At 24.9% G+C, this 115,343-nt stretch carries 108 protein-coding genes and 1 tRNA gene (1 of these 109 cut by a window edge); 38 read left to right on the top strand and 71 right to left on the bottom strand.

What is annotated here, in order from left to right; all coding sequences use genetic code 4:
- The first annotated feature begins 460 nt into the window (after positions 1-460).
- From MYPE_RS02840 to MYPE_RS02830, 3 genes are all read left to right on the top strand, one after another.
- Complete coding sequence (locus tag MYPE_RS02840; RefSeq protein WP_011077369.1) at positions 461-1,405, top strand: alpha/beta fold hydrolase; 945 nt, start codon at positions 461-463, stop codon at positions 1,403-1,405.
- A 31-nt stretch (positions 1,406-1,436) separates the two neighbouring features.
- Complete coding sequence (gene ptsP, locus MYPE_RS02835; protein ID WP_011077368.1) at positions 1,437-3,176, top strand: phosphoenolpyruvate--protein phosphotransferase; 1,740 nt, start codon at positions 1,437-1,439, stop codon at positions 3,174-3,176.
- An 816-nt stretch (positions 3,177-3,992) separates the two neighbouring features.
- Positions 3,993-5,402, top strand: coding sequence for a ribonuclease Y (locus MYPE_RS02830; RefSeq protein ID WP_011077366.1), 1,410 nt, complete (start codon positions 3,993-3,995; stop codon positions 5,400-5,402).
- A gap of 119 nt (positions 5,403-5,521) precedes the next feature.
- Here MYPE_RS02830 and MYPE_RS02825 read toward each other — a convergent pair whose 3' ends face one another.
- Both MYPE_RS02825 and MYPE_RS05790 read right to left on the bottom strand, forming a co-directional pair.
- Positions 5,522-6,193, bottom strand: a complete 672-nt coding sequence (locus MYPE_RS02825; protein ID WP_011077365.1) for a hypothetical protein — start codon at positions 6,191-6,193, stop codon at positions 5,522-5,524.
- Positions 6,194-6,456: 263 nt separating this feature from the next.
- Positions 6,457-6,861: a hypothetical protein gene (locus MYPE_RS05790; RefSeq protein WP_044891266.1), complete on the bottom strand. Its 405-nt coding sequence runs from the start codon at positions 6,859-6,861 to the stop codon at positions 6,457-6,459.
- Between MYPE_RS05790 and MYPE_RS05785 the strand changes: the two genes are divergently transcribed.
- From MYPE_RS05785 to MYPE_RS02810, 3 genes are all read left to right on the top strand, one after another.
- Positions 6,833-7,165, top strand: coding sequence for a hypothetical protein (locus tag MYPE_RS05785; RefSeq protein WP_229502215.1), 333 nt, complete (start codon positions 6,833-6,835; stop codon positions 7,163-7,165). The genes MYPE_RS05790 and MYPE_RS05785 overlap by 29 nt on opposite strands.
- Positions 7,166-7,323: 158 nt before the next feature.
- A complete protein-coding gene (locus MYPE_RS02815; RefSeq protein WP_044891265.1) occupies positions 7,324-8,805 on the top strand; it encodes a transposase in 1,482 nt (493 codons plus the stop codon).
- A 699-nt stretch (positions 8,806-9,504) separates the two neighbouring features.
- Positions 9,505-10,521 (top strand): IS30 family transposase, encoded by a 1,017-nt coding sequence (locus MYPE_RS02810; RefSeq protein WP_011077358.1) that lies wholly within the window; start codon positions 9,505-9,507, stop codon positions 10,519-10,521.
- A gap of 164 nt (positions 10,522-10,685) precedes the next feature.
- On the opposite strand, the gene MYPE_RS02805 is transcribed toward MYPE_RS02810, so the two are convergent.
- Positions 10,686-11,396 carry a hypothetical protein gene (locus MYPE_RS02805; protein ID WP_011077362.1) on the bottom strand — a complete coding sequence of 237 codons (711 nt, stop codon included), beginning with the start codon at positions 11,394-11,396 and terminating at the stop codon, positions 10,686-10,688.
- A gap of 262 nt (positions 11,397-11,658) precedes the next feature.
- Positions 11,659-11,952, bottom strand: coding sequence for a hypothetical protein (locus MYPE_RS05780; RefSeq protein WP_011077361.1), 294 nt, complete (start codon positions 11,950-11,952; stop codon positions 11,659-11,661).
- A 91-nt stretch (positions 11,953-12,043) separates the two neighbouring features.
- Between MYPE_RS05780 and MYPE_RS05775 the strand changes: the two genes are divergently transcribed.
- Both MYPE_RS05775 and MYPE_RS02790 read left to right on the top strand, forming a co-directional pair.
- Complete coding sequence (locus tag MYPE_RS05775) at positions 12,044-12,346, top strand: hypothetical protein (RefSeq protein ID WP_011077360.1); 303 nt, start codon at positions 12,044-12,046, stop codon at positions 12,344-12,346.
- 263 nt (positions 12,347-12,609) lie between these two features.
- Positions 12,610-13,494 carry a DUF1493 family protein gene (locus MYPE_RS02790; protein ID WP_011077359.1) on the top strand — a complete coding sequence of 295 codons (885 nt, stop codon included), beginning with the start codon at positions 12,610-12,612 and terminating at the stop codon, positions 13,492-13,494.
- A 313-nt stretch (positions 13,495-13,807) separates the two neighbouring features.
- Here MYPE_RS02790 and MYPE_RS02785 read toward each other — a convergent pair whose 3' ends face one another.
- Positions 13,808-14,824, bottom strand: a complete 1,017-nt coding sequence (locus tag MYPE_RS02785) for an IS30 family transposase (RefSeq protein WP_011077358.1) — start codon at positions 14,822-14,824, stop codon at positions 13,808-13,810.
- Positions 14,825-15,298: 474 nt separating this feature from the next.
- On the opposite strand from MYPE_RS02785, the gene MYPE_RS02775 reads away from it, so the two are divergent.
- Positions 15,299-15,877 carry a hypothetical protein gene (locus MYPE_RS02775; RefSeq protein WP_152023094.1) on the top strand — a complete coding sequence of 193 codons (579 nt, stop codon included), beginning with the start codon at positions 15,299-15,301 and terminating at the stop codon, positions 15,875-15,877.
- Between the two features lie 118 nt (positions 15,878-15,995).
- On the opposite strand, the gene MYPE_RS02770 is transcribed toward MYPE_RS02775, so the two are convergent.
- On the bottom strand, positions 15,996-16,742 hold the full coding sequence (locus MYPE_RS02770) for a hypothetical protein (RefSeq protein ID WP_044891263.1): 747 nt from the start codon (positions 16,740-16,742) through the stop codon (positions 15,996-15,998).
- Positions 16,743-16,783: 41 nt separating this feature from the next.
- Here MYPE_RS02770 and MYPE_RS02765 point away from each other — a divergent pair, with 41 nt between their 5' ends.
- Positions 16,784-17,401, top strand: a complete 618-nt coding sequence (locus MYPE_RS02765) for a UPF0236 family transposase-like protein (protein WP_011077355.1) — start codon at positions 16,784-16,786, stop codon at positions 17,399-17,401.
- Between the two features lie 82 nt (positions 17,402-17,483).
- Here the strand turns inward: MYPE_RS02765 and MYPE_RS02760 are convergent, their stop codons facing one another.
- Positions 17,484-18,236: a hypothetical protein gene (locus MYPE_RS02760; RefSeq protein WP_011077354.1), complete on the bottom strand. Its 753-nt coding sequence runs from the start codon at positions 18,234-18,236 to the stop codon at positions 17,484-17,486.
- A gap of 133 nt (positions 18,237-18,369) precedes the next feature.
- Positions 18,370-20,259, bottom strand: coding sequence for a ribonuclease J (locus MYPE_RS02755; RefSeq protein WP_011077353.1), 1,890 nt, complete (start codon positions 20,257-20,259; stop codon positions 18,370-18,372).
- Between the two features lie 245 nt (positions 20,260-20,504).
- On the opposite strand from MYPE_RS02755, the gene MYPE_RS02750 reads away from it, so the two are divergent.
- The 5 genes from MYPE_RS02750 (at position 20,505) to rdgB (ending at position 26,271) form a co-directional block, all read left to right on the top strand.
- Entirely contained in the window at positions 20,505-22,631 is a 2,127-nt protein-coding gene (locus MYPE_RS02750; protein WP_152023093.1) for a RelA/SpoT family protein, read from the top strand.
- 109 nt (positions 22,632-22,740) lie between these two features.
- Positions 22,741-23,502, top strand: coding sequence for a hypothetical protein (locus tag MYPE_RS02745; protein ID WP_011077351.1), 762 nt, complete (start codon positions 22,741-22,743; stop codon positions 23,500-23,502).
- Positions 23,503-23,697: 195 nt separating this feature from the next.
- Positions 23,698-25,071 carry an ATP-binding protein gene (locus MYPE_RS02740; protein WP_011077350.1) on the top strand — a complete coding sequence of 458 codons (1,374 nt, stop codon included), beginning with the start codon at positions 23,698-23,700 and terminating at the stop codon, positions 25,069-25,071.
- Positions 25,072-25,193: 122 nt separating this feature from the next.
- Positions 25,194-25,559: a hypothetical protein gene (locus MYPE_RS05685; protein WP_011077349.1), complete on the top strand. Its 366-nt coding sequence runs from the start codon at positions 25,194-25,196 to the stop codon at positions 25,557-25,559.
- Between the two features lie 109 nt (positions 25,560-25,668).
- Entirely contained in the window at positions 25,669-26,271 is a 603-nt protein-coding gene (gene rdgB / locus MYPE_RS02730) for an RdgB/HAM1 family non-canonical purine NTP pyrophosphatase (protein WP_011077348.1), read from the top strand.
- Between the two features lie 56 nt (positions 26,272-26,327).
- Here the strand turns inward: rdgB and MYPE_RS02725 are convergent, their stop codons facing one another.
- Positions 26,328-27,386 (bottom strand): NAD(P)-dependent alcohol dehydrogenase, encoded by a 1,059-nt coding sequence (locus MYPE_RS02725; protein WP_044891261.1) that lies wholly within the window; start codon positions 27,384-27,386, stop codon positions 26,328-26,330.
- A gap of 507 nt (positions 27,387-27,893) precedes the next feature.
- On the opposite strand from MYPE_RS02725, the gene MYPE_RS02720 reads away from it, so the two are divergent.
- Positions 27,894-29,225 carry an ATP-binding protein gene (locus tag MYPE_RS02720; RefSeq protein ID WP_011077346.1) on the top strand — a complete coding sequence of 444 codons (1,332 nt, stop codon included), beginning with the start codon at positions 27,894-27,896 and terminating at the stop codon, positions 29,223-29,225.
- A gap of 61 nt (positions 29,226-29,286) precedes the next feature.
- Here MYPE_RS02720 and mtnN read toward each other — a convergent pair whose 3' ends face one another.
- Complete coding sequence (gene mtnN / locus MYPE_RS02715; RefSeq protein WP_011077345.1) at positions 29,287-29,973, bottom strand: 5'-methylthioadenosine/S-adenosylhomocysteine nucleosidase; 687 nt, start codon at positions 29,971-29,973, stop codon at positions 29,287-29,289.
- An 11-nt stretch (positions 29,974-29,984) separates the two neighbouring features.
- On the bottom strand, positions 29,985-31,034 hold the full coding sequence (locus tag MYPE_RS02710) for a nicotinate-nucleotide adenylyltransferase (protein WP_011077344.1): 1,050 nt from the start codon (positions 31,032-31,034) through the stop codon (positions 29,985-29,987).
- Positions 31,035-31,188: 154 nt separating this feature from the next.
- Here MYPE_RS02710 and MYPE_RS02705 point away from each other — a divergent pair, with 154 nt between their 5' ends.
- Positions 31,189-32,007, top strand: coding sequence for a Cof-type HAD-IIB family hydrolase (locus tag MYPE_RS02705; RefSeq protein WP_011077343.1), 819 nt, complete (start codon positions 31,189-31,191; stop codon positions 32,005-32,007).
- An 8-nt stretch (positions 32,008-32,015) separates the two neighbouring features.
- Entirely contained in the window at positions 32,016-32,489 is a 474-nt protein-coding gene (locus tag MYPE_RS02700) for a 23S rRNA (pseudouridine(1915)-N(3))-methyltransferase RlmH (RefSeq protein ID WP_011077342.1), read from the top strand.
- A gap of 53 nt (positions 32,490-32,542) precedes the next feature.
- Here MYPE_RS02700 and MYPE_RS02695 read toward each other — a convergent pair whose 3' ends face one another.
- The 3 genes from MYPE_RS02695 to MYPE_RS02685 form a co-directional block, all read right to left on the bottom strand.
- Positions 32,543-34,192 carry an APC family permease gene (locus tag MYPE_RS02695; RefSeq protein WP_011077341.1) on the bottom strand — a complete coding sequence of 550 codons (1,650 nt, stop codon included), beginning with the start codon at positions 34,190-34,192 and terminating at the stop codon, positions 32,543-32,545.
- 117 nt (positions 34,193-34,309) lie between these two features.
- Entirely contained in the window at positions 34,310-35,881 is a 1,572-nt protein-coding gene (locus MYPE_RS02690) for an MFS transporter (protein ID WP_011077340.1), read from the bottom strand.
- Between the two features lie 182 nt (positions 35,882-36,063).
- On the bottom strand, positions 36,064-37,152 hold the full coding sequence (locus MYPE_RS02685) for a hypothetical protein (protein WP_044891260.1): 1,089 nt from the start codon (positions 37,150-37,152) through the stop codon (positions 36,064-36,066).
- Positions 37,153-37,285: 133 nt separating this feature from the next.
- On the opposite strand from MYPE_RS02685, the gene MYPE_RS05410 reads away from it, so the two are divergent.
- Both MYPE_RS05410 and MYPE_RS02675 read left to right on the top strand, forming a co-directional pair.
- On the top strand, positions 37,286-37,831 hold the full coding sequence (locus MYPE_RS05410; RefSeq protein ID WP_052270423.1) for a TetR/AcrR family transcriptional regulator: 546 nt from the start codon (positions 37,286-37,288) through the stop codon (positions 37,829-37,831).
- Between the two features lie 118 nt (positions 37,832-37,949).
- The gene (locus MYPE_RS02675) at positions 37,950-38,981 is read left to right on the top strand and encodes an aldo/keto reductase (protein ID WP_011077337.1); all 1,032 of its coding nucleotides are present in this window, start codon (positions 37,950-37,952) and stop codon (positions 38,979-38,981) included.
- Between the two features lie 411 nt (positions 38,982-39,392).
- Here MYPE_RS02675 and MYPE_RS02670 read toward each other — a convergent pair whose 3' ends face one another.
- The 5 genes from MYPE_RS02670 to pdhA all read right to left on the bottom strand — a co-directional run bounded on the left by MYPE_RS02670 (position 39,393) and on the right by pdhA (position 45,064).
- Positions 39,393-39,878 (bottom strand): glutathione peroxidase, encoded by a 486-nt coding sequence (locus MYPE_RS02670; protein ID WP_044891259.1) that lies wholly within the window; start codon positions 39,876-39,878, stop codon positions 39,393-39,395.
- A 194-nt stretch (positions 39,879-40,072) separates the two neighbouring features.
- Positions 40,073-41,464, bottom strand: a complete 1,392-nt coding sequence (lpdA, locus tag MYPE_RS02665; protein WP_011077335.1) for a dihydrolipoyl dehydrogenase — start codon at positions 41,462-41,464, stop codon at positions 40,073-40,075.
- A gap of 30 nt (positions 41,465-41,494) precedes the next feature.
- Positions 41,495-42,931, bottom strand: a complete 1,437-nt coding sequence (locus MYPE_RS02660) for a dihydrolipoamide acetyltransferase family protein (RefSeq protein ID WP_011077334.1) — start codon at positions 42,929-42,931, stop codon at positions 41,495-41,497.
- Positions 42,932-42,983: 52 nt separating this feature from the next.
- Complete coding sequence (locus tag MYPE_RS02655; RefSeq protein ID WP_011077333.1) at positions 42,984-43,985, bottom strand: alpha-ketoacid dehydrogenase subunit beta; 1,002 nt, start codon at positions 43,983-43,985, stop codon at positions 42,984-42,986.
- The gene (gene pdhA, locus MYPE_RS02650; RefSeq protein WP_011077332.1) at positions 43,985-45,064 is read right to left on the bottom strand and encodes a pyruvate dehydrogenase (acetyl-transferring) E1 component subunit alpha; all 1,080 of its coding nucleotides are present in this window, start codon (positions 45,062-45,064) and stop codon (positions 43,985-43,987) included. Before pdhA ends, MYPE_RS02655 begins: the two co-directional genes overlap by 1 nt.
- Before the next feature lie 269 nt (positions 45,065-45,333).
- Between pdhA and MYPE_RS02645 the strand changes: the two genes are divergently transcribed.
- On the top strand, positions 45,334-46,128 hold the full coding sequence (locus MYPE_RS02645) for a tRNA 2-thiocytidine biosynthesis TtcA family protein (protein WP_011077331.1): 795 nt from the start codon (positions 45,334-45,336) through the stop codon (positions 46,126-46,128).
- Between the two features lie 71 nt (positions 46,129-46,199).
- Here MYPE_RS02645 and MYPE_RS02640 read toward each other — a convergent pair whose 3' ends face one another.
- Both MYPE_RS02640 and MYPE_RS02635 read right to left on the bottom strand, forming a co-directional pair.
- Entirely contained in the window at positions 46,200-47,465 is a 1,266-nt protein-coding gene (locus MYPE_RS02640) for a hypothetical protein (protein ID WP_011077330.1), read from the bottom strand.
- A 224-nt stretch (positions 47,466-47,689) separates the two neighbouring features.
- The gene (locus MYPE_RS02635; RefSeq protein WP_160162151.1) at positions 47,690-49,144 is read right to left on the bottom strand and encodes a BglG family transcription antiterminator; all 1,455 of its coding nucleotides are present in this window, start codon (positions 49,142-49,144) and stop codon (positions 47,690-47,692) included.
- A 476-nt stretch (positions 49,145-49,620) separates the two neighbouring features.
- Here MYPE_RS02635 and MYPE_RS02630 point away from each other — a divergent pair, with 476 nt between their 5' ends.
- The 4 genes from MYPE_RS02630 to MYPE_RS02615 all read left to right on the top strand — a co-directional run bounded on the left by MYPE_RS02630 (position 49,621) and on the right by MYPE_RS02615 (position 53,384).
- Positions 49,621-50,271: a hypothetical protein gene (locus MYPE_RS02630; RefSeq protein ID WP_011077328.1), complete on the top strand. Its 651-nt coding sequence runs from the start codon at positions 49,621-49,623 to the stop codon at positions 50,269-50,271.
- Between the two features lie 10 nt (positions 50,272-50,281).
- Positions 50,282-51,256, top strand: coding sequence for a phosphotransacetylase (locus MYPE_RS02625; RefSeq protein ID WP_011077327.1), 975 nt, complete (start codon positions 50,282-50,284; stop codon positions 51,254-51,256).
- Positions 51,257-51,442: 186 nt separating this feature from the next.
- Entirely contained in the window at positions 51,443-52,342 is a 900-nt protein-coding gene (gene miaA, locus MYPE_RS02620; RefSeq protein ID WP_011077326.1) for a tRNA (adenosine(37)-N6)-dimethylallyltransferase MiaA, read from the top strand.
- Entirely contained in the window at positions 52,329-53,384 is a 1,056-nt protein-coding gene (locus tag MYPE_RS02615; protein WP_011077325.1) for a coproporphyrinogen III oxidase family protein, read from the top strand. The genes miaA and MYPE_RS02615 overlap by 14 nt, the downstream gene beginning before the upstream one ends.
- Before the next feature lie 89 nt (positions 53,385-53,473).
- Here the strand turns inward: MYPE_RS02615 and MYPE_RS02610 are convergent, their stop codons facing one another.
- From MYPE_RS02610 to MYPE_RS02585, 6 genes are all read right to left on the bottom strand, one after another.
- A complete protein-coding gene (locus MYPE_RS02610; RefSeq protein ID WP_011077324.1) occupies positions 53,474-53,734 on the bottom strand; it encodes a hypothetical protein in 261 nt (86 codons plus the stop codon).
- A gap of 35 nt (positions 53,735-53,769) precedes the next feature.
- Positions 53,770-54,195 (bottom strand): hypothetical protein, encoded by a 426-nt coding sequence (locus tag MYPE_RS02605; protein ID WP_011077323.1) that lies wholly within the window; start codon positions 54,193-54,195, stop codon positions 53,770-53,772.
- Positions 54,196-54,701: 506 nt separating this feature from the next.
- Entirely contained in the window at positions 54,702-56,522 is a 1,821-nt protein-coding gene (locus tag MYPE_RS02600) for a hypothetical protein (RefSeq protein ID WP_044891258.1), read from the bottom strand.
- 171 nt (positions 56,523-56,693) lie between these two features.
- Positions 56,694-57,203: an anaerobic ribonucleoside-triphosphate reductase activating protein gene (gene nrdG / locus MYPE_RS02595; RefSeq protein ID WP_011077321.1), complete on the bottom strand. Its 510-nt coding sequence runs from the start codon at positions 57,201-57,203 to the stop codon at positions 56,694-56,696.
- Between the two features lies 1 nt (position 57,204).
- Entirely contained in the window at positions 57,205-59,340 is a 2,136-nt protein-coding gene (gene nrdD, locus MYPE_RS02590; protein ID WP_044891257.1) for an anaerobic ribonucleoside-triphosphate reductase, read from the bottom strand.
- 252 nt (positions 59,341-59,592) lie between these two features.
- On the bottom strand, positions 59,593-60,492 hold the full coding sequence (locus MYPE_RS02585) for an HAD-IIB family hydrolase (protein WP_011077319.1): 900 nt from the start codon (positions 60,490-60,492) through the stop codon (positions 59,593-59,595).
- A 197-nt stretch (positions 60,493-60,689) separates the two neighbouring features.
- On the opposite strand from MYPE_RS02585, the gene dcm reads away from it, so the two are divergent.
- Both dcm and MYPE_RS02575 read left to right on the top strand, forming a co-directional pair.
- Positions 60,690-61,877: a DNA (cytosine-5-)-methyltransferase gene (gene dcm / locus MYPE_RS02580; protein WP_011077318.1), complete on the top strand. Its 1,188-nt coding sequence runs from the start codon at positions 60,690-60,692 to the stop codon at positions 61,875-61,877.
- A 1-nt stretch (position 61,878) separates the two neighbouring features.
- Complete coding sequence (locus MYPE_RS02575) at positions 61,879-63,171, top strand: MAG4270 family putative restriction endonuclease (RefSeq protein ID WP_044891256.1); 1,293 nt, start codon at positions 61,879-61,881, stop codon at positions 63,169-63,171.
- A 69-nt stretch (positions 63,172-63,240) separates the two neighbouring features.
- On the opposite strand, the gene MYPE_RS02570 is transcribed toward MYPE_RS02575, so the two are convergent.
- The 3 genes from MYPE_RS02570 to MYPE_RS02560 all read right to left on the bottom strand — a co-directional run bounded on the left by MYPE_RS02570 (position 63,241) and on the right by MYPE_RS02560 (position 65,082).
- Positions 63,241-63,471, bottom strand: a complete 231-nt coding sequence (locus MYPE_RS02570) for a TM2 domain-containing protein (RefSeq protein ID WP_011077316.1) — start codon at positions 63,469-63,471, stop codon at positions 63,241-63,243.
- 123 nt (positions 63,472-63,594) lie between these two features.
- Positions 63,595-64,419, bottom strand: coding sequence for a GNAT family N-acetyltransferase (locus tag MYPE_RS02565; protein WP_044891255.1), 825 nt, complete (start codon positions 64,417-64,419; stop codon positions 63,595-63,597).
- A 129-nt stretch (positions 64,420-64,548) separates the two neighbouring features.
- Complete coding sequence (locus MYPE_RS02560; RefSeq protein ID WP_044891254.1) at positions 64,549-65,082, bottom strand: hypothetical protein; 534 nt, start codon at positions 65,080-65,082, stop codon at positions 64,549-64,551.
- Between the two features lie 168 nt (positions 65,083-65,250).
- Here MYPE_RS02560 and MYPE_RS02555 point away from each other — a divergent pair, with 168 nt between their 5' ends.
- Together MYPE_RS02555 and MYPE_RS02550 are read left to right on the top strand one after the other, a co-directional pair.
- Entirely contained in the window at positions 65,251-66,105 is an 855-nt protein-coding gene (locus tag MYPE_RS02555) for a hypothetical protein (protein WP_129374600.1), read from the top strand.
- Between the two features lie 134 nt (positions 66,106-66,239).
- Entirely contained in the window at positions 66,240-67,256 is a 1,017-nt protein-coding gene (locus MYPE_RS02550; RefSeq protein ID WP_011077312.1) for an IS30 family transposase, read from the top strand.
- Between the two features lie 381 nt (positions 67,257-67,637).
- Here MYPE_RS02550 and MYPE_RS02545 read toward each other — a convergent pair whose 3' ends face one another.
- From MYPE_RS02545 to MYPE_RS02525, 5 genes are all read right to left on the bottom strand, one after another.
- Positions 67,638-68,453 (bottom strand): hypothetical protein, encoded by an 816-nt coding sequence (locus tag MYPE_RS02545; RefSeq protein WP_011077311.1) that lies wholly within the window; start codon positions 68,451-68,453, stop codon positions 67,638-67,640.
- A 206-nt stretch (positions 68,454-68,659) separates the two neighbouring features.
- The gene (locus MYPE_RS02540; protein WP_011077310.1) at positions 68,660-69,238 is read right to left on the bottom strand and encodes a hypothetical protein; all 579 of its coding nucleotides are present in this window, start codon (positions 69,236-69,238) and stop codon (positions 68,660-68,662) included.
- Positions 69,223-69,546: a YlxM family DNA-binding protein gene (ylxM, locus tag MYPE_RS02535; protein ID WP_011077309.1), complete on the bottom strand. Its 324-nt coding sequence runs from the start codon at positions 69,544-69,546 to the stop codon at positions 69,223-69,225. The genes MYPE_RS02540 and ylxM overlap by 16 nt, the downstream gene beginning before the upstream one ends.
- A gap of 1 nt (position 69,547) precedes the next feature.
- On the bottom strand, positions 69,548-70,612 hold the full coding sequence (gene ftsY / locus MYPE_RS02530; protein ID WP_011077308.1) for a signal recognition particle-docking protein FtsY: 1,065 nt from the start codon (positions 70,610-70,612) through the stop codon (positions 69,548-69,550).
- Between the two features lie 25 nt (positions 70,613-70,637).
- The gene (locus tag MYPE_RS02525; protein ID WP_011077307.1) at positions 70,638-73,592 is read right to left on the bottom strand and encodes an AAA family ATPase; all 2,955 of its coding nucleotides are present in this window, start codon (positions 73,590-73,592) and stop codon (positions 70,638-70,640) included.
- 117 nt (positions 73,593-73,709) lie between these two features.
- Here MYPE_RS02525 and MYPE_RS02520 point away from each other — a divergent pair.
- From MYPE_RS02520 to MYPE_RS02510, 3 genes are all read left to right on the top strand, one after another.
- Positions 73,710-73,795, top strand: a tRNA-Leu gene (locus MYPE_RS02520).
- A gap of 125 nt (positions 73,796-73,920) precedes the next feature.
- Positions 73,921-74,403: a GNAT family N-acetyltransferase gene (locus tag MYPE_RS02515; protein WP_011077306.1), complete on the top strand. Its 483-nt coding sequence runs from the start codon at positions 73,921-73,923 to the stop codon at positions 74,401-74,403.
- Between the two features lie 121 nt (positions 74,404-74,524).
- On the top strand, positions 74,525-75,394 hold the full coding sequence (locus MYPE_RS02510; protein WP_011077305.1) for an aldo/keto reductase: 870 nt from the start codon (positions 74,525-74,527) through the stop codon (positions 75,392-75,394).
- 129 nt (positions 75,395-75,523) lie between these two features.
- On the opposite strand, the gene MYPE_RS02505 is transcribed toward MYPE_RS02510, so the two are convergent.
- The 8 genes from MYPE_RS02505 to MYPE_RS02470 all read right to left on the bottom strand — a co-directional run bounded on the left by MYPE_RS02505 (position 75,524) and on the right by MYPE_RS02470 (position 81,990).
- Positions 75,524-76,936 carry a hypothetical protein gene (locus MYPE_RS02505; protein ID WP_011077304.1) on the bottom strand — a complete coding sequence of 471 codons (1,413 nt, stop codon included), beginning with the start codon at positions 76,934-76,936 and terminating at the stop codon, positions 75,524-75,526.
- A gap of 12 nt (positions 76,937-76,948) precedes the next feature.
- The gene (locus MYPE_RS02500; protein ID WP_011077303.1) at positions 76,949-77,821 is read right to left on the bottom strand and encodes a DEAD/DEAH box helicase family protein; all 873 of its coding nucleotides are present in this window, start codon (positions 77,819-77,821) and stop codon (positions 76,949-76,951) included.
- Between the two features lie 4 nt (positions 77,822-77,825).
- The gene (locus MYPE_RS02495; protein WP_152023091.1) at positions 77,826-79,115 is read right to left on the bottom strand and encodes a site-specific DNA-methyltransferase; all 1,290 of its coding nucleotides are present in this window, start codon (positions 79,113-79,115) and stop codon (positions 77,826-77,828) included.
- Positions 79,109-79,567: a hypothetical protein gene (locus MYPE_RS02490; RefSeq protein WP_011077301.1), complete on the bottom strand. Its 459-nt coding sequence runs from the start codon at positions 79,565-79,567 to the stop codon at positions 79,109-79,111. Before MYPE_RS02490 ends, MYPE_RS02495 begins: the two co-directional genes overlap by 7 nt.
- Positions 79,568-80,235: 668 nt before the next feature.
- Positions 80,236-80,550, bottom strand: coding sequence for a hypothetical protein (locus tag MYPE_RS05405; protein WP_229502227.1), 315 nt, complete (start codon positions 80,548-80,550; stop codon positions 80,236-80,238).
- 211 nt (positions 80,551-80,761) lie between these two features.
- A complete protein-coding gene (locus tag MYPE_RS05400; RefSeq protein ID WP_070097284.1) occupies positions 80,762-81,097 on the bottom strand; it encodes a hypothetical protein in 336 nt (111 codons plus the stop codon).
- 211 nt (positions 81,098-81,308) lie between these two features.
- On the bottom strand, positions 81,309-81,761 hold the full coding sequence (locus MYPE_RS02475) for a hypothetical protein (RefSeq protein WP_011077297.1): 453 nt from the start codon (positions 81,759-81,761) through the stop codon (positions 81,309-81,311).
- A complete protein-coding gene (locus tag MYPE_RS02470) occupies positions 81,745-81,990 on the bottom strand; it encodes a hypothetical protein (protein ID WP_011077296.1) in 246 nt (81 codons plus the stop codon). The genes MYPE_RS02475 and MYPE_RS02470 overlap by 17 nt, the downstream gene beginning before the upstream one ends.
- A 317-nt stretch (positions 81,991-82,307) precedes the next feature.
- Here MYPE_RS02470 and MYPE_RS02465 point away from each other — a divergent pair, with 317 nt between their 5' ends.
- The gene (locus MYPE_RS02465) at positions 82,308-83,171 is read left to right on the top strand and encodes an aldo/keto reductase (RefSeq protein ID WP_083755094.1); all 864 of its coding nucleotides are present in this window, start codon (positions 82,308-82,310) and stop codon (positions 83,169-83,171) included.
- Between the two features lie 147 nt (positions 83,172-83,318).
- Here MYPE_RS02465 and MYPE_RS02460 read toward each other — a convergent pair whose 3' ends face one another.
- The 8 genes from MYPE_RS02460 to MYPE_RS02425 form a co-directional block, all read right to left on the bottom strand.
- Complete coding sequence (locus MYPE_RS02460) at positions 83,319-84,755, bottom strand: NADP-dependent glyceraldehyde-3-phosphate dehydrogenase (RefSeq protein WP_011077294.1); 1,437 nt, start codon at positions 84,753-84,755, stop codon at positions 83,319-83,321.
- A gap of 70 nt (positions 84,756-84,825) precedes the next feature.
- Positions 84,826-85,872, bottom strand: a complete 1,047-nt coding sequence (locus tag MYPE_RS02455; RefSeq protein ID WP_193761082.1) for a ZIP family metal transporter — start codon at positions 85,870-85,872, stop codon at positions 84,826-84,828.
- A 150-nt stretch (positions 85,873-86,022) separates the two neighbouring features.
- Positions 86,023-87,312, bottom strand: a complete 1,290-nt coding sequence (locus MYPE_RS02450) for a glucose-6-phosphate isomerase (RefSeq protein ID WP_011077292.1) — start codon at positions 87,310-87,312, stop codon at positions 86,023-86,025.
- A 125-nt stretch (positions 87,313-87,437) separates the two neighbouring features.
- A complete protein-coding gene (locus MYPE_RS02445; RefSeq protein ID WP_011077291.1) occupies positions 87,438-88,361 on the bottom strand; it encodes a hypothetical protein in 924 nt (307 codons plus the stop codon).
- Positions 88,362-88,618: 257 nt separating this feature from the next.
- On the bottom strand, positions 88,619-89,479 hold the full coding sequence (locus MYPE_RS02440) for a hypothetical protein (protein WP_011077290.1): 861 nt from the start codon (positions 89,477-89,479) through the stop codon (positions 88,619-88,621).
- Between the two features lie 109 nt (positions 89,480-89,588).
- Positions 89,589-90,512 (bottom strand): hypothetical protein, encoded by a 924-nt coding sequence (locus MYPE_RS02435; protein ID WP_011077289.1) that lies wholly within the window; start codon positions 90,510-90,512, stop codon positions 89,589-89,591.
- On the bottom strand, positions 90,505-90,762 hold the full coding sequence (locus MYPE_RS02430; RefSeq protein WP_011077288.1) for a hypothetical protein: 258 nt from the start codon (positions 90,760-90,762) through the stop codon (positions 90,505-90,507). Before MYPE_RS02430 ends, MYPE_RS02435 begins: the two co-directional genes overlap by 8 nt.
- Before the next feature lie 190 nt (positions 90,763-90,952).
- Positions 90,953-91,855: a hypothetical protein gene (locus tag MYPE_RS02425; protein ID WP_011077287.1), complete on the bottom strand. Its 903-nt coding sequence runs from the start codon at positions 91,853-91,855 to the stop codon at positions 90,953-90,955.
- 263 nt (positions 91,856-92,118) lie between these two features.
- Here MYPE_RS02425 and MYPE_RS02420 point away from each other — a divergent pair, with 263 nt between their 5' ends.
- Positions 92,119-93,213: an NAD(P)-dependent alcohol dehydrogenase gene (locus MYPE_RS02420; RefSeq protein ID WP_011077286.1), complete on the top strand. Its 1,095-nt coding sequence runs from the start codon at positions 92,119-92,121 to the stop codon at positions 93,211-93,213.
- Positions 93,214-93,328: 115 nt separating this feature from the next.
- On the opposite strand, the gene MYPE_RS02415 is transcribed toward MYPE_RS02420, so the two are convergent.
- The 3 genes from MYPE_RS02415 to MYPE_RS02405 are packed head-to-tail and all read right to left on the bottom strand — an operon-like array spanning position 93,329 to position 94,993.
- Entirely contained in the window at positions 93,329-93,706 is a 378-nt protein-coding gene (locus MYPE_RS02415; protein ID WP_011077285.1) for a hypothetical protein, read from the bottom strand.
- Entirely contained in the window at positions 93,706-94,470 is a 765-nt protein-coding gene (locus MYPE_RS02410) for an NAD(+)/NADH kinase (RefSeq protein ID WP_011077284.1), read from the bottom strand. Before MYPE_RS02410 ends, MYPE_RS02415 begins: the two co-directional genes overlap by 1 nt.
- A 19-nt stretch (positions 94,471-94,489) precedes the next feature.
- Positions 94,490-94,993, bottom strand: coding sequence for a hypothetical protein (locus MYPE_RS02405; RefSeq protein ID WP_011077283.1), 504 nt, complete (start codon positions 94,991-94,993; stop codon positions 94,490-94,492).
- Between the two features lie 157 nt (positions 94,994-95,150).
- Here MYPE_RS02405 and trpS point away from each other — a divergent pair, with 157 nt between their 5' ends.
- Positions 95,151-96,158 (top strand): tryptophan--tRNA ligase, encoded by a 1,008-nt coding sequence (gene trpS / locus MYPE_RS02400; RefSeq protein WP_011077282.1) that lies wholly within the window; start codon positions 95,151-95,153, stop codon positions 96,156-96,158.
- A 2-nt stretch (positions 96,159-96,160) separates the two neighbouring features.
- Complete coding sequence (locus MYPE_RS02395) at positions 96,161-97,036, top strand: HAD family hydrolase (RefSeq protein WP_011077281.1); 876 nt, start codon at positions 96,161-96,163, stop codon at positions 97,034-97,036.
- A gap of 57 nt (positions 97,037-97,093) precedes the next feature.
- Here the strand turns inward: MYPE_RS02395 and MYPE_RS02390 are convergent, their stop codons facing one another.
- The 16 genes from MYPE_RS02390 to MYPE_RS02315 all read right to left on the bottom strand — a co-directional run bounded on the left by MYPE_RS02390 (position 97,094) and on the right by MYPE_RS02315 (position 113,607).
- Positions 97,094-98,527 (bottom strand): glycoside hydrolase family 1 protein, encoded by a 1,434-nt coding sequence (locus MYPE_RS02390; RefSeq protein WP_011077280.1) that lies wholly within the window; start codon positions 98,525-98,527, stop codon positions 97,094-97,096.
- A gap of 23 nt (positions 98,528-98,550) precedes the next feature.
- Entirely contained in the window at positions 98,551-99,981 is a 1,431-nt protein-coding gene (locus MYPE_RS02385; RefSeq protein ID WP_011077279.1) for a glycoside hydrolase family 1 protein, read from the bottom strand.
- An 83-nt stretch (positions 99,982-100,064) separates the two neighbouring features.
- Positions 100,065-103,094 carry a PTS glucose transporter subunit IIA gene (locus MYPE_RS02380; RefSeq protein ID WP_044891251.1) on the bottom strand — a complete coding sequence of 1,010 codons (3,030 nt, stop codon included), beginning with the start codon at positions 103,092-103,094 and terminating at the stop codon, positions 100,065-100,067.
- A 218-nt stretch (positions 103,095-103,312) separates the two neighbouring features.
- Entirely contained in the window at positions 103,313-103,630 is a 318-nt protein-coding gene (locus tag MYPE_RS02375; protein ID WP_011077277.1) for a hypothetical protein, read from the bottom strand.
- Positions 103,611-103,961: a hypothetical protein gene (locus tag MYPE_RS02370; RefSeq protein WP_011077276.1), complete on the bottom strand. Its 351-nt coding sequence runs from the start codon at positions 103,959-103,961 to the stop codon at positions 103,611-103,613. The genes MYPE_RS02375 and MYPE_RS02370 overlap by 20 nt, the downstream gene beginning before the upstream one ends.
- Positions 103,948-105,918 (bottom strand): transketolase, encoded by a 1,971-nt coding sequence (locus tag MYPE_RS02365; protein ID WP_011077275.1) that lies wholly within the window; start codon positions 105,916-105,918, stop codon positions 103,948-103,950. Before MYPE_RS02365 ends, MYPE_RS02370 begins: the two co-directional genes overlap by 14 nt.
- Positions 105,918-107,429 (bottom strand): PTS ascorbate transporter subunit IIC, encoded by a 1,512-nt coding sequence (locus MYPE_RS02360; protein WP_011077274.1) that lies wholly within the window; start codon positions 107,427-107,429, stop codon positions 105,918-105,920. The genes MYPE_RS02365 and MYPE_RS02360 overlap by 1 nt, the downstream gene beginning before the upstream one ends.
- A 35-nt stretch (positions 107,430-107,464) precedes the next feature.
- Positions 107,465-107,755 carry a PTS sugar transporter subunit IIB gene (locus tag MYPE_RS02355; protein WP_011077273.1) on the bottom strand — a complete coding sequence of 97 codons (291 nt, stop codon included), beginning with the start codon at positions 107,753-107,755 and terminating at the stop codon, positions 107,465-107,467.
- Positions 107,756-107,757: 2 nt separating this feature from the next.
- On the bottom strand, positions 107,758-108,192 hold the full coding sequence (locus MYPE_RS02350) for a PTS sugar transporter subunit IIA (protein WP_011077272.1): 435 nt from the start codon (positions 108,190-108,192) through the stop codon (positions 107,758-107,760).
- 5 nt (positions 108,193-108,197) lie between these two features.
- Positions 108,198-110,090: a BglG family transcription antiterminator gene (locus MYPE_RS02345; RefSeq protein ID WP_160162150.1), complete on the bottom strand. Its 1,893-nt coding sequence runs from the start codon at positions 110,088-110,090 to the stop codon at positions 108,198-108,200.
- 110 nt (positions 110,091-110,200) lie between these two features.
- On the bottom strand, positions 110,201-110,839 hold the full coding sequence (locus MYPE_RS02340) for a d-ribulose-5-phosphate 3 epimerase (RefSeq protein WP_011077270.1): 639 nt from the start codon (positions 110,837-110,839) through the stop codon (positions 110,201-110,203).
- Positions 110,840-110,976: 137 nt separating this feature from the next.
- Positions 110,977-111,453, bottom strand: a complete 477-nt coding sequence (locus MYPE_RS02335) for a hypothetical protein (protein ID WP_011077269.1) — start codon at positions 111,451-111,453, stop codon at positions 110,977-110,979.
- Between the two features lie 78 nt (positions 111,454-111,531).
- Positions 111,532-111,819, bottom strand: a complete 288-nt coding sequence (rpmA, locus tag MYPE_RS02330) for a 50S ribosomal protein L27 (protein WP_011077268.1) — start codon at positions 111,817-111,819, stop codon at positions 111,532-111,534.
- A gap of 3 nt (positions 111,820-111,822) precedes the next feature.
- Positions 111,823-112,131: a ribosomal-processing cysteine protease Prp gene (locus MYPE_RS02325; protein ID WP_011077267.1), complete on the bottom strand. Its 309-nt coding sequence runs from the start codon at positions 112,129-112,131 to the stop codon at positions 111,823-111,825.
- Positions 112,132-112,135: 4 nt separating this feature from the next.
- A complete protein-coding gene (gene rplU / locus MYPE_RS02320; RefSeq protein WP_011077266.1) occupies positions 112,136-112,438 on the bottom strand; it encodes a 50S ribosomal protein L21 in 303 nt (100 codons plus the stop codon).
- A gap of 257 nt (positions 112,439-112,695) precedes the next feature.
- Positions 112,696-113,607, bottom strand: a complete 912-nt coding sequence (locus tag MYPE_RS02315; RefSeq protein WP_011077265.1) for an MAG4940 family membrane protein — start codon at positions 113,605-113,607, stop codon at positions 112,696-112,698.
- Between the two features lie 162 nt (positions 113,608-113,769).
- Between MYPE_RS02315 and MYPE_RS02310 the strand changes: the two genes are divergently transcribed.
- Both MYPE_RS02310 and MYPE_RS02305 read left to right on the top strand, forming a co-directional pair.
- Complete coding sequence (locus MYPE_RS02310; protein ID WP_011077264.1) at positions 113,770-114,315, top strand: inorganic diphosphatase; 546 nt, start codon at positions 113,770-113,772, stop codon at positions 114,313-114,315.
- Positions 114,316-114,382: 67 nt separating this feature from the next.
- Positions 114,383-114,709, top strand: coding sequence for a hypothetical protein (locus tag MYPE_RS02305; protein WP_011077263.1), 327 nt, complete (start codon positions 114,383-114,385; stop codon positions 114,707-114,709).
- Between the two features lie 52 nt (positions 114,710-114,761).
- On the opposite strand, the gene MYPE_RS02300 is transcribed toward MYPE_RS02305, so the two are convergent.
- Positions 114,762-115,343, bottom strand: partial view of a membrane nuclease gene (locus tag MYPE_RS02300; protein WP_011077262.1) — the 3' portion only. It continues 777 nt past the right edge of the window; 582 of the gene's 1,359 nt are visible here — the last part of the coding sequence; its start codon lies off the right edge, out of view; it ends in the stop codon at positions 114,762-114,764.

Genomic DNA, 115,343 nt, shown 5'->3' with positions numbered 1-115,343 from the left:
AAATCCAGAAGTTGTTACAGCTTTATTGCAAGAAAAAAATAAAAATTTAAAAGATGTTGAGATTATTGAAAATAATGAAGAACTAGAAAACACAAATGAAGAAGAGCCAAACATCAATAGCCAAGATTCTTTTTTAAATAACATTAAAATAATCAAAACTGTAGATAAAGAAAGTGAAGATGAAACAGAGATTATTCAAGAAATTAATCAACCTGCAGAAATTCACAACCTTCAAAAAGACATTCTAGATTATTTAAAAGAAAACAACAAAAAATAAAGTTTTATTAATTTAATTAAAGAAACAATTTCTCTTTTGAAATTGTTTCTTTTTTACTTAAACTATTAAAGAAATTGTGTGCTTAACAAAATAAAATATAGTCTATAATAATAGTGTTGTTGTTTATTTTTGCACTTTTATGTAAAAATAAACAAATAAATTTTTATAAGCTAGGATAGTAAAATGACTAACAACTTGTCTAATGAAAACAAATACTTTAAATTAATAAATGAAAATGGATACACATATAGATTCAAATCTTCTAAAAATAAATCTACAAAAAATATTTTATTTATCCATGGGTTTGCTACAACATCTGAATATCATGATGAAGTAATTGATAAATTAACAGATGATTTCAATTACTATGCACTTGAATTACCTGGTCATGGATTTGCAAAACTAAAACATAAAATCCATTTAAACCCATTATATTATGCTCAATATATCTCTACTTGAATTAATCAAAAGGGATTTGAAAATTTATATTTAATTGGTCACTCAATGGGTGGAGGATTAGCTATCTTATTATCAAATTTAGTTGGTGATAGACTTGCTAAATTAATTGCTGTAACTCCAATGAATTCATCAATGTGAACAAGTTTAAAATCTTTAATTGCTACTAATAAACTGTTACCTGATACTTATGAAAAGAACTGAAAATCCAAATCTATTTTGTTATATAAACCTGAAGAACATTATAGTGGAGATAGCACTGAAGAATTAGTTGAAGAAACTAACTACTTCTTAGATCATTTAAAAGATTTTAAATTTTTAAGAAAAAATATGAAATCTATTAAATTACATAATGAATTAAAAAAAGCAGAATCAAACAATAGAGTTGAATCTATGGTTATTATTGGAAAATATGATGGGGTTGTAACTTATCATAAAACATTAAAAAGATTTAGTTCATTACAAAATTATGAAATAGCAACTTTTGAAGAATCTGCTCATTTACCTTTTGTTGAAGAAAATGATAAATATATTGAAACTGTTTTAAATTTCTTTAACTCAGTAAAAAATGTAAATGTAGATATTAACCAAAATGATGTTGATAATATCATTGTAGAAAATAGTGAATCAGAACAAGTTTTAGATTCACAAGAAGAATTACAAAATAAATAAAAAATAGTTACCAAAATGGGGGACTTTAAAAATGATGAAAGATAAAAAATACAAAGGAATTGGTGCAAGTGATGGAATTGCAACAGCTAAAGCATTCTTATTAGATAAACCAATCTTTAAAATTGATGACTCAAAAATTAGTAATGTTGATCAAGAAATTTCAAAAGTAAATGCTGCAATTGAAGCTTCAATTAAAAATATTGAACATGTTAAAACAATTGCAATTGATAAAATTGGTGCTGAAAAAGCAATGGTTTTTGATGCTCATGCACAAATTGCAAATGACCCAGAATTAAAAAATGAAATCATTTCTATTATTAAAGATCAAAAAGTAAATGGTGCATATGCAATTGATGTCGTTTTTAAAAAGACACATGATTTATTTGCTAATATGGAAGATGATTACTTCAAACAACGTGCAAGTGATGTTGAAGATGTTAGAACTAAAATCTTATCATTTTTCTTAAATATTGAACTTCCAGATTTATTAGCTATTAAAAGTGAAGTTATCATTGTTGCAGATGATTTAACTCCTTCTGAAACTGCATTATTAGATAAAAAATATGTAAAAGGATTTGCTACAAACATTGGTGGAAGAACTAGTCATGCTGCAATAATGGCTAGAACTATGGAAATCCCAGCAGTATTAGGATTAAAAGATATTACAAATGCAGTTGATAAAAATTCAATGATTGCATTAGATGGTTCAACTGGTGATTTAGTTATAGAACCAAGTGATTTATCTGTTTGAAATAAAAAGAAAGAAATCTTTTTAAAAGAAAAAGAAGAACTAAAAAAATATATTAATGTTAAAGCTAAAACATTAGATGGTGTTGAAGTTGATGTTGTAGCTAATATTGGAAAACCAGAAGATGCAGATAATTTAGATAGTTATGGTGCTGAAGGAATTGGTTTAGTTAGATCTGAGTTCTTATACATGGAAAACTCTAAATGACCAACAGAAGAAGAACAATTTAATGCTTATAAATATATTTTAGAAAAACAAAAAAATAAATTAGTTATCATTAGAACTTTAGATATTGGCGGAGATAAGAAATTAAATTATTACCAATTCCCACATGAGATGAATCCATTTTTAGGGTATAGAGCAATTAGATTTTGTTTAAATAATCCAGAAATCTTCAAAACTCAAATTAGAGCATTATTAAGAGCATCTGCTTTTGGAAGAATGGGGATAATGTTCCCTATGATAGCAACTGTTGATGAGTTTTTAAAAGCTAAAAATATTGTTGAAGAAACTAAAAAAGAATTAACAAAAGAAAAGATTGCATTTGATAGCAAAGTTCTTGTTGGTATGATGGTTGAAATTCCTTCATCAGCTTTCTTAACTGATAAGTTTGCAAAATATGCTGACTTCTTCTCAATTGGAACTAATGACTTAGTTCAATATACTTTTGCAGTTGATAGAATGTCTGAAAATGTTTCTTATTTATACCAACCAAATAACCCTGCATTATTAAGAGCAATTAAAGCAACAATTGAAGGTGCTGCTGTTCATAAAAAATTTGTAGGTATGTGTGGTGAAATGGCTGGTGACATTAGATCTATTCCAATTCTATTAGGATTAGGTGGAAAAGGTCTAGATGAGTTTAGTATGTCAGCTTCTTCAATCCTTAGAAGTAAAAAAGTTATTGCATCTTTAAAACACTCTGAATGTGTGGAACTTGCTAATAAAGCAATTGATTGCGATACAGCTGAAGAAGTAAATAATTTAGTTGAAAATTTCTTACAAAAAAAGAATTTAATTTAGTATCATTTATAGTGAATACTTTTATATAATGAATACTGTGAGTTTACTACTCAAGTGCATAGAAATTTTGATTGAACTTTCTATTGTAAACTCACATTATCCCATTCAAGTCGCTTGAGAAATCAAAAGTTGTCGAGCTTAGAGATATTTTCTTAACTTGCCAATTGAATTTATGTTGAAAAAGAAATAAGTTTGTGTTTATAGACTTTTTAAATACTTTTGAAACCTTATAAATGAAAAAATTAATAACTGAAAAGATTTATTATTTAAAATTAGTTTATCCAAAATAAGATAATAAATTATAGATTTAATTTATTTTATATAATACTTTAATCAAGCCATGGTAAAGAAATTTATTGGTTATTGAATCATTTAAAAAATATTATCTCTAATTATTTATTTATTATTTATATAGTCCTTTGAGTTGTTTTTGTAGTTTGTTTTCGATTCATTATTCACGAGAATAAATCATTTTATTTATTAATGAGTATCATAAGTAATGATTTTCAGGATAATTTAAAAATCCCGTGAAACATTCAACAAGTTTTTATCTTTTTATAATAGATTGTAAAGTTAGTTACAAACCTCGACTAAGTAGCTGAATTTATATGAAGTTTTAAAAAGGTTAATATTTTAAAAAATAAATGTTCCGTAAAGGAAATTCAAAGTTAATTTTAATAGATTTAAGTTAATCAAAAAGAGCATTTGTCGAAGTGCTCTTTTTTTATTTTTATTTCATTTATTTTATATATAATAGTACTAGGACATTTTGCTTATTAACAAATACATATATATTCACTAGGATAAGAGAAGACAATGCAACAAAATACAGTCACTCTAATATTAGTGGGTGTTATTATTTTTCTTTTTATTTCTTTATTTTTTTATGTAATCTATTCTTTTGTACAAAAGAAAAAGAATAGAAATTTCAAACAAATAAAAATACAACCTAAAAAGAATAATAAGATTACCCCCACTTCTGATCAGAAATTAAAAGCAGATGAATTCATTTCTATAATTAATAAAAAAAGAGAAATTTTAAATCATCAAAGAGCTGATTATTTAAAAATAAAAGAAACTCAAGAATCATATCAACAATTACAAGAAGTTATATCAGAATATCAAAAGAAGCTAAATTTAGAAAAAATTAAACTTATAGATCAAATGGAAAAAGAGATTAAAGATAATCTTAATGAAAAAGCAGTTTACTATATGATTAATGCCATGGAACAACATGCTGAAGATATCATCTCTTCTAAGTTTTCATTCACTATAAAATTAGAAAATGAAGGAATGAAAGGGAAAATCATTGGTAAAGATGGTAGAAACAAAAGACACTTTGAACAAACTACTAAAACTGATTTAATTATTGAACCTAATATGCCAGCAATTACAATTTCATCTCCTAACCCAATTAGAAGAGAAAAAGCTAAAAGAACAATGGAAAAACTTTTAGAAACTAAAAACATGGATATAGCAAAGATTTCTTTATTTTATAAGGAAGTTGAAGAAGGATTTGAACAAACATGTTATGAAATCGGTAAGGATGCTTTAGAAAATAAATTACACATTTTTGATATTGATAAAAAGATGTATCCAATTGTAGGACAACTAAACTTTAGAACTTCATATAGTCAAAATGTTTTATTACATTGTGTAGAAGCAGCAGTTTTAGCTGCTAATATTGCTCAAAAATTAAATATAGATCCGATTAAAGCTAAAAAGGCAGCTTTCTTTCATGACATTGGAAAAGCAGTAGATTTTGAAATTGATAATGATCATGTTAATTCAGGTGTCGAATTAGCTAAGAAATTTAATTTTGAAGATTACATTATTAATGCAATCGAATCTCACCATAATAAAGTAAGCCCTAAAACTGTTTATGCAGCTTTAGTTAAAGTTGTAGACAAATTAAGTGCATCTAGACCTGGTGCTAGATTTGTTTCTAATGATGAGTACTTTAAAAGAATAGAAGAACTAGAAAAGATCTGTAAATCCTTTGAAGGAGTATCAGATGCATATGTCATTAAATCAGGAAGAGAAATAGAAGTAATTATAGATCCTTCATTAGTTTCAGATGATGAATGTAAGATTTTAATAAAAGATATTAAATTCAAATTAGAAGATAGTGACCTTGTTAATAAGCAACCAATTCAAATTACTTTAATTAGAAAATTCACCCAATCTATTACAACATTGGGAAGTGCTTCTAGGCTTAGAACTTAGATAATATAATGTTTTAAATTACAATATAAAACCTCTATTACCGATGATAAGTAATAGAGGTTTTATTATTTATATCTTATTTTTTAAAACTCTTAAAATAGTTAATAAACTTTTATCTTTTAATTTTTTCTAACACTTCCAGAATATAATCCATAAACTGTAAGTGTTTTACTTACTGAAGAACCATCAGTTCAAGCATGTCCAGAAACTGGAGTTAAATTAACTTGAAATGAATAGACAAAATTTTTGTTTCTTAAAGTAATATTTTGACTAGTTGTACTATCTATAATTTGAGCTGAATTATCTACAAAAGTAATAACTTCATAGTTATATCCTTCACTTAGATCACCTAATCCAACTAAAGTAACTGTACTTTGAAAATGTAAATCATTAAATTTATCTTTGTTTTTATTTTCATCAAACCAAGTTTTTAGTTTAGAATTTAAATCTTCTTTTGTTGTAATTGATTTGTTATAAACTTGATAAGCAAAAGATTTAGAGGCTTCATATGTTTGACCTGTGAAGTCTTTGAATACAATATCACTGTTTGGAAATTTAACATCTTTTATTAAACCATTATCCTCTATTTCTGGACTGGGGTTAGCTTCTCCATTATTTTCATTATTATTTCCATTTTGATTAGGTTCATTATTTGAATTAGGATTATTTGGAACTTCATTAGTTGAAGAGTTAATTTGAGATTGTGAAATTGGAACAGTTATTGCTGTTGCTAAAGCAGCAGAACTAGTCGCAATACCTATTCCTGCTAATAATATTTTCTTAACTATCATTTTTTGTCCTTTGTTGTTTCTTTGCCTTATTCTAACATGTTGAATAAAAGATTCAAGTATTATAGAAAATATTAGAAATTAAAAATTTAATTTTTGTTAAATTTTTAATCCAAAAAATAATAAAAAGATATTTCTATTCAAAAAAATATAAATAAAGAGATATGATTCTTTTAAAAAACTTAAAGGCTTTATCTCGTTTTCAGTAAAAAAACATTTCCTATTATGGAAATGTTTTTTATTTATAAATATTTCTTATTATTTCATTAAGAACTAAAAGGTGCAAAAATTGTAATAACTTTGCCTTCTCTATCACCATCTGTTCAACCATGCCCAGAAGCTGGTGTTAGAGTTACTTGAAAAGAATAAACTTTGTTATATTTACTTGAACTGTTGCTGCTGCCACTCAAGTTCTCAGTAAAGAGTTTTGCTGAGTTATCTACATATTCAATAGGTTCATAGTTATATCCTAAAATGCTATCATGCAATCATGTGATATTTTTTGAATCTAAGAAATACAAATAATTAAAATTAGGATTCCTTTTATTTTGTTCAAACCAATCTTTTAATTTATTATTTAATTCACTATCTGTGGCTATTATTTTGTTATAAACTTGATATGAAAAGTAATCAGAATGGTTATTGTTTGTTTTTTCAAGATTTTTAAACATAACATCACCAGAAGGTAATTTAACATCCTTTATCAAATTACTGTTATCAATATCAGGATTTGGATTTATATTTTCTCCATTATTTCCATTATTATCTGTATCTGGAACTTGTGGATTGTTGTTATTATCTCCATTTTGACTGTTATTTTCATTTTGATCATTTGGTTGATTATTACCATTTGGATCAGTTGGAACTTCAGCACTTGAAGAATTTAATTGAGATTGAGAGATAGGGATAGCTATCGCACTAGCTAAAGCAGTAGAACCTACTACAACACCCCCCCTATTAATAATAATTTTTTAAGTAACATTTTTTTGTCCTCTACTTTTTTTGTTTGCCTTATTCTAACATAAGAAATAAGTAAAGTCTGTGGATTTTACAAGACTTTGTCCCTAAAAAAGACTAATCAATTATTTGTGATTTTGTCCCTCTTGGAGTTTAATCTAGTGAGGTGTTTTTTTATGAAAGAAATAATAAAAAACAATTTAACAAAATTTGAGAATAGTAGGTTCTGAATTTTAGAAGAAATGGGCTCTTTGAATAAAAAAGGAAAGTTAAATCCAAAAACTTTAAGTAATAAAACAGGATATTCAATCAAACAGTCTAGAAGGTTTATAAAAAGTTTTAAAGATAATACTTTTTTGATTAGCCATAAAAACAAAAATAAGGAAAATGTTAACAAAATAAAAGATGAAGTAAAAAGAGCAATTATAGAGAAATATATTGAAGTAACTACTCCATGCAAAGAAATGAGTGATGGTCATTATGAAATGACTCATTTAGATTTTTATTTAGATGAAATAAAAGACAAGTTTAATGTTAAATACGGATTTGTAAATAAACTTCTAAATGAAAATTTTTTACTCACTTCATATTCAAAAAGGATCACAAGAAAAACTATGAAGAAAAAACTTAAAGAAGGCAATTTAGCAGAGTTAAAAATCCAGGAAAAAATTTTGGAATTTCTAAGAAAATATAAACCAACGTACACAGAATATTTAAAAACTAAAAATCCCCCTTATGTAAAACACAACTATGATTTTGGTCACATAGTTGAAGTAGATGCTTGCGTTAGTGTTTGAATAGGAATTAAAAAATATTACATATACCATGCCATTGATGCTGGGACTGGTAAGTTCCTAGGTTTTTGAATGGACGATGAGGAAACAAATTTTGGGTATTGTAAACTGCTTAAACAGGTCCTAGAAAAGTATGGGGCTCCAAATATTATAAAAACAGATAGAAGAAAAACATTTTGATCTGAAAATTCAGTTACCAATTTAACTTATTGTTTAAATAAACTAGAAATACAAGTTAAGTCAGAAAGCCAACCAACTTTTAAAGCTAATGTTGAAAGATCATTTAAAAATGCACAACAAATTTATTACAAATTATTTTTAAAACATGGTTTGAATACTAAAGAAAAAATACAAAAGAACTATCAGTTAATTGTTGATGCTTACAATCAAAGATATAAAAAGTCTGAAAAAGGAAAAAGAAACCAATTCATAAAATTAAGTAAAAATGATTTAAAAGACTTGTTCTATACAACTAAGATTTGCAAAGTTCTAAAAGGTTTTTATTTTTTCCATAATGGGAAGGCTATGGGTTTGTTCACCAAAGAAGATAAAAGAGTTAATATGAAAAATCAAATCTTATTAAGAACCAACATGTTAACGGGTGAAAAATTTGTACTTGATAAAAATACAAAATATTTTGCCAGAGAAATAAATGATGATTTATTAAACGAATATATAAATGAGATTCAGGATAATGAGTTTTTAAAATTAGAAAAAATTAAAAGAAAAAGTATAGCTGCTTCTAAAGCTATTTATCAAAAAAATGAAAACACAAGAATAGCTTTAGAAAGATGAAGCAACAGTTTAAAAGAAAGGGAGGAAAAAATTAAAATTAGAGAAATTGAACTTTCTTTAAATATTTAATTGAGCAATAAAAAGCAAAAACTAAAAATATCAAAAAGCAACTAAATTATATTTTTCTCATTGATATAATTTAGTTGCTCCAAGTTCTATTTAATAGGGACAAAGTCACATAAAATTAACATTGTTTGCCTTATTCTAACATAAGAAATAAGTAAAGTCATTAATTCATTGTAAATGAAAATATTTTTTCACAAAAGGAAATAAATGCATAATAAAATCTATTAGATTATTTAATTAATTTTTAAATTTAACTAAATAAAATATTTAGGTGTTTCATTTTAATTTAAAAGACAAGTTTTTATATTAATAGCTTTAGTTTTACTTAAATGATTATGAATAGAGAATTTATTTTTAAATATAATTTATTTTTCAAATGATAATAATCAGCAAATATTTTTTAAATAAAAAATATACATAATAATATCATGATGATAAAAATAAGTTCATTCTTGGGTTTTAAGAAAACTTTAATATGTTAATAGAATATTTGTTTCAGAAGTAAAAATATAATAGAAATACTTTTTATTGAATAAATATTTAAAACCAAAAACCCTCTATTTATTAGAATAGAGGGTTCCCCGATTGAAATGTGAAGTGCAACATGCAAAGTATAATTTGTATAGCACCTAACATTTCAATTTTTTATTTATTGGGATAAAAAAAGGTGCCCCCATATAAACGCACAAAGGAACACCAATTATGTTTTACACTACAATTACTCTAAATGATACTAACAAATACAGACATTTGTCTTATGGTGAAAGAGAAATAATAGGACATATGTATTTTGTTCAAAAGAAAAATATTAACCAAATAGCAACAGAATTAAAAAGACATAGATCCACAATTTTAAGAGAGATCAGAAGAAACAATAATGTTGAAGGATATAGTGCTGAAAAGGCACAGAAAAAATATATAGAAAGAAGAAACCATAAAAACTTTTTTCTATGACAAAAATACAAAACTTTCTCAGAATTATTTGCAGAAAAATACAATTGCAAATGACATGGTGTGGAATTAACTAGACACTATATAAAAGAAAATTATCCATGTGTTTTAGTTCCTTCCACTAAACAAATTTATAACTGAATACAAACAAATAAATGAATTAAAAAAAGATCAGACAAACTAAGAACTGCTTATATAAAAGGTAGAAAAAGAAAAAAAGGAATGTTTTCTAAATTTGATGAAAAGTATGTATTTCCCATATGGATGAGACCAAAACACATACTTAACAGAAAAGAGTTTGGTCATTGGGAACTAGACTTAGTCATAGGAAAAAGACAATCTGGTTATAGTAATTTATTGGTAATGGTAGAAAGAAAAACTAGAAATTCATTTATTACTAAAGTTGAGAACAAAAATCCTTTCACTATTAACTCAGCAATAAAAAGTTTAGTTAATAAAAACAACTTACATGTAAAGACAATAACAATAGATAATGGAATAGAATTCTCAAAAATAGGAATTGCAGCTTATTGAATAAAATGTAAAGTTTATTATTGTGAACCTTATGCTTCATATCAAAGGGGTTCAAATGAAAATGTTAATGGATTGATTAGAAGAGTGTATAAAAAAGGTACAGATTTTTCTTTGTTAAGTGATGCAGAAATAAACAATCTCCAAAACAAAATTAATAGAATGCCTAGAAAAATGTTTAACTATATGAGTAGTGATCAGTACTACAAAAAATGTATGAATTCTTTAAACTGATAAAATAAAAAAATTCTGCTCCCTTTTTTGAGGTAACAGAATTTCTTATGCTAACATTAATGTTGCACTTCATGTTTCAATTAAGGAACCCTCTATTTATTAGAATAGAGGGTTTTTCTATTTATGATTATTTAAATACTTATTAGGATTTATTAATTAAACATCATTTATGAAACAGAATAAATACCATAAACTGTTATTTTTTTGCTTCCTGAAGTTCCATCAATTCAAGAATGACCAAAATTTGGTGTTAAATCTATTTCAAAAGAATAAACTTTATTGAATGTCTGTGGATTTTTGTTTTCATCATTTAAAATTTCAGTATTAATTTTAGCTGAACCACTTATAAACGATGCTATTTTATAATTATAGCCATATTCAGGTACATGAAACCCCAATAAATTTGATTGCACAAAATAAGTATCATTAAAATTTTCATTATTTTTATTTTGATTAAATCATGATTCTAAATGATTGTTTAATTCTTCATTTGAATTAATGGATTTATTGAAAACTTTATCTCCAATTGTTTCGAAATTAATATCTAAACTTGTGCTTTTAAAATCTCTAAAAAAAACCTCAACTTCAGGGAGTTTGACATCCTTAATCAGGTTATTATCAACTTCTGGATTTACATTTTCCCCACTATTTCCATTATTATCATTGTCTGGAACTTGTGGATTATTGTTATTATCTCCATTTTGATTGTTATTTCCACCTTGATCATTTGGTTGATTATTCCCATTTGGATCAGTTGGAACCTCAGTACTTGAAGAATTTAATTGAGATTGAGAGATAGGGATAGCTATTGCACTAGCTAAAGCAGTAGAACCTACTACAACACCCCCCCCTATTAATAATAATTTTTTAAGTAACATTTTTTTGTCCTCTACTTTTTTGTTTGCCTTATTCTAACATAAGAAATAAGTAAAGTCATTATCACCAATATAATTGTTAAAAATTTTAAATAAATAATTTAAACTAAAACTTTTAATTTCTAAAAAAGAAAATATAGACAATTATAGAGCAACATAAATAATTATTTTTACTTTAGTTTAATTTAAAAACCCCATCATTAAATGTGGGGCTTTTAAATTAAGTTTTCTATACTATATTCTTATTTTTTACCAAATATTAAAATTAGTAAACCCCATAAGCTACTATAGTTTTACTTGCAGAAGTTCCATCAGTTCAAGCATGACCTCATTTTGGAGTTAGAGTTATTTTAAATGAATAAACTTTGTTGAATCCAACTTTTCTACCATCTGTATTATTTAAATTTGCAGTTATAATTTCTGCTGAATTATCAACATAAGAAACAGGTTGAAAATCATTTTCTGTTGAACCCCCCAATCCTCAAAGAGTTTTAGAATCAAGAAAATAGTATGGATTAAAATTATCTTTATTTTGATTTTCTTCAAATCATTGTTTCAATTTACCATTTAAATCTTGATTTGAATTAATGGTTTTATTAAATACTTGGTATCCAAAAGAACTAGATATTTGATCTTTGTCATAAAAATTCTTGAAAACAATTTCACCTTCAGGAAGTTTTATATCCTTAATTAAATTATTGTTTTCATTAGCATCTGGATTTGGATTTACATTTTCTCCACTATTACCATTGTCATCTGTATCTGGAACTTGTGGATTATTGTTATTTTCTCCATTTTGGTTGTTATTTCCATCTTGATCATTTGGTTGATTATTACCATTTGGATCAGTTGGAACTTCAGCACTTGAAGAGTTTAATTGAGATTGAGAGATAGGGATAGCTATCGCACTAGCTAAAGCAGTAGAACCTACTACAACACCCCCCCCCTATTAATAATAATTTTTTAAGTAACATTTTTTTTGTCCTCTACTTTTTTGTTTGCCTTATTCTAACATAAGAAATGAGTAAAGTCATTAACTGAGGTAAGTTATAAAACTTTTTGCTAGTCGAATAATAGAGTACTTAATTACTGAAATAAAAAAACAAAATTTTATATAAACATAATGTGTTTATGCAACTAGATTTTAATAAATAATAAATAATTAGTCACAATTACTAAAGTACTTTACAATCACTTGTAAGGAACAACTAAAGTATTGACTATTAATTCAAAATCATTTGAATCATTATTAGATTTATCATCAATAAAAATTCCTAATTTAGATAAACAGAATACTACTAATATCAGTGTTTTAAAAAAGAATATAGTTAACCATGTTAATCAATATTTAAGTAATAAATCTTCTAAAGAAGTTACTGAATATGACTGATATATTCAAAATGAAGAAGAAGTACTACAAAGATTGATAGATAACATTGATAAAGGGAATAATAATGAAACTTTAACCATAATTGCAGATAATAGTTCTACATTATTATCTAACTCTACAAGTCTTTTAGTTAGTAACTCTAGAATCAATCCATTTGATTTACAAAATATATCAATACCAAAACTAGGTATAAGTTCAATTAAAAAAGATGAAATATATGAATTAATTCATCAATGAATTAAAAAATATATGGATGAAAACTATTCTCAATATATTTTAGATGTAGATTATTCTATAAGTATTTCTAATGAAGATATTGAAAAATTAATTAATGGTTATTTTTCTAATATTTCTTTAGAAATTAAAAATATTATTATTGCTAAATCTGATAAAGTTCAAAATGGTTCTAACTTAACCATTGCAAACATTAATAATGGATCAATAAATACTGATACAAGTACTAATAATGATTCAAGTAATACTGATACCAATAATTCATTAGATCAAAATAACAATACAACAACAAATAAAGGTTATTTTTCAAATGTTGGTAATGTTGCATGAGTTGCTAGTGTTTTAACAGTAGGAGTTCTTGTAGCTACTGTTGTTTCAATATTTGTATCTAGAAGATTAATATCAACATATGGAAGCATTTCTAATGCTATTCATCATTTAAAGAATAAGAAGAAAAATAAACAAAACAAAGAATAAATTTAAAGAAAGGATAAAGAGAATTAAACTTTTAAGTTTAATAAGTGTTTACATCTCTAATCTATGTGCTATTATATAGATGTATACGTAGGGTATATATACATTTAATTGTATGCAATTAAATGTATGTAATTTAATTTATAGATATTGAAACTCAAAATGGGGAGCATTTTGAGTGGAATGATAAATTAAATAGAACTCCGCATAAAAAGAGATGTGTGCATCTCTTTCCTTAATTGAAACATGAAGTGCAACATTAATGTTAGCATAAGAAATTCTGTTACCTCAAAAAAGGGAGCAGAATTTTTTTATTTTATCAGTTTAAAGAATTCATACATTTTTTGTAGTACTGATCACTACTCATATAGTTAAACATTTTTCTAGGCATTCTATTAATTTTGTTTTGGAGATTGTTTATTTCTGCATCACTTAACAAAGAAAAATCTGTACCTTTTTTATACACTCTTCTAATCAATCCATTAACATTTTCATTTGAACCCCTTTGATATGAAGCATAAGGTTCACAATAATAAACTTTACATTTTATTCAATAAGCTGCAATTCCTATTTTTGAGAATTCTATTCCATTATCTATTGTTATTGTCTTTACATGTAAGTTGTTTTTATTAACTAAACTTTTTATTGCTGAGTTAATAGTGAAAGGATTTTTGTTCTCAACTTTAGTAATAAATGAATTTCTAGTTTTTCTTTCTACCATTACCAATAAATTACTATAACCAGATTGTCTTTTTCCTATGACTAAGTCTAGTTCCCAATGACCAAACTCTTTTCTGTTAAGTATGTGTTTTGGTCTCATCCATATGGGAAATACATACTTTTCATCAAATTTAGAAAACATTCCTTTTTTTCTTTTTCTACCTTTTATATAAGCAGTTCTTAGTTTGTCTGATCTTTTTTTAATTCATTTATTTGTTTGTATTCAGTTATAAATTTGTTTAGTGGAAGGAACTAAAACACATGGATAATTTTCTTTTATATAGTGTCTAGTTAATTCCACACCATGTCATTTGCAATTGTATTTTTCTGCAAATAATTCTGAGAAAGTTTTGTATTTTTGTCATAGAAAAAAGTTTTTATGGTTTCTTCTTTCTATATATTTTTTCTGTGCCTTTTCAGCACTATATCCTTCAACATTATTGTTTCTTCTGATCTCTCTTAAAATTGTGGATCTATGTCTTTTTAATTCTGTTGCTATTTGGTTAATATTTTTCTTTTGAACAAAATACATATGTCCTATTATTTCTCTTTCACCATAAGACAAATGTCTGTATTTGTTAGTATCATTTAGAGTAATTGTAGTGTAAAACATAATTGGTGTTCCTTTGTGCGTTTATATGGGGGCACTTTTTTTTATCCCAATAAATAAAAAATTGAAATGTTAGGTGCTATACAAATTATACTTTGCATGTTGCACTTCACATTTCAATCGGGGAAAGAGATGTGTGCATCTCTTTTTTTATATGCCCAACAATGAAAAAATTACTTTTAAAATAAAGAAAAATAAGCATTTTAAAGGCTTGTGCCCAAATGTATTTGGTTTAATAATATGAAAAAGAATTAAAGGTGAAGAAAAGAACAAATCTTTCAGACCAACAGCTAATATAATTGTAATAAAAAATTATGTCTATTATTTCAAATTAGAAGGTTTAAGGGATTCTAAAGGTAAAATTAAGAAGTTTGACAAAAAAACTAATATAGTTGTTAAAAAAATAAGTTTGGAGAATTGCCTAGAAAAGATTCTTTAATAAATTTAAGAATCTTGTATCAGATAAATAAAAAAATGATGGACTATAAAATACTAGATCAAAATAGTCATGAGTATGTTAATACAACTAATTTTTCAAAAAATTTCAAATTAATGGTTCTTAAAAAATTTCAAAAGAATATACTTTTAAAAAATAAATTGAATTTAGTAAAAATTTATGATTCCTTTAAAAAACTTACAAAAAAAGAAATAAATTATTTAGGGAAAAAGCATTCAAGAATAGGTAAGACAGTTATTTTAGACATTGAATATGCTAAAAAAGAGATTAAATACTTATCAGACACATTGTCTTTTGATAATAATTGTTCTTTTATTTTTAAAAAATTTACTAATTTTAACTCATGAGAATATAAAAAATCTATGGAAAAAATATCGGAAATAAGAAAAACTGTAAACAATCAAATAAATTCCCTAAACTATAAGATAAAAAATGATAAAATCAATTGCATTGATGACTTTTCATGAAAAAATAAATTAAAAAATGTAAATAAAAATAATAATCATCCAAACTTCTCTAAAAAACTTAATAAGTGCAAAAATAAATCTAATGATAAATCAATAGATCATAAGAAAAGTAAAAATAGCTTAAAAGGTTAATAATTAATAATTTGCTAAATATTAAATAAAAAGACTCTCTTTTTAAAGGAGAGTCTTTTTACGTTACAACACACATCTTATAAATAAGTATGTCGTCTTGGGTAACTATATTATAGCACTAATTATTTAATTTTATATATAAACTACTTACTGATCCAAAAAAAGCATTTGCTTCATTGAAATAACCAAACATTTTTCTTAATTCTTGTGTTTTTTCTTGCTCATCAATATAATTTTGGTATCTTATTTGAAATTCTAATAAACTTTTAATATTTCTAACATTTTTATTGTTATATGTGTTCAAACTATCATTTAACTGCTTTAGAATAGCTTTCTTTTCATCAGAATATTCATTAGGATTGTCATCACTATATATTTTTTCATTTTTTCAAATTTGTTTTAATCCCAATACATAACTTAAACTGAAATCATAGTATTGCAAATAAGCTGCACAAAATATTCTATAAGCACCTGCTAGATCACTATTTTCATAACCATCTTTATTTGCTGCATCTTCTACTTTGTCATATAAATTAATGATTACTCCAAATTCATCAAGTAATTGAACATTATTAAGTTCATTGTAGAAATAATTTAATATTTTTGGTGAATTAGCAAATAATTCACCAGTAGAAAGGGTTGTCATTACTGTTTTATAGTTGGTTGTGCATTTATAATAATTTTCTTGTGATGGATCAGTAGTAGTTGTATTGTTACCATCAGTGCTATTGTTGTCATTATTTCCACTGCTTCCATTGTTAGATGAAAAACTATTATATAAAGAACAACTTGCTGTAGAAATTGGGACAACCACTGCAGTTAAAGATAAAGGGATTAAATATTTAATAGCTTTTTTGATTTTCATCTTTTGAATTGTCCTTCCATTTATTAGAAAATTTAATTGTTATGAATATTGATAACCATTATATTAATAAGTCAAACTTAGACTATCTAGATTTTAGCAAAAAAGCAGAATCCTTAATTAAAAAACCTAATTATTTTGAAAATAGTGTTGAAGATGAAAGAATTTTAAATTTAAGAAAATGTGAAGAAATAGCTAATCAATTAAAAGAATTAGATGAATCTTTATTTCTAAATAGAAAGGAATTAACTAAAAAATACAATACTAAGGTATATGTATGAAATAAAGAATCAAGAATTATCATTACTCCTTTTGGTGAAGTTAAGTTTCAAAGAAGGTCATATTTTTATATAGATCAATACAATAAAAAGATTTGATTTTATTTATTAGATGACTACATAAATTTAGAAAAATATAAAAGATTTGATACTAACTATAAAAATAGAATTTTTAACAAAATTAAAAATGATAAAGTTTACTCTTTAGAGCAATTATCTAAAGTTAACTATAGAAATTGTTGTAAGGCAACTGTTCATAATTTCTTAAAAGGGAAAGTATTAAATGAAGAATTTGATAACCAAGAAAAGTTAGTTTTAGATCCTAGTAAAAATTTATATGTCAACATAGATGATACATATGTTTACTTTAAAAACAAAGATTAAAAACACTTAAAACAAAAACACTCTCTCATTTTGTTGATGAAAAGAGTGTTTTGATAATTAACAATAAATAATAATTTAAAAATTATTTATCAGATTTATTTGATACACCTGAATAAACACCATAAACTGTTATTGTTTTACTTTGAGAAGTTCCATCAGTTCAAGCATGACCTGAAGCAGGTTTTAAAGTCACTTCTAAAGAATAAACTTTATTCTTTAGAATTGATGAATCACTATTTTGACTGTCTTGATTGTTAGAACTATCTACAGTTTTAATAATTTTAGCCGAATTATTCACATATGTAATTACTTCATAATTGTATGACTCATTACTAAAATGACTTAAGAATGAAATATCTTTTACTGAGAAAAAGTGTGTACCATTAAAGTTATCTTTATCTTTGTTTTGATTAAATCATTCATTTAGTTTATTGTTTAAATCATTTTCTGAAGAAATTCCTTTGCTATAAACTTGGTAAGCAAAAGATTCTTCTTTTTGGATGAAACCATCACCAAAATTTCTGAAAACAACACCTCCTTCAGGAAGTTTTACATCCTTGATTAGATTGTTATCTTCATTAGCATCTGGAGCTGGATTTATATTTTCTCCACCATTTCCATTATTATCTGGATTTTGATTGTTATTATTTTCTCCATTTTGACTGTTATTTCCATTTTGATCATTTGGTTGATTATTACCATTTGGATCAGTTGGAACTTCAGCACTTGAAGAGTTTAATTGAGATTGAGAGATAGGGATAGCTATTGCACTAGCTAAAGCAGTAGAACCTACTACAACACCCCCCCCTATTAATAATAATTTTTTAAGTAACATTTTTTTGTCCTCTACTTTTTTGTTTGCCTTATTCTAACATAAGAAATAAACAAAATCATTATCAGCATATTAATATATAAAAAAAATCATCCTTAATTTTGGTTAGGATGATTTTTAGATCTAAATATTTATATTATTTGTTTATATCAAAAACTGTAGTTGTAACAATTGGATTTTTCTTCTTGTTTTTTCAAACATAAAATTTAACAACATTTGCAACTGCTTGTTTGATTTTTTCTTTTGAAGCTTCTGCTTCTTTATTTAATAAGCTTTCAATTTCATCTTTTACACTAAATGATATTTTTGTAATTAAAGATGAAGAATCTTTTGCATAAAAACATCCTCTTGTAGAAAGCATAGGATTTTTAACAACTTTTTTATTTTTGTGATCAATTAAAACAATGATATTAAAGATACCTTCTTCAGATAAAAGTTTTCTTTTATTAATTAAATCAGTTGTAGATTTTGAAGCAACTTTCTTATCTATATAAATAGGACAAGCATCTATTCTTTGATTAGTTAATTTTAAGTTATGATCTTTTAATTCAACCTTTAAACCATTTGTAAGCACAAAAACATTTTCAGGGTTAATTCCTATTGAGTTTGCATTCCTTTTCATTGCACTCAACATTTTTGATTCACCATGGATAGGAATTAAATATTTAGGTTTAAGAATTTTAAACATCATTTGTAACTCTTGGATTGTTGCATGTCCTGAAGAGTGGATTCTAAAATTAGGGCTGTTAGTGTACATATTAACACCTTGTTTATACAATCTGTTAATTAATAACTCTACACTTTTAAAGTTACCTGGAATTGGATTACTAGACATAATAATAGAATCTGATGGTTTTAAACTTAGTCTTGGGTGTTTACCTAAAGCCATTTGATTTAATGCAGCCATTTCTTCACCTTGAGATCCAGTTAAAACTACTAAAATTTCTCTATCTTTACATTCATTTAATTCTTTAGTAGTTAAAAAGTCTGATTCACTAATTTTTAAATAACCTAATTTTTTAGAAGTTTTAATGTTTGCTTCCATACTACGACCCATGATACAAACTCTTCTTCCGGATTTAATTGCTCTTTCAATAATTTTTTCAATTCTTCCTAAGTTTGAAGCAAAAGTTGCTACAAAAACTCTTCCTTTAGAGTTTTTAATAAGTGTTTCAATGTTATTAATAATATTATCTTCTGAAGGACTAAAACCTGGTTGATCACTATTAGTAGATTCTGATAAGAAAATATCAATTCCACGATTACTCATTTCTACAAGTTTGTGGATATTTGTATCATCTGTATCTTTACCAAAGTCATATCTATAGTCACCAGCACTCACAATTCTTCCATTAGGTGTTTTTATACACATACCAAAAGAATCTGGAATTGAGTGACATACTCTAAAAAAATCTACTTCAAAATATTTAGTACTAACTTTAGAATCATCACCAAATGGAATAATTTCTGGATTGTATTTAATATCTCTAAATTCAGAAAGTCTTCTTTTAATAAGCTCTGTAGCTAATAATGGAGCATAGATTTTTTTAACTTCAGTAGTTTGTAATAAATATGGAATTCCACCTATATGGTCTTCATGACCATGAGTTAATAACAACGCATCAATTGGACGGTTGTTTTCAACAAAATAGGAAGTGTTTGCAACAATTCCATTAATTCCTAATAAATCACTGCTTGCAAATTTAATCCCATAGTCTACCATTATAGTTTCTTCATTATGTTCAATTGCATATGAGTTTTTTCCAACTTCATCCAATCCACCTACAGCAAAAACATAAGTATGATCTGGTTTATTTTTAAATTCATTACTAATTGGAATATTTTTAAATCTACTGTAGTCAACTCTATCTTCTTCAGGGATTTGTTTGATATCAATTAACTTCTTTTCATCCTTTGATTCATTTTCTAAATCATTTTCATTTAATGAATTATTTTGATTAGGTTTTTTATTAAAATTCTTTTTATTATTAAAAAATTTGTTTTTGTTATCATTGTTATTTTTCATAATTTTCCTTAACTATAAAATAATTTATTAATATTTTTGTTCATCAAAATATTTTATATCTTGCATAAAATTTAAAATTTATTTTTTCTATATAAAATTTAAAAATTAAAATAAAATATTAGGACTAAACAATAAAAAATATATTGTAACTAAGATATATAATAAAACCAAATTTATATTTTTATTTATTTTTTTTATAAAAATGTAAGTATTCACCCTTTTCAAAAAAAATGAGGATAAATAATATGACTACAACTAATATTAAAAAAAGGTTTTTATTTTTAACAGGACTATTAAAGCAAAACAACTTTAGTGCAGACCAAATCAAATTAGTTAAAAAAGCCTTTGAGTTTGCTAATTTAAAACACGGTTCACAAATTAGAAAAAGTGGTGAACCATATATGATTCACCCACTTGAAACAGCAATTTATCTAGCTGAATGAAAAATGGATGTTTCAACTATCATCACAGGTTTACTACATGATGTATTAGAAGATACAGATTGTACTAGAGAAGACATGGAAAAAAGATTTGGTAAAACAATTTTAGAAATGGTTGAAACAGTTACTAAAGTTTCTAAGGTTTCTCAAGAAACTAGATCTAAAGAAACTTATGATAAAGAAAACTCTGAATACATCATTAGAGTGATTATGAGTGTTTCAAGCAACTTGAGATCAGTAATTGTTAAGATTGCAGACAGAATGCATAACATGGAAACAATTAACCATTTAAAGAAAGAAAAACAAATTAGAATTGCTAGTGAAACATTTAATATTTATGCCAACATTGCTGGAAGATTAGGGTTATACCATCAAAAAACTAGATTATTAGATTTATCATTTCAAGTTTTAGAACCTGAAAAATATGAATCAATTAAAAACATGATTGATACATCTTTAAAAAATTGTAGAGAAAGCTTAAATAATGTTAGTCAGCAAATTAAAGATATCTTAACTTCAAAAGGAATAGATTTTACAGTGGTTGAGAGAATTAAAGGAATTTATTCAACATACAAAAAAATTGAGAAAGGGATAGATATTAAAAATATCCACGATCTATTTGCTTTAAGAATTATTACAAACCGTGAAGACATTGAGTGTTATAGAATTCTTGGTTTAATTCACATTAATTTTACTTTTTTACCTCAAACCTTTAAAGACTATATTTCATCACCTAAACTAAATCTTTACCAATCATTACATACAACTATTACTTTTAGAAAAGTATTATTGGAAATCCAAATTAGAAATAGTGCAATGGATAAAACTGCTAACTTTGGTGTTGCAGCTCACTGGTTATATAAACAAAATGAAGAAGATATTAAAGAAGTAACAAGTGAATTAATGTTTGATATTCTAAATAATTCAGATAAAGAAATTTCTAAAAAAATTAAAAATATTCAATTAACAAAAATATATGATGTTCTTCTTTTAAATAACAATAAATGATATGTGGTTAATGAAGGTTCAACAGTTTTAGATTTAGCATGTAGATATAAACCTGAGAAAATATTTTATTTAAAAACTGTTTTCAAAGAAGGTGTGCCAGTTGATTTAAACTACAACCCTATTAAAGATGATGTACTAAGTTTCGAATACAATGATGGTCATGAAGTTTTAGCACACCACTCTTGAGAAGAATATGTAACTTTTGAAGATGCTAAAAAAATATTTAGATCATTAGCAACAGATAATGATGAACCAAATAAATTAGTAAGAGAACTTAAAAATGCTTTAAAGGATAAATTGGAAAGTGCTAAAGAAATTAAAAGAAGATTGGCATTTTTAAATTTCAATACTTTAGAAAGTTATTTAGAGTTTTATAAGAATTTTTCAAATAAAGAGATTGTCTATGGTTTTTTATCAAAAACTAGAAAGTGAAAAAAATACTACTTAGAACTTTCTAAAGGAATAAGTAAGTATGAATTACTTTTATATAATATTAAAGATAAAAATATTTTTAACTGTAAAAAAGCTATATTTACAGAATGTTGCACTAAATTACCTGGAATGGATATTATTGGCGTTTTAAACAAAGGTGTTTTATTTATTCATAGATTTGATTGTGAAAGAGTTTCAGACAAATCTAAGAAATTTATCTTAGAGTGAGATCTTGATAAAGCCACTGAGTTAACTAGAAGTTACCCTGCAACTCTAATTATTAATATAAATTCTAAAATATTTAAAATTAATCCAATAATTCACTTTATTACAAGTAAAGGTTTTGAAATTGATTCTTTTGATAGTTCATTAAAAGAAGATAACAAAGTACTAACTTTCAAACTTCAAGTTAATAAAATTAATAATTTAAATTTATTAATAACTGAATTAACTTATAAGTTTGAACAAATTTCTTCAGTTAAATTTAAATAATATTTATTATTTGTAATAACAAATTACTATTTAGAAAATAAAAGTTTAATAAAATTATTTGATTAAAAAATAAAAACAATTGATATTATTTTAAAAGATTATCAAAAACATGAAAATGAAAAATTTTAATTATGATTTAAAAACCAAAATTAATTATTATCAATATTTGTGATTGATTCTAGTTTTTTGTTTTTTATCTTTTAGCTTAGTAATAGCAACTATAGCAGTTTCAATTGCTACAAATGATTTTATTGCTTATGCTGTTTTAAAAGGGTTAGCAAGTTTAGCTTTTTTAGTGATTGGTATTTATTCAATAACTAAATTAAAAACTGCTCAAAGATTGAAATGAAAACACTTTATAAATTTAGGATTTATATTTGTTAGTTTTGTTGCAAATATTTTGATGAATATAAATCTAATTGCTAGCATTTCAACATTTCTAGCAGCTCAGTGTATTTACATTTTGTATTGCAATTACAACTATAAATTTACTTCCAAAAAAGAGTTATGATTATTAACTACTTACATCCCTATTATAGTTCTTGTTAATGTTTTATTTGGAGTAGGTGTTTTTAATAGAAATGCAGCTTATTGAACTATATCTAATTTCTATGGGATAGCAATTGTAACTTCAATAGTATATGCAATCATTACATACCATAGAAATCAAAATATGATTTCATTGCTTACAATAATTACTTTATTATTGCTTTTTGTATCTAGTTTATTATTTATGTTTAAAACATTTATGATAACAAGTTATATAAATAATGAAGCAGATAAAACTTTAACCTTTTTTACTTTACTAACTTATTTCTTATCAATGAATATGAATTCATTAAATTTAAAAAACATTAATTTCAATTATTAAGATAATTAAATAAATATAGAACTACCTTTAATAAATATTGTTAAAGGTAGTTTTTATTTTCTTCAAAAATATTAATTATTGATTTTATTACTGTAGATATATTTGCTTTTTGCTTAAATTTATTCCAGGAAGTAACTAAAATATTTTTTAGCGAAAAATTTTCAAGTAAAACTTAGATAGACAATAAAGGAATTTATGTTTTTTGGAAGAAAGAAAGAATTAGATAGAATCAGTGAAAAAATAAACTCAAATAAATTTGAGAACATATTACTAACTGGAATAAAAAGAATTGGTAAAACTTCACTGCTAAAAAAAGTTAGTGATAATTTTGAAGGTTATAAGATTTTTTTCGCAGCTACAGAAAGTGGATATGATAATAATTTTAAAAATCTTTGAAATATGGTTTCTAAACTATTTGATGTTAAGTTTAATTTAAATGATCCAAATGATATTTTAGGCTTCATTTTTGAAAAATCTTTAGAACATAAAATTTTGTTTATTATAGATGAGTACCCTTATTTAAAATCTAATCTTAAAAAATTAGATAGCATATTACAAATTCTAATTGACCATAATCATGAAAAAAGTAAAATGAAATTAATTATAAGTGGTTCTTATATTAAAGCTATGAACAATATTATATCTTATAGCAACCCTTTGTATGGTAGATTTACAGATAGAATAGTCTTAAAAGATCTTAACTATTTAGAAGTATCAAATTTCTATCCAAATTACAGTTTGGAAGATAAGGTAAAAATGTATAGCATTTTCGGTGGCAATCCTTTTTACAATTCATTTATTGATAACAATATTTCTGTTAATGAAAACATTAAAAGAAATATTTTAAACAATCCTTTTTGCTTAGATAGTCCTATAAAAATTTATGGTGAAGAAATAAACAATATTGAAGGAGCAAATATGGTATTTAATTCTATTGCAACTGGTAAACACAGATATAAAGATTTAGTAAGTGGTGCAGTTTCTTTACAAAATCTCCCTTATGTTTTGGAACCTCTTTTGGAGATGGGGTTAATAAATAAGCAAACACCAATAAATATGAGAGATAACAAAAGAAAAACTCTTTATTACATAGAAGATAATTTTATAGACTTTTATTACAAATATATTTTCAATAATTTTAATAATTTCATCAATATGAATACAGACGATTTTTTTGAAGAAATGATAAGAAATGAATTAGAAACATATACAATCCCTAAAAAGTTTGAAAAACTTTCAAGAGAAGCAATATTACATATGAATTTAAATAAGCTTAATAACATTAATTATAAAGATATAGGTAAGTATTGGTATGATGATCCTAAAACAAAAACTAATATGGAATTCGATGTAGTTTGCAAAGATAAAGAAGATAGTTATGTATTTTTTGAGGTTAAATTTTCTAAAAATCCTATTGGAGATAATGTTGTCAATAAAAAAATCTATCAGTTGAATCAATTAAAAATAAATAATTATAAATTAGGATTTATTAGTAAATCAGGGTTTGATTTAAGTCATAAAAAAGATTATATATTGTTTGATTTAAAAGACTTATATTTAGAAAGATAAAATTTAGATTACTTCTTGTTTTAAAGAAATGCCATTAATAAATCTAATGGTAAATTTTTGGTTATTTGAATTTTAAATTTCTTTTTTTTATAATTAAAATAGTGTTGTTTTAAGGTTATACAATGATCAAAAAATTAAAAAACAAGAAACTTAATAAATCTCCTGTTCTTAAAGAAACTTTTTCTAATAGACAAGAATCTATAGTTTGAGAAAATAATACAAATCGTTCATTACAACAATGAGATGAAACTAAAGAATCTCAAAAAGAAAAAGAAATGAAAAACAATTTGGAAATTGAACTTAGAAAAAGAGAAGAACAAGTTAAAATAGAAAAGCAAAAAGTTTTTTTATCTGAAATTAAAAAAGAAAGTTTAAAAGAAGAAGAATCTTTTTCTAAAAGAGCTGAAATAGATGAAAAAATTAGAAATAAAAAAAGAAAAGAAATCAAAAAAAGAGACATAGAATACAGAAACAGAAACTATGGTTAAAAAGTTCTTATAGTTAAATCAATCCTAAATAAGCAAAATCTTATTTAGGATTTTTTAATCATAATAATTAGCATTTTATAAATATAATAATATTTATTTAAATTGGATTATGAAAATCATTTTAGCTACACAAAACAAAAGAAAATTAGATGAATTTATAGAACTTTCTAAAAATAGTAATTATCCTATAAACTTTGTGATTAAACCACTAAAAGAAGATATTGGTGAAATTGAAGAAAATGGTAATTCATATTTTGAAAATGCACTAATAAAAGCTAATGCAGTATTCAACTATTATAAGGAACCTGTACTTTCAGATGACTCAGGTTTAGAGTTGCCTGAATTTAAAGAAATATTAGGAATCTATTCGTCCAGATTTGCAGGGATAAACGCAACAGATAAAGAAAATAGATATAAGTTATTAGATTACTTAAAAAGTAAAAACATAACTGAAACTAGTGCTAAATATGTTTGTGTTTTGGTTTACATATTTAACCAAGGAGAAGCTTTATCATTTAAAGGTGAGTGAGAAGGGAAAATTATAGTTTCAGATAATTTGAATTTAGACACAGGTTTTGGATATGATCCAATGTTTGTTCCAAAAGAATATACAATAACTGTTTCAGAAATGAGTATTAGTGAAAAGAATCTTATCTCACATAGAGCTAAAGCAGTAAATCAATTTTTAAATTTTTTAAAAGATAAAAAATAAAAGCATTGATATTCCATCAATGCTTTTTAATAGTCTTAATTAATTAAATAATAATTTTATTTTAAAGTGCTCATATCAATAACATATCTAAATTTAGCTTTTCCTGTAGTCATTTTTTCAAAAGCTTCATTTATTTGATCTGCACTAATTACTTCGATTTCAGGATAAATGTTATGTTTAATAGAGAAGTCTAACATTTCTTGAGTAGCTTTAATACCACCAATGATTGATCCATAAACTTTACGATGTCCTTTGAAGATTAGATTACCTGGATATAAAGATCATCCTTCTTCTACAGGTGGTAGACCTAATAATGCTAATTCTCCACCTACTTTTAATAAATTAACATAATCCATTACTTCATATTTTGTAGGAATAGTAGAAATTATTAAATCAAATTTTTCATCAACACTTTCAACAGAAGGATATAGTTTTTTAACACCTAGTTTTTTAGCTTCTTCTTCTTTCTTATTGTTTCTAGCAATAACATATACATCTGCACCTAAGAATTTTGCATATTTAACTGCCATTACTCCAAGCCCACCAAAACCAGCAATAGCTACTTTATCACCTTTTTTAACTTTTGAAAAAACAATCGGTGAATAAGTTGTTATCCCAGCACAAAATAAAGGAGCAATATACTCTAATGGAACATTTTGAGGAACTTTAATTGCAAAGCTTTCTTTTACAACATAATAATTTGAATATCCACCATATGTCATTTCATTATTATTGAATTTATCTAGTCCACCATATGTTACAACCATATCATTACAATATTGTTCTTCACTCACTTTACAGCTATCACAATTACCACAGCTGTTAACCATACATCCAATTCCTGCATTATCTCCAACTTTGAATTTAGAAACTTTATTACCTGTTGCAACTACTTCTCCAACTATTTCATGACCCATCACTGTTGGATAATTAGCTTTTCCTCATTCACTTCTACCATGGTGAATGTCACTGTGACAAATACCACAATATTTTATTTTGATTAATATGTCATCATCATTTAAAGCTCTTCTTTCAAAAGTAAAATCTTCAATTTTTCCATCTTTAGAAAATAATGCTTTCCCTTTAGTTGTAATTCTTTTAGTAATATCTATCATACATATACCTTTCAAACAATTAAAATACATTATTAATTTTAATTCTTAAAGTGCAGTTTAACTTTCATATATTTTTTTTAAATTTTAAAATATTTTTTTATTGCCTCATAAATATTATGTTTATGAAAAGATAATACATTACTGGTCTTGAGATATATAACTATAATTTTTTATAGTATAAATTTTTATAGTAATTTACTATATTTTTTTATACTATGAATTTTTATAGTATTGGCAAACAGTATTCAATATAAAGAGGGATTTAAAAAAATATAACATTTTAAAAAAATGTTTGGAATTAGTTTAAGGAAATCACCTGTTTTAAGCTATTGTGCTAAAAAAAGTATATTTTTAGGAAAAAAGTATTGGAAAACCAATAACTTTTTCCCATTTTTTATATAATTTATTAATTTTTAGGAAAAAAGTATTGGAAAACCAACAACTTTTTCCCAAAAATTGTTTTTAAATACTAAAATATTACTAAATATTGTTGTATTAGGTTAGAAAATGGAAATAAAAAGAGATAGTTATTTAAAACAATTAGTTTCTTCAATTGATAACAATTTGATAAAAGTGATTACTGGCATTAGAAGATGTGGGAAAAGTTATCTATTAAATAACATCTTTAAAAATTATTTAATTTCTAAAGGTATAAATGAAGATCAAATTATAATAATCCAATTGGATAAAAAGGTAAATGAACATCTAAGATCACCTGATAAATTAATGGATTTTTTATTAGAGGTTCTACCTAAAGATAAAAAGACATTTTTATTTATTGATGAAATACAGCTTTGCCTATCTGTTAATAAATATTTAAAGGTTAAAGATACTGACCAAAAAGTTAAAATAGAATCTAATTTCTATAGCATTTTAAATCAAATTTTATATGACTATCCAAATGTTAATGTTTATGTAACAGGAAGTAATTCTAAAATGTTGAGTAAAGATGTTTTAACTGAATTTAGAGGAAGAAGTTGAGAAATAAAAGTCTTTCCTTTGTCATTTAGTGAGTTTTACAACTCTTATAAAGAATTAAAAGATGATGATAAAAACAAAGCTTGAAATGAGTATCTGTTATATGGTGGAATGCCTAATATTTTAAATATAGAGAGTGAAATTGATAAAACAAAATACCTTAAGGATTTGTTTAAATTAACTTATTTAAAAGACATAGTAGAAAAAAATAAATTAGAAAATGATATTGTTATTGAAAATCTTTTAAAGATTTTATCTAGTACTATGGGTTCTTTAACTAATACATTAAATTTAACAAACACATTTAAATCAGAATTTGATAAAACTATTTCTTGGAAAATATTAGACAAATACATTAATTGTTTTACAGATAGCTTCTTAATTAACAAATCTATTAGATATGATATTTCAGGTAAAAAATATGCAAAGAATCTATATAAATACTATTTTATAGATACAGGATTAAGAAATGCTTGTTTAGATTTTAGACAATTAGATAGAGGGTTTCTCATGGAAACAATTATCTACAATGAATTAACTAGAAGAGGGTATAGCGTTGATATAGGTTATTTACCTATATGAGAAAAAAATAAAGACAATAAAAATATCAAAAAAAATCTTGAAGTAGATTTTGTAGCTAATTTGGCAAGCAAAAGATATTACATTCAATCAACATACAATATGAATAATTACGAGAAAGAAGTTTCTGAGTCTAAAGGTCTTTTAAAAATTAAAGACACATTTACTAAAATAATAATTGAGTATGAATCAATAACTAACTACTATGATGAAAATGGTGTTCTTCACATTGGGTTATTAGATTTTTTATTGGAACCAAATATCTTAGAAAAAACCATCTAAGTTTATAAATAAATTTACTAATATGTTTGTTATTAAAAAACAATATTAAATAAATCTTGGTTTATTTAATATTGTTTGTAATTAAATTAATAATATTTGTTACAGTTTTAGGTCAACTAATTTGATTTTCAGTATACTTATTTTTTTCTTCTAAAATATTATCTGAAACAATTTTTATAAAAGCAGTATCTATTTTTGTTTTACTAGCAATTTGGTTAATTGCAGTTGCTTCCATATCAATTGCTGACACTATATTAAAAACTTCTTTATTAAGTTTATCAATGTTCATTAATGTGATAAAAGAATCTGATGTTCCACCATAACATTCTTTATAATTAATTTCATTAACTTCAAAAATAGATTTAATATCACTATTTAATTTATTATTATTTTCAAAGTATTCTTTTTCTTTTGGAACTTGACCATATTTATAACCAAATTCTGTAGCATCTACATCTAAGTAATAGTTTCTAGATAATAGTAAAACATCATCAGTTTTGATATCTTTCTTATTAACACCACAAACCCCAATATTAATAAGTTTTGTTAATGAAAAAGTTTTAATTATCTCTAAACAACATGCAGCTGCATTCGCTTTACCAACACCACTAAAAACTAGAACAAAATCTATGTTATTTTTAGAAAATAAATAGTATTTAAAAAAGTCTGTTTGATATACTTTAATATTTTTATCAATATCTTTAATAGAAGTAATTTCTTCTTCTAATGCAATTATAAAACCTATCATTATCTATCCATTTATTTAACTATATTGTTTTGGTAAAAACCTTCATAAAAATCAATAATGTCTTTAAAACATTTATCAATATCTTTAAAAGCTGTTTTTGTTCAGTCTTTTCTTATTTTCTTTGCTTCATCGTCTCTTGGTGCAATTTTATCTGCTATAAAAATTATTTTAGTAAGAGTTGAAAAATCTTGAGGAACAGTATGATTTTTAATAGCTGTTATTATTTGATAATCATCTATTAAAAAATATTTTTCCATATAGTAAGTTGCTACTGGTCCATGTAAAACTTTTCAAGAAGGATATTTTTTTATTTTTAGTTTTTTAGCAATTTTGATTTGTTTGTCTTTATCAAATTCTTTTGCATAATCATGATAATAACCTGCAACATATGCTTTTTTCACAAGTGGATATAACTTATGCTTTAAAGCAATTTCTTTAGCAATGTTGGCAGTTTCAATGCAGTGGTTTAAACGATATTCAGACATCACAAGTTTTAATCTATCATATGCATAAACACAATTCTCATTAATATAGTTAATAACCTTATCATTTAAATATTTTCTATTTGGATTAATCTTTAATTCTCTTGAAGCAGCATCAATATTTTTATTTCCAATTTTAATAAATGGAAAATCTACTTTTTCTAATTCTTCTTTATTAACTTTTCTTACATGACTAATAATATTTACATAATCTAAAATCTCTTGATAATTATGTCATGTTTTAAAATTTATTAATTGATCATAACCAATTAATAAATAAATCAAACAATTAGAGTATTGCTCTTTAAAGTATCTAATTGTGTTGATGGTAAAAGATGGTTGATCATTATTTAATTCAAATTCACATATTTCAAATTCAGGCATATTTTGAATTGAAAGATTTATCATATCTAATCTTTCTTGCTTAGATGCTGAAATATCTTTTGAATCTGGATGTTGGTTACATGGCACAAAAAAAAGTCTATCTGCTTTTACTTTTTTTATAGCTTTTTTAGCAATCTCAATATGTCCTTTATGAATTGGATCAAAAGTTCCACCGAATATAATTATCTTTTTCATATATTATCTTTACTATGTTATTTATCTATATTATTTTATATAAACTTTGCTTATTATTAATAATCATTTTAAAAATATGATAAACATAAATTAATAATTAAAATTATCAATTAACTTTAAAATTATATTGTTATTAATGATTATGGAGTACAACATGTTTAGTAATGTAAAATATGCTTATTTTGATTTGGATGGAACTTTAATTCCAAACAATAAAACAATATCTGAAGAAACTATAAAAGCATTCCAACACCTTCAATCAAAAGGGGTAAAAGTTGGGATAGCAACAGGAAGAAGCCCTTATTTTGTAGTTCCATATCAAGATAGAATAAAAACTAATTTACCTTTTATTTGTATAAACGGATCTTTTGTAGTTGATGAAAAAAAGAATGTTTTATTAGAAAGACCATTTCCTAAAAGTGCAAATATCTTATTTGATTATTTAGTATCTCATCAGATAGATTTTCTAGTATATGCACAAGAAGGTGTTTATTTTAGTGATATTAAACACATGTATTATGAAAAGTTATCTAATATGGCTAAAACTATTGGATTTGAAATTGACTTCGATTTTAAAGAGGTTAAAGACTTAGAATTTTTTAAAAATAAAAAGTTTTTAAAAATATTAGTTTCATTTAAAGATGAAAATGATAAGAAGAAAATTGAAGAACTTGTTAATAAAGTAGATGGAATAACTTGTGCTTCTTCTCAAGCGAATGTAATGGACATTTTTAATAGTGAAGCAGATAAAGCATATGGAATAGAATTTGTTGTTAAATCATTTAATGGAAACAATGATGAAGTAATAGTGTTTGGAGATAATGAGAATGATATAAAAATGTTCCAAACATTTAAAAATTCTGTAGCATTAAAAAATGCAAAACCTGAAGTTTCAAAACATGCAAAATTTGTAACTGATTTAACTTGTAGTGAAAATGGAGTTGCTGATTTTATTTTTAAAAACTTTAAATAATAAAAAATATGAAAATTAAAATAATCTGTTTTGGAAAAATTAAAGATAAAAATATAACAGCATTAATAAATGAATATCTTTCTAAAATAAATCATTTTACAAATCTAACTATAGTTGAATTATCTGAAGAAAAAATCAATAATGAAAATAGTATTGGAGAGATTGAAGAAGCATTAAAGAAAGAATCTAAAAAACTTATTCCATACTTAGAAAACTCCTTTAATGTTCTTTTAGATATAAAAGGAGTTCAAATGGATTCTATTAAATTCGCTAATTCAATTAACCAAAATTTAATAATTTCAAAAGATATTAATTTTTATATAGGGAGTTCACACGGAATAAGTGAATCCATTAAGAATAAATTTAATCTTAAATTATCTTTTTCTGAACTTACTTTTAACCATCAAATTTTCAGATTAATATTGTTAGAACAAATTTATAGGGCATTTAGTATTTTAAATAATACAAAGTATCATAAGTAAAAACAAAAACTCAAATGACATAGATAATATCATTTGATTTTTTTAATTTTATACTAACCAATTAAATCTACTTGATCTAAACCATCTTCATTTTTAAATACATTAAATTTAAATTTTGTTTGAAGAAACTTTGAGTCATAATCAAAAACACTTGGAACAATCATTGCAATTATAAAAACTACAAGGACAACAATCAACATAATTCTACCAATAATATCTTCTTGTGTTAGTTGAGCTCTAATGCTTGGAACTGCCATCATAATAACATCAATAAATGGTGAAGCAAATTGAATAGCTGTTCCAAACCCAACAATTAAAATTGAAGTTATAGCAACAGGAACAAAATATTTATATTTAACAACTTTTATCCTATTTGTTTTTCTATTCATTAAACATGAAAATATAGCAGCAACAATAAAAGCAAATACTAAGATAGAAGTTCAGTTTCCCATTAAATCAGCAAAGTTCAATAGCTTTGCCATACTGTTATATCCTGCTGCATCATATCCATCTACATACCCACCAGGTGTATATGCTAATCCACCAATTAAAGCAAATATAACAAACATTATTAAAGCAATAATAGCTGTATAAATTGAACCAACAATTGGTCTATGTGGATTTAATTTATTTGAATATTTATAAAATAGAACTAATTCACCAGATTTAATTAAGTCTTCTGCAAATCTAGTTGCTCACATTGATAACCCATTAATAATTCCACAGATTCCAATTGAAACCATTAAATTAACTATTCCAAAAACTCAAGAAGCATTTTTCGTTTGTAAGAACTTACTAAAATCATTTAAGCTTCCACTTTTAGGGTTTGAAAATGTCATAGCAATTGCTATTAATAAATAAATTATTGTAGTGATTGATAAACCTATAATTAATGCAAATGAAGCTTTCTTTGGGGTTTCCATTTCAGTCATAACTCCATTAGAAAAATAGAAACCATCATATGCAAAAAAGATTGCACCAAATGAGATAAACATTCCAACTACAGGAGAAATCCCTGCAAAAGATGTAGGATCTTTTTGTGAACTATCAGGTGTTACAACAATATCATTACCAATGTTATTAGCAATTGCAATATAGAAGCCTAAAACAATAATAATAACTATTGGGAAGAATTTTATTGATGTAATAATTCAATTTTGAATGTTACCTGTTTTAGCATTTAATCCACTTGAAAAAATAAATCATGCAGATATTAATATTGCTATAAAAGATCATATTAAAAAATCTACACTAGTACCAAAATTATTAGAAGCTCCAAAAGCAGTTAAAGCATCCTGAAATGAATTTAATACATATAGTGGCATAAAGAAAAAAGATAAAGGTGTGTAAATAAAAAACATGAAGTTTTTACAAGCCTTGTAAACAAATTTCTTATTAAAATTTTTAACTCATCCAATCATCCCAAGATTATTAGATTTAACTGAAGTAATTTCTATTAGTGCTAATGACATTGCAATAACTGCAATTGCAGAAACTACTCATGTAGTAATTGATAATGGTAATGAGTATCAAGTATTTGATAATATAGAACTTGATTTCAAGAATATTCCAGAACCAATACAACTACCAATAACTATTAATATTGCTGAAATAAAGCTTATCTTTTTTTTGCCAACATTAACAGATTGCTTTACTTCATTAAAATCAATTGAATAGGAGTTCTCACTTCTATTACTATTCATAATTATTCCTTTTTATTACAAAAAATATTATATTTAAAAAATATTTTTTTTAAATATAAATTTACACTGCAATAACTTTGCTTTTATAACCAAATGTTAATAAATTTAATTGTTATTTTAAATATAAAAGTTTTTAAATTTTCAGTGATTGATATTTAAAGGATTTCATTTATTTTTGAATTCAATAAATTGATTATCTTTTTTATAACCAGTGCTAGGTAAAAAATAAATACAAACAAAAAAGAATAATAGAATGATTCAAAATAAAACAAACATAATTACAGGGCCTGTATTTATTGAATATGAGTAGTTTGGGTTAGATAAAGCATTATTAATTTTGTTTGAAAATTGTTCCTCTACAACATATGTGGCTATAGAACTTAAAGATGCATCTAATAATGTATATAAAAGATATCCAATACCCCAAGCTAAACCTGCTGTTGTTCCAACATAATTTGCATCAGCTTGTTTTTGTTGTTGAGGGATATAAAAAATTATTGGCTGTGCACCTCATAAAAATGCACCTGCTATAAAAGTGAATATATAAAAGAAAAATAAAGCAAAATAATTGCTATATCCAAAGAAATAAACCACTAAATAAGCAATCAATAAAAATAACATTCCAGTTCCTAATAATGTGGCAATATATGTTTTTCTATTAAAACTAGTTTTATTGAATTTAGTTAAAGTAAAAGCACTTGCAACATAAGAAAACATTAATACACATATAAATAAAGGCCATACAAAAGCATAATAACCAGATGCAATTGAAGTTTGATTAACACTTATTAAATATGCAACATTAGCAGGAGATTGTTCTATGAAATTTCTGAATCCACTTCCAGTTGAGAAAACTAAAGAAAATAAATAAATTCCAAATATACAATACAAAGAATAATTCTCTTTGATTTTTAAAACACTTTTTATTGTATGTTTTTTATTATCTGTAAACTCAGTTTGAGATTTATTATCTTTGGCTACAACTTCTATTCCAAATAGTAAATATATGATGGAAATTAATGATATCAAAATAATTGGAATAGATAAGACAATAGTCCAAACATAATTATTAGTTACTGCACTTCTAACTTCTGGGATAATAAAAAATACATTTGCTAAAATTGCTCCGATATTTAAACCAAAAGTATTACTAGCAATATATTTACTTTTTTTATTTTGATTCATTTTTGCAATCACAGAATTTGTATAAACTATTAAAGTTGTTCCACCAATTGCTAAAAATACTCTAAATATTACAAACAAACTAAATCCTAATACTGCAGTTTCGTAAACTCCATCATGAGTAATTGAAGCACCACCTGCTATTGATAAAGAGTTTCATGATTGGTTTTGAGCAATGATAATAAAAGGAAATGAAACAACCATTAAAGTTAAACAAAATACTACAGCATATTTGTGACCTAACTTAGCAATAAAATAACCTGCTAATATTGATCCGATTGATCTACCAAAAGTTATCATCCAATTCGGAACAGAAGATACCAATATTGATTGTCTATTATTTTCAAAAAAAGCTTGCCCTCATCCTGAACCAAAGTTAATAATTGAATATCACTGTAATACAAAAAGTAAATAACCTAAAAACATCAATGACCACATTAGAGTAAGTGTTTTTTGGTTAATACTTTTAGTATCTTTATTTTTAAAACCAAAAGATAAGTTTTTCATGTTATCTTTTATTCCTTTTAAAAATTATTAATTGATATTTTAAAACTTTTAATCTAAAAGAGATTAGTAATTTATTGATAATTATTAAAAATACAAATAACCTTTATTTCATTTTGCTACTTGATAATTAATAAACTAATTTATAAATGATTGTTTTCTTGAGTATAGTAATCAAATTTTTATTAAACTTGTTTATTTTTCTTGTCTTTTCTAAAATGCATTAATTCTCAAGTTGCATTATTTACATGTTTCTCAACAACAACATTATTTTCTATTTTTTCAAATATTACTTCTCCATTAAAGCGATCATACGTTGGGTCTAATCCAAAAATATTAACAAGAGTTCTTTTAAATTTTTGAGGTTTCTTTCCTTCATCTTCTAATAGGGAAAAACTTGAAATAATTTCTTTCACAACATATGTGATTTTATAATGTCCTTCAACTCCATTGTAGTCATATACAAGTTTATTATCATATCATTTACCTGTTGTATTGCTTAACTGTTTTTCTTCAGTATAAAAATTAATATTATTAGCATCATCACAAATTAATTTATCTTCATTTGCAATCATAAAAATAGGGAATTTTGTATATCCATATTTTTTAACTGTTGTTAAAAAACAACTAATAACAGTATAAGGACCAACTTTTGCTCTCCCTCAATATCAATGATGTAATAATTTCAACATTGAGGTATTACCTCAATTATGATCATGGTATCCTGTTCCTAAAAATTCTTCTATTGAGTTGTCAATTCTTATAGTTGCTTTTGTTTTTCCTTCTGGAACTGAAGGTAACCAAGCAAAATATTCTTTTTCTCCAAATTGTTGAAATCCAGTTTCAGGTCTTCATGATTTCACATTTGCACTTAGTTCTATATTTGCTTCTATTTTTGGTGACCTAACATATATATAATATTTATTTAAATCCCCAATAAAAAAATTGTCTTTCATTTTAACTTCACATTTATTTTTATTAAAATAACAATCTTTTTTATCAACATATATTAAATCACTAACTTTAGATCCATCTCTTCTAGTAAATTCTATTTTAATGTTAGGATTAAATCCTCCTTTTGTGTTTGTTGGATTGGTTGTAAAAAAAGTTATTACTAGAGTTGATCCATCATCCATTTTTGCATCATAGTATCATCACTCATATTCACCCCTTTTACCTGTAGTTCTTAAACCATCTTCTCACAATTGAATTGTTTTAGTTAAATTTAACTTTTTATATCCTTGTTCACTTTTAACAATGAAAGCTTTTTTCATAAAGTTCTCCAAATTCTAACTTTGACATTTGTCTAAATTTTAAATATAATTTTAGGAAAACTTTTACATATGTCAATATTTAAAAGCTAACTTATACATTTATATGTTTTGTGTAAAAGTTTTAGGAGTAAATATGTACGAAGGTAATAATGTTAGTGCTAAAGCTTCAATGAATTTTTTAGCAGATGCATTAATGAATCTATTAATAAAAGAGAAATATATAAACATAACAATTAGTGACTTATGTGAATATGCAAAATTATCAAGACAAACTTTTTATAATGTTTTTGAAAGTAAGAGTGAAATTTTACATTATTGTTTAAAAAGAGAATATGAAAAACAATTTAAAGAATTAAGTTTAAATAATGAAATTTCAATAAAAGATATCATTAATTTATTTATTAGTTTTTGAAATGATAATAAGCAATTGTTGGATAACTTGATTAATAATCAATTAGAAGAAATTATTGTTGAAGAAATAAGAAATTGTATTTGTCTATATACAAATCATTTTGTTAAAAAAAGCAATTCTAAACTTCAGCCATATAGCACAGCAATGTTAGCAGGCGCTCTTAGCCAATTACAATTTGTTATATTTAAAAATAAAAATGAATTAAGTCAACAAGAAATAGAAGCATTGCTTATTGATTTTTTCAATGGAAATTTATATACATTGTAATTATGATAAATATTCAATTTAGTTAATTATTTAAAATAAAACCAATTTTTATAATATTTTTCAGTTGACTTAAACCAAGGTTTAAGTTGTAAAATTTTTAAAAATAAGGAGTATTTTTATGGAATATATAAAATTAGGTAACTCAGATTTAAAAGTTTCAAGAATTTGTTTAGGATGTATGGGTTTTGGAGATAACAAATCTGGCGTTCATAAATGAATTTTAGATTATCAACAAACTAAAGAAATTATTAAGTTAGCTTTAGATAAAGGAATAAATTTCTTTGATACTGCACCAGTATATGCTGAAGGTACAAGTGAAGAATTTCTAGGAAGAGCTATTCAAGAATTAACTAAAAGAGAAAATGTTGTAATTGCTACAAAATTCTTCCCAAGAAGTAGAGAAGCATATGAAAAAGGAATAACTGGTCAACAATGAGTTCAACAAAATTTAGAACAAAGTTTAAAAAGATTAAACACAGATTATGTTGATCTATATATCCTTCATTTATGAGACTACAACACACCAATTGAAGATATATTAGAAGGTTTAAACAATGCTGTTAAATCTAAAAAGGTTAGAGCAATAGGAATTTCAAATTGTTATGCATGACAATTACAAAAAGCAAACGATATAGCAAAAGCAAATGGATGATCTCAATTTGTGAGTATTCAAGGCCACTATAATTTAATTTTCAGAGAAGAAGAAAGAGAAATGATTCCTTTCTGTGAAGAAAATAATGTAGCTTTAACACCGTATAGTGTATTAGCTTCAGGTAGACTTGTAAAAGAATCAAATGAAACAAGTGCAAGATTAGAATCAGATTATATTGCTAAACTAAAATATGATTCTTCAAAAGAAGTTGATGAAATAATTATCAACAGGGTTAAAGAATTAGCTAAAAAGAAAGGTTTATCTAATACCCAAATTGCTCTTGGTTGGTTATTGAACAAAGGAGTTCACAGCCCTATTATTGGAGCAACAAAAATTAAACATATAGAAGAAGCAGTAAGTGCTGTTGGTATTAAATTAAGTGAAGAAGAAATAGCATATTTGAGTGATCCATATGTTCCACATAAATTAGTTGGTGTTATGGGTAATAACAAAAAGGGTCAATTTTTTGACATGACTCTTAAAAATAATAAAAAGTAATTTAAATAAATCAAATAGTTGCAAAAACCTTTTTAGAAAACATCTAAAAAGGTTTTTTTATTTACATACAAATTAATAATATTGTTATTATTATCATTTTCTAGATATCTTTTAAATGACAATAATAAATTCAAACTTGCCTTACCTTCTTATTCTTAGTCTTTAATATTAGTAACCCTTATTATTTAATTAACCAATTCAAATATTTATCTGTGATTATTTTCATAATAAAATACCTAAATACAATATATTCCTAAAACTTTAAAAGTTTTGAAGTTTTAGGAATATAGTTCTAAAATAGTAGATTCACTTTTTTAGATTTAAACAAATAAAAATAACTATATGAAATTTAAAATACCTTATAGATGTTTATAATAATCTATAAGGTATTTTAAATTATTTATCTTTTATCTATTCATTAATTAAATTTACTACTTCTTGTTCAAATTCTTCTGGAATTTTCTTAGATTCAAATCTGTATTTAACATTACCATTTTTATCTAATAAGAATTTTTCAAAGTTTCATTTAACATTTTTAGCTCTTGCAGTTCAAGGCATTTGTTCTTTTAACCACGTATATAAAGGATTGGCTTCTTTACCATTAACATTAATCTTTTCAAACATATCAAATGTAACATTATATTTAGTTGTACAAAAAGATAAGATCTCTTGATTGGTTTTAGGTTCTTGGAAAAAAAATTGATTACAAGGAAAACCTAAAATTACTAATCCTTGATCCTTATATTTTTGGTACATATTTTCCAAATTTTCATATTGTTTAACAAATCCACATTTGCTAGCAACATTAACAACTAAAACTACTTTATTTTTGTATTCAGATAATTCAATTTCTTTACCATTTATTTTATTAACTTTAAATTTATAAAAATCACTCATTTTAAACACTCCTAAGATTAGAAAAACTTTTATTAATGATAATATAACAAAAAGATTTTAAGCAAGCTAAAATCTTTTAATTTTAATTAAAATCAATCTTTATGCATATAGACTTTAATAGTTATATTTGTAAAAATAAAAAAACACCATTAATTTGGTGTTTTTTTAAAAAAAGTTTGTTTTGATTTAAATTATTATCCTCAATCTTTATCAGAGAAGTTTTCAATAATAATTTTTCTTGCAACTTCTCAAATGATTTCAGCATATGTAGGATGTGGATGAATAGTTTGAGATAATGTATAAATTGTTGATTCATTTTCCATTGCTAATGCAATTTCACTAATATAGTTTGAAGCTTGTTCACCAACTATATGACATCCTAAAATCTCACCACAATCTTGACTTACTAAGATTTTAATAAATCCAACTGTTTTACCATCTGCTAATGCTTTCCCTAAATGCATAAAAGGGTATTTTGCAGCATAGTATGGAATATTTTTTTCTTTAAGTTGTTCTTCAGTATAACCAACTGTAGCAACTTGTGGGTGAGTATAGATACATGAAGGAATTTTTAATAAATCCATCTTAGATGGTTTATTTAAGATTGTATCAACTGCTACTACAGCATTTTTATATGCAGAGTGAGCTAACATTACCTTACTTGTACAGTCACCAATTGCATAGATGTGTTTAATTGAAGTTTGCATTTTATCATTAGTGATAATTGATCCATTTGGAGCAAATTCAATTGGTAAGTTTCTAGCAATTTCAGTAGAAGGAGTTCTTCCAACTGACACTAAACAGTAATCAAAATCTTCTGATTGTTCAGTTCCATCTTTAGTATAGTAAACTTGACCATTTTCATATTTTTGAATTTGTACATCAGTGTGAATTGTTACACCTTTACTTAATAGTAATTTTGTAACTTCAGCAGAAATATCTTTATCAAGAATTTCAAGAATTCTATCTACACCTTGTAAAATTGTAACTTTACTGCCTAATTCAGCAAATAAAATTGCAAATTCAATTCCAATAACACCTCCACCTATTACAGTGAATTTGTCAGGGATTCTTGGTAAGTTTAATACTTCATCACTTGTAAGTATTTTACCTTCTTCATAACCTTGTGCAAAACCAGGTAAATTGAATTTTCTTGGAGAACTACCAGTTGCAATAATAAGGTTATCAAAGTTAATTAATTCTTCATTTACACTAATTGTATTTTGATCTACAATTTTAGCTTCACCTTTAAGCATATCTGCTTTAGCTGTTTTTAATAAACCTTGAACACCCATTTGTAGTTTTTTTACAACACTGTTTTTTCTTTCAATAACTTTAGGTCAATCTAAAGTAATGTTGTCTATATTGATACCAGTAACACCAAATTCTTCAGCTTTTAAAACATATTGTTTAATTTTAGAAGTATTTAATAAAGCTTTTGTAGGAATACAACCTTTATTTAAACAAACTCCACCAAAATCTTTGGCTTCCACACATAATGTTTTTAAACCATGTTTTGCAGCATGTTCAGCAGCAACATATCCACCAGGTCCACTACCAATGATAACTAAATCATATTTTTTCATATTTTTCTTAATCCTTTTACCACTAGTTAATTAAACGAATAAGAAAGCAATATTTTCTAAATATTGTTTAACTTGGTTAGCGAATCTTGCGATATCTCCACCATCTACTCATCTATGGTCAGCAGCAATAGTTAAAACCATTACTTTTCTTTCAACCATTTGGATTCCAACTTTTTTAATTTTGTTAGAAGCAGTTCCTAAACCAGCAATTGCAACTTCAGGATAGTTAATTACAGGAACACCAAATTCAATTCCTAAAGAACCATAATTTGATACTGAGAATGTTCCTTTTTGAAGATCAGCCATTGTGATTTTCTTAGTTCTAGCTCTAGCAGCAATATCAGCAATTGATTTTGCAATTTCAATAATTGATAATTTGTCAGCATTCTTAATATTTGGAACGATTAAACCATCTTTAGTATCAACAGCAATTCCAATATTAACTTCATTTCTTAAAATTAAAGTCCCATTAGCATCATCATTAATTGCATTAAAAATTGGGAATTGTTTTAATGTTTTAGCGATTGCTTTAATAATGAATGGTAATAAGTTAAGTTTTACATTTTCAGTTTCTAAAATGTAATCTTTAATTTTATTTCTTTGTTCTCAAACATCTGTAACATCAATTTCAACTGATAAGTTTGTATAAGCAGCATTGCTTCAACTTCTTTTCATAGCATTAGCAATTGCTTTTCTCATTGATGTCATTTCTAGAATTTTGTCACCTTCTACAATTGTAGCGATTGCAGTAGATTCAACTTTATTAGCAACAATTGCATTAGTTACAGCAGTTGCTGGAGATGATTGCACAACAGTTTTAGTAACTGTTACAGTTGGTGCAACAGTAACAGATTCAGAAGCTGTAGAGATTGTTTGAGTTGTAGTTGTTTGATTTGAAGAAGATAAGTATTTTTCAACATCTTCTTTTGTAACTCTACCTTCTGGTCCTGTACCACTTATTAAAGCGATATCAACATTATTATTTTTAGCTAATACTCTTGCAACTGGACTAGCTAATACATCATCATTTCTTGTTTTTGTTGGTTCAACACTTGCACTAACATTTAATGTGTTACTACCGAATAAAGGTAAAACATTGTTTGAAACTTTAACTTCACCAACAACTGATGCTCCACCTTCTTGAACTTGTTCAGTTTTTTCTTCTTTTACAACAACTGGTTCACTCTTAACTTCTGGAGCTTGAGCTGGTGCAGCTGAAGAAGATGATCCATTACTATCATCAATTTCAAAAATTGGATCCCCAACATGGATTGTATCTCCAACTTTAATTAAAATTTTTGAGATCACACCATTCACTGGAGAAGATACTTCTGTTGTTATTTTGTCAGTTTCAACAGAAAATAAATCTGTTCCATCTTTTACAGAATCACCTTCTTTTACAAGAATGTCTGAAACTTTTCCTTCGTGAATCCCTTCACCAATATCAGCAAATTTAAAAATATACATAATTACTATTTATCCTTATAAAAAAACATACTATATAATTTTACTACTTTTTTTATTCTTTAATAGAAGCTAGTGAAATTATTTCTTTTGCAATTCTTTCAGGACTTACCATTTGTAAGTGTTCACCTAAAGCATAAGGAACTGTAATGTCTCATCCAGTTAATCTAACTGGAGCAGCTTTTAAACTGTAGAAAGCTTTTTCATTAACTGTTGCAATAATTTCAGCACTAACACTGAATGATTTAACAGCTTCATGAACAACCATTAATCTTCCAGTCTTTTTAACAGAGTTAATAACTGTTTCTCTATCTCAAGGTTTAATTGTTCTTAAGTCAATTAATTCAACTGAGATGTTAGGGTTAGTTTCTTTTAATTGGTTAACAGCAGCTAAACAATCATGTAGGTTTGCACCATATGAAACTACAGTTACATCATTACCAGGAATTACAATGTTTGCTTTACCAATTTCAACTTCATAAAGTCCTTCAGGAATTTCTTGTTTGAAAGCACGGTAAATTCTTTTTGGTTCAAAAAATACTACTGGATCTGGATCATTAATTGCAGCAGTTAATAAACCTTTTGCATCATAAGGAGTAGCAGCCATTACAACTTTAACACCAGGAACATGAGCAAAAATTGCTTCTAATGCTTCAGAGTGGTGTTCTAATGCTTTTACACCTCCACCCATTGGCATTCTCACAACTAGAGGACAAGTAAATCTTCCTCTACTTCTATTTCTATATCTTGCAGCATGAGTAAATAAGTTTTGAGCTGCTGGGAAACTAAATCCTGAGAATTGAATTTCCACTACTGGTTTTAATCCAGCAAGTGCAGCACCTACAGCTGTACCCATGATTGCAGCTTCAGCAATTGGAGTATCAAAAACTCTTTTTTCTCCAAATTTAGCTTGTAAGCCTTGAGTAGCTCTAAAAACTCCACCTTCAAATCCAGCATCTTCACCATAAACAATGATGCTAGGATCTTTTTCCATATTTAATTCTAAAGCATTTGTTACTGCTTCAATGTTGTTAACAAGAATCGTTTTATTAGACATTATTTGTTACCTCCAAAAATTTTTAAAGCCTCATTTTTTTGCTCTTGTAATGATTCATCAAGAGTTTTAAACGTATGATCAAAAACATCATCAACACTTACAGATAATTTTGATTCCATAATTTTGTAAGCTTCTTCTACTTCAGCATCAGCTTTTTCAATGATTTGAGCTTTTTTAGATTCATCTAAAAGACCATTTTGAGCCATTCATCTTTCAAGTCTTAAAATTGGATCTTTCTTTTCTTGTTCACATTCATATTCTTCAGATCTATAGATTCTAGGGTTGTCACTTGTTGTGTGAGGACCTTTTCTATAAGTTACAAATTCAACAAGAATTGGTTTTTTGTTTTCTAAAACATATGCTCTAGCAGCTCTGATAGCATCAACTGATGCAAATAAACAGTTTCCATCAACTTTAATAAAATCTAATCCAGCAGCAATTGCTTTACTAGCAATATCCATTTGACCAGTTTCTTTAGAAGTTGGAGTAGAAATTGCTCATTGGTTGTTGTTAACAGTGAAAATTGTTTGTGCATTTCTAACTGAAGCAAAGTTTAAAGCTTCATAGAATTCACCTTCAGCAGTTCCACCATCACCAATTACTGTATAAGCAACATTTGGTTTGTTTTGGTAATTTAATGCAATCCCAATCCCTGCAGCATGAGAGTATTGAGTACCAATTGGAATATTAAATGGTAAGAAGTTTAATTCTTCAGGCATTGCATTTCCTGCTTCATTTCCTTTTCATACCAACATAATTTTTCACATTGGAACACCACTATGTAAGAAAACAGCAGCAGATCTGAAAGCTGGTGCAAATCAGTCTTGCTTATCCATACTAATAGAAGTTGCAACTTGTAAAGCTTCTTCACCCATGTTAGGTGGGAAAGTAAGCATTTTACCTTGTCTTTGTCACTTAATCATTTTTTCGTCCATTCTTCTAGTTAGGACCATTGTGTAATAAGCTTTTTCAATTTCTTCATTAGATAATGGAATTCTATAACCTACTTGAGTTACATTCCCATCAATATCTAGTACTGAATAAGTTTCAGTTTTACTTGTATATTTATTGATCAACATTTATTTCTCCTTATAAATATATACATTTACAAAAAACATTTACCATCCACAATTATGTGTTTTATTACCTTATTTAAGGTAATAAGGGTAAATATTTTTTACTATTAATTATAAACACAATTTTTAGCATTAAGATAAGTTAAGTTTATTTAATATTTTAAATTTTGTTTTTGTAAAGAAAAATAAAAAAAATAATATAAATATTTTTTAAAAAATCTTATTTAATATAATACATAAAGTTAAATTAATTTATATATTGTAGGAATAATATGAGAACATGCATTGGTAGTATTATTAGAGCTAACAAGGCTTTTAATATGATTAAAAATGGAGATAGAATTGCAGTCGGTGTAAGTGGTGGTAAAGACTCAATGCTAATGCTTAAAGCATTATCAATTTATAAAAAAATTGTAAAGAGTGAATTAAATTGAGATATTGATGTTGTAGGCATTCATTTAAAGATGAATTTATGTCACATAGAATATGATCCTATTATTAAATATTGAAATGATATGGGAATTAATTTTAAAGTTGTAGAAACCACAATGGGTGAAATTCTGAGAGGCCAAATTAAAAAAGGTAAAATTCAATGTTCACTATGTTCTAAATTAAAAAAAGCAATTTTAATTGATGAAGCAAAAAAATTAAATTGTAACAAAGTTGCAATGGGTCACCATGCAGATGATGCAATAGAAACATTTTTTATGAACATGATAAATGAAGGTAGAATTGCAACATTTAAACCATCAATGTATTTAGATCGTTCAGATATTTGATTTATTAGACCTTTTATATTTGCTAGAGAAAAAGATATTGCTAAAGCTGCTAATAAAGAAAATATGCCAATTGTTCCATGCGGATGCCCAATGGAAGGTTTTACACAGCGTGATACTATGAAGGACTTTTTAAATACTAATTTTTATAAAAATAAAAAATGAGAGATAAGTTATAAAAATTTCTTCCATGCTTTAATTAATGGAAATGAATTTGATTTATGATTTTCTAAAAAAGAAAATCAGTATGAAGATTTAGTAGAAAAAATTAAAAAAGAAACTTATCAATAATTTTATTTATAAAGATCAAAAAAAATCTATTAGCTTTAACTAATAGATTTTTTAATATTAAATAAATAAAATTACATTGAGTTTCTAAATCTTAGTTTTCTTGTATATAAAGAAACAATATAAGCTAGTACACAAAGACAGAAGATAATACCAATAATAACACTTGTAATAATGATAACTTCTTGGTTAGAAACAACAGGTGATGGTTGGAAACCTGTACTTACAAAAGTTCTTGAATAACTTATAGCAGTATCATAAACATTAGTACCAGCATCTACTGATATATGTTGATTTGTAGTTTGAGAAAGTGAAGTTGTTGAACTATCTACAATTCCATTAAAACTATCTTTTAAAGACACATTGCTTTGTGATCCTTCAATATTAGTGTCAAATGAGAATGTTGAAGTAAATGACATTTCACCACTGCTTGCATTATTGTTTCTACTTGAGATTGTTATGTTTGGTCTAGAAACATTACCTTTTGTATTTTCTCAACTACTATTTAAATAAGAAACTAAATTATCATTAGAAACTGATGATACTCCAGATGCATAATAATTTGAAGGTAACATTATATTATTTTTAGTTACTTTTGAACTTTTAAGTGAACCACCAAAACCAGGTATCATTACATAGAATGATTGTCATGTAGCACCACCGGTAGAAGCATTTGTTGCTTGGGTAACTGTAATTTGTAAACAAAGTAAACCTAATGAATCTAAATAATTTTCAGTTACTTGTTGAGTGTTATCATCACTAATTCTTAAATCTGCAAAAGCTGGCAAAGTGTTGTCTGCATCTAAATTATTAAAAGCAGTTGGAGTTGCTGTACTTGTAGAATTATTTTGATAGTTATTTTTATATGTCGAATAAGAAGATAAGTTAAATATTTTTGCTACATTAGTTCCTGATGTTTGTCATTTAGTTGCATCAATACTAATAAGATTACTTATTGATCAGTCACTATATTCAGTTGAATCTCCTTTTGTTGAAACAACTGAAGGTAATCCAGAATACATTTGAAGAATAGTGTTAGCTGTATTTTGAGCAGATTCTGAAGTGTTTGTAAAATTAGGAACTTTAATACCAATCCCTTGATCAGTTCCACTGCTATCTAATAATCTATACTCATTGTATCCATTAGCAGCATTAGAAGTACTAAGTCTAAAGTTGTTAGTAGTTCTAGTTTGAGCTTCTGTGGCATTCAATGAATTTGAAACCTTTGATACTTGATGATTAACATTTGCAGAAAAAGCAATTGGTAATGCAGCTGAAGCAATTAAAGCTGTAAAAGCTGTTTTTAATAAAAATTTTTTCTTTGTCTTTTTATTCATCATAAAAAAATGTTCCTATTCACAAAACATATAATATAATTATATTTTTTACAAATTTAATTTTCAAGAAAAGCAACCTATTATTATATTTTGAATATGACTAATTTTATTAATAAATTTTAAAATAAAGAGTAACTTAAAACTTTATTTTGATTCATTAATATACCTATATTAAAGTAATAAAAAATGCTATAAACTTAAAAATTTATAGCATTTGTAAATTAATTTTATTTCAATGATTTTTCTTCTAAAATCTTTTTAATTTTAATGTTGATATCTTTTTTATCATCATCAAAAAGAACTTTACCAATTCTTAGGTAATTGAAATTTTTAGGTAAATCAATTGCACTTAAAACAAGATCATACTTATCTTCATTTTTATAGAAATCATTTAGATTAGTAATATTATCAATATCTAAATTTGCAAAGGTACTTAATAATTGTTTTTCTACTAATGATTCAATATTATGATGAGGAGTTAAGATTACTGCTGTTCTTATTTTTGAGCTGTTGTCTGAGAATAAATCTGAAATGAAATATAAAGAGATTAATCCAATTTCATCATCAAAAATTTTCACCCCTAAAAAGTCTTCAATTACTGAAATATTTTCTTTTACAAAATTAAAAATAAATTTATATTCATCTTTAATTCTTAAATATTCTGAACCCATTAAGAAATACTTAATTCTTAAATAAGATCTTAAAATGTGATCAACTATATTAGCTTTAAGTTTCTTTTCCTGGTTATATTGAATTGAATTATTTGCTTTAATATTTTTCAAGAATGTATCTACAGCTTCAGATAATCCTGCTGAATGATTTTTAATTTCAGAAGCTAAAACAGTTTCTGAGAATTTTCCATTATCATTAATAGAACCACTTGTCATTAGTAATACTAAGTAACATTTTTCATGGATTAAATCTTGATCTCCATAAAAATATTTAAACAAATCTGAACAACTTTCTCAGTAAGCTGAATTCTTAATATTATCAATTATTGACTTAGATAATTCAATTGATGCTTTTGTATTTGTTCTGTAATAGATTTTCAAAATTGATAAATATGCAATCAAGAACTTAAAGTATTTTTCATTAATATATAAACTACTTTCTCTGAATTTATCAACAATATCTCTAACAACATCAGTTATTTCAGAACTTCTAATTTCTTTTACTTTAAATAGTTTATGAACAATGAAGTCTTCATTTGCTAAAACAAAATCATTAATATAATGGATTAAAAAACATCTTTTTTGAGTTTCTGGTCCCGTAATACAAATATTTTTTTCTTTATCAAAATAGAATCTTAATTTATATTTAGACATCATTTTAGGACCTTTTTGAACATCTAAAAAGATAGTGTTTTTAGATACACCAAATGTGTCTGCATATTCTTGCATTGTTTTTTTAGCATTATTAACTACAACATCAAAACAAATATATCCTAATCTTTCTTCATGAGAGAATAAGTAAAATTCTTTTTCAATTAGTTTTTCGATTGATTCAAAATCACCTTCAAAAGTGAAACCTTCATTTCATTTATTTTTTATAATGTTCAATTTGTATTTTTTAAGTAAATCATTTATTTCTTTTATGTAAAAATAAATAGAACGTTTTTTCAAGTTTAAAGCTTTAGACATCTCTTCTATACTTGTGATTTCATTTTTGATTAATAATTTCATCAGATCTACTTTGTTTTTATTTCACATACTTTAGCCACTTCTTTTTAAATATAAATAAAATCTTATTAACTTAGTTTTAAATAGTTTTTTATTAATATTTTCTATTTAGTGCCAAGATATTTTTTAGTCATAAATAATCATTAATTTTAATTATTTATGCTTGTTGTTAATGTAATTATATATAGTGTTTTTATCATCCTATATATGTGGAATTAATCTTTTTATGATTTAATTACATTTTTTTAAAACATAAATTAATAATAATTTATAAGTTTTTTATACCACACATCAACCCCTTAATAAAATATTTTGGAGTATTGTTTGTTTAAAATTTCATATTAAATTTTTGCATTTTTTTATACTATAGATTATTAAAGTATTAAAACCCCTTATTACTTCTTATACTTATAAATTAATAATAAATAAGTTTAAGTTATATAATTTTTCTAAGACTATATTATAAAAAGAGGTAATGAATGGAACCTAATAAAATTAGTTGCTTAGTCTGACCAGAATTGAATGACTATACTGGAAAATCTGAAACTATAGCTTGTTTTACTGGAGAAGATGAGGTTGATATTGAGAAATTCATTTCAAAAATTAACATTTTTTGAAATGATTTATCTAATTGAATTATTAATTGTAATAAAAATATTTCTTTTAGCCAAAATTTAAAATTTTGATTCTCAATGGAAAAATTACTTTTAACTGAAAAACAATTAGAAGAAAAAGTAAAAGAAGGTAATGAAAGATACATAATTAAAAATTATGTAATCAAACAAGATGATTTAAATAACTTTAGCTGAAAGAAATTTAAAGAGACAGCAAAAAAAGAATTAATGGAAAATTTCAAAATCAAAGAAAAAGATTTAATTGAGTATTTAAGCTGTTTATCAAATTCTTTCTATGGACCAATTTGTGATACCTTTAGACAAGATGAGACAAATACTGTTTCAATCATTAAGATATTGCCAAGTGATCAAATGATTAATACTTTATTTAATGAGGCTATTAAATTTATTAATTCATCAGTGGTGTCTAATAAATTTCCAGAAAAAGTTATTCAAATAACTACTAAAATCTTAGAACAATATTTAAATATCCCAGATATTGTAGAAATAAAATAAGGAGAAAAACATGAAAATTATTCAAAATATTAAAAAAGATGTTTCATCACTTGGTTACAAACCGACTATTGTATATGCAGAAGGATGAAACAAAACTATTCAAGAAGCTGCAACTCAAGTTAAAAATGAAAACTTAGTTGATGTTGTAGTAATTTTTAGAACTCAAGAAGAGTTAAATGGATTTAATAACACTGCAAATGTGAAAACTATTGTTATTGAAAATAGTGACTTATCACAATATGCTAACCTTCTTTTTGATTTAAGAAAAGAAAAAGGTTTATCTTATGAAGATGCTGTTAAACTTTCAAAAGAACCAAATTACCTTGCTTGTTTAATGGTGAAAAGTAATGAAAACTGAGGGGCAATTTGTGGAATTGAATATACTACAAAAGATACTTTAAGAGCAGCTTTACAAGTTATTAAAGCTAAAAAAGGAAGTATTGTAAACAGTATCATGATTTTAGAAAGAGAAGATAAATCAATTTTTGCTTCAGATATTGGGTTAGTTATTAACCCATCAGCTGAAGAACTTTCAAAGATTGTATATAACTGTGTAGATTTCATTGTTAATACATTAAAAATTGTAAATAATAATGTTGCAATGCTAAGTTATTCAACTAATGGAAGTGGTGCTGGAGAATCTGTTGATAAAGTAAAACAGGCATTTGAACTTTATAAAACTTTACCACAAAACCCTCATGCAAATGTATATGGTGAAATCCAATTTGATGCAGCAGTAGATTCTAAAATTAGATCTAAAAAAAGTCCAGACTGTACATGAAGTGGAGATGCAAATGTATTTGTTTTCCCAAACTTAGATGCTGGAAATATCTCTTATAAAATTTTACAAAGATATGCAGGATTTGAACCAACTGGACCAATTATTATTGGATTAGATAAACCAGTAAATGATTTAAGTAGAGGTGCAGGTTTATTTGAAGTAGTTTCTTTAAGCTATGTTACTGCTTTACAAACTAAAAACTAATTTAAATAAATTTGTATTAATTTAATATAAATTGAAAGGATAACATTTTATATAGTGTTATTCTTTTTTTTATTTTTTATAAAAAGAAAATTAAAAATATAAATTGATATTTATTTTATAAATTAATTATTTAACTAAATTTGAGTTTTCTTCCTTATTATATAAATATTGAAATTTAACTTAAATATGAAAAAGAAATTAATAATTGTTGTTGGACCTACTGCTAGTGGTAAAAGTGACTTAACATTTAAACTAGCTCAAGATTTAAAAAGTGAAATTATAGTATGTGATGCTTATCAAGTTTATAAAGAAATCAGTAAAGGGATTAATAAACCTGAGATTGAAAACTTAAATGCAATTAAGCACCATTTTGTTAACCATGTATCTATTAATGAAGTTTGACATATCAAAAGATTTAAAGAAGAAATAGAAGAACTAATAAATTCCAACATGGATAAAAACTTTATATTGGAAGGTGGATCTAATTTATATATAGATTGTTTAATTAATAACTATCAGCTAAATGAATTAGATTTAACTTTGGACTATAGTAATCTATCTAATGATGAGTTATATGAAAAGCTTCAAAAACTTGATTTTGAAGAATCTTTAAAAATATCTAAAAATAATAAAAAAAGATTAATCCAAGCATTGAGAATTATTGAATCTAATAACAACACTAAAAAATCAGTATTAGACAAAAACAACAAAGAACCTTTATATGATTTTTTCTTAATTAGAATGATAATTGATAGAGATATTCTATACAAAAAAATTAATGATAGAGCAGATAAAATGTTTAAAAACAATTGAAGAGAAGAAGTTGAACAATTAATAAAAGCAAATGGTAACTCTATGATGAATACCAATGCTTTAAAGGCTTTGGGGTATGATGAAATTTATAATTCAATAATTGAAAACAGAGAAACTAATTTAGATTTAATAAAACAAAAAACAAGAAACTATGCAAAAAGACAAGAAACATGAATTAGAAATAAATTTAAAATTGATTTTAATTTTTCAAACTATGATCAATATAATGAATTATTAGACAAGTGTAAAGCATTTTTAAATGACAAAAAATAAAGTTGAACATTTATATATCCATATCCCTTTTTGCCAAGAGATATGTACATACTGTGATTTTTATAGAACTAAAACTAAAGATCCAAACATTATTAATTCATATGTCAAAAAAATAGTTTCTGAAATCAAAGAAGATAACAATCAATATAAAACAATTTATATAGAAGGTGGAACTCCTAATTTTTTAAATGACAACTTATTGGATGAATTATTATCTCCTTTAAAAAATAAGCTCCAAAATAATTATGAATTTACAATTGAAGCTAACCCTGAATTTATTACAAGTAGTCAAATTGAAACTCTTCTTAAAAATAATGTTAATCGGATTTCAATGGGAGTGCAAACAACTAATAACAATATTTTGAAATTACTAAGAAGAACTCATAATATTGAAAATGTAATTGAAGCAATTAATTTATTACATAAGCATAATATGAAAAATATCTCATGTGATTTTATTTATAATTTACCACTATTAAAAAACTCAGATTTAGAAGAAACTTTTAACTTTATTGAAAAATATAAAATTAACCATATTTCATTTTATTCTTTAGAAATTAAAGAAGGTTCAATTTTAAATAAGCAAAAATATCAAATCAATGTTGATAAAGAAGAACATCATTTAGAGCAAATTAAAGCCTATTTCAACAAGTTAAACTACTATAGATATGAAATATCTAACTGAGCTTTAGAACCTGCATATTACTCAAAACACAATATTGCTTATTGAGATCTTAAAGACTGAAAGGCAATTGGAATTTCAGGGTTTGGACTTGAAAATAATATATATTATAAAAATAATGGAACTATTCTAGATTGAAAAAAAGAAGAATCTGAATGAGATGATAATGAGTTATTTGAAAATATTTTTATAATGGGTTTAAGAAAAACTAATGGAATTGATCTATCAGTTGAAAGAAATAAAAAAGCTTATTTATATTTAAAAAATAAAATTAACCACAATTTAGTTATTATTGAAAACAATTATATAAGAGCAAAAAACATTGATTTATTAAATGATATATTGATTGATATTATTTAGTATTTTGTTAAAAAATTATTAATACCAAAGCATTGCAATATTAAAAAATGATAACTTGAATTTAGTTATCATTTTTTAATTGTTTAATTCTAATCTAGTTCAGCCAACTCTCTAGCAATTGTAGGGCACCTTTTAATCTTAGCTACATCTTTTTTAAGGACTTCAACATCTTCTTTAAGAATTTTAATATCCTCTTTTATTACAACTATTTCTTCCTTAATTCCTCTAACATCTGTGATTAGGATCTTTAGCATTTCTCTAATATCATCTGTTGGAACTATTGGTGGCAAATCAATTGAGGGTTTTGGTCTTTTCTTAATAGTAGTAAAATTCATACTTTCGTAATTCATAATTTTATATACTTAAATAGGTATTCTTTCTTTTTCTAATCTAGTTCAGCCAACTCTCTAGCAATTGTAGGACACCTTTTAATCTTAGAAACATCTTCTTTAAGAACAGCTACATCTTCTTTAAGGGTTTTAATATCCTCTTTTATTACAACTATCTCTTCCTTAATTCCTCTAACCTCTGTAATTAGTATCTTTAGCATTTCTCTAACATCATCAGTGGGAACTATTGGTGGCAAATCAATTGAGGGTTTTGGCCTTTTCTTAATAGTAGTAAATTCCATATAACACTTGACTCCTATTGTATCAAACACATCGCCATTTTGTTCATCTACATATGTCTCAAAAATTTTAGTTAGATTTTTAACATTGACAGTTTTACAGCCTTTTATAATGCTAATAAAATCTTTTTCTTTCATTGAACCAGTAAATGATTCTGGCATATTATTTTTGTTAATCTTCATAATCTTAATTAAGTAACTAGACCTCTAAATTTAAGCTCTAATAAATTGTTTGAAAGATTATATATTAATTATAAAACACTATTATTTTTGATGTTTTATATTTAATATATTTTTCATCAAATTATTATTAAATTAACTTAGGTGTCTGAACTCCTTTCTTCAAAAAATATTTAAATAGAAACTGAACATGCAATAAAACAGCAATTGCATTTATATTAGTTTAGATACTGTTTAAATAGCAAATTCAAAATATTATTAAGTTTTTTAAAACTTAATGGAGGTGTAACATAGCAGATATCAATATCTTTGCTTATTAACAAAATAAAGAGTGTGATTCTATTGATTGTTTAAATTAACTACATTTAAACAATTTTTTTAAATGTCCCTCTTTTATGTCTCCATTATATTAATGTAAAAATTTAGGTGCAATGTCATAAAAAAGATAAAAAATAAAAAACCTATCAGAATTTTTGTTCTAATAGGTTTTTTAAATTTTGCATTTTTAATTAAATATCAGTGAAATCATAGCTTAAGCTATCAAATTCTAAATCATTTTGTTCTTCACCATCTTCTGCTAATGCATTTCTATTAACTACAGACTCATTACGAGAATTATTACTATTTAATTTATTGTTTTCATATAGTTTGTTCATGTCATTCATAGTTATAATTTCTGCTTTTTCAGCATAATCAACAGTGTCATTTAATTGTTGGTGACTTAATTTATCTAAATATTCTTTTTGTGATAAATGCTCTTCAAGGTGTTGGTTTCTATTGTTTAGAGTTTCATCAAATACAATAGGTTCTTCAGCTTGATATAATTCAATTCCCATATTGTTAAGCATTTCATCTGTTAAAGCTAAATCAATTCTTTTTGTACGTCCTTCATCATCATATAAGTTACCATCTGGACCAACAAATATTTTAACTTCTTTAACAACTTCAATTGGAACTGTAATTTCTTTATATACAGTAATTGGTGGAGTTTCTTTAACCACTTCAATTGCTACTTCTTTAACAACTTCTTTTTCAACTTCAACTTCTTTAATAATCTCAATAGGAACTTCTTTAATTACTTCAATTTCTTTAACTACTTCTACTGGGATTTCTTTGATTACTTCAACTTCTTTTACAACTTCAACTGGAATCTCTTTAATAATTTCTTGGATTTGAGTTGTAGTTAAATGACCTCAAATTTGAGCAACAATACTTTCTGGAACTTCTTTAATAATTTCAGAGATCTCTTCATTTGATTTGTTTAATAAAAGATTTTTTAAATCATTTAAAGAAATATTATTGATGTCAGCATCTACATATACTTCTTTTATTATTTCTTTTTCAATTGGAATTTCTTTAATTACTTCAACTGGGATTTCTCTAATAATTTCTTTAAATTGAGTTGATGATAAGTTACCTCAAATTTGAGTAACAATATTTTCAGGAATGTCTTTAACAATTTCAGAAATCTCTTCACTTGATTTACTTAAAAGAATATTTTTAAAGTCTTGTAATGTGAATTCATCTAAATCTGAACCAATCTTAATATCTCTAATAATTTCAACTGGAACTTCTTTGATAACTTCTCTTTCAATCTCAATTTCTCTTATTACTTCAACTGGGATTTCCCTAATTACTTCTTTTTCAATCTCAATTTCTCTAACAACTTCAACTGGGATTTCTTTGATAACTTCAACAGGAACTTCTCTAACAACTTCTACAGGCATCTCTTTGATAATTACTTCATTGTTTGAGTTAATGTTTCCTCAAATTTGTTTAATTATGCTTTCTGGAACATCTCTAATAATTCTTGATATTTCACCATCAGTTTTTTCTAAAAGCATTTGTCTTAACTCTTCTATTGAAGGTTCAGTTGATGCTCTTCTATTTTCTTTAAAAACATTTCTATTAACATTAGGTCTTTTAGGGAAAACATTATATTGTTTAGCATTAATTAGGTGTCTTGAAATTTCAGAGATGAAAAGGTTTAAATCCATTTTTTTGCTTAATAAGTATAAATAGTCTTTATCTGAAAGCTTAATATTTTTAAGTAAGTAATCAATCTCTTTAAGATCTTTTTTATTAGATCTAATTAAACTATCTATTGTTTTTTTAGAATGAATTTTATTAACTAATATATTTGTTATTGCACTCAATTCATATTCAAGGTTTTGTATTCTTATTGAATATTCTTGTTTTTCATGCAATAAATTAGTTCTCATTTTTCTTGCATTCAGAACTCTAATATTATTTTTGATAATTTTAACTTTGTTAATTAATTGTTGTTCTAAAAGAATTTTGTTGAAATTTTGATTTTTTAAATTGCTCATAAGTAATAAAGTCCAAAAAGATGAATATCATATTAATTTTATCAATTTAAAAATGTAAACTCAAATTTTAGTATAAATTTTTATTATAAATCAAAACCTTAAAATTTTTAAAAAAGTTTTCATATTAACAAAAAAATAAAAAAGTACTAATAACTTAGCACTTTCATTTATTTAGATCGATTGAGATCCATCATTAAAAATAATAACATTATTGCTTTTAAAGGTTTGTTTAACATCAATTACTCTTTGATTAGAACTTCCAACTCATTTTAATCTTGGATTGAACTTAGCTAACTCAAACTTACCATCACAAACTACATCTAATAAATTAATGTAATCAATTCTAGTAATAATGTCTTCTCACATGTAACCAGTATAAAGTCACTTTGTTTTATTTGGAAATTTCAATGAAATTTCTTTCACTAACTCTCCAACTTTTTCAATATTAACAGGGTGTAAAGGATCACCACCACTGAAAGTAATCCCATCAACATAATCTTTTTCTAATTCAGCAAATAGTTCTTTTTTTGCTTCTTCATCAAAAGGGATTCCACCTTTTAAAGAGTGTGTTATGGGGTTATGACAACCCTTACAAGCATGAGAACATCCAGCGACTCATAAAACTACTCTGATTCCATAACCATTTAGCATATCATCTTTTGTAATGTTATGATATCTCATCTTACATACTCTTTCTTTCTGCTATTTCAGCCATTTTAGCATCATTTAATCTAGTATCACCAGATACTCTAGAATATGAAAGGTACCCATTCATTCTTTCAATTTTTGTAAGGTTAGTTGAAGAACATTGAGGACATTTATTCATGTTTAATTCTTGATGACCACAGTCTCCACAATAAGATAAAGATAAGTTAACACCTTCATAGAAGCCCATTTTCATTGCTCTTTTGATTAATGATTTAATTGCTCCAACATTATAGTTTATTGGGTATTTAACATATTGGATTTTTCCACCATTTGATAAGTTTCAAAATCTTTTTTCTAAGTCTTGTTTTTGGATTGGAGTAATATCTTCTGTAACATGACAATGGAATGAGTTTGAAACATAAGGTTTATCAGATACTCCTTCAACAATTCCATATTTTGATCTAAATTGTTCAACTTGTAATCCACATAAACTTTCAGCAGGTGTTGCATAAATTGCATATAAGATTTTATCTTCATTTTTGAATGATAAAACTTTTTCATTAATATATTCTAATGTCTTAATTGCAAATTCACCATCTTCAACAAGTGTCTTGTTGTTATAAAGCATTTGTAATTCATTTAATGCAGTAAATCCAAATGAAGCAGTACATGTTTTTAGAATTGGTTTAATTTTTTCATTTGGTTTTAAATTACCACCATAAAATCCACCTTGGCAGTATGCTAATGGATTTGTTGAAGCTCTCATTTCACCTAAGTAGTTATAAGTTCTAATGTGAAGTTGTCTAATCATTTCAAGATAGTAATCTAGAGTTTCATGAAAGTCTTTATTTTCTTTTCTAGATTTTTCTAAAATCATTGGTAGATGTAAACTAATTGCACCAATGTTGAATCTTCCAACATAAACAGGTTTATCAGTTTCATCTAATGGATACATTCCGCCTTTTTCATATCAAGGAGATAAGAATGCACGACACCCCATTGGAGAAATTACTTCTTTATACTTTTTATAAATATCACATACATATCCTTCACCTGTTAAACTTAATCAATCTGGATACATAGTTTTTGAAGAACATAAAACACCTTCTTCAAATAAATCTTCATTAACCTTATTTTCACCATGTAAGTTTTCATCATATAAGAAAACAATTTTAGGGAATAAAACAGGACGTTTTTTACCTTCTTCACCTTGTCCTTTAGCTCTTACTTGTAAACAAGTTTTAGCTGCCATTTTAGAAAATTGATCAGTTCCAAGTCCAATTGTAATGGCAATAAAAGGATAGTCACCACGAGATGAACCAACAGTATTGAATTTGTATTCTATTCCTTGTCATCCTTGAGTAAAGTCATTCTCTAAATCTGATAAAGCAACTTCTTGAGCTTTGTCATAGTTAAGACCTAAACTTAAATATTTATTTAAATATTTTTCATATGAAAGTTTTGCATACTTTCCTAAAATTTTATCAATTTCAGGAAGTGTAAAACCTCCATATTGTTGAGCTGCAGTTGATAAAACAACATCACCTATTACATTAAAAGCTGAAGATAAAGTTTTAGGTTCATTGTATCAAATGTTACCCATTTCAAATCCACCTTTTAATACATTAGCTAAATCAAATAAACAACAGTTCATTGTATCTCTTCTAGCAGATGAATCATGAATATAAATATATCCATCATTAAAAGCTTGAAGTTCATCAGTTGTTAAAAAGAATTTTTTGTATAAAGCTTTATTTAATTCATTAAAAATTAAACTTCTTTTAGTTGAAACTAAAGCACTATCAGAGTTACTGTTTTCTTTATCACCTATATACATAATAGATTGACTTCTTTTATAAACATCATCCAACATGTGAATGAAATCTTGTTTATAGTTTCTATAGTCTTTATAAGACTTAGCAACAGCAGGATAAAGTTCTTCTAAGCTTTTTTCTACTAAGTTATGCATTAAACTAATATGAATTTCACTATATTCACTTTGTCTGATTTTATCTAAGACATTATTAACAATTTTATCTAAATCTTGTTCAGTGAAGTTAACCATAACTCTAACTGCTGATTTTGAAACAGCAGTTTTAATCTTATTAGGATCAAAACTTTGTTTAGTATTATCTTTCTTGATAATTATTAATTGTTCATTTGTATACATAAGCAATAAATCTCCTTTTTAATAATCTGAAACAGAAATAAAAGATAGTAAAACATTGATACTTTAGTATGATTATTATCAATTATTTCAACTAATATATTTTTACTTATAAAAAGCTTTTCAATAATTTGAAAGCAATAAGATATTAAAATAAAAAACTCAAAAGAGAATAAATAAATTATTTTTTTTGATTAATTTTTATAAATGTTTATTTTACTAAAAATCTAAATATTTGTGGTATATAGTTAAGAACTATTTTTTGTTAATCATCATTTTGTCAATTGCTTCTAAAACAAAAGTAGATGGTTCATTATCAATTATATATTTTGCATGTTTTTTAATACTTTCAGGTGCACTTTGTCTAGTTACACTATCTTTGATTAATTGAAACATTTCAATATCATTATCTGAATCACCAAAACAAATTAAATCATCAGTATTTAATTTTAAATTGTTATCTAGTAAATATTGGATGGCATAACCTTTATTTATATTTTTCATACAAATTTCTAAATAACATGGTCCACAAACTACAAAATCAAAATACTTTCCTCATTTTTCACAAAGTTCATTTCTAACTTTTTCAAACAAAGTTTCATCTCTTTCAAATTCTTTGTCATATACATACAAAGCTACTTTGTAAATTTTATCTGTAGTAAATCTTTTAGATATAACAAGATTTAAACAATCAATATTGGTAGACATTCTAGCTACATACTTACCAATATAATGACTAAATATTTTAGATTCATTATTAATATAGTACATTGCATCTGTGTTGTTATCAGTATGAGTAAAAACTGAAATAATAAAATGGTTGAAATAATTAGTATTTAAAAAATCATAGATTTCTTTAACTTTATGAGCTTGAACATCATCAAAAGTTCTATTTGAAATTAATTGCTTATTTTTATAATCATAGATTTGTGCACCAGCAATCCCAATAACATATTCAATATTATTAATATTATTTTTCTTTAGCATCATTAATACATCTTGATAATGTCTTCCAGTTGCAATGCTTAATCCTATATTATATTGGTTTAGTTCACCAATTCTTTTAATTAAATTTGGATCAAATGTAGGCACATTATTTCTAGTGTGAATTAAAGTACCATCAACATCTGAAAAAATATGTTTGTATTTTGTCATTATTATTCCCTTTGTAAAATAATCAACAAAATTATTTTAAATAAATACGAGAAATATTTTTTATAAATTTTAAAATCTTTGCAATAAATAATTGCTTGATGAACTATTTTATTTAAATAAAATAAATCCTTAATAGTAGTTAATATTTTTTATCGATAAAATATTCTTTTAGTAAAATCTAATAGTGAAAATTTAGTATGAATAGCAACAAGGACAAGATTAAAGTTATTAAAGTTTTTGAAGCATTTGCGGGAATTGGTTCACAATTCAAGGCTTTAAAAAATATTGCAAGAAGCAAAAATTGAGAGATTCAACATAGTGGTATGGTTGAATGATTTGTTGACGCAATTGTTTCATATGTGGCAATTCATTCAAAAAATTTTAATCCTAAAATTGAGCAATTAGACAAAGATATTTTAAGTATTAGCAATGATTCTAAAATGCCTATAAGTGAATATGGAATCAAAAAAATAAATAACACTATTAAAGCAAGTTATTTGAATTATGCAAAAAAACACTTTAATAATTTATTTGACATTAAAAAAGTTAACAAAGATAATTTTCCTAAAAACATTGATATTTTTACATATTCATTTCCATGTCAAGACTTAAGTGTCCAAGGATTACAAAAAGGAATTGATAAAGAACTAAACACTAGAAGTGGTTTATTATGAGAGATTGAAAGAATTTTAGAAGAGATTAAAAACTCATTCAGCAAAGAAGAAATGCCAAAATATCTTTTAATGGAAAATGTTAAAAACTTATTAAGTCATAAAAACAAAAAAAACTATAATACTTGATTAAAGCAGTTAGAAAAATTTGGTTACAAATCTAAAACATATTTATTAAATTCTAAAAATTTTGATAATTGTCAAAATAGAGAAAGAGTTTTTTGTTTATCAATAAGAGATGATTATCTAGAAAAAACAGGTTTTAAATTTAAAGAATTAGAAAAAGTTAAAAACCCTCCAAAAAAGATTAAAGATATATTAGTTGATAGTAGCAATTACAAATATCTAAATTTAAACAAATATGAAACCACTACTTTTAGAGAAACTAAAAGCAACATCATTTCAAGATCTCTTAAAAATTACACAACTTTTAACAGTGAAAACTATGTATACAATATCAATGGTATTGGGCCAACTCTTACTGCATCTGGTGCAAACTCAAGAATTAAAATTGAAACTCAACAAGGTGTAAGATATTTAACACCACTTGAATGTTTTAAGTATATGCAATTTGATGTTAATGATTTTAAAAAAGTTCAATCAACTAATTTAATTTCTGAAAATAAAATGATTTATATTGCAGGAAACTCAATACCTGTAAAAATCTTAGAAGCTATTTTTAATACATTAGAGTTTGTTAATAATGAGGAATAAAATGGATAAAAAGTTTTACGGTTTTTCTATTCCTTTTGTAACTAAAGCTGTTTTAAACAAAAGCTCTAATGGATGTAAAATTAGTGGCACTGCATATTATATTTATGACAAAGATTTAGATTATAAAATTATTAAACAGTTTATCCAAGTATCTGAAGTTGAATTTAGACCAACTGATAAAGAAATGATTAAACCCACAAAATACTATAAAAAGAATTCTGAATCATTTAAGAAAATTAGACATGGAATATTAGAAGAATATCAGGCATCTAAAGGTTTAGATAAAAATAAAATTTCAAAAGAAAATAAAGAAACAAACAGATTAAAGATTGAAGATCAAAACATTATTAATAAAATTAATAATTGCTTATTGTCAGCTAATAAAGTAAAAGACTCAATTTCATTTTTTACAGGTTCTAATCCATCAGGTGCAGAACAAAATAACAGAGCATCAAATGAAATTATCTATTATCCAAAATCGTGTGATCAATCATTTAAAAACTTTAATGGGTACAATTTCACTAATCCTTTCAATAGAAATGAAATCTATAAAATTAACAAAAATATCCATATTAATTCTGTAAAGAACATTGAATTAATTTCTTTACTAGATTATTTAGAATTAAATCCAAAAGCTAAAGAATTGTTAGATGATTACAATTACACAAAATATTATTTACTAAACAATGATTTTGATTTAAATATTTTAACCTTTGAAGAATTGCAAGTTTTTAACAGTAAATTAGAAAAGCAAATTTTTAGTAATAATAGCAAGGTTAAAAGTGACAAAATAAAAGAAGAAATAACTGAATTGATTAACAATTATAAATCTCAGGATTTGGAAGAAAGAGATTTAAAAGAGAACTTAAATAAATTAGAAAATTCTCTTAGAAAATATCAAAAAGCTCTTTTAAATATTGAACTTAAAGAGATAATAGATTTACCAAAAAATAAAGGGATTGAAAACAAAAATAATATTATAAACTCATGTGAAAAAGATAGTTTCTTTTGTTATGAAGTTGCCCATATTGTTCCTGTAAAATTATCCAAACAAAGTGAAAAAACAATGTGAGAAATAGCTGACCCTAATAATTGTTTGTTACTATCTCCAAACACACATAAAGCTTATGATTTAAAATACATTTATTTTAATGAAGAAGGTAATTGTTATTACCTTTCAGACAACAGGAGATATGAAGTTCCCAATATTAAACAAGAGTGACTTAAACCAGAAAGAAAATTATACTTAAAGAAATCTTATCAAGAGAGAATGAATGATAAAACTAAACACTAGATTATTAAAAAAATATCTAATATTTCTATTAGATATTTTTTTAAGTTTATAAATTTGATAACTATGGTTTTACAATGGTTTTACACGTAATCCTGATTTATCACGGAAACCACCAATTACAATTGTAATTAAATCAACTATTCAACCTATTCCTAAAATTCCACCTGTAAGTAAAAATAAAACACCAGTTCCAATTTTACCTACATAGAATCTGTGAATCCCAAATACTCCTAAAAAAATTACAAAAAGTAATGTTACAACTCAACTATTACTACTTACAGTTTCTCTGTTATTGCTCATAAATCTCCTATAAAATTGCTATCAAAATGTTTTAATAATATCAACAGAATATATTATAAGGTTAAAGCATTTCATAATAACTTAAAAATGTTTTAATATGTATTAAAACTAAAATAAACTTATTTATCAATTATCTAAAAAATAAATTGGCTCATTTTTATCAAAAGATTTTGTTTTGCAAATCTTTGTTTTAATTTGACTTTCTTCTTTTAAAACAAAAAATCTTTTATCTAGGTTTATATAAGAATTAATTGTTGTTTCATAAGGTAAAGAAGAAATTAACTTAATAAAATCTCTTTGATCAAAAAAAGCATATTTTTCTATTTCTTTAATTTTAGGGTCATATATCAAATAAGAACGATTAGACATTATTATTTGGTAACCACATTTCAAATACAGTTTTAAGTATTTTTTATTTTCCTTTTCAGTTTTATATACAAAGTTATCAATGTTGTTATCTCTTAAAAATTGAATATTAATTTTATTGATGTTTTCATAGTTTGTCTTTTCATTGATGTTATCAAATTTTAAAAATTGATCTTTTCTTAAAATTCATTTAGAAAATTTTGTACATTCTACAAAATCAAAATGTTTGTATATATCTCAATTATGAGATTGGATAAAAATAAAGTCAGTAAATAATTTCATTTCATCAATAAATTTAGATAAGTATTTAGACATTATTTTTTTATTTTGATATTCTTTTTTTACTGCTACTGCAAATATTAAAAAAGCTTCATGTTTTTGATTTTTGTAATAGATTCTTTTAGGTGTAAAAAAAGTAATCATAACTAATTGATCTTTATCAACAACACCATAAAACTTTGAATTCTTTAAGTAATTATTAATTAATTCTTCTCTATATTCAATTTCATCATTAAATGCTTCATCATATAATTGTTTAACTTGATTAATATCAACTTCTTTTATGTCTTTAACTATTTTCATATTTGCTTTCACTATTAAATAAAAATCTTCGGGTTTAGTTATAATACATTTTTAATATTATTTGATAACAACAAGAAATAAAAAGTGTTAGTTGATTACTAACACTTTTAATTTAATGAGAAATATATTTTAGAAAAAGAACTCAAATAAGCTTGATGTTAAATCTGTTGTTTTTTCTTCATCATGACAACTACATTCTTTTCTATGAGGTAATTTTTTATCTGACCTTTTTTCAAATGGTAACCCTTCCCTAAAGAAAGCATTATCTAAAAAATTAGAATTTAATTTATTGAAAAAACCTTCTAGATATTTTCTATTTGATAAATTGTTTTCTTTGATAGCTTTAATATATTCAGTTTTTGAAACATCTTGGCCATTGACCTTATAAGTTTCAATTGTCTTCCCATTTTCTGTAACCACAGAATATGAGCATTCAAACTTATTATTTCTATCTAATTCTTCAATTTCCTTTTTGGTTAATTGAATTTTATTTTCTATTTCATTAATAGTTTTTTTATGTTCATTAATTTTTAAAAGATCTTCATTTGATAATTCTGACTTTTCAAAAAGTAAATTATTTAATTGTCTTTTTAATAACTCTTTTTGGACTTCTAATTCATGAATATTTCTATATTTATTCATTTTGTTAATTTTGTTTTCCATATTATCCTCCAAATGATTTACAAATATATTTTAGCACTCTTTATATCAAAGTGCTAATATTCTAGTTAAATTTTTTTAAAATATCTTAGATTACTATTTTTAGATTATAATTTTTGTTAGAGCATTAACTAATTATTAAATATGAATAGACATAAAATTTTAAAAACAATGTATAAGCTTTCAAAGAAAGCATGAAGGTTTTGAATTGCTGGAATATTTTTAATTATTATTGGTATTATTACTTTCTTTGCTACACCATTTGTAGTAAACTCAGTTTTTAATATTTCAAGTACTACAGATTTTAGCTCAACAGCTTTACAAACCAAACAAACAATTGCTGCAATTATGACTTATTGTTCTTATGGGTTATGAGTAATTGGAGGAATATTATCTTTTGTTGTTGGTGAGATATTTGCAGGATACGCAATCTATGAATCTGTAAAATTAAAAAACTATGATAAAGAAAATTTATATTATGATTATTCTTTATTAGCAGTAGCATCTGCATTTCTATTACCATTTATATTCTTAAATTATTTATCTTTACAAGTAAGTAAAGAAATTAAATATTTTGAAAGAAGCAATCCAAATGAGTTTATGGTTGATTTAATTTCCGAAGAAGAATTTAACTCATATGACCCTACAGCAAAACTACAATACTTTACCTACCTTTTAGAAAACAATGTAATTGATGAAGATGAATTTGTTTATTTAAAAGAAAGAGAAAATTTAAAAGATATTGAAGATAAACATAAAGATTTTAGAAATTCAGATGACCAGGTTTTAGCAAATGTTTTTGAAGGAGAAAATGAAGAAGAAGTTCCTCAAGCTAAAGACAAAAAATCTAAAAAGAAACCAAAACCAATTTATTATGAATTAGAAAAAGAATTACCACCAATTAATCATAATAAAATGTCATCTCCAATGGATCAGTTAGCTTATAGTGATGAACTTAACAAACCAACTAACTTTGCTGAAGATGACCAAGAATACATTAAAAAATTAAAAGAAGAAACAAATTAATGTTTCTTCTTCCCCGATTGAAATGTGAAGTGCAACATGCAAAGTATAATTTGTGTAGCACCTAACATTTCAATTTTTTATTTATTGGGATAAAAAAAGGTGCCCCCATATAAACGCACAAAGGAACACCAATTATGTTTTACACTACAATTACTCTAAATGATACTAACAAATACAGACATTTGTCTTATGGTGAAAGAGAAATAATAGGACATATGTATTTTGTTCAAAAGAAAAATATTAACCAAATAGCAACAGAATTAAAAAGACATAGATCCACAATTTTAAGAGAGATCAGAAGAAACAATAATGTTGAAGGATATAGTGCTGAAAAGGCACAGAAAAAATATATAGAAAGAAGAAACCATAAAAACTTTTTTCTATGACAAAAATACAAAACTTTCTCAGAATTATTTGCAGAAAAATACAATTGCAAATGACATGGTGTGGAATTAACTAGACACTATATAAAAGAAAATTATCCATGTGTTTTAGTTCCTTCCACTAAACAAATTTATAACTGAATACAAACAAATAAATGAATTAAAAAAAGATCAGACAATCTAAGAACTGCTTATATAAAAGGTAGAAAAAGAAAAAAAGGAATGTTCTCAAAATTTGATGAAAAGTATGTACATCCCTTCTGAATGAGACCAAAACACATACTTAATAGAAAAGAGTTTGGTCATTGGGAACTAGACTTAGTCATAGGAAAAAGACAATCTGGTTATAGCAATTTATTGGTAATGGTAGAAAGAAAAACTAGAAATTCATTTATTACTAAAGTTGAGAACAAAAATCCTTTCACTATTAACTCAGCAATAAAAAGTTTAGTTAATAAAAACAACTTACATGTAAAGACAATAACAATAGATAATGGAATAGAATTCTCAAAAATAGGAATTGCAGCTTATTGAATAAAATGTAAAGTTTATTATTGTGAACCTTATGCTTCATATCAAAGGGGTTCAAATGAAAATGTTAATGGATTGATTAGAAGAGTGTATAAAAAAGGTACAGATTTTTCTTTGTTAAGTGATGCAGAAATAAACAATCTCCAAAACAAAATTAATAGAATGCCTAGAAAAATGTTTAACTATATGAGTAGTGATCAGTACTACAAAAAATGTATGAATTCTTTAAACTGATAAAATAAAAAAATTCTGCTCCCTTTTTTGAGGTAACAGAATTTCTTATGCTAACATTAATGTTGCACTTCATATTTCAATTAAGGAAGAAGAAACAAATTAATGTTTCTTCTTTTTTATTTTAATAAATTGCTAGATAAAAATAATATAAAGCAATAATTTGCTTAATCTCTAATAAACTAAAGATTTAAATTTAACATTTTTAAAATAACATCGGCTATTCCAATTAAACTAACAAAAGTTTATATTCATTTACTAAACCAACATAAATAACATTATTTTAATTGATTTTTGGCGTAACTATTTTGTTAACAATTTTTAATCTATTATATTTATTAATTATTTGATTTTTATCATTATTTCTTAAACTATTTATAATAATATTTATATTTCAAATTTCTTAATTATTTGATCTAATATTTGATTCAAAAATCAGTCAAAGTAACAAGTTTCACAATTGGATTCTTTTGTTCAATACAAATATTTTTTGATAGCAAAAGGTTTTTGTGTACTATCTAAATCATTGAATGGAATTCATTTTTGCTCTATTAAATTATTGTATAGACCTTTTTCATTTATGTCACAATTTAAAACTTTTTCAGACATAATATTTCTTTTAGAAAGTAAATCACACAATTTATCTATTTCCATATTTACATTTCAGTTATCAAAATTTTCAATATATTTTTTAACAGGATTTCAAACTTCAAATAATTCTCCACTACTAGGATGAACAGCTTTTGATAATTCTGAATATATAGCTGAAATTTTATCTAAATCTATTGTTTCATTTTTACTGGTGTCTGTACACTTTTTTCAATAAATCAAAGAATTTAAATAATAATTTTTAGTTTCATTTTTGCTAGAAACTTCTTTCAACATATCCAAAAAATATTCTTTAAATTTGTGCTTATATTTATCCTTATTTGATTTTAAAATCTCCAAAAAAGATCTCAAACTTACTAATAACTTATATTTAAAACTGTCATTAATTACAGTGTACACATTATGAAGTATAACTTCATAAGTAGGTTCCATCTTTGTGCTTTTTACTTTTTCATAAATTGGATTAATTTTTTCCTTAATTCACTTTTTCGCTTTTTTTATATGTGTGTAATAACAAATAATTTGTTTATACAGTTCAGATAACTCTTTACCAACAGGATGATTTTTTAATTCTTCAAATGATTCTTTATCCATAATTTAAACCTTTCCACTATAAAATCTGCTTTTCAAAAATTTAATAGTGAAACAACTAATTTCTCTAAATTCATCATAATATTTAAAGTAACACATAAAACAAGAAAAATAGACATTTAGATGTTTTTTTATTTAAAAATGATTTTTAAAATTTGCTAAATTTAAAATAAAAAGAGTTGTTTATAACTACATTTTTAGGTTATTAACTAATTGTTTTTAAAGTTATCAATAAAAGTTAAAAATTCATAGTTAATAGTTAGAAAATTAATAGATTCAAAATTATCTTCATCTACAATTCCATTAACTTCTTTAGCTAATCTTTTGATTTTCTTTTTATCTGCATCAGTATTGTCAAAATCTAAAAAATATGAAAAGAAGTTATTGATATGTAAAAAATCACTTAATTCAAAATAACTAAAAAAGAAAATTGAATTATTGTTAGATAATTCAATTTGAAGATTATTTTTAAAATCAAAAAATGTTATTTTGTTGTTATCAACATTTTCAGGGTTAACAAAAACTCCAAAATTAATTGAATATAGACTGAAGTTATCAATATTACTTTTTAAATAAGAACAAATCTCTTCTTTACTCTTATTAAAATTAATTTCAAAATTATCTTCAGATTCTGATTCTTTAAAATTTAATAAGAAATAAAAATTAACATTCTTATTTGATTCAGAAATGAATTTAGAAATAAATTTAAGTCAATTAATATTTTCTTTGAAATCACTATTAACTATCAGTTTACTAACTTCAAAAACTACATTTATTTTGTCTTCCATAATTGTTCTACTTCTGTTTCCAATAATTGGTCTAGTAAATTATTATCCTTGATTTGTTTATATATCTCTTTTCTTAAATTGAAACGATAAATAAATTTTAATTTGTTTTCAAATTGTTCTAATTCATTTTTAGATTTTTTAATACTATCATGAATTGCAGTTCTAGACACATTATTATTAGCAGCAATTTCAGATAAAGATAAATCATTAAAATAATAATCTATTAAATTTTGTAGTTGTTTATCAGTTAATAAATTACCATAGAAATCAATTAATAAACTAATTTGACTTAAATCTAATTCTTTCATTTTAAATAACTAATTCCTTTGTAATTCCATCAACAAACTTTTCTAAATCAAATGCCGATAAGTCTTCTAGTTTTTCGCCAAGACCAATATATTTAACAGGAATATTGAAGTTGTCTTTAATTGATAATACTATTCCACCCTTTGATGTACCATCCATCTTAGTCAAAATGATTCCTGTAATATTTGTAATCTCTTTAAATGCTTTAGCTTGCATAATTCCAGATTGCCCTAATGTTGCATCTAAAACTAATAAGTTTTCATGAGGGGCAGTGTCATCGAATTTATGAATAACTGAGTGAATTTTTTCCAACTCTTTCATTAAGTTTATTTTGTTATGTAATCTACCAGAAGTATCACAAATTACTAAATCATAATTTTCATCTTTTCCTTTTTTGACTCCTGTAAAAATTACAGAAGCTGGATCTTGTCCTTCTTTATCAGGTAAAACAATATCACATTTTAATCTTTGAGATCAAATGTTTAATTGTTCAACTGCTCCTGCTCTAAAAGTATCACCTGCCACTAATAAAACCTTTTTATCTTTTTTAATAAAGTGGTTAGCAATCTTAGCAATTGAAGTAGTTTTACCAACACCATTTACACCCATAATCAATAAGATATTAGTTCTATCTTTTTTAATATCTAAAAATGTATTAGTGTCAGTATCTTGAATGTAATAAGTAAAAATTTTATCAACAATAATTTCTTTAATTAAATCAGGGTCTTCAACATTTTGGAAAGTTATTTCTTCTCTAATAGCATCAGTAATTTTGTTTGTTGCTAAAACTCCAACATCATAAGATATTAAAAGTTCTTCAATGTTTTCATAAAACTCTTCATCAACTTTTTTAAATTTCTTAACAATTTCAGTAATTGCTTTTGAAAGTGTAGAAGAAGACTTTTTTAATCCTTCATCAAATTTCTTTTGTTTTTCAGGAAGTACCTCTAAAATCTCAGCTTGTTTTTCAATATTTTTTTCTTCAATTTTTGCTGATAGATCTTCTAAGCTACCTTCTTTTTTACCTTTTAATTTATTAACAATTTTTTTAAAAAAACCAAATGCCATATTAAACCTCAATTAACTACTTAAATTATTCTTGATCATCTGAAGCATATTTTTTAGCTTCTTGAACTTTTGATTGGAACATAATTGTAACACCTTGTTGTTGCATTGTTGCTCCATACAATTTATCACAACGTAACATTGTTCCTTCACGGTGAGTAATTACAATAAATTGTGTTTCATTTGAATATGCTGAAATAATATCACCAAATCTTTCAACATTTGATGGGTCTAAAGCAGATTCAGCCTCATCTAATACTACTAATGGGAATGAACTTACTTTTAGAATTGAGAACAACACTGAAAGAGCAACTAATGTTTTTTCTCCACCTGATAATGCAAATAATGAATTAACATGTTTTCCTGGTGGGTTTGCTCTAATATCAATCCCAGAAGTTAAAATATCTGTTGGATCTGTAAAATTGATTGAACAAGATCCTCCTCCAAATAAGTATTTAAATGTTTTTGGAAGTTCTTCATTAATTTGAATAATTGTTCTTTCAAAGTCTTCATGAGCCTTTTGATCAAGTTCTTTAATTGTGTCTAAGATATTTTCTTTTGCTTGAGTAATTTCAATTTCTTCATTTCTCATTTTTTCATATCTTTCAGACTTTTCTTTTAACTCATTTACAGCATCCATATTAATTGGACCGATATACCCAATTTCTTTTGAAAGTCTTTCAATTCTATTTCTTGCTGCTTGATCTGAAATTTCTAATGGTTGACTATATTTTTCAATTGCATTTTCAATTGTCATTTTATAAGTATCATTTAGCTTTTGTTTGCTAACTTCTAATACTGATTTACTTCTAACTTCAGTTTCAGTAAGTTCTACAATTACATCAGTACTTTCATTTAACAATTTTCTATTTTGATCAATATTAGTTTCTAAATCATTAATAGTTTTTTTAAGTTCTCTTTTAGTATTTTCATTAGTATTTAATTCATAAGTTACTTTTTCTTTTGAGTTATTTAAGCTATTTAATCTATCTGTAATTTCTTTAATATCTTTAGCAAGGTTAGCTTCAGAATCACCAAAGTTTTTCTTAGTAGATTTTTGATATTCAGTTTTTAGTTTAACAATTTCTTCAGATAATGTTTTTTCAGAAGAGAAGTAAATCCCTAAATTAATTTTTCTTTCTCTAACTTTTGAATCTAGATCAATGATTTGTAATTCAACTTCTGCTTTTCTATTTTCTTTAGTTGCTAAAGTCTTTTTGTTTTCTTCTATTTCTTTTTCAATTGCTTTGATTTTTTTATCAACTGAAACTAATGAATCACTAAGATGTTTTGTATAACCTCCAGTTATTACCCCATGAGGATTAATAATTTGTCCATCTAAAGTAACAATTTTATAAAGTTGATAAGTATATTTAGATATTTCTAAAGCTTGTTCAAAATTATTTGCAATAATAACCTTATTTAATAAAACATCAAATACTGGTTTAATTTTTTTATCACATTTTATAAGTTCACTAGCAATGCCAATAAAGCCATCTAATTGCAATAAGATTTGATGGTGTTCATCACGCATTGGCTTTGGATTCATATCATAAACCGGCATAAATGTAGCAACACCAGCAGTATTATTAATTAAAAAATCAATTGCTCTTTTAACATCTCTACTTGTGTTCACAACAATGTTTTGACTATTTTTACCAAGAGCAGTTGTAATTGCTTTTTCATGGATTGGATCACATTTAACAAAATCTAAAACACTTCCTAAAACTCCAGTTAAAGCTTGTTTATTATCCAAAATAGCTTTAGCCCCACCACCAAAATTTGGTTTAGATTTTAAAAGAACAGAAAGGTGTTCTAAATCACTTTCTTGTTTAGTAACTGTTTTAGATAAATCTAAAATTTCTTTTTCTAAAAGTTTACTTTCATATTTTAAATTATCTAGCTTTTCTGTAAATTCACTAACTTCACTTTTGTTTCTTTCAAGAATACTATTAACTGTTGATAATTCTTTTTCTTTAACAATAATTGAAGTTTCAATAGCATTTATTCTTGATTCAAAATCAGAAGAATTCATATCAATTGCTAAATCATTTTCAAAAGTAACTTTTTGAAGCTCTAGTTCTTTAATTTTGTCTTTAATACTTCCAAGCTCTCATGAAAACTTATCATTATTAATTTCTGCTTTTGTAAGCATTTCTTTATGTGCATTTAGTTGGTTAGATAACATTTCTAATTTAGGTCCAACTTCTTGTTTAATGTTTTTAGAATTATTTAACTTTGTTTGTACAGTTTCTAAATCTGATTTAGCTTGAACAATATCTTTAACTAAAATAGAAATTTCTAACTTTGTAAGTTCTTCTTTTTTCTCACTATATTCTTTTGCTTTAGAAGCTTGAACTTCAAGTTTTTTAATATCTTTATATAACTCTTTAGTTAAGTCATTTACTCTATTTAAATTATTTTGAGTTCTTTCTAGTTGTCTTAAAGATTCTTCTTTTTTTCTAATATATTTACTAATCCCTGCAGCTTCTTCAAAAATAGTTCTTCTCTCTTCTGGTTTAGAATCTGCAAATCAGTTAACAGTACCTTGTGAAATAATCCCTAATGACCCTTTTGATAAACCAGTATCACTAAAAATATCATGGATATCTTTTAAACGAGTTAATTGACCATTAATATAGTATTCATTATTTCCATTACCACGATGTAATTTTCTACTAACAGAAACTTCATCACCATCAAAATGTAATTGTTTTTTAGTGTTATCAAATGTTAAAGTAACTTGTGCATATTCACAAGCTTCTTTAGATTTAGAACCATGAAAAATAATGTCATCACTTTTTTTACCTCTAAGTGATTTAATTGATTGTTCACCTAATACTCATTTAATAGCATCAATTACATTTGATTTACCAGCACCATTTGGACCTACAATTCCAATCATAGTAGAGTCAAAATTTAGTTTGGTAAAGTCTGCAAATGATTTAAAACCTATAGCTTCAAATTTTTTTAAAAAGATCATTATTTAAGATTTCCTGTAGAGTTATTTTAAATTTTAACTAATAAATTATAAATGATTAAAATAAATAAAATTTAAAAAATATTATTAAGTTTATTAGTATAATTATTTAAGTGAATTGCTCAGATGGCGAAATGGCAAACGCAGTAGACTCAAAATCTACCGGTAGTGATACCTTAAGGGTTCAAGTCCCTTTCTGAGCACCATTAGTACAAAACATAGTCTGATCTTTATATTTAAAAGATCAGACTTTTTTTACTATATATTTATATATTTTTAAAACTTAAATAAAGTTAAGGATAATAATAAATAATATAAAAGGGATTAAATTATGGAAATAAGATTAGAAAGAGTAGAACTTAACCAAAGAATAAAGTTAGAAAAACTTTTACAACTTTATTTACATGATTTAAGTTTATATTTACCTTTTATATTCAATTCAGATACTTGTGAGTATGTTTATAACTTAGATAAATACTTTAATGATAGTGATAATAACTTTGCTTATTTTATTAAATCAAATAAAGAGTTATTAGGTTTCATATTAATAAATAAGAAAGTTAATAATAATTATGAAGTGGGAGAAATCTTTGTTTTAAGTCACTGTAGATATAAAAAGATTGGTGAAAAAGCAATAAGAATAATATTTAATACCTATAAGGGTAATTGAGTTATTAAAACTGCACCATTGTCTTTAATTGCTGAATCTTTTTGAAAAAAGACTTTAGATAATTACACTAATAAAAAATATATTGTAAAACACACTGGTAAACATAATAGAGCACAATTCTACTTTAACAATGAAGAATTATAAAGATGAATATAAGTTGTATTTAATAAGTTAAAAGATGATTATTACAATCATCTTTTTTTAATTGTGCATATAATATCAGTTTTATAATTATTAGTACTTTCTAAATATAGGAGTAATTAATATGAAAACATCAAATGTAAAATTAATAACTTTAAATAATGGAAATAAAATTCCATCAATTGGATTTGGAGTTTTCCAAATCCCAAAAGAAGAAACTGCAGATTGTGTTAAAAAAGCAATCTCAATTGGTTATAGATTAATAGATACTGCCCAAGCTTATCATAATGAAAAAGAAACCGGACTTGGGATTAAACTAAGCGGAGTTAAAAGAGAAGAAATCTTTTTAACTACAAAGGTATGAGTTTCAAATTATGAAAGATGTTATGAATCAGTTATTGAATCATTAAAAAGATTAGATACAAGCTATTTAGATTTAATCTTATTACATCAACCATTTGGAAACTATTATAAAGCTTATCAAGATTTAGAAAGACTTTATAAAGAAAATAAAGTTAGAAACATTGGTGTTTCTAACTTTTGAGATAACAGAATTATTGATTTATGTTTCTTTAATCAAATTAAACCAATGGTTAATCAAATTGAAATTAATCCATTCCATCAAAGAATTGAAGATAGATTCTATAATGATAAATATAAAGTAGTATCTCAAGCTTGAGCTCCATTTGCAGAAGGTAAGAATGGATTATTTACAAATCCTACTTTAGTAGAGATTGGTAAAAAATATAATAAAACTCCAGCTCAAGTAATCTTAAGATGATTAGTTCAATCTAATGTTGTAGCTTTATGTAAAACAGTAAATGAAAGTAGAATGAAAGAAAACTTTGATATCTTTGATTTTGAATTAAGTAAACAAGATTTAGATAAGATAGTTGCTTTAAACAAACAACATTCAGAGTTTCGTTACCATCATTCGGCAGAAGGTGCTGAATTTTATGGGGAAATATCTAATCAAATAAAAATTGGGGATTAGAAATTACTAAAACCAATGTAATTTATATTCAATAGATGTTTTAATATTTAGTCATATATATGTGTATATTAAATTTAAAAAGTTTTTATTTTTCATTTGTTAACAACAAATTATAGTTTTTTATAGATACTAATTAATCATTTCTAAATAGTCTAAAAAATCTGTTATAGATTTATAATTAGTTTTATTACTTTGTGAACTGTTTTTATTTTTTATATGGACCATCTCATAATTTTTTGATAATATTTTTTGATTTTTTCCTATTGGGATCACAGCTAAATGAATATCCATAGTTGAACTATTTATTGAATTTTCATAACATTTTAATTCATTAATTATAGATTCAGTTTTTCTTTCATCATAATCAAAATCCAATGATTTTATTTCAATAAAAACAAATTCATTTTTATTTTTAACTTTAAGGATAAAATCTATGTATGCTTTGCAATACTTTGATTCAGATGCCTTCCAATACTCACAATAAATTGTTGACTGAAGGGGATTTTTTGCAAGTAACTCAATTTTATTTTCTAAATTCCTAAAAATTATTTCTTTTTTAATAAAAGTTAAAAAAACATTTTCTGGCATGCTGTCTAAAAATTGAAAGTCATTATCTTTTTTATCATATGAAATATTTTTATAAGCATAAATACCTTCTATATCTTTAATATTAACTTTGTTATTTTCCCCTTCATAAACAATGAATTGTTTAGGTAATGTATTGAAGTAATTTATCTCATATTTTCTATCAGTATTGGACAAATATTTATTTCTTTTAATATTCAACTCTTCAACAAAAAGATTACAAAATATAAAAAGAAATTGTGTGTAATCCATGTCATGTGTATAAAATAATTTCAAATATATTTTCTCTAATTCTCTTTTATTTAACCAATGATATTTTTTGAAAATTTTAAATATAAACATATTTATATCCAAAATATTAAAAAGTTTCTCTCTGAAAATACTATTTTTCTTATCATCAGAACCATATATAATACTTTTAACTGATATAAAATTATCTTTATTATTGACAAAGAAATCTTTTCAATAAAAAATAAAATCTTTTTCTTGTTTTTTAATATATTCAAATGCTTCTTCAGACCAAAATTTTAAATTCATTTCCTTGTTTTCATTTTTAGTTTTTGATGTAACAATAATAGATGGGAAATTAGTATTTTCAAATTTTTCTTGTAATTTGTAATTATGTATTTCTCTAGTTTTTTCTTGATGTGAAGAATAAATTCAATAATCTAAGTACAAATCATCTTTTTTTAAATCACTTCTAGGATTTCTTTTAATCCTGCCAATAGTCTGCTGGTTTAATTTCTCAGAGCAAACTTTTCTTAATTGAACTAACATGCAAGCGCGAGGGATATCCCATCCTGTTGCAGGTCCTACTTTAAAAATTATCACATCAATATTACTATTATTTCTTGAAATCATTTTTAAGGAAACATCTGTTTTATTCCCTGTCTCTTTTAAAGATGATTCTTTTCTATTTGAAAGGTAAATAACTCATGAAAGTTTATTTTCCTTCAAAACTTTAATAATTTAATCAATTCTTTTATCACTTTCTTTTATCTCTTCATTAAATTGATTTTTTGAACTTATTTGAATCAACATTGCAGGATTAATGATTTTACCAGACTCTTTTGATTTGATATTGTATTTATTTTTTATGTCCTTAAATGTTTTAATTGCTGTATCCAAAATAATATCATCATCTATGATATCAGACTCAAAATTAATATTTCAGTGATGGTTTGTTTTTAATAAATAGCAATTATTGTCATCATTATTTAGATCTTTCTCTTTTATAAACACATTAGCTCCATTATTGTTAAAATCTGGAGTTGCAGTCATTTTAATAACAAAACTTGCTTCATCAATAACTAGCTTTTGTTCATCTAACCCATCATTAGTGTTTTTTCTTTTGTCTCCAATGTGTGCTTCATCTCGAATATAAATAATTTCAAACCCTTTATTTTTTAACTCTTCTATTAAAGCTTTAAATTTTCCTAACTCAGAAAATTTTCTATTTTTACCAAATGATGAGGTTCCAAAAACTAACACATCATAACCTTCATATTTAATATCAAATTCATTGTCAGGAGATTTAATATTTGTATTTGATGGTGAGTCTTGATAAATACTTTCAAATTTTGTTGACAAATTTTTTTGATAATCTTTTAGCTTATTATCAAATTGAACAGGTAACTCAGCTTGAGACAATGTAAAAACTATAAAAATACTTTTTTTATTTTTAGCTAAATTAAAATTTAGTATTTCACTAATAACATTAGCTATCATGAATGTTTTACCACTCCCTGTAGGAGCATTAAAGTATATAAATTTTTCTTTATTTTCTATATAATAATTAACAATTTTTTTAACAGCTTTATTTTGAACACTAGTTAATTCCATAATTTTAATTATTCTCCTTTTCTAATGTGAAAAGTGAATAAAGCTGCTTGATAATAGACTCATTATTAATGTCAAAATCTCTGTGAATTAATCTCATAGATTTTTTAATTTCTTCTAATAATTTATCAATATTAGAATTTATTGATACATCTGCATAATTAATATTAAAAGTTTTTAGTGAAACATCTTGATATTTTTTCAATTCATCCACTGATAAATTATTAAAAGATTCCCCACTAGTCTTAATATTTTTAATTAAACAATAAAGCCTTTCAAAACAAATATCTTTAGCAATTGTTTTGTTGATATCTTGCTTAGTTCTTTCCTCATTGGTACACAAAATAAATTTACGATTTCCTTTAGTTTTTGGATCACTATTTAGTTCCATAACTGCATGCCCTGTTGTACCACTACCAGCAAAAAAATCTAAAATTATTGCATTTTCATTAGAGTGTTTGTTAATTAAAAACTTTATTAACTCAACAGGTTTTGGATTAGGAAATTCAATACCTAATTTTCTTAATGTATTACTTCCTTTAGAAGATGAAATATTATCTATAATTGATTGATTAATATTGAATCTTACAATACTTTTGTGAGATACCTGCTTATACTCTTTCTCATCAGCATAAAATAAAGAATACCCATTCTTTGTCATTTTAGGAATAATCTTTTCAATTCTTTCTATAGCTTTATCAAAACTTCAGCTTCATCTTAATAAAACACCATTTTTAATGGGTGGTCTAATAGGAACAAAACCTTTGTCTATTATTTCTTTGTCATCTTTATAAAGATTCTCAATAGTAGAATCTCTTTCAACTTTCTTGGGGTCATAATCCATAAGTGGAATTTTTTCATTTGTTGCAGGATTAAAATATAATGTTCAACCCATATTTTTACGATTAACAAGTAAACCATCTTCGTTTGCTCCAATCGTCATTTGAATAAGTTGGCCTTTTTTCTTATTAATTTCAAATACCTGGTTTATTTTAAAATTTTTTCAATTTTTAGAATAAGCCAGAATATATTCATGATTTTTTTCTATATATTTATTATCATTTTGTGCATTTCTCTTGTCTCACACAATATTAGAAATGAAATTATCTTCCCCAAAAATATCGTCCATCAACACTTTTAGATAGGCTTGTTCATTATCATCGATAGATATAAAAATTATTCCATCATCTTTAAGAAGTTGTTTAGCTTTCTTCAATCTTTCAGACATCATATTTAATCATCCAGATCTGCTAAACTTATCTCTATATGAAAACTTATTTGATTTTTTACTTAACACTTCTTCTTCAAGCAAATTATTTTTTTCATTATATGATGCATCTGTATTATAGGGGGGGGGTCCCCATATATAATATCTACCATCCCTCTATGTGTTAGCAGTAAATTATTTAAAGCATCATAATTCTCACCAATAATCAAAAGATTGCTATTGGTTAAATTATCATCATCATATTCATAATAATTATTTGCTTTTTTGTCATTAATAGATAGTTCTTTATTATATTTTAATCATGAAATGGATTTCCTGTTTTCATTTGGTGACAAATCAAAAACAAATCCTGTTTTAATTCTCATATTTAAAAGTTTATAAATATTATCTAAATCTTCATCATTAGCTTTTTCAATAATTTTTATTGCTATTTCTTTTTGATCTTTATTAAAAGATGCAGATGGTTGATTATTTATCTTATTTATGTAGGATAATTTTAATTCACTAATTTTTCTTTCCATTCTTTTACAATCTCTCTAATTAAAATATTCTCTTATAAGTATGAAAACAAACATTGATGCAAATAAATATTTATTTGATTTTAAATAAACATGACAATTTTATTTTCAACATAATAATACAAATTTAATTATATTAAAGATAACTAAATAACCTTATAATTTTTAAAAAAATAAAATTATTGTTATCAGGAAAGTTAATTCCAAACCCATGTTATGACTTAACTAAAGAAATAGACATTTTTATATTTTCTATAATAGAAGGAATTATGAAAAAATAACAAAATGAGAATAAAAAGAAAAATAAAAGAATTATTAAAAAAAAGACAAGCAGTAAAATCAAGGTTTTATTCAGAGATTTACAAATAGATTGAAAAACTCTTAGGAATTGTTTGAGAATTTTGAGCAATAATCCAGAATTGAAATCTTGCCAATTCCAAATAAAATACAAAAACCATCTAAGAATTTTTATTACAAATTCAACATTGAGAATATTGTCATTTACACATGATAAGGAGGAGGGTTAAAAAATAATATTTTAGCAACAAATAAAAATAACCATACTAAATTTTAGATTTAGTATGGTTATAAACATTTACAAGATATTTATTTATAAAACAATTTAAAAATTTGGAATTTATACTAACTAAGAATCTTTTTATATATTTGGTTTAAGCATTTTCATATAGATTATGATTTTTGCAGTATTTACCAGATTTCACATCTATCATGTCTGCTTTAAGAATAGCAACGTCTTGTTTAAGAAGTGCAACATCAGATTTAACTTCAACCATGTCAGTTTTTAGTTGAGTAACATCTAATTTAAGGATAGCTACATCTTCTTTAAGAGTTTTCAGATCTAGTTCAATTACATCCATTTTATCGAGAATTTTTCCTAACATACCCTCAATAGATCCATCTATATCTTTAGAGGGAGGAATAACCTCTTGAATAATTTTTTCTTTTTTAATTTTTGTAAATTCCATATAACATTTTGCTTTAGATGTAATAATTCTAACACTGTTTTTATGTTCTAATAAGATACATATCTTATTAATATTTCATGTATTAATAATAAAAATAACTATACTAAATTTTAGATTTAGTATAGTTATAAACATTTACATGATATTTATTTATAAAACAATTTAAAAATTTGGAATTTATACTAACTAAGAATCTTTTTATATATTTGGTTTAAGCATTTTCATATAGATTGTGGTTTTTGCAATATTTACCAGATTTTACATCTATCATGTCTGCTTTAAGAATAGCTATATCTGATTTAACTTCAACCATGTCAGTTTTTAGTTGAGCTACATCAGATTTAACTTCAACCATGTCAGTTTTTAGTTGAGTAACATCTGATTTAAGGATAGTTACATCCTCTTTAAGAGTTTTCAGATCTAGTTCAATTACATCCATTTTATCAAGAATTTTTCTTAACATACCCTCAATAGATCCATCTATATCTTTAGGGGGAGGAATAACCTCTTGAATAATTTTTTCTTTTTTAATTTTTGTAAATTCCATATAACATTTTGCTTTAGATGTAATAATTCTAACATTGTTTTTATCATCTAATAAGATACATATCTTATTAATATTTCATGTATTAATAATAAAAATAACTATACTAAATTTTAGATTTAGTATAGTTATAAACATTTACATGATATTTATTTATAAAACAATTTAAAAATTTGGAATTTATACTAACTAAGAATCTTTTTATATATTTGGTTTAAGCATTTTCATATAGATTGTGGTTTTTGCAATATTTACCAGATTTTACATCTATCATGTCTGCTTTAAGAATAGCTATATCTGATTTAACTTCAACCATGTCAGTTTTAAGTTGAGCCACATCCTCTTTAAGAGTTTTCAGATCTAGTTCAATTACATCCATTTTATCGAGAATTTTCCCTAACATACCCTCAATAGATCCATCTATATCTTTAGGGGGAGGAATAACCTCTTGAATAATTTTTTCTTTTTTAATTTTTGTAAATTCCATATAACATTTTGCTTTAGATGTAATAATTCTAACATTGTTTTTATCATCTACAAAAACTTCACTATCTATGATAAGGTCTTCTACTTCTACAATTTTGCATCCTTTTACCATAGATACAAATTCTTTTTCAGAAAGTTTACCTTTAATAGGTTTGTTGTTGTTTTTATTGTTTTGATCCATAATTTACCTCCATTTTCGTATTAACTGAATTATCGTAAAAATTCTTAGCTAATTGATAAGTTTCAATTTTATAAGTTTGTTTTATAAACAATTGTTTAACTCTTGTAAATTTCTTTTTAATACTTTCTATAAGTGAAACTAATTTACTAATATTTGAAGACTTAAAAAGTCTGTTTGTGTAATTAATAAAATAGGAAAATTTTATTTTTTTAATTTTCATTTTAGGCATATTTTTACCTCTGTTTTTTTATATTAAAATTTTGTAGGCATTTTCTATGTCTACACTATATTAATGTAAGAATTAGAGGCTAATGTCATAATTTTTTTTAAAAATTTTTAACTTTTTTTAAAAAAGAACAAAAAAATTTTTATTTTACTAAAAATAAATATTTTCAATTTTTTATATTCATATTCTGTTCTAATATGAATGCACTAAAATTAATTTTTCAAATTAACTAATTTTTGTAAAATTTACCATTCATCATATAACTTATCTATAGTTAATAATCATTGATAACTACAGTATGAAACTTTAGGAGAATTAACATGAATAAAAACAATAATACAAATATATCCAAATTTAATTTATCAAGTGGAACAAATCACAATCCTCCTTTGTTAACTTTAAATGATGGTTATCAAATACCAATAATAGGATTAGGAACAACTTCTTTACATAACCAAACATGTAAAAATGCTATTAAAGCAGCACTGGAAATAGGAATAAGATTATTCGATACTGCTTCTTTATATGGAAATGAAAAAGAAGTAGGAGAGACAATTAGAGAGTCAAACATAAATAGAAATGAAATTTTTGTAATTACTAAACTATATCCTGGTGCTCAATTTGCAAATCCTGAAAAAGCAATAGAAGAAGCATTAAATAAATTAAATACAGATTATATTGATATGATGCTTTTACATCACCCAGGAGAAAATGATGTAAAAGCATATAAGGCAATTGAAAAATATATTGAAAAGGGAAAAATAAAGTCAGTCGGTTTATCTAACTGATACATAAAAGAAATTAATAGTTTTCTTCCTCAAATTAATATCAAACCATCTTTAATCCAAAATGAAATTCATATCTATTATCAAGAAAAAGAAGTTGTACCTTATATGCATAATTTAAATATAGCAATGCAAGCTTGATATCCATTTGGTGGAAGAGGTCATACTTTTTCTGTTTTAAATAATCCTACAATTGTAAGTATTGCAAAAGATCATAATAAGACAAGCGCTCAAATCATCTCTAGATGATTATTACAAAGAGGGATAATTACAATAGTAGGTTCAAGTAATCCAATTCATATCAAAGAAAATATATCTGTTTTTGATTTTGAATTATCTAATCAAGAAATGGAACTGATTGCATCATTAGATAAAAATGAAAAGCATGATTGATATTAATTATTAACTAATATTTTTAAAACAATTAAACCCACTTCTTAATACTTTAAGGAGTGGGTTTTTAATGTTTGTTAGTACAAATAAAAAAAGATTAAAGTTAGTTAACTTTAATCTCATTTATTAAATTTAATAATAAGTATTTAAGAATTATTCGTTTTCAACAATACCTTTTACTCTAGTCATTGCTTTTAATGAATCTCTAATCCCTTGAACACCAAAACCTGATTTTTTAATTCCAATGAACGGGAAAATGTCTGGTCCTCTAGAACTTCCTCTGTTAATATTTACAGTTCCAGTATCTAAGTATTTTGCAATGGTTCTAGCTTCTTCAAGGTCTTTAGTAAATACAGATCCTTGTAAACCATATTCACTAGCATTTGCAATTGCAATTGCTTCATTAATTGTAGAAACTCTAATAATTGGTAAAACTGGTCCAAATGGTTCTTCTCAAGCAAGTTTAGATTTAGTACTTACATTATCTAAAATTGTATGTCTTAATAAGTTGTATCCTTCAATGTTTCCACCATATACAAGATTTGCACCATGGTTAATTGCATCATCAATTAAATCAATATTAAAGTCTACTGCTTTTCTATCAATTAAAGGTGTAATATCAGGATTATTTAAAGGGTTTCCAACTTTTAGTTTTTGAGCTTCTTTAATTAAATGAATTAATAAATCATCTGCAATTTCTTTAGTAACTAATACTCTTTTAATAGCAGTACATCTTTGACCAGAATATCCAAATGCACCTTTAATAATTTCTTTAGCAGCTAATTCTACATCTGCATTGTTTGTAACAATTGCAGCATCTTTTCCACCTAATTCTAAAACTAGTGGTTTCATTGGTAATTTAGAAGCTAATTTAAATCCAATGTCAGAACTTCCAGTAAATGTAGCACCTTGAATTCTTTTGTTTTCTAAAATGTAGTCACCAATTTCACTACCTTTTCCAGTTACTAAATTAAATACTCCAGCAATAAAATTAGCTTGATCAAAGTATTTTGCAAGTTGAGAAGAAACTAAAGATCCTTGTGTTGCAGGTTTAAAAACTATAGTATTACCAACTAGTAATGTTGGAATAATTTTTGCTAATCCTAGGTTAATTGGATAGTTGAATGGAGCAATTGCTAAAACTACCCCTACTGGAACATTATAAAAGTAACCAGTCTTTCCCTTTATTTTATTAACTTCAGGCCCAATTACACTTGGGTTAACAAATTCTTTTTCATAAACTTCAATAGTTTCAAAGATATTTTCATAACTTCTTTCAACTTCTTTTAAAGCATCATTATAAGACTTACCAATTTCATAAGACATTAATGTTGCTAAAAATTCTTTTTCAGCAATAAAGTATTCAGCAAATTCTTTAATCTTTTTAATTCTCATTTCTGGTGTTAAGTTTCTTCATAAGTTAAAAGCTAAATGAGCACCTTCAAAAGCCATATCAATATCTTTTTTAGATAAAGCAGCAACTGATCCAATTGTAGAACCATCAATTGTAGAAATAACAGGAATTGTTTTTTCACTATCTACAAATTTTCCATTAATATAGGCACTACCTTTATAAAATGTATTTTCCATTTCTAACTCCTACTATATACTTTATTAATTTTATAACTTTATATTAATTTATAAAAAACAATTAAAAATTTTATACTGGTTGGAAATTGTTAACAATATTAAAGTTGTTTAAACTTGATAAATATTGTTTTGGGTTTGCAATTAGTTTTAATACTTGTGTTGTTGTTTCATGATCATGATCATGTGCATGTTCTTCAACATGTTCATGAGTGTGGAATGATAATATAAATAAAGCAAATACAATTCCTACAGAATAACAAATGATTAATTTATATCAGTCTTTTGAAGACATTCTCTTATAGTGTAAGAATTCTGGTACTAATTCAATTACCCCAACAAATGCAATAATTGAACCACCTGATACATTTACAAATGGTAAGATTCAAGCAACTTGTGCTAGGTATTGGTTAATATATGCACCAATAACCATAACAGGTACAATTGCTAATAATGTTACAAAATTATAAAATAAAGCTTTTCATCTTTTTTGTCCATATTGAACTTGACGATAATAAACAATTAACACTTCAACAAAAATGTGAAGAATGAAAGTAATAAATAAACCTAAGTTTAAATCAGCTCCTGTAGACATTTTAGCTACAGTTCCACCTAATACAAATCCATCTATTGTTCTATGGCTTAAGATTAGAAAGATTACTAATCATGCAGCTTTTGGATTATCAATATCTGATAAGTTAAAGATGTGGTCATCATGAGAGTGGTTATCATGAGTTTTGTGAACCTCTCCTGAAAACTTAACAAAGAAATATCTAAATACAATAGCTACTGTTAAACCAGCTAATGCACCACCAGCAATTATACCAGCCATAATTAATTGGTTTATTCCTTCACTATTTGGTAATTCATGTGTGAATGTTTCTGTTCCTTCATATCCTTCTCTAATTAAACCTACTGTTCCTACCATTAAAAAAACAGCAGAAGAAAAAGCATACAAGTAAAATGATGTTTTAGCTTTAATCTTAGGTTTGATAAAAGAAATAATACCAATAACAATTGAGGGAACTGAAATTAACAATACTGCATAGATTACAAGATTAACTGCAATTGCAATATTTAAATTTCCATTGAAATCGGTTTCTCTAAATGGGAAATTCATTTTTTTCTCCTTTTTAAAATTATTAAAACTATATCACATTAATTTGCTTATTTATAATTTTTCTAAATAAAGTTTTAATAATTTTATTTAGAAAATAAAAAAGAGACAATATTGTCTCTTTAATATAAATAATAAATAGTGCTAATAATCTTATTTTTTAAGCTTAGTAAACATTCTACTCTTATAAGCTTCAACACCTGGTTGATCAAATGGATTAACTTTCAATAATAAACCACTCATAGCAACAACTTTAGAGAATCAAGAATATAGGTATCCAAAAGATTCTTCATTTCTGTTATCTAAATTAATTTGAATAATATCAATCTTTCCATCAATATGGTGAGCATCTATTGTACTAGAAGCAGCTACTTTGTTAATGTAATCTAGTTTTTTACCATTTAAAAAACCTAATCCATCTTCATCTTTTAAAAACTCATTAATAACAACATCATTTAATGGGTTTTTAATGCTAATACAAGTTTCAAAAAAGATTTGATTTCCTTCTTGTAAAAACTGACCAACAGAGTGTAAATCAGTTGTAAATAAACAGTTAACAGGTAATAAACCTTTTCCTTCTTTTCCTTCAGATTCTGCAAATAGTTGTTTTAAGTGTTCAGTAAAGAATCTTAAAGCATCTTCATATACACAAAATACTTCATTATATTTTTCTTTTTTAGAATACATATAATGTCTTAGTGCTGCATATTGGTATGCAGTATTTTTTTCAATATCTGGTTCTTTTGTATCTTCAATTGCTTTAGCACAACCTTTTAATACTTTATTAACATCTAATCCCATTACCCCCATTGCAAATAGACCAACTGGAGTAATAGCACTAAATCTACCTCCAACATCATCTGGAATAGAGAATGTTTGGATGTCTTGAGTATCTGCAATTTTTCTTAAAGTTCCTTTTTCTTTATCTGTAATTGCTACTGTTCTTTCTTTAGCTCCTTCTGATCCGAATTTTTCAAACAGTAAACTATAAAATAATCTAAAAGCTACACCAATTTCTAAAGTAGTTCCAGATTTAGAAATAACAATTAAGTAAAAGTCTTCTTTTTTAAGTTTTTCAATTAGAGAGTAAACATAAGATGATGACATACTAGAAACATAATAGATTTCCTTTTCTCTATTAAATTCTGGTAGCACTCAATCAATTCCAGCTCTTACACCAATATAAGAACCTCCAATTCCCAATACTACAACATTTTTAATTTTTTTATTGTTGTATCATTCTTGAGAAACATTAATTAATTCCTTAATTTCATTTTTATTATATTTGCTAGGATAGTCCATTCATCCCAACATTGAAGCACCTTTGCATTTTTTCTCCTCAATGCTATTATTAAGAGTTTCAATTTTAGAAGCATAAGATTTAAATATTTTTTCAGTGCTTTTATTTCCTTCTAAGAAGTTTGTGAAATTTAATTTAATCATTTTTTTACCTCATAAAATATCATATAACTTTATTTAAAAAGTTAATTAAAAAATTAAAGGTATATGAAAATATAGTCAAAAAAATAAAAATTTATAAAGTTTTTTAACTTTATAAATTAATAATATTAAAGGTTTTGAAGAAATACTTGATAAATTAAATAGCCAAACCCTGCATAGATAAGAACAGAAATAAGCATATGAATTAAAGTTGAATAAATACTATAGAATTTATAAATAGATAGTAATACATGTTCTTTATACAGTGGTTTTATAATCCTATTTTTATATTTACTAACATTTTTTTCTGACTGATTTGTTTCAGTGTCAAAAAAGAAAGTATCCAATAAATTTAAATGAAAATGTCAAACAATGTATATGACAAACAACTTTTTATTATACTTATTAAATTTTAGGTTTTTGGTATAAGTTTTTATATCGTTGGTTGATAAAATAAAACATTTTTTCACAAGCTTTTTTGTTTGTCCAAACACAAATATATTAGTTGTGCTAGTTTTAATAATTGTTCTTCTTTTAAATGTTTTATCTTTTTTAAATCCTCAATAATATAAACCTGAAAGTACAAAATTTAAACCATATATGGCCGAAATAATTGAGACATGCATTTTTCTTCTAACAATTTCTTCTGAAAAAGAATTAAAAACATATAACTTATATACAATTAATGAAACTATTGCAAACAATATTAAATAAAATCCATGAAAGAAAATCCTTGATATGATAGCAATAAAAATACTTCAGTAATAAATTTTCTTATTCTTTTTATTATTGATAAATGGAATACAAAATTCTTTTAAAGTCCATTCAAAATTTTCAAAATTTAATGTTTCTTTAATTTTGCTAATACTTACATTTAAAGAAATAGATTTAAATAATTTATGACTATTATTAGTTTTTTGTTTTTCTAATAAATCTCATGTTTCAGTAAGATCAACATTTTTGACTTCAGTATTTTCAAAATCAACACTATTTTTCTTAATCATTTTTATTGTTTTAAAAACTTTTTTAGATTCTTTAGATTTTCTTAACATGAATATAACCTTATGTGTTAAATAAACACTTAATATAAAAGAGTAAAATATGCTTTCTATAACAAATTATTTTGCAGGTATATATAAAATAGCTGAAAATAATTTTAAAGAAACAAAACACTTAATATAAATCAAGCTCTTCATTTATATATTTTGATTATATAGTTTGAATAAAAATAATTGTGAAATTAATCTTTCATTCAATATTTGTAATACAAGTTAAAAAACCATTTATATCATTCATTAAATTTAAATATTTAGAATAATATATTTATCAAAAAAATTTGATAAATTATCTGCCCTATACAAAAATAAAAAATCATTGAAACATATAAACAAAAATATGGATACAAGTTAAGATACAATCCATAAAAATAAAATAATCTGAATTTAATTGAAACTGTTTTTGTTTTTTGGGTAGAACTATTTATTTGTTTATCAAATTTAAACTTAGTATTTGAAAAAAATGTTCTTAGCAGATAAAAGTTAAAATAGGCATTAATTAAGAAAACAAATTTTTCTTTATTATCTTTTTCTTCTTTATTATTAGACATTAATTGAAAAGATTTTTTAACCAATCTTCTAGTTTGTCCATAAATAAATATATTGGTAGTAGAAAAACCTATTAGACCTCTCCTAATATACTTAGTTTCTTTCATATGTCCTTTGTAAAAATAAATTTGATAGCATATTGTGCTATTTAAAAAATAAAAGGCCAAGAAAAACAATATGTAATATATTCATTCATAAGATTTTACAGGTAAGATTTTGTTTAAAAAAAATAATAGAACTGTGCATAATACAATTCAAAAACCATGTAAAACAATTCTAAATAAAATAGATATAAAAATACTTAAATAATAAATTCTTTTATTCTTTTTATCTTTTATAAAAGGAATACAAAATTCATTTAAAGTTTGTTCAAAGTTTTTTGATTGTTGAATTTCATTAAGTTTTTCAAAATCAACATTCAATGATAAAGATTTACGAATTTTTTGTACTTCAAAAATTCTTTGGTTATTTAAATGCTCAGATCTATCACTAAAATCAAAGTCTTTATAATTTTTAATTTCTTCTTTTTTAAAAGTTGATTTAACTCTGTTTTCATTTACAAACATTTTTTATACCTATTGTTTAAATTCTATGTTTTAACATTATTGTTTATTAAAATAAAAGTTAGCTAATCACAAAAACTCTTACTAAAACTGCTTTTATAGTTTTAATTATTTATTGAAAAAATGTTTGATAAATTAAATACCCAAAACCTGCATAAATGAAAATAGAAAAAAATAAATAAATTAATGCAATGCTATTAATATAAAAACAATAAATATAACTCACAATATTTTCTCAATATAATGACTTATATTTTTTATACTTGAAATCATTTTTTATACCATTTTCTAACTTAGTATTATTGAATAAAGTACCTAATAAAAATACTCTGAAATATCCATTAATAAGAATATTAAAATGTTTTGTTATTTCTTCTATTATTTCTTTGTTATCTTCAATGTTTTGCATATCATTGTTTGAATTTAACAATCAATAACATTTCTTAACAAGAATTTTAGTTCTTCTATATAAAAAAATATTACTAGTAGAAATGCTAATTATAGTTCTATTCCTATACTCTTTATTTGCTTTAAACCCTGAATAAATAAAAAGAACAAATAATAAGTTTAAACCATAGAGTATACCAACAAAACTAACATAAACATCTTCTCTAGTGGATAGTTCATGATTAGTTATAGAACCCAAAGGTAAAACTTTATATGATAAAACAGCTAGAAGAGTGAAAACTAATAAATGAATACCATGGAAAAATATTCTTGATAGGATGGCTATCAAAATGCTTCAATAATAAAGCTTTTTATTTTTTTTATTATTAATAAAAGGGATGCAAAATTCATTAATAGTTTTACTTAAGTTTCTATTTTGTTGTAGTTCTTTTAATTTATTTATATCTACATTCAGTGAAAATAATTTATGTAATTTTTGATTTTCTTTAGATTCAAATTGTTTTAAAACACCTCATGCAATCTCTAAACCCAAATCATCAGTTTTAACTTTTTCTTCACCATTTAATTCTGTTTTTCTTTTCTTGAAGTTTTTTATTGTTTTGAAATCATTAAAAGGATTTTTAGGCATTGAGATCACCAATTAAAATTTTTATAAATCGAAAAATAAAACTTCTTTTTTCTAAAACAAAATCAGTGCATAAATTTGATTTTGAAATTTTATTGGCAATTTTCAATAAATGAACAGCAAAATAAATATTTAAATTTCATTTAACTGAAGTTATGTAAAAATTACAAAAGTTAAACATTTTAAACTCTCAGCAATTTTTAATTTCTTCTTTTTGAAAAGTTGATTTTATTTTGTTTTCATTTACAAACATTTTTTATACCCATTATTTTTATTCTATGTTTTAAAATTCATATTTTTAAAATAGAAATTTCTAATTCATAAAAACTCTTACAAAAATACTTTTACAGTTTTAATCTATCTATTTTTAAAAACAATAGATAGATTAATCAATGATAAAAACATAAATAAAAAGATAAGAATTAAATCATTATAGATAATTCTTATCTTAAGAAAAACAAATATATTAAATATGCAATTCCTGCATAAATGAATGTGGAAACAAACATATGCAGTAATGGTCTTGTCTGTTCATACAAATTATAAATATTGCATATCTTAAAGTTTTTATTAATTGATTTTGATCTGCTAGCTTTTAAATTATTTACAGAATCATTTGTTAATTCTTTATCTAAAAAGAAAGTGTCTAATAAGTTCACATGAAAATATTGATTAACCAATAAAAGAATGACTTGTTTATTAATCTTATTTGGATCATTTTCCTTATCAGCATCATTACTTTTATCATTTACTAACAAGAGATACTTTTTTATTAATTTTTTTGTCTCTCTATAAATTGCAATATTTGCAGTTGCTATACCAATTATGCTCCTACCCTTAAACACTTTACTTTTTTTAAATCCTGAAAATATTAAAGCTGCTATTGGAAAGTTTAATACTGCTACAACAACTGTAGTTATTATGTATAACCTTCTTTTCATTAGTGTTCCATAGACCGGTCTAAGATGAGCACTTTCATAAACAACATAAGCTATTAAAGCAAAAAGTGTTAGATAAAATCCATGAAGTAATATTCTAGATATTAAAGATATAAAAATGCTTCAATAATAAATTTTTTTATTCTTTTTATCCTTAATAAAAGGAATACAAAAATCATTTATAGTTTTATCTAAATCTTTACTTTCTTCTACTTCTTTTAGTTTTTTAAGATCTACATTAAGTGAAAGTCTTTTAACATTTTTTTGATGTTCTTTAGTTTTTCTTTCTTCTAAATCTTGTCACATTTGAGAATAGTCAAAAAGGTCATTATCATTAAACTCACCTTTTCTAAAACTTAAGTATTTGTTTTTAAGAAAATCATTAATATTCTTTCTTTTTTTAAACATCTTAAATACCTATTTATTTTTATAAATAACTTTTAAATGATTATAAAATATAGATTAAAAAATAAATTCTTAAATATCATTTAAATTTATTATCAGAATTTTAATACCAGTAGATAAGTAAAAACAATTTACTTATCTACTTTGCTTATTTTTTATACATCTATATATAGTTAATAAAATTTTAAATCTGAATAAAGATATAAATCTTTGGTGGGCAATCAGACTGATAATAAAAAGGATATGTAATTAGTAAGGAAAAATATATGAAATCAATCAATTTACCTACCTCTATGAAAGCTTTAGTTTTTGTAGAAAAAAATAAAATTCAAATAGTAAATAAACCAATTCCAACAGTTGGTCCAAATGATGCTTTAATTAAAGTTACCACTACAACAATATGTGGAACAGATATTCACATTGTTAAAGGTGAATATCCTGTAAAACCAGGATTAACTATTGGCCATGAAGCTGTTGGTATTTTAGCAGCAGTTGGAGATGAAGTAACAGGTTTTGAACTAGGAGAAAGAGTATTAGCTGGAGCAATTACTCCAAGTGGATATACAGCTGCTTGTCAATCTGGACAATCTTCACAGGATGGAATTGGTACTAAATATGGATACAAGCCAACAGCTGGATGAAAATTTGGAAACATCATGGATGGTTGCCAAGCTGAATATGTCTTAGTTAAAAATGCAATGGCAAATCTTGCAAGAGTTCCAAATGCTTTAACAGATGAACAAGTACTAATGTGTCCAGATATTATGTCAACTGGTTTTAGTGGTCCAGAAAATGCCAACATCAAATTAGGTGACTATGTTGGTGTAATTGCACAAGGTCCAATCGGTTTATGTGCAACAACTGGTGCAAAATTAATGGGAGCTTCTATTATTATTGCAATTGATGGAAATGATAGAAGATTAGAAATTGCAAAAGAACTAGGTGCTACTCACACCATTAATTTTAGAAATGTAGATGTAGTACAAGAAGTTAATAGAATCACAGATGGTAGAATGCTAGATTCAGCTATTGAATGTTTAGGTTCTCAATCAACTTTTGAACAAGGTTTTAGACTATTAAGAGCAGGTGGAACTCTATCTTCACTAGGAGTTTATTCAAGTGATATCAAGTTGCCATTAGATGCACTAGCTGCAGGATTAGGTGATCATAAAATTTCATTTGCATTATGTCCTGGAGGAAGTGAAAGAATGAGAAGATTAATGTCTTTAATTGAAAATAAAAGAGTTGATTTAAGATCACTAGTTACTCATACTTTACCTTTTGATAGAATTGCAGAAGGATACAATATCTTTGCAAACCAAAAAGATGGAGTATTAAAAGTGGCAATTAAAGTTAGTTAGTTAACAATTTAATAATTAATAAAAAAGATGCAAATAAAAGCATCTTTTTTTATATCTTATTACAAAAAAATAATGAATTAATTTTTTTATATAAATAAAAAACAGAAAAGTTGTTTTACTTTTCTGTTTCTGCTTTTTTATCAGGGTATGATTCATCTAGCATTTGTCCTAATTTTTTAGAGAAATCACCAAATAAACATCTAATACTGTCTTGGTTTAAATTAACTCCAACTGCACCCATTTTTTTAATTTTTTCTTTATCTACAAGTTCAATATCTTTAACACCAATTTTAATAGAATTGATTGTAGTTGAATTAAATAAATAGTTATCAATTCCGCCAACTGCATCAATTATTTCTTTAACTTTAAAAGGAACTTCATTTGTTACTGTTAGTTCACTATTAACTGTAGTTGCAATTTTTTTAGCTTTCTTTTTGGCTACTAAATAACCAATTCCAAAAGTACAAATATAATATCAAGTTATTTTTTTCATTACTTATCCCTTATAAAAGAATCTCTTAATTTTTTAATATATCCTTTTTTACAATCAGGTTTAAACATTTTAAATTTAGCATAATTAAACTTAATTGTTAAATTATCATTATATAATTCTTCAATTTTTGTCCCGTCCAAAATTATTGAAGCATGACAATTTTCTTTAGACTTTAAAATAATTTTATTTTCATAACTTAAAATAAATGGAGACTTTAAAGAACTATATCTTTTTTGTGTTAAGGGTTCAACTTCAATAAATTGAACAAGATTTAAATTTGGATCTACAATTGCACCACCAACATTCTTAGCATGAGCAGTTGAACCTCATGGAGTTGCAACCATAATTCCTGTTCCTTTAAAGTTTTCTAATAAAGTGTTATTAATATAAACTTTTGCATTTAAAACTTTATCACTTCTAATTAAGATTTCATTAATGCAAAAGAATTGTTTACCATTAACTAATACTTCAATTTCTAAAGGACTAAAAAATAAAGAATCATTTTCTACTTTATCAAAAATAGTATTAAGATTATCTCTATTAAAATGTGAGAAGTAACCAAGGTTACCACCATTGATAACTACAACTTTTTTATCTAAGTATTTATTCCTATTTCTTAAAAAAGTTCCATCTCCACCAATAATAAAAACATATTCATAATCATCTTCTGAATATGTTCATTCTTCTGTAATTAATGATTCAAACTTCTTTCTTAATGCAATTGATTTACTTGAACCATTATCAATAATAAAATATCTTTTCATATATTTAATAAAACAATAATTACTTGTCTAAGTTTACTAATATATTAGTATTATCATTTGCAACTTCATCAAAACAACAACAAGATTTAAAAATATAATTTTTACTACAGTTTGTATAGAATACATCTAAGCTTTCACTATAGTTTTCATCATTTAAGATTTTTCATTCACTTTCATTAAAACCAACAAAAACTGATTTAACTTTCCCACTTCTAGAATCTGCATCTACTGCAATTGGAAAACTTAAAGCATCAATATTTTTCATAACAAAAGTAATTACATCTCTTAAGTTAGCTTGCATCATTAATTCTTTTGATTCTGGATTATTATTGAAATAATCAGAATTAAAATTAATAATATCTCTAATATTAGGATTAATTACTGTTTGCATTTTGAAAAGTTCTTCTTCATCCAAAGGAATAAAACTTAAATTAATTCTTTCAAATCTAATATTATTTTTCTTTAAAAAGTTTTCTGCTTTTTGACTTCCTAAGCAATTTGATTTTACATATAACTTGATCACTTTAGTACCTTCACTTATTGATAATTATTGTTAGGCATTTAATATACATATTATTAATTTATATATTAAATTTATAATATATATAATTATATATAATACAAGTTAGCTTTTTTAACTTATTTTATCTTTTATTCATATAAGGACATTATTAATTAATATGAAAACAATAGTATCTGGAATTCAGTCAACAAATTCTTTAACACTAGGAAATTACTTAGGAGCATTAAAGAATTTTATTAATTTACAAAATGATAACAAAATGTTTATTTTTATAGCTGATATGCATTCAATCACAGTGGATTTTAATCCTAAGGAATTAGAATCAAATAGAAAATCAGTTGCTAGTATTTATGCAGCTTGTGGATTAGATTTTGATAAAAATATTATCTTTTATCAATCAAGTGTTTTAGCTCATACTCAATTAAGTTACATTATTACATGTCACTCATATATGGGTGAGCTTAGTAGGATGACACAATTTAAAGATAAATCTCAAAAAACAAATGCAAATGGTACCACTAACATTCCAACAGGTTTATTTATTTATCCTTGTTTAATGGCAGCAGATATCTTATTGTATGATGCAGATTTAGTACCAGTTGGAAAAGATCAAAAACAGCATATGGAATTAGCAAGAGATATTGCTATTAGAATGAATAAAAAATATAAAACTAATTTATTCAAGATTCCAGAAATTTACCAATCAGAAATGGGTGCAAAAATCATGGATTTAGTAGATCCATCAATTAAGATGTCAAAATCAAATGCTAATACCAAAGGAACAATTTTCTTATTAGATAAAGTTGAAGATGTTAGAAAAAAGATTATGCAAGCTAAAACAGATTCACTAAATAAAGTTAAATATGATGTAGAAAACCAACCAGGTGTAAGTAACTTAATGACAATCTATTCTTGTTTAACTAATAAAAAAACAGATGAAATTGAAAAAGAATTTGAAAACAAAAACTATGGTGAATTTAAAACAAAAGTAGCAGATGCAGTTTGTTTGCTATTAGAAGATATCCAAAAAAAATATCAAATTTATTTCAACAGTAATGAAATAGAACAAAAATTAGAAAAGAATGCAAAAAAATGTAATGAAATAGTAAATAAAAAAATTAATCTTGTTCAACAAACATTAGGTTTAGGAACTTATAAGGGGTAGTCATGAATTGAAATAAAAGAACTTTAGTGATTTGTGATCTAGATGGTTCATTATTAAAAGATGATGAAACAATATCACAGTTTTCAGTTGATATTATTAAAAAATTCACTTCTAAAAACAATAATAAATTTTGTATAGCAACAGGTCGTCCTATTAGAGCTGCAATTAAGTACTATAAACAATTAGGGCTAGATACTATAATGGCTAATTTAAATGGAGCAAATATTATTAACCCTACTGATCCTAACTTTTCTATGATCAACTTAGGGTTTTCAAAAGAGGCAATTAAACATATCTTATCTGATAAGAAATTATTAAAATACATTGGTTGTGTATTAATTGAAAACATTGAAGGAACATATGTTTTAACTGAAGAAAAAAGTAAATTCATTCAATATGAATTTTTATCAAAATTTCATATTAATACTAAAAAGCAAGGTGATGAAGATGGTTTTGTAGCATTAGATTTAAATGAGATTGATAAAATAGATAAAGATGTTAACTCAATCTTAATTTATATTAAAGATAAAAAATACATTGATGAAATTACATTCAAAATCAAAAGTATAACAAATACATTGATTGTTAGAAGTTGATCAATCCCAACAGATTTAACAGGTACAGTAATAGAAGTTAATTCAATCTTTTCAAGTAAAGGAACAGTAACAAAATTCTTATCTAGTTATTATATGATCCCATTAAACCAAACTTATTCATTTGGTGATGGTGAAAATGATGTTGATATGCTAACAAGGTCTAATGGGTATGCAATGAAAAATGCTTCTCATACTGTAAAACTATTAACTCATAGAATTACTAAATATAGTAATGACCAAGATGGGATTGCTAAAGAAATGCAAAAATTATTTAAGTTATAAAAAAATATGGAATTCAAATTTAAATTCCATATTTTTTATTTGTTAATGAATTAGAAATTATTCAATATTGTTACCATTATTTTTGATTACTTCTTGGTATCAATAAAAACTATCTTTTCTAATTCTTCTTAAATCTTTAAGATCAAACTCATCACGATTAACATATACAAAGCCATAACGTTTGTTAACACCTTGATATCCAGATACTAGATCAATTGCACTTCAAGGACAATATCCTATTATAGGGATTCCATCACTTATAGCTTTTCTTGTTTCTAAGATATGAGCTTTTAAATATTCAATCCGATAATCATCATGAACTTTAAAATCTTTAGTTAATTCATCTGGGGAACCTAAACCATTTTCAGTTACCAATAATGGTAATTGGTAACGATCATATAGTTCTCTATATGTTGTTCTTAAACCTACTGGATCTATTGTTCAATTAAATTTAGTTTTATTTAAAAAGTCATTAGATGTAGCTTTATACATTCCTGGAACATCAAACATATTTTGTTGGTCTCCTCTTGTTGTGACTGCAACATCAAGAGCTTTTTCAACAGTACCAGAAGTATAGTAATTAAAAGCTATAAAATCAGGTTTACCATTTTTAAATATTTGTTCATCATCTTTTCTAAATTCTGGAAGGGCATTTTCTTGTTCTAAGAATTTTCAAACAATGTTGTTATACTGGCCTCTAACTGCAACATCTAAATAATATCAATGCATTAATGCTTGAGCATTTTTAGAAGCTAACACATCTTCTGGATGACAAGTTTTTGGGTAGTAAATTGCAATATTTGGTGCAGGTCCAATTTTTGCATTTTTATTTGTTAGATGTAGTTCATTAATTACTTTAGCTTGAGCTATTAAAATATTATGATTAATCTTTGATATATTTTGTCAACGATTGCTTGATTCTTGAGAATTTGTTAAACCAAATAAATCACCAACCATTGCTAGCATATTTTGTTCATTAATAGTTAATCAATATTTAACTTTATGTCCATACTCTTTAAATAGAATTTTTGCATAATTTACAAAAGCATCAACTATTAAATCACGATTAGATCATCCACCCTGTTGTTCTAAAGCATAAGGCATATCAAAATGAAACAATGTGATAATAGGTTCTATATTATGTTTTAAAAGTTCATCAATTACATCATGATAATGCTTGATTCCTAGTGGATTAACTTTACCAACACCATCTGGTAAAATTCTAGTTCATGCAATTGAGAATCGATATGCTTTAAATCCCATTTCTGCCATTAAAGCAAAATCTTCTTTATACCTATGGTATTGATCACTTGCAACTTTGTAATCACTTACTTTACTTCTATCTATTCAACCAGCAATATCTTTTTTTGGGACATCTTGAATAGATAGTCCTTTCCCATCTTCATTTCAAGCACCTTCAACTTGAAAAGCACTAGAAGATGCTCCTCATAAGAAATTTTTAGGGAATTGATTTAATTTTTTAATTTTCATATATTTACTAATTTATTAAAGAATTATTCAATATTGTTACCATTATTTTTAATTACATTTTGGTATCAATAGAAACTGTCTTTTCTAATTCTTCTTAAATCTTTAAGATCAAATTCATCACGATTAACATATACAAAACCATAACGTTTAGTAATACCTTGGTGAGTAGACACAAGATCAACTGCACTTCATGGACAGTATCCTAAAATTTCTACACCATCACTAATAGCATTTCTCATTTCTTTAATATGGTTTTCTAAATATTCAATCCGATAATCATCATGAATCTTTTCATCTGCTGTTAGTGTATCTTGAGTTCCTAACCCATTTTCAGTAACTAATAAAGGTAATTGATAACGATCATATAATTCTCTAAATGTATTTCTAAAACCAATAGGGTCTTTTGCTCAACCATAATTTGTTTTACCTAAATATTCATTTTCTGCACCTTTATATAAACCTGGTACATCAAACATAGAGTGTTGATCACCATGTGTGATAACTGCATCTCCTTCATCTTTTTCTGCAGTTCCTGATGCATAGTAGTTAAAAGCAATAAAGTCAGGTTTACCTGCTTTAAAAACTTTAAAGTCATCTTTTCTAATTTCTGGTAATGCATCATTGTCTTTTAAGAACTTTCAAACTATATTGTTATATTTGCCTCTTACTGCAATATCTAAATAGTATCAATGTAGTAATGATTGGGCATTTTTAGCTGCAGTAAAATCTTCTGGATTACAACTTTTTGGATAGTATACACAAATATTTGGAGCAGGTCCAATCTTAGCATTAGGACACATTTTATGTAAATAAATAAAAGCATAAGATTGAGCTAGTAACATATTGTGATTTAAATTAGCCATGTGTTTTCATCTGTTTTTTGGATCTGATGAAACCATTCCTAAAATATCACCAACCATTGCTACCATGTTTTGTTCATTGATAGTCAATCAGTATTTTACTTTATGTCCATATTCTTTAAATAGTACTTTAGCATATTTTACAAATGCTGGAACTATTAAATCACGATTTGTTCATCCACCTTGTTGTTCTAAAGCCAATGGTAAATCAAAGTGATACATTGTAATAACTGGTTCAATTCCATGTTTTAATAATTCATCAATTACATCATGGTAGTGTTGAATTCCTTTTTTATTAATAGCACCATTACCATCAGGAATGATTCTAGTTCATGCAATTGAGAACCGATATGCTTTAAATCCCATTTCTGCCATTAAAGCAATATCTTCTTTATATCTATGGTATTGATCACTTGCTACTTTAAAATCAGTAATCTTTGATCAATCTACTCATCCATCAACATTTTGCTTTGGTAAGTCTTGGGTAGACATACCTTTTCCATCTTCATCTCAAGCACCTTCAATTTGATAAGCACTAGATGATGCCCCTCATAAAAACCCTTCAGGGAATTTTTCTAATTTTTTGAATTTCATAGTTCTCCTTATAAGATATTTTTATCTAAGAATTTATCTATTCTTATATACAGTATATTACTGTAATAATTAAACAAATAAATTTAGTTTTCTAAGTTAATGTTAAACAATTGATATTTGTGATATTCATTAATTTTTGCCACTTCTTTACCATAACATACATCAACTGAGTGAATGGCATTAAAGTGTTTAGAATCTAGGTTAGCAAATTTTTCATCTTTTAAATAAGTTGCAGTTTCTTTTAAAACATTATCAACAATAGAAGTATATTGATTGTTAACTTCTAATAATTTGTTTTTCAACATTTCATAGTTTTCTCTTCTAGAGTCAATTTTGTTTTCCACTTCTACCATTTTTTTACTAACATTTAAATCTTTTAGTTTTTGTTCTAAGTTTTGAACTTTAACTAAACTATCAGATTTATCTTGTTTTTTTAACTTAGCAATTTTAGTTTGAATCTTAATAATTTGTTTTTCAGCTTTATCACTTAATGAATTAAATTTAGTATTTAGTTTCACATCAATAATTACATCTTTTTCATATGCTTTTGCATCTAATATAAATTGATGAGTAACAAGATCAGTTGCTTTTGATAATTCATTAGATAAAACTAATAATTGATTAAAATCACTTTCATTAAATTTATTTTTTAATACATTGATTGCTAATTCTTTTTTATCTTTTTGTTTCTTTAAACTTGTAGCAATTTTTACCTTTCCTTTTTCACTATTAGGGTCTTTCACATTTGCAGCATACATAATTAATTTATTTACTTTAGATTTAATAGTGAAAAGATATTTAACTTTATAAGCATTAATCAATCAAGTTAAGTAAAGTTTTAAAACAAACTTATCTCAACCTTTTTTAGATTGTTCTAGTTTTGATAAAGTATCTTGTAGTTTTTGATCATTTAAGTATCAAGTTTTTAAAACACAAGTTCTCAATAAAAAGTTATTTGCTTTTTTAGTAGCATGTAGTTCTTGTAATCTTTCTTTATTTAAGAAGAACTCAAATAATAATGCAGCACCATAAACTACTAAAATACTAATTACACCATATGTTAAGTTTGCAGCAGTATCATTTTTAAGACCTGTTAATAAATTAATTGGAGTAGCATCTTTTTCCATTCATGCTTGGTTAACTACTAAACCTAGTACTCCTAATATTCCTTGTCCACCACTTAAATATGAAGCAACACCAAAGATACCTGCAAATAATCCACCAATTCCTGCAGCTAAACAACCTGTTAAAAATGGTTTAACTTTAGGAAGAATTACCCCATAAATTACAGGTTCTGTAATCCCTAGTAAAGCTGGTACAAATCCAGTCAATGCTTGTTTTCTTAATTCAGAGTTTTTAGTGTGAACAGCTACTGCAAACCCAGCTGCACCTTGTCCAAATACTCCTAGCATTAAACCTCACATTAATGAAGTTCCAGCTTGAGTAGCATAAACTTGAACAATTAAAACACCCGCAACTGCACCATGTGCACCAGTTAACACAAGTGGTTGTCATAATAGAGCAAACAATGCTACACCAATACCATAAGGGATAGAACTTAATGCATTAAATATAATTCCTATTATAGTTTGAACAACACTTAATGCAGGTCCTAATATAAAGTAAACTGATACAACAGTAAATAGAATTACTAATGCCATTCTAAGAACAACATCTAGCATTCCAGGCATTCAAGATTTAACTCATCTATCAAAGTATACATATGCAACTCCAGTACCACCACAAACTAAAACTGAGTTTGTATATGATTGGATAGAATAAGTAATATTAAATCCACCACCCAATGGAACTGCAGGTGCTAATTGTCAGCTAGTTGTAGTACCATTTGTAGAGTCAAAATAACCATATATAGAAGGAGCAATCAATACAAGGGCTACACCCATTGCACTTATCATATCTCCTTTCATATATCTAACAACTGAGAAGAATATTAATATCCCTAAGAAGTTGATACCAACATCACCTATCACAAATAGTACATATGCAAACCATTGAACACCTGATATTCCATCTATTGTGGTACCAAATAAACCTTGTGCTGTTGCATTTAAACCAGCAAAAGTTGTCCCCATGCTACTTGGGAAGTTTGCAGGATCTATAATATTACAAATAGAGTAAATCCCTTTAAATATCCCTGCTGCTAATAAAACATAAAGGATTGGCATAATACAACTAACTAAAGGAACTAGTACTCTATTTCTAAATCCTTTTTTAGTTTGTTTAGTTGCAAATTGTTGTGACTCTTGTTTAGATTCTGTCCCTTTGCTAGCCACAGCATCTTTTAAAGGAACATGAATACTTTCTAAATATTTATTGAAAGATTCTCTAACTCTAATTACATCACCACCAATAATAATTTGAAGTTCATTTCCATTTCAATTAATTCCCTTTACAATTGGAATTTCTTTAATTTTATTAACTTCAACTTTATTCTTGTCATTAACCATAAATCTAAATCTAGTCATACAGTTAGTGTAATTAGTATAGTTAGTATAACCGCCAACAAAACCATAAATATTTTCAGCAGCTACTTGGAATTTACTTTTCATAATTCCATCTTCTGTAACTGCTTTTTCATTTTTTGTATTTGCAGCAGTTTCTTTATTTTCTACATATTCTAAGTAACCAATAGGTTGACCTCTTTTAACACTACCAATTTTTGGAATTGGCTTGAATTGTCAATTAGAATTTTCTTGTTTATCAAATACAATCGGGGTAGATAAAGTTATCTTTTTTTGTAATAAAAAATCTAAATCCACTTCAGTTAGAAGCGAATTTAGATTTACTTTATCACCAGGCTTAACCTTGTTATTAAAAGGCTCACCTTTAAAATTAACTGTTTCTAAACCAATATGAATAAGACCAACAACTTTACTTGATTGATCTTTGATAAAGAAAGCATGTTTAGTATCTGCTACTAAAGAAATAGTAGCATCTTCAAAAAAGGAGTAAAACTTATTTTGTCCTTTTTTAGGAATAATAAACACACCTTCACCCAAAGATTTTGAAGCAAAGGCTTTGTCTTCGATTTTTTCAATCGGATAAACACTGCAATCTAATGGAGCATAGATTGTAATTTTTTTATTATCCATAAAAATCCTTTTCAAATTAGTGTGAAGATCCATTTGTAAAAGAATGGTTTTTTAAATACTTCACAATTTGAATATATAACTAAAGCCTTAAACTTTTTTTATAAGAAAACAAGAAATCTTCAAATACATTTAATTTTTTTATGCATAAAAATTTATGTTTTTATAAAAATGAAAACTTAATATTTTAAAAATAAATGGCAATAAGAATTTATAAAGACTTACAACACACTGACATTTCTTTCTTTGAATATTCCTCTTTTTTTCTTAGGAACAATCATTTTCTTTTTTATTTCTTCAAAAGTTGAACTTATGTCAGTTTTATTACTTTCTTTTATTGTTGTAATAAATTCTTCAATTTTATCAATTTTTACGAAATGAATATTTTGAATAGTGTCTTCTTTAAATTCTTTATTTAAACAAGGAACAATAATCTTTGTGTTTTCTTTAACTTTATATTCTTTTTTAAAAGCTCTGCAAAAATCTATGAAGAATGAAACATCTGGTGGTAATGCAAATTTATTTTTTTTTAGATTCACATATTATATTGTTGTTCTCTTCTTTAACTTCTCTAATATTTCAATATAAAGGATTTGAAATTAAATAAATTGATTCTTCATACAAAAGATAAGGAACATTACCAAATTTAGTATTTTCCAAATTTCAACTTACATCCATATATCCTTCTTTTATTAATTTGTCTTTTTTGAACTTCTTAAATTTAGATTTTAAAATTTGTTTAACATAAAAACTTGTAGAAGTATAGGCAAAAGTATTTGGCTTAATTAACTTAGTATAAATCAAAGCACCTATTACTAAAATTACACCCAAACAAATTAATACAATTATTGAAATACTAGTTATTGTCATATTTTATTAACTTCCTTAAAATAAGATTTTTAATATTATCTTTGTTAAAACCTTTTTCTTTATATAGTGCATCACCATCCATTGATTTACCATATTCTTTTGCTTCAAAATGAATATGTGATTTTACATATGAAGAAAGTTTATACCAATAAGCATCAGAAGATGGTTCTATAGTAAATAAACCATATTTAGAATTTAGGATTTCTTTTATTTTAGATTCTTTATTATTTAAGAAAATATTTAATGATGGAATAGAAACAATTTTAACTTTGTAATTTAGATCATTTAAATCTTGTTTAACATCAAACAATAAATCAATTTCAGAACCACATCCTGCAATTGTGATATCAGGATTTTGATCACTTTCTAAAACATAACCACCATCATTAATAGTTCCTTTTAAAGATGTATTAATTTTAGATTTTAATGGTTGTCTAGTTAAAACTAAAATGTTAGTTTCTGATGTTGATTTTAAAGCCTTATAAGAAGCAGCTAAAAATTCAGTTTCATCACATGGTCTAAATACATTAACTCTTGGAATACTTCTTAGCATTGCAAGTTGTTCTATAGGTTGATGAGTGGGGCCATCTCCTCCTACTTGATATGAATCATGAGTAAAAATATAAAAGTTAGGTAAGCTCATTAATGTTCCTAATCTAATAGCACTTTTTAAATAATCACTAAAAACCAAAAAAGTTCCTGATATAGTTTTTAAACAACTATGCAGCAAGATACCATTAGTGATAGCACCCATCGCAAATTCTCTAATACCATATTTAATATTGTTAGAAGAATAATCATAATTAAAATCTGAATCATTTATTTTAATATTTGTTGCAGCTTCTAAATCTGCACAACCTGCAATAATAAAATCTGAATTATGATTTTTTAAGCAGTCCATCAAATCTTTTACATAATTTCTTGTAGCTACTGAAGTTTTTGAAAATTTAATGTTTTTAAGAATTTCTTCAATTTTATAGTTTCTTTTTAAATAATTATTAAACTTAATAAAATCTGAATTATTTTCTCTTTCATACTCTTTAAATTTATTTAATCATTTTTCATATTTCCTATTTCTATTTAAAACTTCAGTTTTGAAGTGATCATATATGTTTTGACCAAAAGAAAATTCTTCATTTTTTAAATCAAAAATTGTTTTAGCATACTCAATGTCATCTTCAGATAAACTCATACTATGAGATTTGTTTGAATTAATATTTTTAGTCCCATATCCAATTAAAGTTTTAACTTCAATATAAGTTGGCTTATCCTGTTTTTTAGCAAGGGAAATTGCTAAATCAATTTCATCAACTTCATTATTTACTTTTAAATAAAATCACCCCATTGATTCCATTCTTTTTTGTAAATCTTCATTAAATACAGTTTCTACAGAACTATCCAATTGATAATCATTTGAATCATGCAATACTATTAGTTTATTTAGTTTTAATTTCCCAGCTAAGCTCATAGACTCATAACTGATACCTTCTTGTATGTCTCCATCACCTACTAAAGCATAAACATAATGATCAAACAAATCACTTATACTTTTAAATTTATTAACAATATACTTTTGAGCAATTGCATTTCCAACAGCCATTCCAATTCCTTGACCTAAAGGGCCAGTTGAAGCATCTATAAAATTGTTTTTTAAATACTCTGGATGACCAGGAACAATTTCACTATTATTTTTAAATTTCTTAAACTCTTCTAAAGAGATTAATCCACTAAAATGCAATATTGAATAAATTGATAACGAACCATGACCTGCACTTAAAATAAATCTATCTCTATTGATTCATTTTGGATCAACACTGGAAATATTAATGTGTTTAGTAAACAATGTATAAGTTATAGTAGCTGCAGACATGCTCATTCCAACATGTCCTTGCTTAGCTTTTTTAATAGCATTTAAAGATAATAACCTAATGCTATTAATATATTTGCTATAATCCATTATTCATTAATTCCAATTTCTGGTTGTTGTATTTTTGCAGCTTTTCTTTTATCAAATACAAATCTTTTTAATAAACCATCAATTACAAGACCAACATATGCTGCAATAGGAATTGCTAATAATAATCCATATTTAACACCAATAGAACTCGGTAAAGATAGTAATCCTGGAATTGCTCCTAAGAAGTAATCAGTATCCCCTCATCCTAAAGTTGCATTACTTGGAGTTCATCCAGCTGCTGAAAACATAATTGGAACAAAAGTAATAATAATACCATTCAAGAAAGAGGCAACAATACACCCAATTAACCCACCTTTTACATTACCAAATACACCAGTAGTAGCACCTAAGAAAAATTGAGCAGTAATACCAGGTAAAATAATTGCAATTATGTTGTTAGATGATGAAATTGCCACTGATAACCCTAAACCTACAATAGCACCTATTACTGAACACACAAAACCAATTAGTACAGCATTTGGAGCATATGGGAACACAACTGGACAATCAATTCCAGCCTTTGCATTTTTAATTAATTTATCTGATATCCCTTTAAATGAAGGTACCAATTCACCAACAATCATTCTTACACCTAATAGAACAATTTCTACTCCAGCAGCAAAAGTAAACGCTTCTATAATACATTTAACTATTCAGTTTGTTGCAGCACCTGGTTTAAATAGATCATTTATAATGTCATAGTTTGGATTATTTGCACTTAATAATTTAATTCCAGTTTGATACATAATTCCTTGTGGAACATAAACAATCAAGTAAACAACTAGCATAGTAATTGCCATTGAAATAAAAGTATTTCTAAAGAATTGTAATCCTTTAGGGAATTTAATATCTTCAGTTGATTTTATATTTTTTCCTTTTTTAATTTTGTAAACTAATTCTCCAATTAATCCACCCATTAAATAACTTAAAGACCCTGTATGTGCAACTGTAATAGTATCAACTTTTGTAATTTGCTTTGTTCATTTGTATAACATTGCACATGATAGTACCATGTAAACACTTAAAATTGTAGAAGATGAAATTAAAGCTACTGCATAACCACCAACTGTGTTTACATCTAATCCACTTAAAATCATTACACCACTTAGCATTACAGACATATAGAATAATACATGCCCACTTAAGAAAATGTATTTAAATCTACTAGTGTATGCCAATATTAAGTTTAGAATCATTGCCACTACCATTACAATTGATCCTAGTTGTGAAATTGCTGCATAATTTGAGAAGAATCATCCAGCAAAAGCGTCATTATTTGGAATTATCCCATTTATATTAAAAAGGTCTGTGAATAATGCTTGAAAATTAGTCAGCGCTCCACTAATTACAGTAGCTCCACCAGTTACTATTAAAAAACCAGCAGCAGTTTTAAAAAAAGTTGTGATAATTTCTGTGGCTTTTTTTCTTAATAGAATTGCTCCTAACATAGCAAACAAGCCAACTAATATTGCAGGTGTCCCGACAAAATCTCTAAACAGAGATAGGACCATTCACCTGCTCCAACTTGTAGAGAAATATCCATATATTATTTATCTCCTTTGAAAATTTCTAATAATTTTGATTTCAATTCATCCACATTCAGAAGATTTTCAAGTGCTATTTTTTGACCACTTCCAGCATCAATACTATCAGCTAAATCAATACCACAAATAATGTAGTCAAACCCATCACTTGGTGAATATGAATTTAAATTTTTGTGTGTTACTTGAACATCATTGTCTGTCAGCCCTAGTTCACTAATTACATTTTTAATGTTCATTTCAACTATTAAACTAGATCCTAATCCTTGACCACAAACTGTACAAATTTTTTTCATTGTTATATTAATCCTTTAAATATTTCATAAATTTTTGTTTTATCTGACTCATTTAAGATTTTTGAAACTATATCTTTTTGAGATAAAGTATTCGCAAATTTTTGTAATATGCCCATATGAGAGTCAGAATCAATTGCTGACATACAAAACAATAAATTAACTTCATGTTTTTGGTTTTCACTAAACTTAATTGCATTCTCAAATATTACAAGAGACATTCCTGGCTTTTTGTTATATTCACAAACTGCAGTATGTGCTAGTGCAACCTTTTCAGCTATCACATAATATGGACCATATTTTAAAGTGGATTTAATTATTTCATCTGCTAAACCACTTTCAGCAATATTGTTTTTTACTAACAGTGACACAGCTAATCGGATAGATTCTTGTCAACTTATATTGCCCTTATGAAAAGCAATTAAATCATTACTTGTCATAAAATTTATTCTCCTTCTAAAATAAATTGATAAATTTCATTGGTATCTTTCATTTTTAAAAGTCTATTAACATTTTCTTCTTGTTTCAAAATATCAACCAATTCAAATAAAGGTTTGATGTGTTTTTCATTATCTTCAGGAGCTAAAATTATTATTAAAGAAATATTAAATTTAGATTTTCCTGGAAATACCACAGGATGCTTAAAAATATTAAAAGTAAAACTTAATTTGTTTACACCATCTAAATAAGAAGCATGAGGCATAGCAATTTTATTAGACAAAGTAATTACTGAATTGTATTTATTAATGTTATTAATTATTGCTTTAATATAGTTAACATTAATTCTTTTTGATTTAATTAAAGAATCTGTACATAACTTAATTGCTTTTTCTCAAGATAAATTTTTTTCATCAAAAATGTTGATAAAATCTCTTTTTAAAACTAGTGATAAAGGAATTTCCTTTTTTATCTTTTCACTTAATATAGTGTTTATTTTGTTATTGATTTCTTTTTTATTTTTTTCACTTAAAATGTTATTAATTTTCACATACTCTACATTTTTTAAAAAAGTTGAACTCAATATCAAATCAAATTTCTCATCTAATTCTAAAAATTGATCAATATTAACAATCTTAACTATGTCTAAATTTGTGAATATATTTTCAAGTTCTAATTTTAATACTCTATAAATATTAAAACCTTGATTAGTAACTATTATTGTTTTTATCTTCTTCATCATTTTAGAACTATATAAAATATTGCTAACAAAATATAATGACAATAAAGCTATCTCTTCCTGACTGAACTTAATTTTTAAATAGTTTTCAACTACACCTATATGTTTTACAGTTATATTAAAAAATTTTTTATACTTTTCTTTAACTATATTTAAGTATTCAACATTAACATTTAAATTAAACTTTGCTCTATAGTATGCAGGAATCAAATGATTTATCAAATCTGTTACTAATTTATCTTTTTCAAAAAAGAAAATATAATGATTCTTTTCAATTTCACTTAACATTTTGTATAAAACATCTTTTAAGTTTTTTAGTCCTAACAAAATCTTTTTATGATACTTAAGTTTGTTGTCACTAATAATAATGTTCCCAGATGTTAATAAAATAGTTAAATAATAATTTTCATCTAAATAGTTATTTTCAATTTTATTGTTTTTGCAGTATTCATTTAATAAATCTGTAGAGAATTTAAATTCTTTTAGAGAACTCAATATTGATTTATCTTTTTCATCTATAGTTAAAAACTTTTTCTTTTTATAGTAAATAAATAGAATTGATAAATAACACTGAATTAGATCAAGATATGATTTTGTGTTCTTTCTATTTAAAGAATTTAAATCATCTAGTTTATTTGCAATATACTGATTTTTTAAAATTGAAACATCAAATAATTTAGACATTATAATTTCATCATTTGTTAATAAATATGAACTAACATAATTAATTAAAAAACTTCTTATTGCTAATTCATCTCCCAATATTTGATATCTTAAATCTGTACTGTAAGTTAAATTGAGATTTAATTTTTTTAATTTATCTTTTAATTTTTTAAAATCTGAAGATATAGAGTTTTTTGAAATGATAAATAGGTTAGCATAATCTTCTAATGTTCTTTTGTTGCCAAAAACAATAATGTCAAAACAAATGAAATCAATTCTTTCATCTTGTGAAAATGAATAATAATTATTTAAAATTAAAAAGTTTAATTGCTCAATAGATAGGTTTAAAGATACATATCCTTTTTTAACCACTATTTCATTAAAATTATTTTTCTTAAGTAAATAATTTAATTCATTTATATATAAATAAACCATTCTAGATTTAATATTTAAATAATTTGTAAGTTCATTAATACTTGCTGAATTATGTTCAATCAAATATCTTATTAAACTTGTTTTTATCTTATTTAGCATCTCAACATACTCACTTATTTTTATATTTATAGAATTCTAAATAACACCAATAAACTATAAAGAATAAATGAAAGCTATTTTTGCAATTCAAAGAGTCTTTTTTCTAAATCATCAAATTCAAAAAGGATAGAACCTACCACTATTGAATTAAAATATTTTTTACAATCTGCTAAATGTTGTTCTCTTACAGAACCATCTACTTGTAAGATAACATCCTTTTTTAATGGAAATTCATCAATAATCTTTTTTACATTCAACAAAACTTTATTATCAAATTTTTCTCCTGTATTGCCTATGGTTTCTACTGCCATAAAATTAATTAAATCAATTTTTGATATAAAGCTCTTTAATTTTTCAAAATGTCTAAAATTTAAATCAATAGTTATGCCAGTTTTAAAATTTAATTTATTTGTTTTTTCAATAAATTTTTCTCAATCTTTAACCATATCATAGTGAGTGTGAATATATACATTTTCAACTTTAGGAATAAAATCAATTAACCTGTATGCATCATCAACCATAATATGAAGATCTTTTCTTATAGAAGGATCAATGTACTTTAAGATTTCAAAACTTAATCCAAAATCTTTTGTTCTAGTACAATCCATAAAATCTAAATGAATAGAATTTATACCAGTTTTTTCAATTTTTTTAATTCATTCAAAATAATTAAAATCTTTGATAGCTTTCAGACTTGGTGTAATATCTACCATATTTTTTATAACTCCTTTCTATATAAAATTCTAAATAAATTAAACAAATTATTAGATACCAAGAAATTACAAAATTTTATGAAATTAAATAAAATAAAAAAAGATAATAACCAATTTGATTATTATCTTTAAATTAATTAAACATCATTAGATAAATTTGGTGATTTAACTAAAACTTTTTTAAGAGATTCTTTTCTGTCAATAGATTCACGAGGTGCTGGTTCACTAACTCTTTTGTGTTTTTCACCTTTAGAAAAACTTTCTTTTTTTCTTTTTCATAAGAAAATGAATAAACCTAAAGTTATTAAACCTACTACTAGAAAAACAATTCCAACTGTAAACAATGAATAACTTGCATATACTCAAGTTGTTCCAGATTCATTTTTATAAGTTTCATAGTTAGTATTGTGACTATTGATATAATCTTGAAACCCAGGTCCACCTTTTCAGCTACTTAATAACTTTAAATATGTATCAAAGTTCTTAAAATAAACTCCTGTTAAAACTGCACCAACAATTAAACAAGAAGCTGAAAAAACAAAACCAAGGATTAATAGAAATTTTATATATGAACCACTTTCGCGTGGTATTTTTTTCTCTTTGTTTTTTTTCATATTAAATCTGATTGTTAACTAATATTTGATATATTATCACATAAGAAACATTAGAAAACAATAACACCATTCTCTAATTTATTTAGCTATTACACTAACTTTTGTTTTATTATCACCAAATTTAGTGAATTTAACAATTCCATCAATTTTAGCAAATAATGTATGATCTCTTCCCAACCCTACATTTTTACCAGGATAAATTTTAGTTCCTCTTTGTCTGTAAATAATTTGACCAGATTTAGCAAATTCTCCATCTGATTTTTTAGCACCTAAATATTTAGGATTAGAGTCACGTCCATTCTTAGTTGAACCAACCCCTTTTTTACTGGCAAAGAATTGTAAATTTATTTTTTTAATTAATAACATAAACTATTTCTCCAATTCTTTATTATATTTTTTAAATTTACAAAATTGAGAATATGAATCACTTATTGTTTTAACTTGTGTTTCTATTAAAGATATCCCAATTTTATTTCTTTGATTCATTTTAAGTTTTAAAACTAATTCAGGTTTTGATTGATCACTTTCAAATATCAATATATCTTTTTGATCAAATCAATTAATGCTTCCAAAGCAAATTCCTGAAATGGCTGAACAGACAATATCTTTTCCAACATCATCATATTGTGCATGCCCAGAAACCTTAAAACCATCTAAATAAAAATCAATTAGTATCATTGAATTACTTTACATTAATTCCTGTAACAACTAATTTTGTGTAAGGTTGTCTATGACCTTGTCTTTTTAAAGAACGTGTATATCTTTTATGCTTTATAATAAAAATCTTTTTTTGTTTTCCTTGTTTTTCAACTTTACAAGAAACTGTAGCATTTTTAATATAAGGCTTTCCTATAGTAGCATCTACCATTAGTACTTTATCAAAAGAGATGCTTTCACCTACTTTTTTATCTTGTTTTTCAACATAGATAACATCACCCTTTTGGACTTTGTATTGCTTACTTCCTACTTCAAAAATAGCAAACATTTTTTACCTCCATAAATATAAACTAGACTCATCCTGTTTGGTACTCAACTGCAATCATTTAATAATGACCAGGAGTTTAAATATCAATCTTATTAATTAATTGAAAAAACCTACAAGAATGGTTGAGCTGGGTAATACTAAATACACAGCATATATAATGATAACATATCTATATTTATATTTATTAAATAAGTTTTCAAAAAATAATGTCCTTAATAAAACAATAATAAGCTTGTAAAACTAATAAATTAAGCTAATTAAATATTGTTATTATAAAGAACACCATAAATGATTCCTCATATAAATGGTCATCCAAGTGCAAAAGTAATAGATATAGGAATGTTTTTATAAATTTGTTTTCTATCTTTATTTTTTAAAATAAAGATATTAGATAATTGAATACAAACTGAATACAACATGTTCCCATCATAGTATCCAATTCTATGAGTTAATACCATCATAATAAACATAATAGCTAAAGCACAAAATACAGACATTAAAGGAGAAAAAGGTTGGTTACCACTACTAGAACTAATATAGACAAAATAACCACAAAAAGGAACAGTTGCTCCAACTATTAATCAAACACTAGAATTCTTAACAAAATGCATTTTAGTACTTAATGGTTTAGTCCCAAAAGTAGATTGCAAACTATAATCTTTAGCTGGGTTTTTATCACCAATAAAATAGATTATTAAATTAGCAATTAGAAAACCAGTCATTAAACCTAAGAAGTGAAAACCTATAACATAAATCAAACCTTTAGAAACTAAATTAAATCCATGGATCATTCCTTCAAATGCTCATCTACCAATTACAGGACTAATTGAAATTGAGAAATAGGTAATTGATGATGGACTATTTCTAGACATCATTTGGATAATTCATCCAGCACATAGTGCAGCAATCACACAAAGAGAAGAAATCAAAGGTCTTACAAATGGGTTTCTTTCATTTAATGTTTTATAGTGGTTTCTTAAAAAGAAAATAGTAAAAGAAGTAAATAAAGCTAGTAAAGTTGATGAAGCAAAAGTACTTAAAGCAATGCTTGTATCTCATCAAGTTTTTAAGATTTCAAAAGTTGATGTATTAGCTAATGCTTCATGAGTAGTTAACTGATTACTAGCAGCAAGATTTGCAATTAAAGATTTATTAGCATCAAACATCATCTTCTTTACCCTAGATAAATTATTTAATTTATCTCAATTGGTTAAATTATATCTTTTAAGTTGAAAACCAATTTATAAAATAAGTAATTTTATAAAGATAAGATAACAAATAAATGTAAAATTATAAATACATTGAAATAATTATTTATATAGGTGAATTAAATGAAATTAAATGTAACTATTGAAATCCCAAAAAAATCAAATGTTAAATATGAATATGATAGAAAAACAAACCAAATTAGTGTAGATAGAATTTTATTTGGTACAGAAGTTTACCCACACAATTATGGTTTTATTAAAGAAGCATTAGATTGAGATGGTGATGAATTAGATGCTTTAGTAATTGCAGATCAATCATTCTTACCAGGAATTATTGTTCCAGCTAAAATTATTGGTGCAATGGAAATGATAGATGATGGAGAAACAGATACTAAACTAATCTCTGTAATTGATTGTGATCCAAGATACAAACATATTAATAACTTAAGTGATTTAGGTGAACATACACTTAAAGAAATCCAAAACTTCTTTGAAACTTACAAATTGCTACAAAATAAAAAAGTAGTTATCAAAGGTTTTAAAGATAGTGCATGAGCTACTAAAGAATACAATGAGTGTGTTGAGTTAATGAAAAAATATGGAAAAATGGATAAAGATGAATTCGTTAACAAAATGAAAAAAGAACACCCAGAAAAATATAAAGCATAGTTATAATATATAAAAATTAGTATTATATAATAAATACAACCAAGCATAATTTAAAGAGGTTTATACAATGAGTGAAAAAATTAAAATAGAAATTAGTTTGGCTACTTTTGACAAAATTAAAAAGATCTACGAACAATCTAAAGATATTTATGAAAAAATGAATTTAAGTAGTGTAGATGATTTCATCACTTACATATTAGAAAATTTCTCTAATAGTTCTATTCAATTTGACAAACTTAATGACCAAATGAAATCATTAATGGAAAATATCAATTTAGATAACTTAAATTTTGAAGATCTTTTCAAAAGCATAGCTAAAACTAGTATGCAAAAAGATGAAAATAAAAAAGAAGAAAACAAAGTAGAAGATAATCCAGAAAAGATTAAAAACTAATCTATATATAAATTTAAAAAATCCATTCTTAGTTGAATGGATTTTTTCTTTTCTATATTTCTTTATTATTTAAATAATTAATATTTAATGAATTAATAAAAATGTCAAAAGCATTTAAAGTACTAGCTGAATATGAGTTATAGAATTTTGGACTAATAGAATTATCTAACTCAATCTTTTTAGAATTATATAAATATATTACTTGTTCTATTTGACCACTATCTTGTTTGATAGCTGGAGTATTTTCAGATAGTAGTGCTTTGTATGAATTGTTATTTGTGTCTACACTATTTAAATAGTTTAGAAAGTAGTTCACACTTTCTTGAGTTGTGTTTTTATTAATTTCTATTAAACCAATTAAATCATATTTTGCTTTACTAATGATTTTAGCAACATTGATTTCATGAACTATTCTTTTAGTTTCAGTGTTAGTACTAGTTGGGTTTGAAACATCAAAATCTGAAGGTATCTCTTTATTGTATAAATTGAAGTTTAAAGTGTTTCATCCACCAACTCTAATAGTTGAATCAGAACTACTATTATTTTTATAGCTAATATCAGTTCCTACAGGAATATGATCAGAGATTAAATATTTAACATAGTTATAAACTGCATCTGAGTTACTACTATAATA

The sequence above is a fragment of the Malacoplasma penetrans HF-2 genome (genome assembly GCF_000011225.1).
Classification (GTDB): domain Bacteria; phylum Bacillota_I; class Bacilli_A; order Mycoplasmatales; family Mycoplasmoidaceae; genus Malacoplasma; species Malacoplasma penetrans.
Note: the sequence above shows the minus strand (reverse complement) of the source record. Positions and strands in the feature narration are given on the sequence as shown.